This is a genomic window from Sphingomonas lycopersici, from assembly GCF_026130605.1.
GTDB classification, from domain to species: Bacteria; Pseudomonadota; Alphaproteobacteria; order Sphingomonadales; family Sphingomonadaceae; genus Sphingomonas; species Sphingomonas lycopersici.
This window is the reverse complement of record NZ_JANFAU010000014.1, coordinates 1-106603: the sequence shown is the minus strand read 5'-3', so window position 1 is coordinate 106603 and position 106603 is coordinate 1. Positions and strand designations below refer to the sequence as shown.

The window sequence follows — 106603 nt, the reverse complement described above, 5'->3', positions numbered from 1 at the left end:
CCTGGACCGCTACCCCTGACACCTTTGTCTGGGGTCGCCGGGAGGGGCTTAGGGTCTAGCGGCGGCATACCCGCCTGCCTCAGGCACCGCAAAGCCCTCGCACCTCCGCGGTCTTCCTGCCTCGGGTCGTGAGCAGAACGATGCCAAATCCGATGAACGATGTGACGGCGCCGGCCAAAGCCACGGCTGGATAGCCAAGGCCGGCGGCAATCACGCCGCCGCCGAGCGCGGCGCCGATCGCATTGCCCAGATTGAACGCGCCGATGTTGACCGAGGAAGCGAGATTCGGCGCGTCGGCGGCGGCGGTCATCACGCGGACCTGAAGCGGCGGCACCAATGCGAAGCTCGCGACGCCCCACAGGAATATCAGGATCGCGGTCGGGGCGGCGAGCGGCATCAGCAGCGCAAAGACGGCGAGGATCGCCGCCAGCGATGCGAGCGTGACGATCAGTGTGCGGTCGACCGAGCGGTCGGCAAAGCGCCCGCCCAGCCAGTTGCCCACGGTCAGGCCGACGCCATAAGTGACCAGCATCGCCGTGACGAAGCCGAGCGACGCGTGGGTGGCCTCGCGCAGGATCGGCGCGATATAGGTGAAGACGGTAAACATCGCGCTCGACCCAACCACGGTCAGCGCCAGGGCGCCAAGCACGCGCCCGCGAGTCAGAACGCGCAACTCGGCGATCGCATTGCCGCCATTCTCGACGGGCAGCGCCGGCAGCGTCAGCCGCAGCGCGATCATGGTCGCGACACCGAGTGCAGCGATCCCCCAGAAGGCGGCACGCCAGCCGAGATGTTCACCCGCCCAGGTGGCGAGCGGCACGCCGAGGACATTGGCGATCGTCAGCCCCATGAACATCGCCGCGACCGCGCCCGCGCGCCGCTGCGGCGGGACCAGACCGGCAGCGACGATCGAGCCGACACCGAAGAAAGCGCCGTGATTGAACGAGGTGATGACCCGGGCGATCAGCAGCATCCAATAGCCGGTCGAAACCGCCGCCATCAGGTTGCCGAGGGTGAAGATGCCGGCCAGCGCGATCAGCAGCCTGCGGCGCGGCACGCGCCCGGTTGTCAGCGTCATCAGCGGCGCGCCGATCATCACGCCCAACGCATAGGCGCTGATGAGCAGCCCTGCGATGGGAATGGAGACATGGAGACCGTTGGCGATCACGGGCAACAGGCCCATCGGCGCGAATTCCGTCACACCGATACCGAAAGCGCCGACCGCGAGGGCGAGCAGACCAGGATTGAGCTTCATCTCGTCGGTTCCGTTCAGACCAGCGCGGGATTGAGGCGCGCAAATCCCTCCTGCTGGCGATAGGGGGTATGGGGATAGGCGGGCAGCACCGCGCTTGCGGCATCGAGCGCCGCGATTTGCGCCGGCGTCAGCGACCAGCCGACAGCCCCGAGATTCTGACGAAGCTGTTCCTCGTTGCGCGCGCCGATGATGACCGAGGAAACGGTCGGACGCTGCAACAGCCAGTTGATCGCGATCTGCGGCACAGTCTTCCCCGTCTCGCTTGCGATTACTTCGATCGCGTCGATCACCCGATAGAGGTGTTCCTGCTCGACCGGCGGCGCGAATTGCTCGGTCTCGTGTAATCGGCTGCCGTCGGGGACGGGGCGGTCGCGACCGATCTTGCCGGTAAGCCGGCCCCAGCCGAGCGGACTCCAGACGATCGCACCGATCCCCTGGTCAGCCGCCAGGGGCATGAGGTCGGCCTCATAGGCGCGACCGATCAGCGAATAATAGACCTGGTGCGCGACGAAGCGCGCCAGCCCATGCTGGGCGGCGAAAGCCTGCGCCTTCATGAGCTGCCAGCCGGGATAGTTGGAAACGCCGGCGTAGCGCAGCTTGCCCATTGCGATCAGCCGATCGAGCGTTTCCATCAGCTCATCGACCGGGGTCGAGGCATCGAAAGCGTGAAGCTGAAGCAGATCGATATGATCAGTCGCGAGGCGCCGCAGCGCATCTTCCACCGCGCGGATCAACCGCGCGCGGGACGCCCCCCAGTCAGACGGACCGTCGCCCATCGGCAACCCGGTCTTGGTCGAGATCAGCACCGCGTCGCGGCGGCCTCTGATCGCATCGCCCAGAATCTCTTCGGAGGCGCCGTTCGAATAGACATCGGCCGTATCGAACAACGTCACCCCGGCCTCGAGGCAGATGTCGATCAACCGGCGTGCGTCGCGGGCGTCGCTTTGCCCCCAGGCACTGAACAATGGGCCACGACCGCCGAACGTGCCGGTGCCGAAGCTGAGCGCCGGGACCCGCAGGCCGGAAGAGCCAAGCTGCCTGTATTCCATGAGGATGCCTCTCGATGATATGCCGACGCATAAATGGAAGAAGGGTGTTGCGCGCGGTAGCGCCTGCGGATGCGAAGGATTTTTGATTTGGACGCAAAGACAGCCGGCGGCGCGGATCGCGCCCGGTCGCTCGAAATTTTTGCGACGGTGGTCGATGCCGGCAGTTTTTCGGCGGCCGGCCGATTGCTCGATCTCACGCCGTCGGCGGTCAGCCGGACGATCGATCGCATCGAGGCGCGGCTTGGCGTCCGCCTCTTGCTGCGGTCCACCCGCACGCTGACGCTAACCGCGGAGGGGCAAGCCTATCTTCAGGCGGCTCGGCGCATCATTGCCGACCTCGACGATGCCGAGCGGGAAATCGCCGATCAGGGCGCGCCGCGCGGGCGACTGCGCGTGAGCGCGGCGCTGTCGCATGGCCGGCTGTGTATCGTCCCGCTCCTTGGCAAATTTGCGCGGCGATATCCGCACATTCTCGTGGATATTGCGCTGACCGATACGCTGGTCGACGTGGCGGCCGGCCAGGCCGATGTCGCCATTCGCTTCGGGCCGCTCGCCGACAGCATGTTAACTGCGCGCAAGATCGGCGAGACTGGGAGAGTGATCGTCGCCTCGCCCGACTATCTCGCGCGTCACGGCACACCGCACGCGCCGGAGGATTTGCACGGCCACAATTGCCTTAACTTCAATTTTCGACGCGCCGAGCCGACATGGCCGTTTCGCCGGGATGGCCAGGAATTCTCGCTCTGTGTGAAGGGCAATATCGAGGCCAACAACGGTGAGACGCTCGGGCAATTGGCGGCGAACGGTGTGGGCATCACGCGGGTCGGCGCGTTCAGCGTTGCGGCGGAACTGGCGAGCGGCGCGCTCGTCCCGCTGCTCGAACCGTTCAATCCCGGCGACGTCGAACTGATCCATGCCGTTTTCGTCGGCGGCGCGAACATTCCGGCACGGGTGCGGGTGTTCGTCGATTTCCTGATCGAAAACCTGCGATGACGCAGGCGGCCGACTGATTTGAACGAAAGCAAATTCGTTATCGGAAAGAGTGGCACGAGAAACCTCTTGCCCGTTACGAAGTCTCTTGTGCCGGACTCCCGGGCAAGCTAGGCGCCTGCCTCCCAAGCGCCCGTAGCTCAGCTGGATAGAGCATCAGACTACGAATCTGAGGGTCGGACGTTCGAATCGTTCCGGGCGCGCCAGCCTGCCATTCGCAGCGGGAACCGAAAGCAGCGGTCCAATGCGGAAGCCGCATCGTATTTGTGGTGGAATTCATTGTCCTGCTCGACCGGCGGCCATTTGGCAACGGGCTCCATCAAACGCCCGCGGTGACGGTGACCGGCAGCGATGACAGCCCGCGCAGCAGGTTGTTCATCGCGCGGACCGGCTCGCCCGCCTCGAACGATTTCACCGACGCGAGCAGTGCCCGCATCGTGCTGCCACCGCTTCCGCCCGATGCCTGTCGATTCCGAGACCGGTCAGACCAAGCACCAGCATTTCCGTGATGCGCGCTTGCGCCTCGGCGGGGTCGCGCTTCGGTTCCACCAGATGCGCCATGAGCGCCTGGCAGAGGCCGAGCCAGTAAAGGACGCCGCTCCCCCTGGCCGCGGCCCCGATGAGCCCCAGCCTTGCGGCCTCGTCGAAATCGTCGGCGACGCCCTTGTTGAGCGGGTGTTTGCGGTCGGTCACGCTCCCCGCGCTGCGTAGGAGCACCGCGGTGCGCTTGGGATTGTCGATGGCGAAGGTCGCGCAGACCCGCATCCCGCCGGCGATACGCTCGATCGGATCGACTATGCCGTCGTTGGCGCGGCCGACCTGCCCTTCCAGCTCGAGCCGAACTTCGGTGGCGAGCGCCGCCGCAAACGCCTGCTTGTCGGCGAAATGGTTGAAGAAGCTTCCTTTCGCGACCCCCGCCGTCGCCACCACCTCGTCGATCGGAATAGCGTCGATCGGCTTTGCGGCGAGCAGGTCGAATCCGGCCGCAACGAGGGCGGCGCGGGTCCGGGCGGCACGGGGCGACAATTCGGGCAGGTCGAGCATGCGCTTCCCCTACTTGACTATCTGGTCAATTGCAAGTTAAATGACCAAATAGTCAACTATCTCGCGAGTCGAGCCGTGTCAGTCATCAAGATCGAGGACATCGCCCACGTCCGCTTCGCCGCGCCGGACCTGACGGCCATGCGCGCGTTCCTCGAGGATTTCGGGCTGAGCGTCTTCGAGGCCGGCGGCCGGCTTTACGGCAAAGGCGGCGATGGACGGCCGTTCGTCCACGCGACCGAAGCTGGCGAGGCCAGGTTCCTCGCGGTCGGGCTCAGGGCCGAAACCGTCGCCGATCTCGAAACCCTCGCCGCATTCGAAGGGGTCGACGTCGCCGATCTCGACGAGCCGGGTGGCGGCAAGATCGTGCGGCTGACCGATCCGGACGGCTATCGCGTCGAGGTGGTCGCAGGGCAGAACAAGGTTGCGCCGGCCGATCTGCCGGCCGAGCCGGCGCGGAACAGCGCCGCCTCGAGGCCGCGCTTTCGGTCGACGGTGCGGCTCGAAGCGGCGCCTGCGCATGTGCGCCGCATCGGCCATGCGGTGCTCAAGGTCCGCGACTTCCGCACCTCGGAGCGCTGGTACAAGGAGCGGTTCGGCTTCCTGACGTCAGACGAGGTCGAGGCCGCCAAAGGGGTGCCGCTCGGCGCCTTCATGCGCTGCGACCGGGGCGACAAGCCGGCCGATCACCACACTTTATTCCTCGCGCAGCTTCCCGGCGAGCTCGGCCTGCTCCACGCGGCATTCGAGGTCGCGAACTTCGACGACCTGATGCTCGGCCACCAATATCTCAGGTCGAAGAAGCGCAACCAGGCCTGGGGCGTGGGCCGGCACATCATGGGCAGCCAGGTGTTCGACTATTGGAAGGACCCGTTCGGTAACGAGCTCGAGCATTGGACCGACGGCGATCTCTTCACCGCTGCCGATCCGCCGCAGAAGCAGCCGATGAGCGCTTTGCTCAACGTGCAATGGGGCGCGCCGCATCCGCTGTTTGCCGGCAAACGCCCCCCGCCCCCGGGCCTCATCGCCTTCGTCACCGCGGCGCAGATCCGGGTGAAGTCCCTGTTCCGCCGCAAGTCCAAGGAAAATACCGCATGAAACTCGCCACTTATACAGCCGATGGTCGCACGCAGACGGGGATCGTGGTCGGCGACAGCATCGTCGCCACCGGCATCGACGGCACGATGATCGACCTGATCCGTGACTGGGATCGCCACAAGCCGGCGCTGGAGGCCAAGGCCACGGCCGGCGGCGGCGTGCCGCTCGCGTCGGTCAAGCTGGAGGCGCCGATACAACGCCCCGGGAAGATCTGGGCGATCGGGCTCAACTATGCCGATCACATCGCGGAATCGAAGATGGAGACGCCGCAGCGGCAGGTCTGGTTCACCAAGGCACAGACCAGCGTCAACGGCCCCTTCGACGATATCGAGATCGCGCGCGGCACGATGACCAACGATTATGAGGTCGAGCTGGTGGCGATCGTCGGCAAAGGCGGCAAGCATGTCGCGGCCGCCGACGCGCCGGCGGCGCTCTTCGGTTATTGTGTGGGCAACGACGTCACCGAGCGCCTGTGGCAGCACGCCGGCCCGCAATGGTCGCTGGGCAAGAGCTTCGACACCCATGCCCCGATGGGGCCGTGGATCGTGACTGCCGATGAGGTGCCCGATCCCCACGCGCTCGATTTGCGCTGCTTCGTCAATGGCGAGAAGCGGCAGGAGTCGAATACGCGCCACCTCGTCTTCGACATCTGGCAGCAGATCGAGCACCTCTCGACGGCGATGACGCTCGAGCCCGGCGACTGCATCTTCACCGGAACGCCAGGCGGGGTCGGCGCGGCGATGGACCCGCGCCAATTCCTCAAGGCTGGTGATGTCGTGCGCTGCGAGATCGACGGCCTCGGCCATATCGAAGCAACCATGATTGCAGAGGGCTGAGCCCGTGGAACAGGATTGCGACGTCCTGATCGCCGGCGGCGGGCCGACCGGGCTGACGCTCGCCATTCTGCTGGCGCGCCGCGGCCTCAAGGTCATCGTCGCCGAAAAGGAAGCGGCGCCCTATCCGCTGCCGCGCGCGGCGCATATCGACCACGAAGGAATGCGCATCCTGCAGGAGGCGGGCGCGGCCGAAGACGTTTTCGCGACCAGCCGCCGCGTCGCGCGCTACGATTTCCTCAACAGCCGGGGCAAGCTCCTGCTCCGCTTCGATGGCGTGGATCGGATCGGCCCGGGCGGATGGCCCAGCGCGAACATGATCCACCAGCCCTCGGTGGAAGCAGCACTGCGCCGTTCGCTGCAACGATATCCGGACGCGGTGCTCAACCACGGCTGGGAGGTCGGATCGTTCGTCGACGACGGCGACGGCGTGACGACCCGGATTGGGACGCCCGAGGGGCCGAAGACCATCCGCAGCCGATTCCTGATCGGCGCGGACGGCGCGCGATCGCCGGTGCGTACCGCCGCCGGCATCGCGTTCGACGATCTCCAGTTCGAAGAACCCTGGCTCGTCGTCGACGTCCTGGTCGATGACGAAACGAGACTGCCGGCGGCGAACCTGCAGATCTGCGATCCGAAGCGGCCGACCACCTGTGTCCTGATGGGCGAGGGCCGTCACCGCTGGGAATTCATGATCCTCAAGGGCGAGACCGCGGAACAGGTCAGCGACGACGCCTTCGTCGCGACATTGCTCGACCCGTGGGACGTGAAAGGCGCGGTGCGGATCGAACGCAAGGCGGTCTACACGTTCCGGGCGCGGATCGCCGATCGCTGGCGCGCCGGGAACGTGCTGCTCGCGGGCGACGCCGCGCATCAGACGCCCCCCTTTGCCGGACAAGGCATGTGCTCGGGCTTGCGCGACGCCGCCAATCTCGCCTGGAAGCTCGCGGCGGTGGTCAAGGACGGCGCGCCCGACGCGTTGCTCGACAGCTATCAACCAGAGCGCGCGCGCAATCTGCGCGCGACGATCGATATGGCAATCATGATGGGCCGGATGGTGTGCACGACCAACCGGTGGGGGGCGCTGGCACGCGACCTCAAGATCGGGATCGCGCGTATCCTGGGCAAGCAGCCCAACCGACCGTCCGGCTATCCGACGATCATGGAAGGCTTGATCATCGCGGAAAGCAACGCGGCGGGCAGCTATTTCCCGCAGCCGGTCGCGCCTGACGGAACCCGCCTCGACGACGTGCTGGGCGCCGGATGCTGGCTACTTTCCCGCGATATGCTCTCCGCCGCGCCTATCCGGCCGTTCGCCCCGGCGATCGAACGCTGGCTCGACGATCGCCAATCCGACGCCGTGCTCGTCCGCCCCGACCGTTATGTATTCGGCACCGGCGATCCCCGTGATCTGCGCGCCGCATGGGAAGAGGCGACCCGCCTCCGCCCGGCCGCGCTTGGCGATCCTGTCGCCGCAGCCCGAGAGGACATCCGAATATGAGTGAATTCAGCGGCAAGCGTGTCCTGATCACCGGCGGGACCTCCGGGATCGGATTGGCCTTGGCCGACGCCTTCCGCGCCGTCGATGCGCGGGTGGCGGTCTGCGCGCGCTCGGACGATGCGCTGCGCGAATTTTCGTCAGCAAGACCGGATGCTCTCGCGATCAAAGCCGACGTCACCGACACCGCTGCGCAGGCGCGGATGCTCGACCAGATCGGCGACGCCTTCGGCGGGCTGGATATCCTGGTGAATAACGCCGGCGGACTGGTCGAGCGCGATTTCGTCGCCGCGCCTCCGGGACCGGCGGCGCTTGAGGACGAATTCGCGCTCAACTTCGTGGCGCCGATCCAACTGACTGCCGCGGCGCTCGCGCTATATGGCCCGCTCTCGGCCATCATCTTCGTGACCTCGGGGTTCGCACTCGTGTCGCCCAAACGGGCGCCGACCTATGGCGCCGCAAAAGCGGGTCTGCACGGTTTTGCCGAAGGGTTGCGCAGGCAGTTCGATGGAAGCGCGACGCAGGTGCTCGAAGTATTGCCGCCGACCGTTGACACGCCTGCGACGACGCATAGCGCTGCGCGCAAGGTCGCCCCCGAGGCCGTCGCGGCCGCCACGCTGGAGGCTTTGCGTCGCAAGAGGCCTCTGGCGCTGATGGGAGCGACGCGTGCGCTTCCCATGATGTTGAGAATTGCCCCCTCCTTTACCGGGCGGATCGCCGGTCGATCCTAACCACGGCGACGGGCGCAACATGGCCGTTACTGTCGGATGAACGCGAGGATGTCGGCATTCACCTCTTGGGCATGGGTGGTATGCATCCCGTGCGGCGCACCGGAATAGATCTTCAGGGTGCTGTCCCGCAGCAATTCATCCTGCTTGAGCGCGGCGTTCTTGTAAGGGACGACCTGGTCGTCGTCGCCCTGGATGACCAGCACCGGCACGGTGATCGCCTGCAGATCGGCGGTCTGATCGGTTTCCGAAAAGGCCTTGATCCCTTCATAATGCGCGTTGGCGCCGCCCATCATGCCCTGCCGCCACCAATTCTGGATGATCGCGTCCGACGATTTGGTCAGCAGCCGGTTGAAGCCGTAGAACGGGCCTGACGGCACATCGAGGTAGAATTGCGTACGGTCCGCGGCGAGCTGCTTGCGGAAATCGTCGAATATCTCGATCGGCACGCCATCTGGATTGGCGTCGGTTTTCACCATCAGCGGCGGAACCGACGCGATGAGCACCGCCTTCGCGACCCGCCCCTGCGGCTGCCCGTGCCGCGCGACATAACGCGCGACCTGCCCGCCGCCGGTCGAGTGGCCGACGTGAACGACGTTGCGGAGATCGAGCGCCTCGACCACCGCCGAGGCGTCGGCGGCGTAATGGTCCATGTCGTGCCCGCCGCTCACCTGCGTCGAACGGCCATGGCCGCGGCGGTCGTGCGCGATCACGCGATAACCTTCACCGAGGAAAAACAACAGTTGCGCGTCCCAATCGTCGGCGCTGAGCGGCCAGCCGTGGTGGAAATGGATCGGCTGGGCATCCTTCGGCCCCCAGTCTTTGTAGAAGATCTCGGTCCCATCGCTGGTCTTCACGAACGGCATGTCACGTCTCCTCTGGTCGACTGGTCAGGCATTAACGCGCGGCGACGGCGCGCGACGCGGGGTCAGGTCGGGAACCCACGCGCGTTGAGCGGCACCGGCATATTGAGGACGAGTTGCGCGTCGCGCACGACGTCGAGCCGCAGCACCGTCGACGCGCCGAGCCCGTCGAGCAGGTCGCTCATCGGGCCGCCATGCCGAACGAGCGTCACGTCGCGCGGGAACAGGCGCTGGGCGAAGGACAGGGTGTTCGACTGGACGGTGGTGGTATGCCAGCGCCCATCGACCTGATGCACCATCGTGCTGCTGCCCATATGCGATTGCGACGTCACGTCGGTGAAGCCGGGCAACGGCGCGGTCAGCGTCAGATCAAGAGAACCATCGGTCGTCGTGATCGACGCGTGGACCGCGCCGCCAAGATCGACCTCGATCCCCGTCCGCCACTTGGGAAGTTGATAACCGAAGACGCCGCGCACGCGCGCAATCTCGGTCGTCACCGGCAGCGCGAGCACATGGGCGTGGAAGGCGCGGCGTCGCGCCTGCCGCAGCAACTCGGCGGTATGGGGCAGTCGTGATCCCGGCGTCGGGACGACGATCGCGACCGATACCTCGTCATAAGGATCGTTGTCGCACGCCGCATAGGAGAAGAAGGTGAGCGCGACGAGGCCGTGCCTCGGCAATGCGCGAAGCGGCGCGAGCGGCATCGGCAGCATGGCGCGCAGCCGATCGACCGGCGCGAGCATCAGCAATTGCACGCTGCTGCTGCGATAGTAGAAATTCGGCGCCCAGACAGCGCCCGCCCGCGACTGCACCTTCTGCTTCGGGATGCGGCGGAACCAGTCGATGTTGCCCGCGGCGGGATCACGCGCAACCTCGTCCAGATCGGGGTTCGAACGGAATCGATCGTAATAGCCGCCCTTCGGGACCGGAACCGTCTGGCCCGCAAACTCGACCTCGATGGATTCGGCGCTCGTCACCATCTGCTCCTGATAAGGTTGAACCGTGGTTGAGGGTCAAGCCGCGCGGGCCGCGATCCAGCGGCGATATCGCGCCGCTCGCCGCTTCGCCGCGACCTGCGCGACGATCAGCGCCCATAGCGGCGAGACATTGGCATTGGTCCGTCGGCCCTTGCTGAGCCGATCGAGCTGGTAACGGACCGCCGACATATGCGCCGACGAGGCGAGCGGCTTGTTCTTCCAGGTGATGGGCTTGAGCGCAGGTGTGTCTTCATATCCCTGTCGCCAACGGTTCGGCAGATCGGGCCGGATCGCGATCGCGGTGGCGATGCCCGCCATTGCCACGCCACTGTCGATCACCGCCTCGGCGACGCCACGCCGGCGGATTCCGCCGGTCACCATCAACGGCATCGTCGCGATTGCGGCAATGTCCTTGGCGAATTCGAGGAAATAGGCCTCGCGCGCCAATGTGCGTTCGTCGCGCGACGCGCCCATCATCGCCGGTGCCTCGTAGCTGCCGCCGGAGAGCTCGACGAGATCGATCCCGAGCGGGTTCAGCATCGTCACCACCGCGCGCGCGTCCTCGGGCGAAAAGCCGCCGCGCTGGAAATCCGCGGAGTTGAGCTTCACCGCCACCGCGAACCCGGGCGACACCGCCGCGCGCACCGCGCGGACGATATCGAGCAACAACCGCGCGCGATTCTCCAAACTGCCGCCCCATTGATCGCTGCGGCGGTTGACGAGCGGCGAGAGAAACTGGCTGAGGAGATAGCCATGCGCGGCGTGGATCTCGACGCCGGTGAATCCGGCGCGCTCCGCAAGCACCGAGGTCGCGGCGAAACGGCGTACCACGTCCGCAATATCATCGGCGGTCATCGCGCGGGGCACCGGAAACATGCTCGACTGCTTGCCGAGGTCGAGCGCGATCGCCGAAGGCGCCACGGTCTGTTGCTGCATCGACGCCGGCATCTGCCGACCGGGATGGTTGATCTGCATCCAGGCTTGCGCCTCGCTCGCGCGCGCAGCCTCGGCCCAGACGCGGAAGCGATCGAGGTGTCGATCGTCTTCCAACACAACCCCGGCCGGTCCGGTCATCGCGCGGGCATCGACCATCACATTTCCGGTGATGACGAGCCCGGCGCCGCCGGCACCCCAAGCGCGATAGAGACGGATCAGTTCGTCGGACGGCGCGTGATCCGCATCCGCCATATTCTCCTCCATCGCCGCCTTGGCGATGCGGTTCGGAACGATCACGCCATTGGGCAGCGTGAACGGCGAGAGAAGGGACATTTTCCAAGCTCCGGATAAAGAGGCTTGGCACGCCCATAACCTTTGAGTTAAGTTTAAGGTCAAGCGATTTTTAGAGGTGGCAGATGAAAATCGGCGAACTGGCGAAGCGGAGCGGACTCACGCAATCGCGTATCCGTTTTTATGAGCGGATCGGTCTGCTCAAGGCGGTGGACCGCCGCTCGAACGGCTATCGCGTCTATCCGGCCGAGGCGCTTGTCGCGCTCGAGATCATCGCGACGGCGCAGGCCGCCGGCTTCAGCCTCGACGAGATCCGCGTCCTGATGCCCGGTGATCTCGAGCAGTGGGACCATGATGCGCTGATGGACACGCTGCGCGGAAAGGTCGCCGAGATCGGCAGGCTTCAGGACCGACTGGCGCGTACCAAGGCGCGGCTCGAAGGCCTGATCCGCGAGATCGAAGCGCGTCCCGACGATATCGACTGCGCCGCCAACGCGCGTCGCGTCTTGTCGCACCTGTTCGACCACGATACCGAAAGCGAGGCGGCGCGCGGCTAGAGCAGTCGGAGGACCGCCTTCGCCGCCGCCTTTGCCGAAAACGGGTTCTGCCCCGTCACCAACTGCGTGGCAGCATCCGCCCGAAACATTGCCGTTTGCGGCCGCCCCGTGGATCCCGTTTCCAGACGTATGATCATCGTTTAAAATATCGCGCGCAGTCAAACGAGAGGGTCGCAAGTGGCAATGCCGGAACATGATCCGCGGCGCGATCGGTCCACAATCTTGCCGACGGCGGCAGCCGGGTTCTTTCTCTATTTCGCAGCCGCTCTGTTGCTGATGCATGTCATCCGGCCCGACTACACGATGGTCGACCATATGATCAGCGATTATGCGGTCGGACGGTTCGGTTGGATCATGACAACAGCTTTCGTCTCGCTGGCCATAGGCTGCTTGACGCTCGCGATCGGGCTGTTTCGGGCTGGGCCGACATCGTGGTTGGGCCGGACCGGTGCCGCGCTGCTGGTCGTGGCGTTTGCGGGGCTCATCGTCACCGCACTTTTCCCGACCGATCTCGAAACTGCGCCGTCAACGCCCACCGGCGATATTCACACGATAAGCTTCCTGGTGAATATCGTCAGCATCCTGCTTTCAACTATTTGCCTGTCGTTGAGCTATGCCGCGGAGCCCCGTTGGCGTCCCCGTAGAGCCGCGGTGCTCGTATCCGCAGGGCTTTTGATCGCGGCCTTCATCGGCCAGTATCTCACCCTGCACCGCGGCGCGCCCTATGGCATAACCAACCGACTGTTTGTCGCGGCTCTGATCACTTGGCTCATCTTGAACAGCCTCTGGCTCAAATTAGCGATGATCCAGAGACGAGAATTCGGGACGGCATGACAGACGAGCCGCGACGGCCGGTTTCAGGAAATGATGTTGAAGGCCGGATCGAACGAATTCGGACACATTGCGGCCACCGGGTAAGGGTCGCCGTCAGCCCAAGACCGCGACGCTCCGCAAGATCACCCGAACCAGTTCGGTCTGGCGGCGAACCCCCACTTTGTTGAGGATCGTCTTGCAATAGGTACGCACGGTGTTTTCGGTCAGCCTCAGCCGCTCGGCTGCCTCGCCAAGGCACGAACCGGTCGCGAGCAGCGTCGCGAGATGCGCCTCGGAGGGAGTGAGATCGAACAATTGCGTCACCAGCCGCTCGACCGGCTGGACCTGCCCGGCGCCGGCGAAATAGACCACCACCGCAGGCGCGCTGTCGTGCGTCTGGATGCTCGCGCGGCGCAGCGAGCGTACCAGCACCCCGATATGCTGCGACCGCGGGCTTTCCAGCCGCATCGCCTCGACGAAGGCGGGGCCGTCGCGGTGCGCGGTGGTGGCGAGCGCCTTGTCGATCAATTGCTGCAATTGCTTGTTAGGCGCGCGGCTGACCAGTTCGAGCCGCCCGCCGCTCGATGCCGCCACCTCGCCCGCGCCGAGCATACGCTGCGCGGCGCTGTTGGCGCGCAGGATCTTCCCGGAGCCCGACAGGATCAAGGTGCTGATCGTCAGCCGGTCGAGCGTGTCGATCAGCGCCTGCAGCTCGGTTTCGTTGCGGGTGATCCGCGCGAAGATCGCCAGCGCCTGTTCGAGATGCGGGCGCAACGCGCGCAGCATCGCCTTGTCGTCATCGTCGAAATCGGGGTCGTCGGCGCCGTTGATGACGCCGATATTGCCCTCCCAGCCGCCCGGCTCGGCGATGTACATGCCGAGCTGCTTCTCCAGCCCCCAAGGGCCGAGCACCTCGCGATAGAATTGGCTGCTCGACAGGGCAACGCGATCGACCACCTCGTCGAGCGTGAAGATCGCCCCCGGCCGGTCGAGCGCGTTGCGCAGCGGGTCGAGGTGCCCGATCTCGGCGTGTCGGGCGTGGATGCGGCGGACCTCCGGCGCGGACAAGGGCGGGGGTTTGCCCCACAGGACCAACGGCGGAATGCCCTGCCGGCTGAGCCGCAGCACCAAGGCTGCATTGCGCGCACCCATCCGGTCCGCCAGCGCCGAGAGGAAACGCTGCCACGGCGGGGTTTCCATCGGGCCGCTGTAGATCAGCGACACCAGATCGTCGATTTCCAGCAGCGGGCGCTCAACCGGCATAAGCGAGCGACCCTCCGGTCATTGCGCGCGCTCCATCTCGGCGAGCGCCCGGCGGTAGCGACCCATGCCGGTCGCGAGCATGACGAACATGACCGGCAGCACGACCGCGCCGGTGATCGCGATCGCGTAGCGCAACGCGCCTTCGTCGCGGAAACCGAAATCGGTGATTGCGGCGATTGTGGTTGCGCCGAGACCGAGACCGATCAGATTGACGAACAACAGGGTGAGCGCCGTCACCTGCCCGCGCAGCCGATTGGGAGTAACATCCTGGATCGCCGACAGGATCACGCCCTGCGCCGCCTGCCCGACCAAAGTCGCCACCGCCATGCAGCCCAGCGCGAGCCCAGCGCTCGGCATCAAGGGGCCGACGATCAGCGGCGCGGCCTTGATCGCGGTGGTGCCGAGCACGATGCGCAAATTGCCGTCGGCGCGCCCGCGCCGGATCAGAAACCCCGACAGCCAGCCGCCGCTCAATGTGCCGACCGTGCCGCACACCAGCATCAGTGAGCCGTAATAGAGACCGATCTGCCCCGGCGTCAGATGATAGGTGCGCCCGAGAAAGGTGGGATACCAGAGGCTCGTCCCGATCGCGAGCAGCCCGGAGAGCGAGGTGACCCCGATCAGCATCAGATAAAGCCGCCAGCGATCGCGCACATAGCGCACGACCTCGCGCACCGGGATCGCGCCGGCATCGCCGAGCCCGGCGGTCTCGCGGCGCGCCGGCTCCCTGATCGTCGCGATCAGCGCGGCGACGATCACCCCGGGCAGCCCGACCGCGACGAACACCAATTGCCACGGCGCCAGCCCGCCGAGAAAGCCGAGCCCCAGCGACCCGTCGCGCCCGAAATGTTCGAGCAACGCCCCGCCGATGATCAGCGCAAGCCCGCCGCCGATCGGGTAGCCGATCGCATAGAAGCTGATCGCGAGCGCGCGGCGCTGCTTCTCGAAATAATCGGCGATGATCGAATAAGCCGTGGGGCTGAGCGTCGCCTCCCCCACCCCGCAGCCGACGCGGGTGAGGAACAACATGCCGAAGCTGCGCGCGAAACCGCAGGCCATCGTCATCGCCGACCAGAACAGCACGCCCGCGACGATCAGCGGGGTGCGCCGCCGGGTGCCGTCGACGAAGCGGCCGATCGGCATCGCCGCCAACGAATAAAGCAGGGCGAAGGCGAAGCCCTGCAACAGGCTGACCTGAAAATCGCTCAGCTTCAGGTCGGCCTTGATCGGCTCGACCAGCAGGGTCAGGACGCGGGCGTCGATCGCGCTGAACGCATAAGCGAGCGACAGCACCCCGACGACATACCAGCGATAGACGCCGGCGCGCGCGCTGGGGGCGGCATCGTTCGCCGCAGCGACCGACGCCGGTGCGATCGAGGCCATCCCCCCGCCCCCGCTCACCACGCCGATTGCGGATCGGCGCGAAGCAGGATGTTCTCGGTGCGCAGCCGGAGCATCTCGTCGCCCTTCTCGCTTTCGGGGAGTAGCCAGAAACGGCCGGCGCGCAGGCCTTCGACCGCGAAATCGGCGACCTCCTCGGGCTCGGTCAGCGCGATGTTGAGCCCGGTGGTCTTCACCAGATCCTGCATCGTGCGATAGGCGACCGCATCGGGCGGGGTATCGCCGACATAATCGGCCGGCCGCACCAGATTGGAGGCCATGATCGCGGTGTTGACCGTATTGGGGCCGGGGAACAGCACCGCCGCGTGCACCTTGTCCCCGGCGCGGAGCAATTGCTGGTAGAGCACCTCCGAAATGCTCGTCACCGCCGCCTTGGTCGCAGCATAGATCGGGGTATTGGGCAAGGAGCGCAACCCGCCGTTCGAGGAGGAGGTGTTGATCACCACCCCCTCGTCGCCGCTCGCCAGCATCCGCGGCACGAACGCCTTGATGCCGTGGACCACCCCGAGCACGTTGACGTCGATCCCCCAGCGCCAGTCGTTGAGCGGCAAGGTCCAGATCTCGCGCTTGGCCTCGCCCAGCCCGACCCCGGCATTGTTGAACACCAGATGCGCGGCGCCGAACCGATCGTAGACCGACGCGGCGAGCGCATCGACCGAGGCCTCCTTGGTCACGTCGACGGTGAGGCCGGCAGCGGCGCCGATCGCGGCGACCGCCTCGTCGAGCGCCTGCTGGTTGATATCCGCCAGCACCACCCGCGCGCCTTCGCGGACCAGCCGCGCGCCGATCGCGCGGCCGACCCCGCTGGCGCCGCCGGTGATGACGGCGACCTTGTCCGCGAAATCGCGCATCAGGCGGCCTCGACCTCGGCGACGCCGATCTCGAGCCCGACATTGGCGGGATCGTCGAAGCGACCGACCCAGTGATCGGCGATCCACTCGCCCGGCACGGTGCGGAGCAGCCGCCCGCCGGTGACGGTCGCGCCCTCGACATATTCCATCGACACCAGCCGGCGGACCGGAATATCGACCAGCGGATCATAAGCCGATTCCGCCAGCGTGATCGTGCCCGTCATATCGGCGCGGGTGGTGTAATTGCGCTGCCAGTCGAGCTGGGTGAGATAGACGTCGCCGTCGAACTTGGTCGGGTCCTGAATGTCGATCAGGCCCTTGTAGCAGTAGATATATTCCTCGAACTGCCGCGGGTTGGCGTTTTCCGCGCCGATCTCGCCCTCGATCGTGCAATAAGTGATGCCGTGGCGCGAGCAGGTCGCGCGGACGTGATTGCCGTTCTTCTCGAAGCTGGTCGTTGCGATCTTCTTCGGCTCGCCGAACCGCTCGCGCCCGCTGGTGACGACGCTCTCGCCTTCCATCGCCATATGGAAACAATAAGCCCCGCGCTGGCTCTCGTAATCGCACACCACGCCCATTGTCAGCGCGCCGATCTCGACCGTCCGCTCGGGGGTGACGTGCATCGCGACATGCGCGAACTGGACGAAGATTTCCGGCCGCGCGACCGGCGTCAGCGGGCGCGGCAGCATCGCGGCATAGACCGCCGGATCGGTTTCATAGATCGCGCGGATCGACCGCACGCTGTTGTTGAGGCCGCCCGCCGAACGCGTCGCGACCGGGCCCATTCTGTAGCGCAATGCCGTCATAGCAAATCTCCGTCGTTACCCGGCGCGCACCGCGCCGGATTTGTGCAGGACCAGGGGAAATCAGATCGACGTTATTCGGCGGCGACCATCTGCGCCCCGCCGCCGGGGGGCGCGTAAAATTGTTCGAAATAGCGGCGGAAGCGGAGGATCGGCCCGTCGCCGTCGCACAGCAGCGGGCGGGCGCGGTGGATCTTCTTGTCCCAGATCGGAATATCGCCCTCCACCCCGGTCTGCCCGGTGGTCGAGGCGATCGCCGCCTGGATCGCCTTGTCCTCGAACGACCCGGGCTCGACGACCGGGTGGGTGAAGCAGAAGCGCAATTCGCACTCGTCCGCCTCGATCGGCGTCACCAGCACCTGCAGCGCGAGCGTGACCAGCCCGGTGAGATGCGTCGTCTTCTGCCCCGCGCCGTTCTGGACGGTGGTGACGCTGGAATTGACGATCTTGGTTTCGCCGGTCGGCAGCGTCATCGTCCGCACGCCATTCGCCTCAGAACGGCGAATATGCCCGTCGTAGCGCGCCTCGCCCTCGGGCACCGCGTCCATCCGGTGGACATATTGGAAATGCGCGAAATCGACGCCGTTCTCGGCGATCTCCTGCGGGTTGCTGCGGAAGCGCCATTCGCGGCGGGTCTGCGGCGCCCAGCCCGGCTCGGTGAACTCGGCCACCGTCAGCACGTCATAGAGCGGGGCGATATCGTGCGGGTGATACCAGGCCCAGACCACCCCGTTCGCCTCGGTGACGGGATAGCGGCCCGCGATCGGCTCGCGCTTGCAGATCGGCGGGAAAGCCTTGGCATAGGGAATGTCGACGCAGAAACCGTCGGGGCGGAACGCCCAGCTATGGAACGGGCAGCGGAGCACGTCGCCCTCGACCACCCCGCCATGCCCGAGATGCGCGCCCATATGCGGGCAATAGGCATCGAGCACCCCGGCGACCCCGCTATGGTTGCGGAACAGCACGAGATCGCGCCCGAAATAATGCAGCGATTTGACGTCGCCCGGCGCCAATTCGTCCGAATAGGATACGAAGAACCAGCCGAAGGGGATATCCATCGGAAAGCGGACGATTTGGGGCATGTATTCCTCTCCATGCCGGCCGTTGATCGGCTTCGGTATTGGCGGCATCCTATCAACTGCGTCCCGCGGCGAAAGTCCGCGTGCGGGAACGTACTGTTCACGCCAGACGTCTAATCCATATCGTCGTCGAGCCCTTCGGGGGACGAGAGGTCGGCCGGAATCAGGCTTTCGACCATCCACGGCCGCACCCGCCGTTTCTGCGCCAGCCGCGAGGTGAGATAGTCGATAAATGCACGCGTCGCCGTAGGGGTAATGCCCGGCGGGAAGACCGCGCGGACCTCCTGATCGAGGAAGGTCCAGTCGGCAGTCGCGGCGAGCAGATGGCCGTCGATCAGATCCTGGCGGACGAGCGAGATTGGCAGATGGGCAAGGCCCAATCCGCGCCGCGCCGCCCAGCGCAGCGCGACCCCGCTGTTGCTCGTCCAATTGCCCGAGACGCGCGCGGCGACCCCGTCGTTGAACTGGAACAGCCCGCTCGGCGCGGAGAGGCATTGGTGATCGGCGAGCGCCTCCGGCGTTTCCGGCCAGCCATGTTGCGCGACATAATCCGGGGAAGCGCAGAGGCAATATGACAGATAGCCGAAGAATCGCGCGCGGAGCGACGAATCCCCGAGCGAGCCGTAGCGGATCGCGACGTCGAACGTCTCCTCCGACAGGTTGGCTTCGCTCAAATAGGCGATCACCTGGATCGAGATATCGGGATGCCGCGCGCTGAAATCGGCGAGCAGCGCCGACATGAAATCCGAGCCGAAGGTATCGCTGAGCACGATCCGCAAGCGCCCGATCGGATGCGACTGGAATTGCGCCATGCTGCGTTCGAGCGCGAACAGATCGCCCTGCATCGCGACGCAGCGCTGGTGGAAGAATTCGCCTGCCGCGGTGAGCGACAGCCGCCGCGTCGTCCGCACGATCAATTGCGCGCCGACGCGCTGCTCGAGCTCGGCGACCGTCTTGCTGACGAAGGATTTCGACGCCCCCAGCCGCTCGGCCGCTGCGGTGAAGCTGCCGGCGGCGATGACGGCCAGAAACTCGTCGATCCCACGCCACGCCGACATCCGCCGCTCCTGCCACTTGTCAGAAGCATAGGTGGCGGCAGCAGGCAAAGAAAGCGTCATAGCCCTCCGCTCGGGTGCTGTCGCATTTGAACGACAGCGGGCCCCTCCTTGTGCTCCCGCGAAGGCGGGAGCCCAGACTGGGTCCCCGCCTTCGCGGGGACACAAGAAGGGGTCGAAGGCAGAAGCGATGGCGCGGGCAACTGCCCCGCCACCCTCCCGGAGTCAGTGGTCAAGCGGCTATTCCGCGGCCTGACGGACGAACAATTCCTTCTTCGGCCCGATCCGTGCGGCGATCTTCCACATCGCATCGGCATCGAGATCATAAGCGCCGAGGGCATTGGTGCCGAGCATCTGCTGGATATCCTCCTCGGGCAGCCCGCCGAGGCTGAGGTTCATCTTCTCCAGCGTCTCGGGCCAGGTGCCCTCGGGGTGCGGATAATCGGTGCCCCACAGGATGCGGTCGATGCCGATCTTGTAATAGGCCTCGGTCGTCTCCTCGTCGGGCAGCGCCGAACAGCCGACATAGATGTTGCGCTGGAAATATTCGCTCGGCTTCATCGACATATTGGCATTGTAATCGCCAAGCTTGCCCGAGGTGTGCTTGACCGAGGCGCGGATATCCATCAGCTCGATCATCCACGGGAACCAGAATTCCCCGCCGGCCTCGGTGAACATCACCTTGAGCTCGGGATATTCCTCGAACACCCCGCCGAACATCATCGACCACATCGGGCGCGTCAGGAAGAAAGCGAATTCGCACAGATAGGTGCCGATCCAGCCCGGCTGCGTCATGTCGTAATCGGGCGAGCCGCCGCTGTGGAAGTGGAGCGGCATGCGATATTCCTGCAGCAGCTCCCACACCGGATAATAATCCTTGTGGTTGTACATCTTGTAGCCGTCGGTGATCGCCGGGAAGAACACCCCCTTGAGGTTGTTCTTCTTCGCCCAGCGGATTTCCTTGAGCGTCTCCTCGATATCGAACAGCGCCGGGATCACCGCGAGGCCGAGCCGGCGATGCGGGTCCTCGGCGCAAAATTCGGCGAGCCAGCGATTATGCGCGCGCGCGCCGGCCCATTGCAGCTCGGGGGTCGAGGCATTGGGCTTCAGCCCGACATCGGCGCCGAACGGCGGCGCGTTGCGCTCGGTGATCCCGTCGGGGAACAGGATCTCGGCGACCACGCCGTCGCGATCGAGCTCGCGATTGCGGATCCGGCTGTCCCATGCGCCTTCCAGCCCGTCGCCCACCTTGGCGCGCCACTTGGTGTTGAAATCGTTGATCAGGAAGAGCTTTTCCCGCTCCTCGCGCGCCTTGATCTCCTTGGCGAGCGCTTCGTCGAATTGCGGGTGATATTTGGCTTCGAGATAGTTGCGATATTGTTCGGGGGGCAAGCCGACATGGCCATCCGACGAGATCACCAGATATCTGTCCACGATCGCTCTCCACATTGCGCGGCCGTCAACGCGCGCCGCTGATTGTTGATGACGGGGGATTTTTGCGCCGCCGATCGGGGCGCAACAAGCAACTGGCGGTGAACGATCAGTCGCTCCACGGAAACATTCGCCGCGGCCGCGTCAGAAACGGATCCGCACCTCGCCCCCCACGCTGCGCGGATCGGCCCATTGCCGCACCGCGAGCACGCCGAGGTTGATCCCGCTGTTCCAATAAGCCGTGTCGGTGAGGTTGCGGCCCCATAAGGCGATCTCGGCGGTGGTGTGGTCGGTCAGCGGGATATCGGTGAGTGCGATGCGCGCGTCGAGCGTGCCATAGGCCTTGCGCGTCGCGAGCGTATCGGGGGTGATCGTCGCCCATTGCATCGCGCGCCACGACCAGTTTGCGCTGGCCTCGATCGCTGCCCGCCCGACCGGCACGCGATAGACCCCGCCGATGAGATAATTCCATTTCGGCGCGAGCGGAATCTTGTAGGTGCTGGTCACGTCCTGCCCGCTCGGCAGGACGAAATCGGTGTATTTGGCGTCGAGATAGCCGCCGCCGACATTGATCGTCAGCCCGCCGAACGGTCGGATGCTGCCCTCCACCTCGACCCCGGTGAACTTCGCCTCGCCGGCGTTGATGATATTGGTCGTCACCAGTTCGGGGACGAACACCCCGGCCTGGAAGTTCTTGTAGATCGAATGATAGGCCGACAGGTTGAGGCTGACCCGGCGATCGGGGCTGATGAACTTGGTGCCGATTTCGTAGGAGGTCAGCTTCTCTGGGTCATAGGGCGAATTGAACGCGGCGTTGGTCGAGGCGGTATCGTTGATCCCGCCCGATTTGAACCCGGTCGCGAACCGCCCGTAGAACGACCAGTCGGGCCGGACGCGATAGACGATGTTGAACTCGGGATTGACCTGCGACCAGCTGTCGCGGCGCGACAGGGGGATCAGGTCGTACGGCCCGAGCCCGCCCGCGCCGGGCCGCGCGCCCGCCGCCGGCTGGCCGCTGCGCGTGATCGGGCTGCCATTGGCGTTGCGCGCGAACACCCCCGAGCCGACCGCCGCCGGATTGGCCGCATAGGCGCTGTTGGCGAGGAACAGTTCGTAAGCGCGCTTGCGATCCGAGGTGTAGCGAAGCCCCACCGCGATATCGAGCTTCTTGTCGGCGAACGACGGCGTCCAGGTCAGCTGGCCGTAGCCCGCGACCGAACGGTTGCCACCGCCGCGATCGCTGAGATCGTAGTTGTTGCCGCCGAACTGGAAGTTCCAGCGCGGGTTATAGACCGAATAGCTGTCGTTCGAATAAAAGCCGCCGAGCGTATATTTGAACTCCGCCCCCGATCCGAGCAGCTGCACTTCCTGGGTGAACGATTCATAATCGTTGTTGAGCACGAAGCGCACCAGATCGACCGGCGTGCCGTCGAAATCGGAGAGGCTGCGCGACTTCATCGTGCGCCGCGCGGTGATCGAGCGCAAGGTCAGGTCGCCGAGCGCGCTGTGCCCGACATCCCAGTTGAGCGTCAGCGCATGCCCCGTCACCTCGAAATTGGAACGGATCGCGCTCTGCGCCGAAACCTGATCGGGGCCGGGGCGATCGGGGAAGACATAGGGCCGAACGAGCCCCCTGAGCGCCGCCGGGAAGGACGCGCCGATCGCGCTGATCGCGAGCACCGTGGGCGTGCCCTTGTTGTTGCTGATGTCATAAGCGTAACGCGCCGAGAAATTGCTCGTCGGTTCCCACAGGACATCGGCGCGCGCGGCGACCTGGCTCATCCGCCCGAAATCGCGCCTCGTCGCGGCATTGTGCCAATAGCCGCCCTGATCGTTGCCCGAATAGCCGAGCTTGATCTTGACGTTGCTGATCGCGGGCAGATCGACGCTGATGCGGCGCTGAAACTTGTTCCACTGGCCGTAGCTCAGCCAGATCTGGCCGCCGAACTCGCCGGTCGGCTTTTGCGTGATGAGGTTGATCGCGCCGCCGATCGTATTCTTGCCGTAGAGCGTGCCCTGCGGGCCGCGCAGCACCTCGACCCGCTGCAGATCGACGGTATCGAACGCCGCGCCGGTCGATTTCGAGATCGGCACGCCGTCGAGATAGAGCCCGACCGGCTGATCGCGCGCGAGGCTGGTGTCCGCCGACGGCGCGAGCCCGCGCATCGAGATCACCGGACTGAAGCCGTTGCCGACCGTCTGGTTGATCTGGATATTGGGGATCACCGCCTGCGCATCGTTGACGGTCTGCACCCCGGCGCGTTCGAGCGCCGCGTTGGACAAAGCGGTCACCGCGATCGGCACGTCGATCAGCCGCTGCTCGCGGCGTTGCGCGGTCACCACGATATCGGCGCCGACCGCGGTGGCCTGCGGCTGATCGGGTTCGGCGGGTGCGGTCTGCGCCTGCGCGATCGCGGTCGACGCGGCCGAAGCCAGACAGAAAGCCACCAATTTGCCGGCGTTGCGCATTCATCCCCCTCCCAAGGCCACCGCTCGTCCTTACGAGTCGGGTCATCCGGTCAGACTGGGGGAAGCGCGGCGGCCACAGCAATCACCATTTGGGAACCCCTGCCCCGGCGATCGCCCATTGCGCCACTCTTCCCCAGACGCCACACCTCGACCCGGTCGATGATCGATTCGGCGCCCTTATCCGGAGACGGCAGTGAACGCAGGCGTGCCGCCCGATCGACAGCCCTCTCTAAACGGTCCGACTTACCGTTGGCGTGAAGAAACCATTCTCGGCCTGTTGCTCAGCCTGATCGCCTGTATCGCGTCGATGTCGATCGTATTCCGCGACGCGATCGTCAGCGGTTTCGATCTCGGGTTCGGCGACCGTGCCGACGGGCTCATCGAGATCAGCCTTCTCGAACATTGGCGGTCGGTGTTCACGCGGGCCGAGGTCTGGAACCAGCCGCTCTATTTCCATCCCTATACGGGGACGCTCGGCTATAATGACGGCTATTTCCTCTCCGGGCTGATCTATTCGGCCTGGCGCCTCGCCTTCGACCCTTTCGTCGCCGATACGCTCACCGCTTTCACCTATAAGACCATCGGCTATGCGGCGACGCTCTGGCTGGTGCGCGGCATCCTGCGGTGGAACTGGGGCGCCGCGATCCTCATCGCGTCGCTCGCGACGATCTCGAACAACATGTTCGTCCAATCGGGGCACGCGCAGATCCAGACGCTCGCGCTGCTCCCGCTCGTCGCGTCATTCGCGATCCTCGCGGTTCGCGCCGAAAGCGATCGGCGGCGAGGCGCGCTTCTCTGGGCCGCATCGGCCGCGGCGTTCATGGGCGCATGGCTGCTCACCGCTTTCTATTTCGCGTGGTTCGCGATCTATTTCGTCGTCGTCCTGGCCGGATGCTGGCTGGGCGTTGCGGGCTTGTGGCACCCTGCCGCGCTGCGCGAGTTGGCGGAAACGCACTGGCGCAGTTCGACGGTGTTCGCGGGCGTGTTCGCAATCGCCGCGATACCGTTCCTGCGCGTCTATCTCCCCAAGGTACGCGAGACCGGGGGGCATGATTTCATCCTCTTATATACCGTCCAGCCGATCGACCTGTTCAATGTCGGCGAGCGCAATCTGCTATGGGGCTGGCTGATCCGTGGGCTCGACCGCGTGGTGCAGACGCAAGCGCTGCCCGACGGGTGGTTCGATGGCCTCGCCGCCGGCGGGGAGCATATAACCGGTTTCCCGCTGCTGACCTTCGCATTGCTCTGCGCCGCCGGCTGGCGGGTGATCCACCGGCGCGACGGCCCCCGGTTCGCGCGCATATTCGCGCTGGCGATCGCGATCGGCTGGGCGCTGACGCTGCGCTTCGGACCGGTGTCGCCCTGGGCCTTGGTGCACGATCTCGTGCCGGGCGCGCGGGGGTTGCGCGTCGTGCTGCGCTATCAGCTCTTCCTGGTGTTGCCGGCGTTGCTGCTGATGGGGATTGCCTTTCGCGACGATCTCACCCGGCTCTGGCGTCGCCGGCCGTGGATCGCGGGCGTGATCGTCGCGCTGCTCGTCGTCGAGCAGCTCAATGCCGCACAACCGACCCAGCTCAGCCGCGCGGCGCAGCTGACCGCCTTCGCCGCGGTCCCGCCGCCGCCCAAGGACTGCGCCAGCTTTTACGTCGTGGCCGCGCGGCGCGGCGAGCTGCATTACGGCGATGCGCTTCACAGCGGGCTTTATCCACACAATGTCGACGCGATGTTCCTCGCCGAGCAATGGGGCGTGCCGACGATCAACGGCTTCTCGACCTTCAACCCGCCCGACTGGAATTTCGCGATGCCCGATGCGCTCAATTATGACGCGCGCGTGATCGCTTATGCCCAGCAGCACGGGCTGCAGCATATGTGCCGGCTCGATATGCGGGACCCGGTGCCGTGGCGGCAGCTTTAGAGATCAGCGAATCCCCACCTCGATCCGCGCGATCGCGCCGTTGAACCGCGTGCCGCCCGGCAGGTCGACCACCGTCGCGCCGGTATCGCGGCCGATGTCGAAGGTTTCGCCGAGCCCCGCCGCGACGAAGGCGGTGCGCCCGATCCGGCCACGCGCCACCTCGCGCCCGTCGATGCTGATCGTCATCGTACCGCCCTGCCCCGGCATGCCATCCGGCTTATAGGCATAATCGAGCTTGTGCCGGCCCGGCGCGACACGCGCCGCGGCGGCGATGCGGAATTGGTCGTCGGGCTTTTGCGACGCGGCGTGGACGACGAACGGACGCCCGTTATCGAAGCCGAAGCTCCACCCGGCGAAGCGGCTGCCGCTGGCGATCAGCACACCGCGCGCGCCGTCCTTGGGCACATCGATGTCGGCGTCGATCGCAAAGCCGCGGACGTTGATCGGCGGCGCCTTGCTCTGCGCAACGCTGATGTCGGCGCCCCAGTAGACATAGGCACGCGGCTTCGGCGGGGGCATCGCCCCCAGCGCGCGGATCGTCCCCTGCCGGTCGTCAAGCGGATAGACGTTGTTCGCCTTGGCCTCGGCATCCCATTCGGCGCGCAGCGCGGCGACCCTCGCCGGCTCGGCGGCGGCGAGATCGTGCGCCTGGCTGAAATCTTTCGTGAGATCGTACAGCTCCCATTTGTAATCGGTCGGCAGCCCGCCCGATCCACCCATTTTCCACGGCAACCGCCCCGGCGTGGTGCTCGCCATCCAGCCGTGATCGTAGATCGCGCGGTTGCCGAGCATCTCGAAATATTGCCGCACATGCCGCTCGGGCGCCTGCGGCGCGTCGAAACTGTAGACGAGGCTGGTGCCGTCGATCTTCTGCTGGCGCACCCCATCCACCACATCGGGCATCGCGATGCCGGCCGCCTCGAGGATCGTCGGCATGATATCGTTGACGTGGCCGAACTGGGTGCGGATTCCGCCCTTGTCGCGGATCCGCGCCGGCCACGAGACGACCATGCCGTTGCGCGTCCCGCCGAGGTGCGAGCCGACCTGTTTGGTCCATTGGAACGGCGCGTTGGTCGCCCACGCCCTGCCGACCGGATAGATTTCGTAGCTGTCCGGCCCGCCCATCCTGGGCATTTGCGAGAGCAGCCAGCGGGTGTCCTCCTTCATCGCGTTGGCGAGCGCGCCGAGTTCGTTGGTCGAGCCGGTCAGCGCGCCCTCCGGGCTGGCGCCATTGTCGCCCTCGATGAACACCACCAAGGTATTGTCGATCTGGCCCATCCGCTTGAGCTCGTCGAGCACGGTGCCGATCTGATCGTCCTGATAGGCGAGCATCCCGGCGAACACTTCCATCATATGCGCATAGACGCGCTGCTCGTCGGGCGAGAGGCTGGACCAGGCGGGGATTTCCTTCGGCCGCGGGGTCAGCGCGGTATCCACGGGGACGATCCCGCCGGCCTTCTGCCGTGCCAGGCTGTCCTCGCGCAATTGATCCCAGCCCGAATCGAACTTGCCCTTGAAGCGCGCGATCCACTCGGCAGGCGCCTGATGCGGCGCATGCGCGCTGCCTGGGGCGAGATAGGCGAAGAACGGCTTGTCGGGCGCCGCGGCCTTCTGCCCGTGGATCCAGTGGATCAGATCCTGCGCCAGATAATGATCGAGCGTAGTCGTCATCGGCGGCATCGCGACCGGCGAGGTGCCGCGATAGAGCGTCGGGCGCCACTGGTTGGTGTCGCCGCCGACAAAACCGTAGAAATATTGGAAGCCAAGGCCGGTCGGCCAGAGATCGAACGACCCGCTGTTCGCATCGTCCCCGCCCTGCGGCAGATTGTGATGCTTGCCGATGAAGGCGGTGTCATAGCCGTTGAGCCGCAGCACCTGCGCCACCGTCGCGGCGGAGCGCGGGATCACCGACCAATAGCCGGGATAGCCGCTCCCGGTATCCGAGACGATGCCGTTGCCGACCGCATGATGATTGCGCCCGGTGAGCAATGCCGCGCGGGTGGGCGAGCACATCGCGGTGGTGTGGAAGCGCGTGTAGCGCAGCCCGTTCGCCGCGAGCTGATCGAGCGCCGGGGTCGGCACCGGGCCGCCGAAGGCGCTCGCCGCGGCGAAGCCGACATCGTCGGTCAAGATCAGCAGCACGTTGGGCGCCCCCGCCGGCGCCTGCACCGGGCGGGGAAAAGCGGGGGTCGAATCGGCGAAGGTCATGCCGATCTTCCCGGCGAACGGCGCGGGCGGCCTGGGCAGAACGACATCGGCCTGCGCCATCGCTTGCGACGCAGCACCGCACAGAAGCAGCGCACAGGATATTCCGCAAAGTGTGGTTTTCAATGTCACGAACCCCTCCGTTGCGAAGGAACTATACGGTATAGTTCCCGTCGTTGCAACGTGGCGCGGCTTGGGCGAGAAGGCGCGGATGACGCGCGCCGCTCCTTCCTCGCCGAACGAAGACCCGCCTGCCCGGATGCGCATCCTCCAGGCGGCACGCGAGGCGATCCTCGCCGCGGGTTTTCTTGAGACGAGCATGGACCGGATCGCGCATCAGGCCGGCGCGAGCAAGCAGACGCTCTACGCCTTGTTCAGCTCGCGCGAGCAGCTGTTTCGCGAGGTGCTGCGTGTCACGATGGACGAATCGGGCGAGGAAGGCGCGCCCGACATGCGAACGCTCGATCTGGCCGACGCGACCCGCGCTTATGCGGCCTGGGTCGAGCGATCGGCGACCAATCCCGCCAATCTCGAACTGTATCGCGCCAATGTCGCGGCGGCGGGGGTGTTCCCCGAGCTTGCCGCCGATCTGCACCGGCTGCGGCGCCGCGCAACGCCTTTTTCGGGCATTCTTGCCGACCAGCAACGCGCAGGCCGCCTCCCCGATCTGGATGCGGACCGGCTGGCGCATTGGGCCGGGGTGCTCGCGATCGGCGGGGTTCGCCCGCTGCTCGGGCTGACGCCGACGCCGCGCGAGCGGCACGCCAATATCGAGGCGATCGTCGCGACCTTCGCGCGCGGCTGGCGAACCGGCCCATCGCCCGGCGATCCGGCCACGGCAAGCGCGCCACTACCCGCAGCACCGCCCCGCTCGGTCCCGATCGAGCAAAGCGGCCGCATTTCCGACGCCGCTTGGACCGCGCTGCTACGGCTGGCCGCGACGCGATTTTGCGAAGCGGGCTTCCGCGCCGCCAGCGTCGAGCAGATCGGGGCGCAGGCCGGCATCGCCAAAATGTCGATCTATCGCCGCTTCGGGAACAAGCAGGGATTGTTCGCCACGGCGCTCGATCAGGCAGTCGACGACCGGCTTGCCGCGCGTCCCGCGATGCCGCGCGGCGACGATATCGCTGATACGCTGCGCGCCATCGCCTATGCGCACGATCGTTTCGCCCAACAGCCCGAGCATGTCGCGCTGATCCGGTTGCTCGTCGCCGAGGCGCCGTCCCATGCCGAAACCGTCCAGCGCATCTGGCATCGCCTCGTGACGCCGGCGCACGCCGAACTGGCGACACGACTGCGCGACTGGCACGCCGCCGGCGCGATCCGCCTGCCGGACAGCGCGATCGCCGCCGAACATTTCCTGTTGCTCGCCGCGCGCGGCAACCGCCGTCTCACCGATACGATCGTGTGGGACGAAGACGAGGCCGCCGATCACGCGCGGAGCCTCGTCGCGCTCGTCTATCGCTGAGCGAATTTGTCCGCCAAGCTTTGAGCGCAGCGGTCATTACAACGAATCGTAAAGCAGAGTAAATTCAACGCATGACGAAACAGCCGGGACAATCCTCCGCAACGGGTGGATTGCATGGAGCCGCCGTGAGCAAAAGCGAGATCATTGTCAAGGGCATCAATATGCTCGCGATTTTACTTTGCGCCGAGATCATTCTTTCGGCCGGGTTTATTTTGCGAGAAATATTGTAGAACTATTGCACTGAATTTATGACTTGCGTATTTCCTCGCGATATTGCGCGAGCGGGATGCCGAACCATTGGACGCAGGCGCGCCGCAGGCTGCGCTCGTCGGAATAGCCGACCTCCTCGGCGATCGCCTCGAGGCTCTTGTCGGTCGCCAGCAGCCGCTGCACCGCCTCGCGCCGCGTGTCGGACAATAGTTGGCGGAACGAGGTGCCCGCATCGGTCAACCGCCGCCGCAACGACGCAGCGCTGATCTCCATCCGTTGCGCGACCCCCGCCTCGGTGACCACCCCCTGCCGGATCAGTTCCGCCGCCTGCTCCGCGACGGGCGCTGCCGTGGCGCCGTCGGTCGCGCTGCGCGCCTCGGCCGCTTCCTGCATCATCCGCAGGAATTCGGGGACTTCCTGCGCGCCCCAGCTTTCATATTTGACCGGCAATATCTCGATGCCGGCATAGTCCAGCGGATAATAGAGCGTCACCCCGGTCCCGCGTCGCGTCATCGGGGCCGCGAGGACGACCAGCAGGCTCTCGTCGAAACCATTGATCTTCGCCGCCCCGCGCACGCTTACCGGGCGGAGCGACTTCCCGGTCATCCAGCGAAACGAGGTGTGCAGCGCGAGAACGAAGAATTCGAGCCCGATCTCCATTCCGGTCGTCGCCGGGCGCTTGCAGGTGATGTCGAGCTTGAGCCGATCCTTGGTCCGGACGAACCGCGCGACCAGATCGGGGCGCAAAATCTCCACCGCGGCGACGCAGCGTTTCAGCGCCTCTTCGAAATCCTTGCTGTCCGCCACCGACGAGACGATCATCCCGAAGCTGCCGAACGGCACGACCATCGAGGCGTTGGCCAGCGATTCATACCCCGTCTTGCGGAAATGGCGCAGGCAACGGTCCATGAATTCCAGCGAGGAGATATAATCGTCGTCCGCGAGGCCGGGCTGGTCGACATATTCCCGCCCGCCCTCCGAATCCGGCCGGATGATCATATCGAGATAACGTCGCGGTACCTTGAAATCGATGATCGAAAACCCGCCGCGCGCACCTGCCGACATTCAAATCTTCCCATCACATCGGCCATCGAGCGGCCGTCCCACGCATCGCCCCCGGCGGCGGCGCAGACCGAAATCGGCATACCGGCGCCCGAGCCCGGAAATTTATCGACCCCGTGTAAATTTCGGTCAAGTCGTGTCACCGGCGCCGTCGCGTCCGGCCCGACATATGCCGATGCGCCAAACAAATCCGGCGGTGTCGTGACACCTCATCCGAACAAGAGCGTGCCGCTGTTGCCGAAATCGCGCGCAACGATCTTGCCGTTGGTAAATACATCGCATTCATCGCCGTCACCCCAAATCGTCATTGGCTTATCCGCGTCACGGGATGCAGATATAAGTAATACGGATAACGGAATATTTACCCTCATAATGGCGGTGTACTTTCCCGCATATCTCAGGGATATCTATCCCCATGCGTATCGCCGGACGCGACACAACCGAACGAGACGGCTTGCGCATTTTGCGCTTGTTGGCCACCAGCAGCGCATGAACAGCACGTCGTCTGCCACCAGCTCCGCTGCCGCTCCTCTTTCAAGTCGCGTGCCTGCGCTACGCCGGGTGCGCAGATGGTGGCGGGCGCATGTGTCCAGCGCGGTCGATCACGAGGGCGTAATGGCGCGCGTCGCCGAGGATAGCGGCTGGTCCGCGCGCTTTGCCTTCATGACGATCATGTCGGCGGGGATCGCGGTGCTCGGGCTGCTGCAATCGTCGCCGGCGGTGGTGATCGGCGCGATGCTGATCTCGCCGCTGATGGGCCCGATCATGGGTCTCGGCTTCAGCCTCGCGCTGTTCGACTTCACCGAGATGCGGCGCTCGATCGTCGCGCTCGCCGTCGCGTCGGCGCTGGCGATCGGCTTCACCGCGCTGGTCGTACTCCTTTCCCCGCTCAAGGCAACGACCGCCGAGATATTGGCGCGGACGCGCCCCAATCTGTTCGACCTGCTCGTCGCGATGTTCTCCGCGCTCGCCGGCACTTTCGCGCTGATCCGCGGGCGCGGAGAGACGATCGTCGGGGTGGCGATCGCCACCGCGTTGATGCCGCCGCTGGCGACCGTCGGCTACGGGCTGGCGGTCGGCAATTTCGCGATCGCGGGCGGCGCGGCCGCGCTGTTCGGGACCAACTTCGTGACGATCACGCTGTCGGCGATGATCATGGCGCAGCTGTACGGCTTCGGACACCGGTTGTCCGAACAGCAGACCTGGGCGCAGACCGGGCTCCTCGTCGGCGCATTCCTCGTGATGGCCATTCCGCTGGGCATCTCGCTCAACCAGATCGCGCGCGAAGCGGTGATCGCGACGCAGGTGCGGAGCGTCCTCAACACCAGCTATGGCAAGGACGCCCGCGTCGCCCAGCTCGACATCGATTATAAGGTGAACCCGATCGCCATCCGCGCGGTGGTGATCGCACCGCGTTCCAACGCGCTTCGCCCGCAGATATTGGCGCAGGCGGTCGAAGCGAAGCTCGGGCAGCCGGTGTCACTCCAGGCCGATCAGGTGCTGGTCGACCCCGGCTCGGCGGCAATCGATCAGGAGCAGGCCGCCTTCACCCAGGCGCAGGAGCAACAACGGCTGCGCGAAGAAGGGTCGGAGATCGTGCGACTGCTCGCCATCACCGCCGGCGCCAAGCCGAGCGATGTGCTGCTCGATCGCGACGCGCGGCGCGCGGTGACCGCCGCGCAGCCGCTGCCCGGCGCGTCGCTTCTCGCCTATCGGCTGCTCGAAACGCGCGTCGCGTCGCAGATCAACGGCTGGTCGATCGCGATCGTCCCGCCGGCCGGACTCGACCTGCCCCCGATCGCCTTCGCCAGCGGCTCGGATCAGCTCGACGACGCCGGCAAGACGGCGCTGTCGACCGCGATCTGGGCGGCGCGGCGCTGGAACTGGACCGCGCTGTCGGTGCCGGGGCTCCGCGAGCCCGTGTCGGAACGCGCGACGCTCGATCAGCGCCGCGCCGCCGCGATCGCCGCCGCGTTGCGCGAAAACAAGATCGTGGCGGTGCCGACGAGGCCCGGGCGGGCCGGCGCGGCGATCGAGCTGGGTGCGGCGCGTGCGGATACATCGACGCAATAATTCCCGGCCCTGCCGCGCGGGTTGTCGTCGCGCCATCGGGCGTTCCCGGCGACGGTGGCGCGCGATGCCCCCGGTCGGCGCCTTGCTGATCGCGGCATGCGCCCCGACGGTTCGCCCGTTCGGCGATGCGCCGCCCCCTGCCGCTGCGCAACCGCCGTTCTCGATCGGCGAGACGCGGCGCGCCGACGTCGCCGATGCGGTCCGCGATGCGCTGCACGCCGCCGGCTATCGCGAGGCACAGGATGCGCCGACGCGGGTCGAGATCGGCTTCGCGATCCGCCCGCCCGGCGTAACAGTCGCGGGCGCCGGCGGCGCGACGATCGTTTCGCCGCCCGCGCCGCGCGCGATCGGGCTGTGCCGTCGGCAGGCCTATGTTTTGATCCTCGCGATGATCGATCGCGCGAGCGGGACGGTGTTGCGTCGATCGGGCGCGATCACCGCGCGATGCGTCGGCAAGGAAGCGGCACTACTGCCCGCGCTGGCACGCGCCGCGGTATCGCCCCGGCGCTAGATCGCTCAGGCGAGCGCGGGGAAGCGGAGCGTGAAGCGCGTGCCGTGCGGCGTGTTCGGCGCGCATGTGATCTCGCCGCCGTGCCGCGCCACCGCCGCACCGACATAAGCGAGCCCGAGCCCGACCGAATAGCGCGAACCCGGCGCCGCCTGATGCGCGCCATAACGGCGGAAGGGATTGGCGCGGCGCTCCGCGGACAGCGTCGAGGTGAGGCCGCTATAAGTCGATGCGCCGAAGGTTGCGCCGAGATCGGCCTGCAACGTGCTGTTGGTGGTCGCCGAGGAGGTGCCCAGCAGCACGCCTTCCTTGATATCGAAGCCGGTGACATTGCCCGACGAGAATATCGGCGCGTCGGTATAGCTCGCGCCTGCGACCGCGCTGGCGCCGCTCAATGTCAGCGTGCCGCCCAATTTGCTCGTCGCCGAAACGGTTCCCGCGCCGACGAAGGCCGAATAGGCGCCGGTCGTCGCGTTGGCGGTGATACCGGATGCCAGCACCGCACCGTTGAGGTAGAGCGAGATTCCGCCCGATCCCGCCGGCGCCCCGGCCAGCATATAGGCCGTCCCGTTGATCGACTGCGAACCGGCGGGGGTGTAGCCGGGAAGCCCGAAATAGGGATAAAGCCCCTGCCCGGCACGCCACGGGTTGCCGTTGGCGGTGACGTCGGTGTTGAAATTGGCCGGCAGCGCGCCGCTTTTCAGCTGCGCGGTGGTTCGTGCGCCCGCCGAGCTGGTGCTGGTGGTATTGTTGCTCGTCGTCGGCGTCGCGGTGCCGGTCGCGTAGCGCAGCGTACCCCCTGCGCCGGTCGCCGGCGCCGCCGCCGCCTGGCCGGTGGCCGCCGAATCCCAATAGCCGTTGGTGACGACGACCGTTCCGCCGCTAGTGCCGCCCCATCCGCCGAGCAACCCGCCGATTTGCGGATTGAGGCCGGCGGCACTCACCGCGCCCGAGGCATAGGCATTGGTGACATATTGCGTACCGCCGGTCGGATCGGCGAGCCCGACCAGCCCGCCGACATAGCCGTCGGCGTCGGTCGTCGTGGTGGCGCGCACGCTGCCTTGCGCATAGACATCCGCCAGGGTGACATTGTTCATCGTCATCCCGACGAGCCCGCCGACCTGCTTGTTGCCGGACACGTTGCCAGTGGCGAACGAGGTGTTGATGTTGACGGTATCGACGACGCCGATCAGCCCGCCGTAGCGCGATCCAGCGGCATTTCCGGTGGCGGTGCCCTTGGGCGCAGAAATCTCGCCCTTGTTGTCGACGGTGACGCCGACCAGCGCGACGCTGCCGCCGAGCGAGCCGACGCGGCCAAGGTTGACCACCTTGGCGCTGCTCATGTTGCCGATGTTGAGCGTGCCGCCGGCGAGGAATTCCTCGTTCGAGATGCGCCCGGTCGACGCGAGGAAATTGCCCCCGGTGTTGACCACGCCCGACTTGCCGATGACCACGCCGTTGGGGTTGAGCAGATAGACCGAACCGGTGGCGGAAAGCACGCCGTCGATTGCCGAGAGCGACTGCCCGGTGACGCGGTTGAGCGTCGCCCCGGCGCCATTGTCGATGCGGACCTCGCCGCCCGCGCCGATCGAGAAGCTCTGCCAGTCGATGATCGCCTTGCCCGATGCCTGGCTGACCTGCAGCTTGCCCGCGCCGCCCGACGCGATCGTCGCGGTGCCGGCCTGCACCTGTCCGCCGGTCGGGAGGGTCTGTGCCAGCGCGGCGCTTGCGGAGCAGCCGAATGCTACCGCTGACATCGAAGAAAGCAGATGATTGCGGTAGCGATTCGCCGCGCGCTTCAGGATGCCAGTCCGCTCCGGGGGAGAGAGGGGGTTGCACCGGGTCATGACGTCATTCCTACACAAACAGGGCCACCCCCTTTCGCTGCGGGGGAGGCCGCTTTTCAAATCGGCTCCGAAACGAAACCAATAAAAAACGTGAAATTAAAGTGAGCTAGAAAGGTTTACTATCCGTAAATACGACCTCGCCGCAGCGAAGAAATCGCCCCGCAACCTTGCAGTTACGCACGCTTTGCACGACAAATATCAGTGAATATTTCAGTTGTGGGGATTTCATTTCTCGAACATTCTCAGAAATATTGGAACGTTCGCGCCATATAAGCGATAAAATGCGCCCTGCCTGCCACATGGAAGCGACTTATTAAATAGCGTGACAAAACTTTACATTTTCCGGTCGGCGCGATCTGCCGAAGCTGTCGGCCCGGCGAAGCAGGAAACGACCCGATCAGGTCGGGTCAGCCGCGCCGCTCCCCGGAGAAGGGCAGCAACGGCGCCATGTCCTTCTCATCGTCTATGCCGTAGCAGGGCGGGAAATGATCGGGCAGGTGATGGGTGCCGAAAATGCGATCCATCACCGGCAGGATCGTCGCATAATTGTGATCACGCCACTCGTCATTGGCGTGATGCCAGTGATGAAAGGCCGGGGTGACGATCAGCGCCTCGACCGGGCCGAACCGCCAGCGCACATTGGCGTGGATGAAGAAGGATCCGATCGCGTTGAACAGCGTGATGATCACCGGGATCATCCCCTGCTCCCCCAATGTCGGATTGGCGAAGCCGAGCGCATAGACCGGGAACAAGGCGGTCAGCCGCGACCAGATCATGTCGACCGGATGGGCATGCGTATTGGTCAGCCAATTGACGTGCGCGGGCTGGTGATGCCGCGCGTGGAATTGCCACAGGATCGGCCATTCGTGCGACAGCCGATGCCCCCAATAACCCCCGATCTCCGACAGGATCAGCGCGATCCCCAGGGTCGCGGCGAAGGGCAGGCCGCGGATCAGCGCGAGCCACGCCTCGGGGAGCAATGCGCGCCCGCCGGCGGCGAGCGCGGCGAGCGGCATCGCGATGAGCAGCGGGGGAAGCAGGTTGTTGAGGAAATAATAGCCGATCTCGCCCTTCACCGGCGAGCGCGGCCGATCATTGTGCGCGATCGCGAAGAACCGTTCGAGCGGGATGAAGATCGCGGAGAGGATCACGAGCCAGATGAACAGCCGCAGCGCATCCGTCCCGAATTGCACGATCGCGCTCTGCATCCCGTCCCTTCGAGCGATTTCCTATGTCAGCGCGGGCATTAGCATGCGGACGGACGCTGTGGAACCTTCGCTGCGGGCGCCGGGGTACGCGATGTTCCAATACGGGAAAACAGCACGCGGCCGGCGCCGCGGTGCAGGCCTGGCTGGACGAAGAATCCGCCGAAACGCTGTATCTTTCGAGCGTGACGATCGCCGAACTGCAATTCGGCATCGGCGCGCTTCCCGCGGGCCGGCGCAAAGAAAAGCTTGCGGCGATTTTGGAGGGGCTCCTCGCGCTGTTCGACGGACGCATTCTGCCTTTCGATCTGTCGGCAGCGCGCCATTATGCCGATCTCGCGGTCGAGGCACGCATCAGCGATAAGGGCTTCCCCACCCCTGACGGATATATCGCCGCCATTGCCGCATCGCGCGGATTTGCCGTCGCGAGCCGCGACACCGGCGCGTTTCGCGCCGCCGGCATGACGGTGATCGATCCGTGGAAGGTCGCCCCGAGGAGCTAGCTGGTAAAATTTGCGCCGCGATCTGCGGCAAAGGTGGCGGGCCGCGACCGATAGTGATGATCACTATGCCTACGCCATGCTGCTACGATAGCGTAGGTTACGGGATGATTTTGGGGGATTAAAACGCCGTTGCTCAGAATCCCACGCCAAAGCCCTCTTCGATTTTCTTCCCGGCTTGGCGATCGTAACAGGCGATATAACTTCCCGCTCCATCTGTTTTATATGAGCGAAGCTCTACGCAAGTTCGATCGGACAAACGCATAACGACAGGGAAGGCATTGCGCTCATATGCATCCGCGCCCCGGAAGTTCGCGCGAGCGTCCGCCTTAGCCCTCTCGATGAACGCTTCGTCACCCGGCCGAAACGTGGGGCGGGTTGCCAACGGATAGAGTGTCGCGATCGCCGCCGCTGCTATTAACAGGAGCAAGGTCAACGCCACAGTTGTCGATCGGGTGGATATTCGCATCACCGCATTCTGATGCTTATCGAGAATGCCCGCTAGTGGCGCACAAACGTACCCCGGCGGGTCCCCGCGCATCATAGCGTAGGGTGGCGGGCCGCGACCGATAGTAATGATCACTATACTTACGCCATAGCACTCTGATCGCATAACCGGCCAGACAGTTTGGGATGGATGGAAATCATTCAACGGCTTTCGGCACGGCATGCTGGCGGGCGAACATAGAACGTGGCACTTTGTCGCCATGGGCGAGCAGACGACGACACTATGGCGGCCTGTCGGACCGCAAGAGCTTGAGCTTATCGAGAAGGCCGGCATGACCGCCTTTCCGCACCGATTGCCTGACCAGCCTATTTTTTATCCGGTCCTTTCGGAGGATTACGCGGTCAAGATTGCTCGCGACTGGAATGTGCCAGCGAGCGGGTCAGGCTATGTGACGCGCTTCGAGGTCAAGTCATCCTACCTTGCTGCATACGCGGTGCAGGAGGCAGGAGGGCGGGCGCATCTCGAATATTGGATACCAGCGGAAGAGATGGACGCCTTCAACGCGGCGATCATCGGCAAGATCGAGGTGATCCGGGAGTTCCGTTAGTCGGTGGAAAGCCCCTATTCCGCCTTCAGCATCATTTACGGGAAACCGGTCAATTAACGACCGGCCGCTTCACATCCCAGCCAACCTCCCAGCAGCGATGCTGCTCGCACAGACCGCTATCAATCACCTGCTGCCGCACCCAGTCTACTCGGCTCGGCAAGGCGCCCGGCTGGATCGCGACAAATAGACCGCCAGCGGCACGGGGAAGTCGCGACCACTGATGAAGATAATTTTTCATCGAGCCGTCGCTTACCGGAGCACCATTCCACTCCAAGCCGCCTTCGCGAGCAACTCTCAACGAGTAGCCATCACGAAACTCTGTAGAATGATCGAACGGCAGGCGTGCAGTCTCAGCCTTCGATTGTGCCGGCGCCACGTCAGCCCCTTGATCACACGCAGACAGTGCGGTCGCAGCAAAAAGGAGCAATATCCTCACCATACTCGGCATTTTACGCGGGTTTGGGATCGACCGCTATCGGGTTGATCGCGCGCTTGTCGGACCTTTCGCCGGGCAATAAGTGGATAGCGGACCGGTGGCATGTTACATGCTTGCTCATGCTCGCTCTTATCCTCGCCGCTGCATCGGCGACCGCTATTGCACCGCCGGAGCCGCTGAAGGGACAACTTCAATCTGCGATATGGGCAGATCTTCAACTCAATGCGATGATCGGCAATGGCAATTGGCTTGCCTCGCTTTGGTATCAGGCCGGAAACGGCGCCGTTCCAGACCTTCACATACAAGAGCTGACGTGCACTAAGACCCGTTCAGGGCATCGGTGTGAGTTTGACCTCTATCGCGACGGTGGCCCCAAGATAGTGCTGAATGAAACTGCACCAGACAAATTGGCCTGTATCGCCGATTTCGCTTCCCACAGCGAAGATTGGTCCGTCGTTCATACTCCTCCGCGTCACGCGGGCCACAGCAAGACTTCTATGCGCTGCAAGACTGTAGAAAATCGATCGACCGCTTCCGAGACCCCTTCGACACGATAGGAACGACTACAATTGGGGCGACATCGGCCGGGCCGATGATGGTGGCCGATCCTGCCCGAGTGAACGACCTGGCGTAGGTGGGAGGCAGACGAACAGCTTTAGCAGAGGAATCGACGGATTCCCGATTTCAAAAAAATCATGGTCAGCGAACGCTGACGGGAAAGGCGGGACGGAACTCGGAGATCACAAAATAGCGCCCGTTTATACTATCACTCGAACATTCGAAATCGTTTTCAACGGTCAGCCAGCCCTTCGCGACGCCTTGCAGGGAGCCTCTTCCTGCCGGCAATTTTTCGATCGTGAGGAGCGGTCGGCCGTCAGCGCGCGCATGCTTTCGATCGACGGGCGATCCTGCGCGAACAAAATCGGGAAGAAAGGCACTCACAGGGCGATCAAGCAATTTCTTCGCCGCGCCAACGAGTTCTGCGTCATACACGGGTTCGGAAAAGCGAGATGCGGCGAAGTCAATAAAACCGGTGCCCCCAAAGGCTGGGTCGAATGTGACCTCACCGGTTCGGAATGCCTTCACCCAATGCGCGTGCTGCAGGCATTGCTGCAAGTAGCTGCCTTTGAGCGCACCCATCGCCTGTGATTGCGGCGAGGGCGCGCAACCAGATAGCGCCAAAATCAGTGCCGGCGTAAATGCAGCCCACCAATTCATCGTGCCCCTCCTTTCAGATAAGCTTAGTCGCATTAACCTCAATCATGACTTGAGCGCCACGAGCGTTACCGCCTTTTTGTCGACAAGCGAGGGCCAATCGAAACCTCGCTCCAATCGTTCCAGATATGCGTGATTTTTCCATGTTCTATGAGAAAGCTGCGCTGGACGACGGGTTTTACATTGCGCCCGGGACACTCCCAGACCGCTGAGACGATTTTAAGCATCGATCCATCGAGCGATTTTAGTTCGCAACCCTCGTCTCGTCGATCGACATCATCGATTTTTGGAGGCGCAAATTCTGCTATGACGCTTCGCTCCGTCATCTTATCGAACAGTCTCCGATTGCCATTTTCCGCCGCTCTTATGTATTGCAGAATCAGGCCTGTAGCCGCGGGGTCTCCGGAAATTCTTACCTGTGCCGCCGCCGAGGCGGCTGTAATGCCGATGAGGACTCCTCCAGCGAGGGCAGACACAGAAAATCTGAGCATCTGTAAACCCATAGCCTACCGACCTTTTTGCTCAAACCGTATCCATTCGGGCACGTGATCTCACCTTTTGTCATTGCGTTTGTCCGGTATTGAGCGCTCAGGATTCCGGATCGAGCGGCCGGGTATTGGGGCGACCCCCGCCCCGACCGCTACCAGATTGCCCCATATCGGCTTTAATCGGCTCGGCTTGGACGGAAGGCGGTCGCTTTGCCACAGAGCCGATTAGGCCTAAACCGGGCTGTGGCGTCGACACAGCATACTTTCGTCAATCAGAAGGACGGGCCGATTTATGTGTCGGTGGAGCCTTGGCCGGAGTGTTTCGAACTTGAACCGGGCGACAAGCTGACGCTCGTTTGGAATGCGCCAACGGTTGGCGATGCCATGCAGGTGGACTTCATCAACGAACGCGAGCTGGTCGTTTGGCCAAGTGGCGAGATTGACACCATCCAGTACCTCTTTAACGGTGAACCGGGGGCGGATCGAAGCTGGACCTTCAAGCATCGCTGACGACCGCAATTGCGGCGCGTGCCGCCGGGCGGCTAAGAAATATCCTCGCGGCGGCGCCGGACGACATAGACAGCGCTGACGATCAAGCTGATCGGTACGGTGCAGATCGATAAAACGAGCAACGCCATAAACAGCATCGCGGGACCGTCATTAGGCGGCGGGCCATCTGGAGCGGCGCAGAGCAGCGCATAAGCAATCAATATTCCTATCGCAGGCACAAACGTTGTGCCAGCCAGCACGGCTAACGTGCGACTTACGCGCATGATGCGTTGACCGACTGTCGCCATGAAGATGAAGGTCAACATAGCTACTATCAGCGCAGCGACGACCACGAATGGCGCGTCGCCCGCGCTTGCGATCGTTTTCGGGTTAGAAAACGCCGACCAGAGTAGCTCACCCATCGCATTTTCTCCCAGCCGAGGCTTAATCCGCCTCTTGACCCATGTCTGCAATGAGGAACGTTCGAACCGTTAGCTAACGACCGATCTTGGGGCGACATCGGCCCGTCGGGTGTTGGCAGTCGTTTCACCGCTGCGAACCACAAGGGATGGGTGGGGTCCGGTCTGGCGGGTTCAGGAAAAGCCATGCTGGTCAGCTGCCCTTACGCTGCCTACGCTACCCTATGCTCAAGCCGGTAGCGGGGAGATGAAATGGGGACGCTAGCTGGAAAGGTCGCCCTTGTGATCGGCGGGACGCGCGGGATCGGCGCGGCTATCAGTCGAAGAATGGCATCAGACGGCGCCTCAGTCGCGATTATCTATCTGAGCCGTTCGGCCGAGGCGGAGAGCTTTGGAAGCGAACTGAGCGGTCAAGGGGCGGCCGTTTGCATGATCCAAGCCGATGTCGGCGACCCAGGCGCCCTTACCGACGCGATCGACAAAGCGGTATTGCACTTTGGCCGTCTCGACGTGCTGGTGAATGTCGCTGGCATGGCAATCGTCAGCCCGCTCGACGCATATGCCGATGACGCCTTCGATCGCATCTTCGCGCTCAACGTCAGAGCGCCATTCCTTGCGGCACAAAAGGCGTCCGGCGTGATGGAAGCAGGCGGACGCATCATAACGATCGGCAGCATCGTAGCGGACCGCATGCCCGCCAACGGGGGAACGCTCTACGCCGCCAGCAAGGCGGCGCTTGGAGGTATGACACGTGGTTTGGCGAGGGATTTGGGCGAGCGAGGCATCACGGCCAACCTCGTGCAGCCGGGGCCGATCGATACGGAGCGCAATCCGGCTGACGGTCCTAACGCCGCCGCCAATCGAACCCCGTTGGCCATTCCCCGGCACGGCACGGCAAACGAAGTTGCGAGTCTCGTTGCCTATCTCGCATCCCCGGACGCCGGCTTCGTCACCGGCGCCACATATAATATCGATGGCGGGTGGAGCGCGTAACCGAACGACCCCTGTGAGAGCTCCCGATTGCGCGCCGGGAACGGCAACAATGGAGCGGTTTCAGCCCGACGGCTAAGAGATTTCCCCAAATCGGTTCTATTGGGCCGGGCAAGGTGAAAATCGGTTGGACCGGTTGTTATGCGGACAATCATACACGAGGTTAACGAGCATAGGCGACGCTGGAAGGCCGAGATTGGCTTGAGGTATTCGGGCGAGTGGACACGGGCTTTAAGCGTTTCTCAATTTGGCGAAGGCACTCCCGGTCCGTCAGTGTATGAGCCCCGACATGAAGCGCATCTTTCTTCTGGCAATTTTGGCGATCACCGCATGCAATGGCGATTGGCGATCCAAGGCGATCGATGATTCAGAGGCGCTTGTTCGCCAGCAGGTCAAGGAACCGTCGCTCAAATTCGCCAACGTGCAATTCGTCGGCGACAGGAGCACAGGCCAGACCTGCGGCTATTATGAGTGGCAGAACCCGGGCATCGGCACGGTCAAAGTCCGCTTTATCTCGTTCATCGACGGCGCCGGCGGCCAGAATCCCAATATCGACGACCCATCCGCGCCTTACCCAAAGATCAAAAGCGATTTTCGAATTGAACTGGCGCACGCAATGCCTCGAGTTAGGTTATCATGAGTGACCTAACCACTATTTCCCCAGCCCGCTTCCCTCGATGCGCGGGACGTTCGCGATGAATGGTAGCCGGCTGCGGGCTCGACAGCTGCCGGCCATGCCACGCGGCGTCAGTTTTTCGCGATTCTTGCCGCGATGTTCCCCGCGACCATCATCGGGGCGCCGTTGAGACAGCACCGAATTGGCCCTTTTTTGGGCCCCGCGAGCCGGCAGGCCATTTGCGAGGCGAATGATGCGTATATTGCTAACCGTTTATCTGATCGCCACCGGAGGCCTTGCCTTCATCGCGATGGCATTTCCCATCGTCGTTCTGATCGGGATGTTTCTCATCATCCCTGGCTTGATCCTCATTTTCGCTCCTACCGCGTTCTTATGGGGATGCATCTACGCTGCAGCATTCTCGGTTATGCAGCTGATGCTGCGCCCCAAGTGGGCCGGCCTTGCTGCTGTCTTGCTCACGGCACTCGCGCTCTGGCAAATTCCGCAGCCGTCTACTCTCCGCGCCAACGAAGCGTTGTTGCGCTATCAACTCGCTGACGTAACACCACGGGCACCAATTCAGCCGTATGGTGATATCCGTGTCGATACGAGATCGCCGGATTGGGACGACTCAAATCCTGAGAAGACCGTCGAGCGCGCCTATGCGTGCGATAACCGCTGCCTCGCACTGCTTTTCGAGCCGGGCGTGCGAAGTGTCACCGTAACGCGCGCGGATGCGCCAAGCTTCGACGACATACGCGATGGGCGGACACGGATCGACCAATCTGCGCGTACCTATCGCTTGCTCCCGCAGGCGCGGTGCGGCGATCGCGCCTTGAATCCCACTCTATCGAGCCGAACCGGTGTCTTCGACGGTTCGCCGGAAGACAAGCAAGCGACGGCGGCAGAATGGAGACGCAGGCTCACCTCGGACGTCTGTCTCGTCAGGGACGCGCCGATCGATCGTTTCGATTTGCTGATACGCAGCGGAGAATGGCGATTGGACAAGATCGGCGTTCCGTCGCGCTCTCCCTGGGCGAGGCCCGCTCCGGAACCGAGGGCGGGTTACAGCGAAATTCGAGGAAGTGGAGGCAAGATTCTGTTCCGGAGGTTCAGGCTAGCAGTCCGGGCCTTGTCCGTGCCCTTTTCGATTGGTCCTGTGAGCCCCCTTGATAGCCTGCGGTTTGGCTGGTCAACTCAGTTATTGCCTCCGGGGACTTCGACCGACTGGCAAGACCTGGTTGGGGAGGCTGACGCTGCTCTGGCCGTCGGGCACGAACGTGCTCCGGCATCTGCCCGAGGCACACCGTGAGGCTATTCCCGCAGCCCTCGATATCCCGCCGCGCTCGAACGCCGAAATTTCGCTGCTCGTAGGAAATCCCGCGCGATAGTGGAGAGACTAAACAGATGGCGGCATTGGAGCGACTCAACCGATGCCCGAGTCGACCGCGTTTGGGGCCGCAACGGCCCAGGCGGTGCTGGCGGACGCATTCACCCGGCCGAAGCGCTTGAAATGGGTGGGAAGCCGAAGGGCAGATTCTACCCAGGCTTTGCGTTGAAGCAGGCGGTCCGGCCCTATTTCTGAAAGAAAGTCAGCTCATAGTCGATCGCTTCAAGGCCCGGTTCGTCGTTGAACGTCACATTGAAACGGCGGCCGGGAAATTCCGCATGCAGCTTTAAATTATAAATGCTCTTCAGCGTGCGGCCCAAATAGCGAAGCTGTTCGTCACTGGAACATATGACATTCGGGTGGATATCCGCGATGTGAACGTGATTCATCACTGCTTCTACGGCGGCCCTGTTTCCTTTAGTCATTTTCTCAAAGCCACGCAGAGAGCTTTCCTCGAAGTCGGCGCGCAAGATGTAGGTTTCAAACTCGGTGAAATTTGGCCAGAATATTAGGCTATAACCGACAGCCAGTTCATAATTTCCGACGCAGCTGATCCAATCATCGGGGGCGATCCCTCGTCCTTCGTTCCAATCTGACAGCTCAGGAATGAGCGCAGCGAAGTTAGTCGTCTCTGCCATGATCAAAGGATGCGCGAGGACGTGAATGTCCGCAAGCGGCTCGATGCGAGCGGCGTTCGTTCGTTAACATTCGGGGCGGGTACGGCCGGGCCGATGATGGTGGCCGATTCTGCCCGAGTGAACGACCTGGCGTGGGTGGATTGCAGAAGGACGGCTTTGCGGTCGAGTAGATAGGTAGCTGCCGCTATTTTAGGTTTGCGAACGCAGAAAGAAACGCCTCTCGTTCTGCCAATTTCCTTAAGCGACGTCGCCGCAAAAGAAGCCCGCCCACGCCGAAAGGGACGCACCATAAAAGCGCGAAACCAAGATATGAGAGCATGACGACGGCTCTAGCCGGGTAACGGGCCAGTTCGACAGCATATACAATAGCCATCGCTGCTGAGATGGATATCCACAGCCCAAAGCACACCCGCTCGTGGAGGGTGGATGGAATCGATTGGCTGGACGGGTAATCGCGCATTATCGGAACATATAGTCTCGGGGCGACGGTAGCTACTGGGTGGACTCCGGTCGGGCAGCTTTCGGTCCACATACTGAGATCGCTGCCGAGACCCCTTATAAGTACAAACCGAGGAAGGACGCGCCTGGCACCGGATTGAACGAGATCGGCTCGGCCGCGACGAAACCGAGAGTTTCATATAGCTTGCGGGCGGGGACGAACTTCGCCTGCACATCGAGCCGCATTTCCCTGTAGCCCACTGCGCGAGCTTCTTCGATCAGGCGTTCAGCAAGAGCGCGACCGAGATGGCGACCCTGAGCCTGAGGCCGGACATACAGTCGTTTCATTTCGCATATCTCGGGCGTGACTTGGCGCATCGCCACGCAGCCCTCGATTTCGCTCTGCCGATCAGCAAGCAGCACGCACCCCTTCGGCGATGAATACTTGCCTGGCAGGTTGGCGAACTCGGCATCGTTGTTCTGGTAATCGAGATTCACCGGAGAGTTGGCGATGAACTCGCGCCAGATGTCCAGTACCGCCGCCTTGTCATCGGGGAAGATCGCGTGCCGGATGCTCGTCATAGCGAGATAGGTTACTGAAAATCGTGGCGGCAATTTGGCGTCGTCGCGGCAGTCATGAACGACGTGAAGTGGGGCGATTGTGTTGAAAAACGCCGGCTTGAAGTCGTGCTAATGTCCTGATTCAATGCCCGCGAGCAATCGGAGACGAGCCGATGATGGGCGAGCGAGCGGTGGCACAGGAAGCGCTGTTCTACAGCTTCAGCCTGGAGCGGCATGTGCCGCCGGAGCACCTGCTTCGTTCGATCGACCGGTTCGTAGACCTGTCAGACGTCCGAGAGCAGCTTCGCCCATTTTACAGCGAGACGGGTCGGCCCTCGATCGATCCTGAGCTTATGATCCGGATGCTGGTCATCGGCTATTGCATGGGCATTCGGTCCGAGCGGCGGCCGTGCGAGGAAGTGCATCTCAACCTCGCCTATCGCTGGTTCTGCCGGTTGGGGCTGGAGGGCGATGTGCCCGATCACTCCACCTTCTCCAAGAACCGGCATGGCCGCTTCCGCGATAGCGATCTGCTGCGGCACGTGTTCGAGACGACAGTTGCGCGCTGCATCGCCGAGGGGCTGGTCGGGGGCGAAGGCTTTGCTGTCGATGCCAGTCTGATCCGGGCCGACGTGAACCGACAGCACGCGGTGGATCGGTACGACGATTTGCCGCCACCAGGAAGTGGCGGCCATGCGGTTCGCGAATATCTGGCCGTGCTGGACGACGCGGCGTTCGGTGGTGCGACACCGGTTCCACCCAAGCAACTGGCCGTAGCCGATCCAGCATCACGCTGGACCGCGGCTTCACGCGAACGCGCCTTCTTCGCCTATTCGACCAACTATCTGATCGATCTTCGGCATGCCGTTATCATGGACGTCGAGGCGAGCACGGCGATACGGCAAGCCGAAGTCACCGCCTGCAAACGGATGATCGCACGTGTGCAGGATCGGTTTGGCATCTGGCCCGAAAGACTGGCGGGAGATGCTGGATATGGCTCGGCCGAGATGCTCGCCTGGCTTGTCCATGAGCGTGACATCCAACCGCACATCCCCGTGTTCGATCATTCCGCTCGCCGTGACGGTACCTTCGCGCGCGCCGATTTTACTTACGATCACCAGGACGACAGCTATCTCTGCCCGGGAGGCAGCGCTTACGGCCTCGCAACCGTAATTTCGCGCGCCCGCGAAGTGGTGTCGATCAGGACGGCTTTATTCGCTACCGCGCCCGTCAGCAGGACTGCATCGACTGCTCGCTCCGGCAACGCTGCACGCCCAACATGCCGGCGCGGAAGATCATGCGCTCGATCCATGAAGGTGCCCGCGATCTGGCGCGCGATATCGCCACCACCGATGCCTATCTCACGTCGCGCCGCGAGCGGAAGAAGGTCGAGATGCTGTTCGCGCACCTCAAGCGCATTCTGAAGTTGGATCGCTTGCGCCTGCGTGGACCAAATGGTGCAAAGGACGAGTTCCTCCTCGCTGCCACCGCCCAGAACCTCCGCAAGATGGCCAAGCTCATCCCGATGTCCGCTCAGCCGATGCCGGCGTGATCCGTCGGAGCTCGCTCCTTCAAATCGGCGACACAGTTCAGACGCCTCCTCACTCCGCCTTTTTCCACACAATCGGGGCGTAAGCCGTCGCGCCCGGGCGGGTTCCTGCGCATCATAGCGCAGGGTGGCGGAGAGGGTGGGATTCGAACCCACGGTACCCGTAAAGGCACAACGGTTTTCGAGACCGTCCCAATCGACCACTCTGGCACCTCTCCGCGAGGTCGTCCGCTGGTGGCGCTTGGCGGCGCCGGCGGGGCGATCGAGGGCGGGCCTCTAGCGGCATTGTTTCGACCGCGCAAGCCGCCCATTGCCCCTTCCGCCGGACACACTAGATTAGCGTCATGAGTATCAAGGCCGCCTCGTCCCCCACGCCCCCCGCCGCCATCGCCCCGCCGATCGCCCATGCGCGATTCGCGATCGGCGACGTGGTGCGCCACCGCATGTTCGATTTCCGCGGCGTGGTGTTCGACGTCGATCCGGTCTTCAACAACAGCGACGAATGGTATGAGGCGATCCCGGAGAAGATCCGGCCGCGCAAGGACCAGCCCTTCTACCACCTGCTCGCGGAAAACGCCGAATCGACCTATGTCGCTTATGTCAGCCAGCAGAATCTGGTCCCCGACGACAGCGACGAGCCGATCGACCACCCCGCGATCGCCGGGCTGTTCACCGACTTCGCCGACGGGCGCTACAATCTGCGCCGCGAACACCGGCACTAGGCTCAGCTTTCGTCACCCCGGCCTTGAGCCGGGTCCATCGGGAGGCAAGCGCGGAGCAAGAGGCTCTGGCCGTGGAGCGTGCGGCACAATGGACCGCGGCTCAAGGCCGGGGTGACGGCGGAAGCAGAATCCACCTCACCCGAGATTATCGGATATCGAGTCCCTTGCGAGATTGCCGGCTCCACAAAAAATGCGCTGCCAGCGTATTTTCCAACCCGCCACACCGGTTGACAGAATCACCGCGCTAGCTTAACCGCGCCGCTTCTCCCGACGGGCACGCCCGTTCGGGCAATTGCATTTGGAAAGTGATGAGGGCCATGTTCGCAGTCGTGCGCACGGGCGGCAAGCAATATCGCGTCGCCGCCGGAGACAAGATCGTCGTCGAGAAGATCGAGGGCGATGCCGGATCGACGGTCACGCTCGGCGACGTGCTGCTCGCAGGCGAAGGCGCCGAGCTGAAGCCGACCAGCGGCCTCACCGTCGCCGCGGAGATCGTGGCGCAGGCGAAGGGCGAGAAGGTCATCGTCTTCAAGAAGCGTCGCCGTCACAATTATCGTCGCCGCAACGGCCATCGTCAGCAGCACACGATCCTCAAGATCGTCTCGATCGGCGCCGCCGAGAAGAAGGCTGCGAAGAAGGCCGCCGCGAAGCCCGAGGGCGATGCCGCCCAGGCCGCCGAAGCGTAAGGAGTAGATCGCAATGGCACATAAGAAGGCAGGCGGTTCGTCGCGTAACGGTCGTGATTCGGCCGGTCGTCGCCTCGGCGTGAAGAAGTTCGGCGGGCAGGAAGCCGTCGCCGGCAACATCCTCGTGCGCCAGCGCGGGACCAAATTCTATCCGGGCCGCAACGTGGGCATGGGCAAGGACCATACCCTGTTCGCGCTCGTCGATGGCCGCGTCGTATTCCACGACGGCAAGCTTGGCCGCAAATTCTGCTCGGTCGAGATTATGGCGCAAGCGGCCGAATAACATCGGGTAACCAGCCGGGTTGCCCACCAGGGCGACCCGGGTTCCGCGCATCGGAACCAGCCAGACAAGGGAGACGGGTCCGCCCCGGCTCCCTTTTTTCGTGCTCCCATTCAACCACTTGTGTCGTTTTCCCGTCATCAACACGGGCTAGCGGCGCGAACAGGTGAGGAGAGCGACGATGTTCGCGCGGACGAGTAGATTGACGTTACGGCCGTGGTGGCCGGAGGATGCCGCGACGCTGACGGCGACGATCGCGCATGAGGCGGTCGCCAAGAAGCTGGCGCGGATGCCGTGGCCCTATGCGCTCGACGATGCGGAAGCATTCCTGTCGCTGCCGCGTGGCGCGACCGAGCCGCGCTTCGCGATCCTCGCGCATGACGGCGATTACCCGCGGCTGATCGGCAGTATCGGGCTGCATCGCGGCGAGCAGGTGCACGAACTGGGCTATTGGCTGACGCCGAACGCCTGGGGCCGCGGCTATGCCACCGAGGCGGGACGGATCGTGATCGAGCAGGCGCGCCACGCGCTGCGGCTGAAGCGGATCGAGGCGAGCCACCACCTCGACAATCTCGCCTCGCGCAAGGTGCTGACCAAGCTGGGCTTCCGCGAGGTGCGCCGCGAGCCGCATTATTCGGTCGCGCATCGCGGCAATGTCGATTGCGCGGTGCTGGCGCTCGATCTCGACGACAATGGTGCGGACATGAGGTCGCTGCCGATCGCGGCCTGAACCCGTGTCCCCGCCTGCGCGGGGACACGAAGACCCCGGCGACTCCGCCACCCTCGTTAAACCGCTCCCCCGCCCCGCGGGACCAACTCCACGATTGTATTTCCCCTGCAAAGCGCCGAGAGCCGTCATATGTCCGTCACCCCCCTCCCCGCGCGCAAGCGGCTGAGCCCCGAGGAATCGCGCGAGGCCGCGCTCGAAGCGGCGCGCGATCTGCTCGTCGAGGTCGGCCCGCAGGCGGTGACGCTCAAGGCGGTCGCGGCGCGGATCGGGCGGACCCACGCCAATCTGCTCCACCATTTCGGCTCGGCGGACGGGTTGCGCCAGGCGCTGATCGTCAGGATGGCCGACTTCATCAGCGGCACGATCCGCGAGGCGGTATTGCGCCAGCGCGATACCGATCAGGAGCCGGCCGAGATCGTCGGGCTCGCCTTCGACGCGTTCGACACCGGCGGTGCCGGCGCGCTGGCGAGCTGGATGATCCTGACCGGCAACGAGGACGCGCTCGACCCGATCTTTCAGGCGATCCACGATCTGGTCGACGAGCTTGCCGCCGATCATTCCAAGGACGAGCGCCCGATCGCCGACGAAACCCTGCAACTGGTGCTGATGGCGCTGGGCGACGCGCTGTTCGGCGCGCCGCTTACCCGCGCGCTCGGCCTTCCCCGCGATCGCGCGCGCCACCTTGCGCGCGAGATGCTGCTTCACGACCGGATCAACTGACGTGCATTTTCTCGACCAGGCCAAGATTTTCGTCCGCTCGGGCGCCGGCGGCCCCGGCGCGGTAAGCTTCCGCCGCGAAAAGTTCATCGAATATGGCGGGCCCGACGGCGGCAACGGCGGCAAGGGCGGCGACATCGTGTTCGAGGCGGTCGCCGGGCTCAATACGCTGATCGATTTCCGCTACACCCAGCATTTCCGCGCGCCGCGCGGGCAAGGCGGCTCGGGCTCGAACCGCACCGGCGCGGGCGGCGAGGATCTGGTGATCAAGGTGCCGGTCGGCACGCAAATCCTCGCCGACGACGAGGATCGCACGCTGCTGCTCGATATGGTCGAGGTCGGCCAGCGCGAGATGTTCCTGCGCGGCGGCGACGGCGGGCGCGGCAACGCCAGCTACAAGACCTCGACCAACCGCGCGCCGCGCCAGCACGGCACCGGCTGGCCCTCGTCCGAGGCGTGGGTGTGGCTGCGGCTCAAGCTGCTCGCCGATGCCGGGCTGGTCGGGCTGCCCAATGCGGGCAAATCGACCTTCATCAACGCGGTGACCAACGCGCAGGCCAAGGTCGGCGCCTATGCCTTCACCACCACCCGGCCGCAGCTCGGCGTGGTGCGGCACAAGCAGCGCGAATTCGTCATCGCCGACATTCCGGGGCTGATCGAGGGCGCGGCCGAGGGCGCGGGGATCGGCGATCGCTTCCTCGGGCATATCGAGCGCTGCCGCGTGCTGCTCCACCTGGTCGATGCCAACGATCCCGACGTGGCGAACAGCTATCGCATCGTGCGCGACGAGCTCGAAGCCTATGGCGCGGGGCTCGACGAAAAGCCGGTGGTGGTGGCGCTCAACAAGATCGACACGCTCGACGACGAACTGATCGCCGCGCTCTCCGCCGAGCTGGAGGAAGCGAGCGGCGCGCCGGTGATCCCGATCTCGGGCGCGAGCGGGATCGGCGTCGACTGGGCGCTCGACCGGCTGATCGAGGCGATCGGGCCGGAACACGGCAAGGTCAGCGAGGACGACGAGGGCGAGGATACGCTCGACTGGTCGCCCGTTTAAGGACACCGGGGTGAAAAACTTCCGTTCGCCCTGAGCTTGTCGAAGGGCTGCACTTCCTCTTCCGAAGAAAAGTGCAGGGCTTCGACAGGCTCAGCCCGAACGGGGAGAGGTATCCCCCTTTTGCGCAACGCGCTCAATGCCGCCGGTGCGGCACCTGCACCAGCGGCCCCTTGGCGGCCTTGAACAACTCCCCGAGGAACGCCAGCCGCTGGCGCGACAGTTCCGGATCGGTCGCCTTCGGCCAGGCGCTGAGGATCACCACCACCGTCTTGCTCGCGCGATCGATCGTGATGCTCTGCCCGAACACCCCGACCGCGCCGAATCGGCCCTCGGGATAGGTCCACCATTGATAGCCATAGCCGAACCCCGGCCCGCGCCCGGTATCGGCGTGGGGCTTGCTCGCCTCGGCGAACCATTCGGGGGCGACGATGCCGTGCCCCTCCTCCATCGCCAATTGCCCCATCCGCGCATAATCGCGCAGCGAGACCGAGATGCAGCAGCCGCCGATCTCATGCCCCGCCGGGTCGGTCATCCAGAAAGCGTCGCTGCTCATGCCGTAGCGCTGCCACACCTTCTCGGTGAGATAGTTGGCGAGCGGCTTCTTGATCGCATTGCCGACCAGCACCCCGATCAGATTGGTCTCGCCGGTCTTATAGACCCATTTGCTCCCCGGCGCGGCCTCGCGCGGCAGGGTGCGCATATAAGCGACGGTCGGGTCCACCCCGGCCGGCGCCGGCGTCGAGAACATCCGCACCACATCGGATTTGGGATCGGTATAATCCTCGTTCCACTTGACCCCGGAGGTCATCGTGAGGAGTTGCGCGATCGTCACCCCGTCATAGGCGCTGCCCGCGAGATCGGGGATGTAGCGCGTCACCGGCTCGTCAACCGATTTGATATAGCCGTCGCGGATCGCCGCGCCGACCAAAGTCGAGGTGAAGGATTTGGCGACGGAGAAGCTCGTCCAGCGCCCGTCGCGGTCGAGCCCGCGCGCATAGCGCTCGAGCCGCACCGCGCCCTGCTGGAGCACGATCAGCCCCGCGACATTCTGCGCCTTGATGAAGGCATCGACCGTCGCCGCCGCGATCGGCAACGGCGGCCCCGGCGGCAGCGCGAGCGGCTTCTTCGCCGCGTGCACGACATGGCCGGGGAAGAGTTTTTCCATGTGCGGGAAATTCTGGTCGCGCTGCTCCTGGTTCCAGAACAGCACCTCCGCCGCGGCGCGCTCGACATGCGCGCGATTTTCCGCGGTGAGCGGGACGCCGCCCTCGACTGCCTGCTGCGGCTGATGCTGCTGCGGCGCCGGCAGCGATTGCGCGCCAACAGCACCCGGCGCCGCGCCCGCCAGCAACGTCGCCGCGATCAGACCGGTCCAGCGCATCCCTTTTCCCCCTTCACCAATGTCACTTGTGCGACATCGATTCCGCCCCCGCGGAATCCTCCCTCGCAATACATCAGATAATAGCGCCACAAGTCGACGAAATTCTGGTCAAACCGCGCGGGCAGCCGCGCTTCCGCCACCGCGGCGTCGAAGCGCACGCGCCATTGCCGCAGCGTTTCGGCATAATCGGCGCCGAAGCCGGTGCGATCGCGCCAGTCCAGCCCCTGCGCCTCGGCCAGCGCACGGAACCGGCTTTCGGAGATCAGCAGCCCGCCGGGGAAGATATAGCGCTGGATGAAATCGGTGTTGCGCGCATAGGCATCCCACACATCGTCGGCGATCGCGATCAGCTGGATCGCGGCACGGCCGCCCGGTTTCAGCGCGCGGGCGATCGCGGCGAGATAATCGGGCCAATATTCCTGCCCCACCGCCTCGACCATCTCGATGCTCGCGACGGCATCGTAAGTGCCCGTGACGTCGCGATAATCGACCAGCGACACCTCGACCGGCAAGCCCGCGGTGCGCTGTTCGACCACCGCCTTCTGCTCGGCCGACAGCGTGATCGCGTGGACGCTCGCCCCAGCTTGCGCCGCCGTCAGCGCGAAGCTGCCCCAGCCGCAGCCGATCTCGAGCACGCGGTCGCCAGCGCCGGCACCGGTGCGCGCGAGGATCGCGGCGAGCTTGCGGCGCTGCGCCTGCTCCAGCGTGTCGCCGGGGGCGAAGATCGCGCTCGAATAGGTCAGGGTCGGGTCGAGCCATTCGGCGTAGAAATCGTTGCCGAGGTCGTAATGCGCGGCGATGTTGCGCTTCGCGCCGCGGCGATCGTTGCGGCGCGCGGTGTGGAACAGCCGCGCCGCGATCCGGGCGAGCCCCTTGGCGCGCCCGACATCGCCCAAGGTGGCGCGGTTGCGCATGAACAGATCGAAGATCGGCACCGGATCGGGGCTCGACCAGTCGCCCGCCGCCCAGCCCTCATACCAGCCGATCGATCCGGCGAATGCGAGCCGCCGCAGCGCGCGCCAGCGGTGGATCGCGACGGTCGCCACCGGCGCCCCGCCGCGCCCGCCGAGCAGCCGCCGCGTCCCGTCCGGCAACACGGTGTCGATCGCGCCGATCGCGAGCCCGGCGTCGATCCGATCGAGGATGCGATGATACAAAGGCGCGACGATGCGCGCGATGCGGCCGCCCTCGCGCGGCACTCCGCTCACTCCCAAGCCCTTGTCCACGCTCGCGCCTTTGCACCGGCTGAGGCGTCAGCGGAAGGGAGAAAGCGCGCGCCGTGGTTTCTCCCGCCCCCGGCCCCCTCTTCTCCCCTCCTTGGTGAAGGAAGGGGCTGGGAGATGGGCGGCTATAGGGGTTACCGATGCGCTTCCTCGCAGCCCGACCCACCCCCCGCGCCCTCCCTTGTTCAAGGGAGGGGAGAGAAAACGATCGGCGCCGGGGATATCCGAACCCGATCCTCCCAGCGTCCGCTGGGATGACGGGTTACTTACCGCCTGGTCTTCGGCTTGGCGGCCGGCGCGGCGGGGGCCGCCTGCTTGGCCGGCGTCGAGGTCGCGAGTTGCGCCAGCACGACGCGGTCGGCGGGGGAGAGCCCGCGCATCTGCTCGTTGGCGACCGCGATCGCCTCGCGCTGGAGCGCCGCCACCGCCTCGCCGCGCGCGGTGTTGGCGGCGACGAAGCCCTCGGCATCGATCGGGCGCTTGGTCAGCGCGGCCTGGATATTGCTCTGCGCGGCCTGACCGCGCTCGGCGATCTCGCGCAGCGCGGGGCCGTGCTTCTTCTCGGTATCGATCATCATGTCGATCCCGGCCTGCGACATGCCGCGCGACGCGAGCGCGGCGCGCGTGCGCTGTTCCGCGCTCTGCTGCGGGGCGGCGGTCGCCGCGGGAGCGGCGGGCGCAGCGGCCTGCAACGCGGTGGCGACAATCAGTGCGAACATCTTCGAAGCCCCTCGGCTGTTATTCTACGGTCCAGGTCTGCCCCTTGCCGAGCAGCTTCTGGAGATTGGCGACCTTGCCTTCGCTGGCCCTGGCGTTCTGCGCCACGACCGCGCTTTCGAAGGTCGGCGCCGGATCGTCGAAGATCACACCGAGCGCGACAGGGAAAGCCCCCGTCGGCATCTCGACCAGCATATGCGCCAGACCGCGGTTGGTCTGATCGTGGACGATGACGCTGGCGCCCTGCCAGTCGCCGTCGGTCACCTCGACCACCTTGAGCACCAGCCGGTCGGTATCCATCGCCAGCCCCTTCGTGCCATTGTCGAACAGCAGCGGCTTGCCATGCTCGACCCAGAGCTGGTTCGGCGCGGCATTGGGCTTGGCGGTGAAGGGCGCGAACACATCGTCGTTATAGACGATGCAATTCTGGAAGATCTCGACGAAGCCGGTACCCTTGTGGGCATAGGCCGCCTTGAGCACCGTCGGCAGATTCTTGTGGACGTCGATCCCGCGCCCGACGAAGCGCGCGCCCGATCCGAGCGCGAAGGCGCAGGGGTTGGCCGGGCGATCGACCGAGCCGAACGGGGTCGAGGGCGATTGCGTGCCGACGCGGCTGGTCGGTGAATATTGCCCCTTGGTCAGCCCGTAGATCTCGTTGTTGAACAAAAGCACCTGGCAATCGAGGTTGCGGCGGATGAGGTGCATCGTGTGATTGCCGCCGATCGACAGCGCATCGCCGTCACCGGTGATGATCCACACGTCGAGCTCGGGATTGGCGAGCTTCACCCCCGTCGCAACCGCCGGCGCGCGGCCGTGGATCGTGTGGAACCCGTAGGTTTCCATATAATAAGGAAAGCGCGACGAGCAGCCGATGCCGCTGACGAACACGGTGTTTTCGGGGCGCGCGCCGATTTCGGGCATCGTGCGCTGCACCGCCTTCAGGATCGCATAATCGCCGCAGCCCGGGCACCAGCGGACTTCCTGATCCGACTCCCAATCCTTGGGGGTCGATTTGGCGATGGTGGTCATCTCGTTCATTGTCTTGATCCTTCGATCCCGTCCGCGCTCAGGCCAAAGCCTGGTCGATCGCCGCTTCGATCTCGGCGATGCGGAAGGGTTGGCCGGACACTTTGTTGAGCGGCTTGGCGTCGACCAGATATTGGTCGCGCAGCACCGTCTTGAGCTGCCCGGTATTCATTTCCGGCACGAGGATGCGCTCATAGCCCTTGAGCAACGTGCCGAGATTGGCCGGCATCGGCCAGATGTGGCGCAGGTGGATATGCGCCACGTCGAGCCCGCGACGCCGCGCACGGCGCACCGCCTGGTGGATCGGGCCGAAGGTCGAACCCCAGCCGACCACCGCGAGCTTGCCCGAGGTCTCGCCGACCTCGACCTGCTGGTCGGGGACCTTGATCCCCGCCACCTTGTCGCGGCGCGCCTCGGTCATCAATTGGTGGTTGGCGGGCGAGTAATCGATGTTGCCGGTGCCCGCGGCCTTCTCGATCCCGCCGATGCGGTGGAGCAGCCCCGGCGTCCCCGGCTTGACCCACGGCCGCGCGCCCTTTTCGTCGCGCGCATAGGCAAGGAAGCCCGTCGCCGGCGCTTCTTCGAGGAATTTCACCGGGAAGGGTTCGTAGGCGCTGGTGTCGGGCACCTTCCACGGCTCGGCGGCATTGGCGATATAGCCGTCGGTGAGCAGCATCACCGGAGTCATATATTGCGTCGCGATGCGGCACGCCTCGATCGCCACGTCGAAGCAATCGGCGGCCGAGCGCGCCGCGATCACCGGCATCGGCGCATCGCCGTTGCGGCCGTAGACCGCCTGATAGAGATCCGATTGCTCGGTCTTGGTGGGCAGGCCGGTCGACGGCCCGCCGCGCTGCGAATTGACCACCACCAGCGGCAGTTCGGTCATGATCGCGAGCCCGATCGCCTCGCCCTTGAGCGCGATCCCCGGCCCCGACGACGAGGTGACGCCGAGCTGCCCGGCATAGGATGCGCCGATCGCGCTGGCGATCGCGGCGATCTCGTCCTCCGCCTGGAAGGTGGTGACGCCGAATTCCTTGAGCCGCGACAGATGGTGCAGGATCGCCGATGCCGGGGTGATCGGATAGCCGCCGAAGAACATCGGCAGGCTGGCGAGCTGCGCGCCCGCGACGAGCCCGAGGCTGATCGATTCAGCGCCGGTGATCGTGCGGTACAGGCCCGGCTCGGCCGGCGCCGCGGGCACATGATGCTGCTTCATCGGCCCGGCGAGTTCGGCGGTCTCGCCATAGGCATGGCCGGCGTTGAGCGCGGCGATATTGGCATCGGCGAGTTCGGGCGCCTTGGCGAACTTGGCCTTGAGCCAGTCGATCAGCGGCTGGCGATCGCGGTCGAACATCCACAGCGCGAGCCCGAGCGTCCACATGTTCTTGCAGCGCAGCGCTTCCTTGTTGCCAAGGCCGAACGGCTTCACCGCATCGAGCGTGAGCTGCGAGATGTTGAGCTTCATCAGCTGCCACGGCGCGAGGCTGCCGTCCTCGAGCGGATTGGCGTCGTATTTCGCCTTGGCGAGGTTGCGCTCGCTGAACTCGCCCTCGTCGGCGATGATGAGGCCGCCCTTCTTCAGGGACCCGAGGTTGGTCTTGAGCGCCGCCGGGTTCATCGCGACGAGCACGTCGGGCTCGTCGCCCGCGGTATCGATCTCGCTCGACCCGAAATTGATCTGGAACGCCGAGACGCCGAACAGCGTGCCCTGCGGCGCGCGGATTTCGGCCGGGAAATCGGGGAAGGTCGCAAGGTCGTTGCCGGCCAGCGCGGTGGAGAGCGTGAATTGCCCCCCGGTCAATTGCATCCCGTCGCCCGAGTCGCCGGCAAAGCGGACGACGACCGACTCAGCCGGGGGACGATCGGATGTTTCTTCAGGGGGCAGTTGGTGGACGGCGGTCGCCATGCGGCAATTTCCTGTCGGACTTCGGTTTCGCGTGCGGAGGGCCTTTACGCCCTCATTTCTCCATGATCCAACGTAGAATGATATGGCGGCATGACAAGACGCGCTATCGGCGCATGTGGACGCAGCACATCTTATGCTGCAGGATCGCGTTGCAAAAACGAACCTGAATGGAGAGACGACGCGATGACCACCACCGGCCCCTATGTCCGCCCGGACGTGCGCGCCTTTCTCGATTATCTCAACAACGTACCGGGGCCGAAGATGCACGAGCAGCAGCCGGCCGAGGCGCGCGCCGTTTATCTGGCGATGAAGGACATCGCCGATCCGCCGGTCGGCGAACTGGCGGTGATCAAGGATCTCGCGATCCCCGGCCCCGGCGGGACGATCAGGGCGCGGCTATTCGACGCGCGCGCGACGCGTGGGCCGGGGCCGGTGGTGGTATTCTACCACGGCGGCGGCTTCGTGATCGGCGATATCGACACGCATGCGAGCTTCACCGCCGAAATGGCGCGCCAGCTCGATCTGCCGGTGGTGTCGATCGACTATCGCCTCGCCCCCGAGGCGCCGTGGCCCGCCGCGCCCGACGATTGCGAGGCGGCGGCGCGCTGGATCGCCGGCAACCCGGCAGACCTCGGACGCGAGGCGACCGGGCTGGTGCTCGCGGGGGACAGCGCGGGCGGCAATCTGACGATCGTCACCGCGATGACCTTGCGCGACGCCCCCGCCGCGGTGCCGGTGATCGTCCAGGCGCCGATCTATCCGGCGGCGGACATGAGCAAGGAATATCCCTCGTTCAACGATTTCGCCGACGGCTATCTGCTGACCCGCGACGGGATGATCTGGTTCGGCGACCATTATGCGGCCGATGTGCTGCATGTGAAGGGCTCGCCGCTGGCGGGCGACCTCGCCGGGCTGCCGCCGGCGGTGATCGTCACCGCCAGCCTCGATCCGATCCGCGATCAGGGCCGCGCTTATGCCGCCGCGCTGGCGCTCGCCGGGGTGCCGGTGACGCTGCGCGAGGCGAAGGGCAATATCCACGGCTTCGTCACGCTGCGCCAGGCGATCCCTTCTGCGGCTGCCGATGTCGCGGGCTATCTCGCGGTGCTGAAACAGGCGATCGGAGAAGCGCGCGCGGCGTAACTCTTCATCCCGAGCCCTGTGTCCCCGCGAAGGCGGGGACACAGGCTGGGCTTCCGCCTTCGCGGGAGCACGAAAGGGGCGTGGTGGCGCCCGTTGAGGGCTGGTCGCATCGCATCGCATCGGATAGCGGTTGCTGCGTCATGACCAGCCCTTCCTCCCTCCCCTATCGCCCGTGCGCCGGCGCGATGATGATCAACCGCGAGCGCCGCGTGTTCGTCGGGCAGCGGATCGATAATGTGCTCGAAGCGTGGCAGATGCCGCAGGGCGGGATCGATCCCGGTGAGGATGCGCGCGCCGCCGCGATCCGCGAGCTGGGCGAGGAAACCGGCGTCGCCCCCGAGCATCTCGAATTCGTCGCCGAGGCGCCCGAGGAGCTGACCTACGATCTGCCCGCCGAACTGATCGGCAAGGTGTGGAAGGGCAAATATCGCGGCCAGCGCCAGCGCTGGTTCCTGTTCCGCTTCACCGGTGCGGACAGTGACATCGACATCGCCACCCCGCATCCCGAATTCCGCGCGTGGCGCTGGGCCGATCCCGCCGACCTGCCCGAGATGATCGTGCCGTTCAAACGCGCGCTCTATGAGCAGATATTGCGTGCCTTCGCCGATCACCTCGGCTGAGCAACAACCCGCCGCGACCCCGCCGATCCACCCGCAAAATCGCCACAAACAACGTTAGTATTCCCCCGATGCGCGCGCCCCTATTTGCCCTACCGCTGCTGCTTGCCACCACCGTTCCCGCCGCGGCCGCGGCGACGACGGACGACAAACCGCACGAGCAGGAGGAAGTCGCGGTCCCCGCCCCGATCCGCGCGATGCTGGAAGCGGCGATCGCCTCGGGCAACGACGGCGAAGTCTCCACGATCGTCAAATATGCCCGCACCGCCGATCCGGCGAGCGGCGACGCGGTGGCGCGGATCGCGGAAACCTGGCGCGCCGAGCGCAAGCGCGCGAACGATACCCGCGTGCGCGAGGCGGGGGTGTTCAACCTGTGGCGCGGGCGTGCCGAGCTCGGCGGCTATCTCACCACCGGCAACAGCGAAACGGTCGGCGCGACCGGCGTGCTCGATCTGACTCGCGAGGGGCTGGAATGGCGCCACAAGGTACGGCTGCAGGCCGATTACCAGCGCAGCCTCGGGGTGACGACGCGCGAACATTATCTCGCCAGCTACGAACCCAATTATAAGATCGATTCGCGCCGCTACATCTATGGCGCGGGGCAATTCGAGTCCGATCGCTTCCTCGGGTACGACCAGCGTTATTCGACCTCGATCGGCGCCGGCTACAGCGCGATCCAGACCCCGGCGATGAAGCTCGATCTCGAGCTCGGGCCGGCCTATCGCTACACCGCCTTCACCGACGCGACGACGCAGAGCAGCCTCGCGGCGCGCGGCAGCCTCGATTTCGCGTGGAAATTCACCCCCGGGCTCAAGCTGACGCAGGTCGCCTCGGCCTATCTCGAACGGTATAATTCCACCGTCAGCGGGACGACCGCGCTCGCCGCGCGCGTCGTCGGGCCGCTCTCCGCGCAGCTTTCCTATGTCGTGCAATATGAAAGCACCCCGCCCGCCGGGCGCCGCACCACCGACACCACCAGCCGGGCGTCGCTGGTCTATACGTTCTGATCCCCTCCGCCCTTCTCTTTTTACTCCCCTCCCTTGTGAAGGGAGGGGCTGGGGGTGGGTGGGTTTGAGGCGCGCGGATCGGTGCCCCCGCAGGCCAACCCACCCCCGACCCCTTCCTTGTTCAAGGGAGGGGAGGATAAGGCGAGGAACGGAATAATCGCTTCCTCGACGCCTTCCCACCACCCCCTCAACCGCGCTACCACTCGCGGATGACGGGGATATCAGCGAACGAACGGATCGCGATCGAGCAGGCGGCGGCCTCGCCGATGCTCGCGCGGGTGCGACAATGGGCCGCGGTCAACAGCGGCACCGGCAATATCGCCGGGCTGGCGACGGTGGCGGAGATGCTCGCCGACGCCTTCGCCGGGCTGCCAGGCGACGTCCGGCTGGTCGACGCGGCGCCGGCGGAGCGCGTCACCGCGGCGGGCGTGGTCGAGCCGATCGCGCATGGCCGTCACCTCCACCTCGCGGTCCGTCCCGCAGCGCCGCTGCGGCTGCTGCTCACCGGGCATATGGACACGGTGTTTCCGGTCGACCACCCGTTCCAGACGCTCGTCGACCACCCCGACGGGACGATCAACGGCCCCGGCGTCGCCGACATGAAGGGCGGGCTCGCGGTGATGCTCGCCGCGCTCGAAGGGGTCGAGGCGACGGGGAGCGCGATCGGCTATGACGTGCTGATCAATTCCGACGAGGAAACCGGCTCCTTCTCCTCCGCCGCGCTGATCGCCGCGCTGGCGCGCGGCAAGAAGGCGGCGCTGACCTACGAACCCGCTTTGCCCGACGGCACGCTCGCCGGCGCGCGCGGCGGCACCGGCAATTTCTCGATCGTCGTCCGCGGCCGCGCCGCGCATGCCGGGCGCAACCCGGAAGACGGACGCAACGCGATCGTCGCGGCGGCGGATATCGCGTTGCGGCTCGCCGCCGCGCGCTCGCCGAGCCTCGCGGTCAATCCGGCGCGGGTCGACGGCGGCGGGCCGAACAATGTCGTCCCCGATCTGGCGGTGCTCCGCGTCAATTTCCGCCCTGCCGCGCAGGCCGAGATCGACCGCGCCCGCGCCGCGATCGATGCCGCGGTGGCAGAGGTCGCCGCGGCGCATGACGTGCATGTCGAGATCCACGGCGGGTTCAACCGCCCGCCCAAGCCGATCGACCCGGGCGCCGAGCGGCTGTTCGGGCTGGTGCGCGATGCCGGCAGCGATCTCGGCCTGACGATCGCGTGGCGCGCGACCGGCGGGGTGTGCGACGGCAACAATATCGCGGCGTGCGGCGTCCCGGTGGTGGACACGATGGGCGCGCGCGGCGGAGCAATCCATTCGGGGGAGGAATTTTTGATCGTCGACAGCCTGCCGGAGCGCGCCGCGCTCTCCGCCGTCACCATGTTGCGCATCGCGGAGGGCCGGCTGTGACCTTCGTCATCCGCGCGGCCAGCGAGGCCGATCTGCCGCATCTCTACGAAATGGCCAAGCTGACCGGGGGCGGCTTCACCAACCTGCCGGCTGACCGCCGCGCGCTGAAGGCCAAGCTCGAACGCAGCAGCAATGCCTTCGCCCGCACCGAAGGCGCGCTCGACGACGAAGCCTTCGTGCTGATCCTCGAGAATACCGAGACCGGGGAAGTGCGCGGCACCTGCCAGCTGTTCACCCAGGTCGGGCAGCGCCACCCTTTCTACAGCTATCGGCTCAGCACGCTGACCCAGCATAGCGACCAGCTCGGCCGCACTTTCCGCGCCGAAATGCTGTCGCTGACCACCGATCTGGAGGGATCGAGCGAGGTCGGCGGGCTGTTCCTCCACCCCGGCGAGCGCGCCGGCGGGCTCGGGATGCTGCTCGCGCGCAGCCGCTACCTCTTCATCAAGATGCACCGTCGGCGCTTCGCCGATCGCATCCTCGCCGAATTGCGCGGGATCATCGACGAGGCCGGTGGATCGCCCTTCTGGGACGGGCTCGCCGGGCGCTTCTTCGGGATGAACTTCCAGGATGCGGATCAATATAATGCGATCCACGGGCACCAGTTCATCGCCGATCTGATGCCCAAGCATCCGATCTACACCGCAATGCTCTCCGAAAGCGCGCGCGCCGCGATCGGCCTCCCCCACCCCTCGGGCCGTGCCGCGATGCGAATGCTGGAGAATGAGGGGTTCGCGTTCGAAAATTATATCGACATCTTCGACGGTGGCCCGACGATGACCGCGCGCACCGACAATGTCCGCTCGATCCGCGAGGCGCGCGAGAGCGCGGTGATCGCGATCGACCGCGAGGGCGGCACCCCCGCATTGGTCGCGCGCGGCACGCTGGCCGATTTCCGCTGCGCGCTCGGCAATGTCCGCGAGGTGGCCGAGGCGATCGTGCTCGATGCGGCCAGCGCCAAGGCGATCGGCGCGCGGGAAGACGATAAGGTCACCTATATGGCGCGGACATGATCCGCGAGATCAACTTCGACGGCCTCGTCGGGCCGAGCCACAATTATGCCGGGCTCAGCCCCGGCAACCTCGCCGCGACGCGCAATGCCGGGCATGTCGCCCACCCACGCGCCGCCGCGCTGCAGGGCATCGCCAAGATGCGCGCCAACCTCGCTTTGGGGCTGACGCAGGGGATCTTGCTCCCGCATCCGCGGCCCGATCATCGCTGGCTCGCCGCGCTGGCGACCGACTATGCACGCGCCGCGCCGCATCTGCGTGCCCGCGCGCTCTCCGCCTCCGCGATGTGGGCGGCCAATGCCGCCACCGTTTCCCCGGCAGCGGACAGCGACGACGCGCGCTGCCACCTGACCGTCGCCAACCTCGTCACCATGCCGCATCGCAGCCACGAATGGCCCGAGACGCTGGCGCAGCTCCGCCTCGCCTTCGCGCATCCGGCGTTCGCGGTGCACGGCCCGGTGCCGGCGCCGTTCGGCGACGAGGGCGCGGCCAATCATATGCGGATCGCCGCCGATCATGCCGCGCCGGGGGTCGAGATCTTCGTCTATGGCGAGCCGGGCGGCCCCTTCCCGGCGCGCCAGCATCGCGAGGCGAGCGAGGCGATCGCGCGCCTGCACCGGCTCGATCCGGCGCGCACCTTTTTCGTCGAGCAATCCCCCGCAGCGATCGCCGCCGGCGCGTTCCACAACGACGTCGTCGCGGTCGCCAACGAGCGCACCCTGTTCGCGCATGAGGAAGCCTTCGCCGACAAGGCGACTTTCTATGCCGGGCTCCGCGCGGCGATCCCCGAGGTGGAGATCGTCGAGGTGCCGGCCGATCGCGTCAGCCTTGCCGATGCGATCCAATCCTATCTGTTCAACGCGCAGCTCGTCACCCCGCCGTCGGGCGGGCAGACGCTGATCGTCCCGGGCGAAGCGCGTGACAATCCGCGGGTATGGGGCTGGCTGCAGGAACATGTCGCGGGCAACGGCCCGATCCGCGCAATCGAGGTGGTCGATGTGCGCGAATCGATGGCCAATGGCGGTGGGCCGGCATGTCTGCGGCTGCGCGTGGTGGCCGATCCGGCGACCGTCGACCCGCGTTTCCTGGTCGACTCGGCAAAGCTCGACCGGATCGCGGCGGTGATCGAGGCGCACTGGCCGGAAAAGATCGCCGCCGATGCGATCGACGATCCGGCGCTGATCGCACGGATCGAGGCGGCGCCGGGCGTGCTGCTCGATGCGCTGGATTTGGGTGAACTGGCGGGCTGAGTGAGCGCAATAACCCATTCGCACGAACGGAGAGGGGTTAGCGTAAGCTCGGCACGTCGCGCGGCGCGGCGTTACTTCCCGCCGGCCTCTTCCGCGACCAGTTGCACCGGATCGATTTCCTGATCGAAGGCGACGCCGACGCGCCCCGCGGTCTGCCACGCGACGCGGCCGGAGACCCAGCCGATCCCGGCCAGCTCGACCTCGATCGCTGCATCGGGGGCGATCGCGCGCGGCAGCTCGGCCATCAGCCCGCCTGCCGAAACGTTACGGATGCCGACCTTCATCGCGCTCGCAGCACCGACGATGCGCAGACGGGCGGCGACGTGGACGCTCTCGCGCCCTCGCCGGCTGCCGTCCGCGGGTTTCGCGTCGGCAAAGACATTCTTGCCGAAATGCTTCATCGTCACGTCAATACGTCGCCAAATCTTGCGGAATTGCAAACACGCTCACTATCGCGCGTTCAATCTTCGCGCGAGACCTTTTCCTGGCGCTCATGCTGTTCCTGCGCCTCGACCGTCATCGTCGCGATCGGCCGCGCCTCCAGCCGCCCCAGGCTGATCGGCTCGCCGGTCACTTCGCAATAGCCATATTCGCCCTCGTCGAGCCGACGCAACGCCGCCTCGATCTTGGAAATCAGCTTGCGCTGCCGATCCCGCGTGCGCAGCTCGATCGACCAGTCGGTCTCGCTCGACGCGCGATCGTTGAGATCGGCCTCACGCAGCGAATCGACCTGCAGCTGCGACAGCGTGCCCTGCGACTCGCGCAGGATCGCTTCCTTCCAATTGAGCAACTTAGCACGAAAATAAGCCTGTTGCCGCTCACACATGAAGGGTTCGTCAGGGTGCGGTCGATAGCCATCTGAGTCGTTGGAGGCGTTCGGACTGCTGCCGCCGTCCTCCATTCGTTCATACGCGGTCGCCATCAAGCTTCTCCCCGTCCGCGCAGGCCCTTTGCTCCACTGCGCGTTGTCCGTGGCGCGCCTATAATCGGGTGCCGGACCGCAAACAAGCGACCATAGATCATCACGCGATCATCCCTGCCACCGTGTGCCTTTCGCGGCGCTGAACCGGCTGTTGCGCAGCCGAAACTGTCTCGCATTGAAACGTTTACCAACCGCTCGGCGCGTTTGCCGCCTAGTGTTGCACAAATACGCGGTTAATCATGGTTATCGCGCTTGCACTTAAACCTTTGCTTTGCACTTTGCGGGCAAGCACGGCGCGCACATCGTGCGTAATGGGGAGCGCGGCGACCGTTCTTCGCCGGGAAGATAGAGAGAAGAACCATGTCAGTGCGGATGGCCTTGGTGAAACTTGCGGCGTGCACGGCAGGCGGCGCGCTGATCGGGGGCGGCGCGGTTCACGTTGCCGAAAATGCCAAGCCGCGCACCGAGTTCAGCAAGAAGAAGGTGGCGCGCAAGCCGGTGCGGCGCCCGGTCGAGCGGGTGTTGCCGATGGCGCGCGCGCGCCCGGTGCCCGCTTGCCCGCCGGTGGCCGACATCCCGGTGGCGATGCAATCCGCCCCGATGGTGTTGCCGGCCGCGCCGATCATCGAGACCAGCACCCCCTCCACCCCGCCGGTGGTATACGGCGGCAGCGGCGGCTGGGGCGGGTTCGGCGGCGGCTTCTTCGCCGGCGGCTTCTTCGGCGGCAGCGGCGGCGGATCGAGCGGGATCGTGGTCTCCTCCACCTCCAGCACCAGCGGCGGATCGACCTCGAGCTCGACCTCGTCGGGGGGATCGGGCGGATCGTCGACCTCCTCCTCCACCGGCGGGTCGTCGACCTCCTCCTCGACGGGCGGGTCATCCACCTCAAGCTCGACCGGCGGGGTGAGCAGCACATCTTCCACGTCGAGCGGCAACGTCAGCAGCACGTCGTCGTCGAGCGGGAACGTTTCCACCTCCACCTCGTCGTCGACCTCGTCGTCCACGTCATCCTCCACCTCGTCGTCGACGTCGTCCTCATCCTCGACGTCATCGAGCAGCAGCTCGTCGGGCGGATGGAGCTCGACCGGCAGCAGCGGATCGAGCAGCGGCAACCCGACGCCGGTGCCCGCGCCGCCGATGGTCCTGCTGTTCGGCGCGGCCGCGGCGGCGCTCGTCGCGCGGCGACGGTGGGGGCGCAAGGCCGCGCAGGCCTAACCCCGCTTGCCTCCCCTCACTGCCCCCGCCATAGCGCGGGGATGCACGATATCCGTCTGATCCGAGAGAATCCTTCCGATTTCGATGCCGCGATGGCGAAGCGCGGCAAAGAGGCGGAGAGCGCCGCGATCCTCGACCTCGATCGTCGCCGGCGCGAGACGATCACCGAATTGCAGACCGGCCAGGCGCGCCGCAACGAAGCCTCGAAGGCGATCGGTGCCGCCAAAGCTTCGAAGGACGAGGCGACCGCCACCGCGCTGATGGCCGAAGTCGCCGCGCTCAAGCAGCGGCTGCCCGAACTCGAAGCGGAGGAAGCGCGGCTCGGCACCGAGCTCGACGATCTGCTCGCCGCGCTGCCCAATATCCCGCTGCCCGACGTGCCGACCGGCGCCGACGAGGATGACAATCAGCTCGTCCACGAACGCGGCACGCGCCGCGACTTCGCGTTCGAGGTGAAGGAACATGACGCGATCGGCCCCGCGCTGGGGCTCGATTTCGAGACCGGCGCGCTGATCGCCGGCGCGCGCTTCACGCTGGTGCGCGGGCAGATGGCGAAGCTCAACCGCGCGCTCGGCCAGTTCGGGCTCGATACGCTGACCCGCGAGCACGGCTATGAGGAAGTCGCGCCGCCGCTGCTCGTGCGCAGCGAGACGATGTTCGGCACCGGGCAGCTCCCCAAATTCGCCGAGGATCTGTTCGAGACGACCGACGGCCGCTGGCTGATCCCCACCGCCGAGGTGAGCCTGACCAATATCGTCCGCGAGCGCATCCTCGCCGCCGACGACCTCCCGCTGCGCTTCACCGCGCTCACCCCCTGCTTCCGCTCCGAAGCGGGGGCGGCGGGGCGCGACACGCGCGGGTTCATCCGCCAGCATCAGTTCGAAAAGGCCGAGATGGTCTCGATCGTCCCGCCCGAACAGTCCGAGGCGGAGCATGAGCGGATGACCGCAGCGGCAGAGGATGTGCTGACCCGGCTCGGGCTGCCGTTCCGCCGGATGAAATTGTGCACCGGGGACATGGGGTTCACCGCGGCGCGCACCTATGACCTCGAAGTGTGGCTGCCGGGGCAGAAGCGCTATCGCGAGATTTCGTCCTGCTCCACCTGCACCGATTTCCAGGCACGGCGGATGAACGCGCGGTATCGCCCGGATGGCGAGAAGGCGACGCGTTTCGTCCACACGCTCAACGGCTCGGGGCTGGTGGTCGGCCGGATGATCGTCGCGATTCTCGAGAATTATCAGCAGGAAGACGGATCGGTGTGGGTGCCGGACGTGCTCCAGCCCTATCTCGGCGGGGTCAACCGGCTCGAGCCGCGCTGATTTGCTCCCCGCCTTTCCCCCTTCATCGTCATTCCCGCGGAGGCGGGAATGACCGAACTTTCGAGGTGACGCCCGAATCATGCGCATCCTGCTGAGCAACGACGACGGCATCCACGCCCCCGGCCTCGCGGTGCTGGAGACGATCGCGCGTGCCCTTTCCGACGATATCTGGGTCGTCGCCCCGGCGGAGGAACAATCGGGCGCGGGGCGCTCGCTCACTTTGTCGCGCCCGTTGCGGGTGCGGCGGTTCGACGAGCGGCGGTTCGCGGTGTCGGGAACGCCGACCGACGCGGTGCTGATGGCACTGACCGAGTTGATGCCGGCGAAACCCGATCTGATCCTCTCAGGGGTCAATCGCGGCGCCAATCTCGCCGAGGACGTGATGTATTCGGGCACCGTCGCGGCGGCGATGGAAGGGGCGATGGCAGGTATCCCGTCGATCGCGCTAAGCCAGCGCTATGCCGCCACCGGGATGGGCGACGAGGTGTCGTTCGCCACCGCCGAAAGCTGGGGCGAGCGCGTGCTGCGCCCGCTGATCGACGCGCGCTGGACCCCGGGGACGGTGATCAACGTCAATTTCCCGCCGATCGACCCGGAGGCGGTGCAGGGCGTCCGCGTCGTGCGGCAGGGGATGCGCGATTACGGCCGCGCCCGGCTCGAACCGCGCACCGATCCGCGCGGCTTTCCTTATTACTGGCTGTCGCTCGGGCGGACCGAACACGCCTTGGTGCCGGGCACCGATCTGGCGGCGGTCGCCGACGGCTATGTCACGGTAACCCCGCTCCATCTGGACCTGACGCACGACGCCTCGCTACAAGCGCTGGCGAACGCGTATCTGTAGGCTTGTGTAGGAGGTTGGCGATGCGGCGGCTGAGCGCGGTGGCGACCTGCCTGCTGCCGGGACTGCTGCTTTCCGCCTGCATTCCGCAAGTCGCCCCGCCCTATCGGCCGGCGCCGCCACCACCACGCCGCGCCGATTATCCGCCGCCCCCGCCGCAGCGCCAGCAGCCCTTGCCGCCGCCGGCGCGCCGCGTCGAGCAGCTCCCCGCGCCGCGCCCGGCGTGGGAGACGCGCGGCGCCGAGGCCGATGCGCGCGACGTCCCCGCGCAAAGCTATGTCGTGCGCCCCGGCGATACACTGGGCGAGGTCGCCGACCGTACCGGCGCGGGGATCACCGTGATCGCCGGCGCCAACGGCATCGAGCCCCCCTATACGATCCGCGCCGGGCAGCGGCTGACGATCCCCGCCGGGCGCTATCATCTCGTCCGGCAGGGGCAGACCGGGATCGCGATCGCACGCGCTTATGGGGTCGAATGGTCGCGGATCGTGGCGGCCAATTATCTCACCGAGCCCTATGTGCTGCGCACCGGCCAGCGCATCCTGATCCCTGGCAGCAGCGCGCGTGGGTCGAGCGCGGCCGAGCGCGCCGCCGCCTTCCAGCTCGATATCGACGATATCATCACCGGCGGCGAGCCTGCGATCGCGCAGAACCAACGCCCGGCCGCGCCGACCGCCAGCCCGCGCCGCGTGCTCCCGCCGAGCGCCGCGGTCGCCGCGCCGCGCATCCCGCCGGGGCGCTTCATGTGGCCGGTCGACGGGCAGGTGGTGAAGCATTTCGGCACCGGCGCGAGCGGCGAGCGCAACGACGGGGTCGAGATCGGCGTGCCGCACAATACTCCCGTGCGCGCCACCGCCGACGGCACCGTCGCTTATGCCGGCGAGGCGATCGCGGCGCTGGGCGGGCTGGTGATCATCAAGCACGGCGAGGGCTGGACCAGCGTCTACGGCCACGCCTCGAAACTGCTCGTCCAGCGCGGGCAGGCGGTGAAGAAGGGCCAGACGATCGCCTTGTCGGGCGCGAGCGGCTTCGCCGACCGCCCCGAGCTGCATTTCGAGTTGCGCAAGGGCCGCGCGCCGATCGATCCGCTCACGCAATTGCCGCGCCCGTGAGGTGCGTGTAACGCGCCACTCATTATGACCGAAGCCAAGTCCGACCTCGTCCGCCTGCTCGTTGAGCGCGGCTATGTCCACCAGATGACCGACGCCGCCGCGCTCGACGCGCTGGCGCTCAGGGAAGTGGTGCCGGGCTATATCGGCTTCGATCCCACCGCGCCCTCGCTCCACGTCGGCAGCCTGGTGCAGATCATGCTGCTCCGCCGGCTCCAGCAGACCGGGCACAAGCCGATCGTGCTGATGGGCGGCGGCACCGGCAAGATCGGCGACCCGAGCTTCAAGGACGAGGCGCGCAAATTGCTCGCCGAGGACGGGATCAAGGCCAATGTCGCCTCGATCAAGCGCATCTTCGAACGCTTCCTGACCTTCGGCCCAGAAGGTGAAACGGGGGGCGCGTCCGACGCGATCATGCTCGACAATGCCGAATGGCTCGACGCGCTCGAATATATCCCGTTTCTGCGCGAAGTGGGGCAGCATTTCTCGGTCAACCGGATGCTGTCGTTCGATTCGGTCAAGCTCCGGCTCGATCGCGAGCAATCGCTGTCCTTCCTCGAATTCAACTACATGATCCTGCAGGCCTATGACTTCCGCGAGCTGGCGCAGCGCCACGGCTGCCGGTTGCAGATGGGCGGCAGCGACCAATGGGGCAATATCGTCAACGGCGTCGAACTGGCGCGGCGGATGGACGGGACCGAGGTGTTCGGCATCACCACCCCGCTGATCACCACCGCCGACGGCGGCAAGATGGGCAAGACCATGTCGGGCGCGGTGTGGCTCCACGAGGATCAGCTGCCGCATTTCGATTACTGGCAATTCTGGCGCAACACCGACGACCGCGACGTCGGGCGTTTTCTTCGGCTATTCACCGATCTCCCGCTCGACGAGATCGCACGGCTCGAGGCGCTCGAAGGCGCCGAGATCAACGAGGCGAAAAAGGTGCTCGCCAATGAGGCGACCGCAATGTGCCGCGGGCGCGAGGCGGCCGAGCAGGCGGCGGAGACCGCGCGGCGCACCTTCGAGGAGGGCGCGAGCGGCGATGCGCTCCCGACCTTCGCCGCAGCGGGGGCGGTGCCCTTGGTCGATGCTTTGGTGGCGCTGGGTTTCTGCGCGTCGAAGGGCGAGGCGCGGCGGCTGATCAAGCAGGGCGGCGCGCGGGTCGGCGGTGAAAAGGTCGCCGACGAAGCCGCGACGGTGACCCCGGGCGCCGAGCCGATCCGTATCTCGGCCGGCAAGAAGCATCACGGGCTGCTGGTGGCGGGCTGACGGGGCCGCCGCTCTTTATGCTCGTCATGCCGGACTTGATCCGGCATCCAGAGCCGCGCACGACATCCCTTGTGACCCTGGATGCCGGGTCGAGCCCGGCATGACGGTGAAGAAGGGCTATACTTTCCCCAACGCCGCATCGAGCGCGGCATGATCCAGCTTGCCCTCCCAGCGCGACACCACCACGGTCGCGACGGCATTGCCGATGAAATTGGTCAGGCTGCGGCATTCGCTCATGAAGCGATCGACCCCGAGGATCAGCGCCATCCCCGCGACCGGCACCGAGGGGACGATTGAGAGCGTCGCGGCGAGCGTGATGAACCCCGCCCCGGTCACCCCCGCGGCGCCCTTCGACGACAGCATCGCGACGCCGAGCAGCAGCAATTCCTGCCCCAGCGTCAAATGCACATCGAGCGCCTGTGCGATGAACAGCGCCGCCAGCGTCATATAGATATTGGTGCCGTCTAGGTTGAAGCTATACCCCGTCGGCACGACCAGCCCGACGACCGATTTGGGGCAGCCGGCGCGCTCCATCTTCTCGATCAGCAGCGGCAGCGCGCTTTCCGACGAGGAGGTGCCGAGTACCAGCAGTAGCTCGGCCTTGAGATAGGCGATCAGCCGCAGGATCGAGAAGCCGCACAATCGCGCGACCGCGCCGAGCACCACCAGCACGAACAAGAGCGAGGTGAGGTAGAAGGTGCCGACCAGAAAGGCGAGATTGGCAAGCGTCCCGACGCCATATTTGCCGATCGTGAACGCCATCGCGCCGAACGCGCCGACCGGCGCCGCCTTCATCAGGATCGCGACGATGCGGAACACCGCCGCCGACACGTCCTCGAGCAGCGAGACGACGCGCTCGCCGCGCTCGCCGATCGTCGCCAGCCCGATTCCGAACAGGATCGCGACGAACAATGTCTGGAGGATATCGCCCGAGGCCAAAGCGGACAGGAAACTGTCGGGGATCACCCCCATCAGAAAGCCGGTGACGCTCGTCTCATGCGCCTTGGCGGCATAATCGGCGACCTTGGCGCTATCGAGCGTCGCGGGATCGATATGCAGCCCCGCGCCGGGGCGGACGACATTGGCGACGATCAGCCCGACGATCAGCGCGAGGGTGGAAAAGGTGAGAAAATAGGCGAAGGCGCGCCCCGCGACCCGCCCCACCGCGCGCAGATCGCGCATCCCGGCGATCCCGGTGACGATCGTGAGGAAGATCACCGGGGCGATGATCATCTTGACCAATTTGATGAACCCGTCGCCGAGCGGCTTCATCGCCGCGCCGGTTTCGGGCCAGAAATGCCCAAGCGTCACCCCGGCGGCGATCGCCACCAGCACCTGCAGATAGAGATGCGCATACCACCGCCGCCGCACCGGCGGCGCCCGTTCCGGTATTGCGATCACCCCGTCCCTCCCTTGCCCGTATCCGCGCTTCTTATGCGCAAGTCGGGCCGAGAGGAATCCTCCTCTTGCTCGCCCGTTTCTCCCTTCTCCCCTCGCTTGTTCAAGGAAGAGGAGAAGGGAGCGTGGCGAGGACCTATCCGATCGGTGCGACGCCGAGCCGGGGGATTTCGATCGCCGGGCAGCGATCCATCACCACCTTGAGCCCGGCGGCTTCGGCGCGCGCCGCGGCCGCTTCGTCGATCACGCCGAGCTGCAGCCATACCGCCTTGGCGCCGCAGGCGATCGCCGCATCCACCGCTTCGCCGGCGGCGTCCGAGCGGCGGAAGATATCGACCATATCGATCGGCTCGCCGATCTGCGCCAGCTCGCGGAAGACATATTCGCCGTGGACATGCTCCCCGGTGATCTGCGGATTTACCGGGATGACGCGATAGCCGTGCTGCTGAAGCCGCGCCATCACGCCATAAGACGGGCGGTTCGGCCGATCCGACGCGCCGATCATCGCGATCGTGCGCGTTTCCTCCAGCAATGCCTTGATCGCGGCGGGATCGCTCAACGGCAAGAAACGCCTCCTTTTCTAAACCCTTTGTATGACGTCTCTTAACCCGGAGCGAAGGATTCGAAACTGGTCCGCTCGTGCCGACGCGCGAGGCGCCAGCACGACCGGTGGAATATCAACGTTCCACGCCGCCCGGGGTTTCCGCGCCGCCTTCGAGCCATCGCACCACCTGTTCCGCAATGGGACGGAATGTGCGGTCGGCGGGATCGGCGGCGGGTGGATCGCCGGCGTCCGACGCGCGGCGGATCGCGATGTCGAGCGGCACCCGCCCGAGGAACGGCACCCCGCGCGCCTTGGCCGCCGCCTCCGCCCCGCCGCAACCGAAGGGATCGGAAACCTCGCCGCAATGCGGGCAGGCATAGCCCGCCATATTCTCGATCACCCCGATGATCGGCACCCCGGCCTGCTCGAACAGGTCGATCGCGCGGGTGGCGTCGATCAGCGCCAGATCCTGCGGGGTGCAGACGATCACCGCGCCCGCCGGACGATGCTTCTGGATCATCGTCAGCTGGACGTCGCCCGTACCCGGCGGCAGATCGACGACCAGCGTGTCGGCGACGCCCCATTCGGCATCCATCAATTGCCCCAAAGCGCCCGCGGTCATCGGCCCGCGCCACGCGATCGCCTTGCCCGGCGCGACGAGCTGCCCCATCGACAGCAAGGGCACGCCGAACGGGGTCTGGACCGGCAGCAGCACCTTGTCCTTCGCCTCGGGCCGCGTCCCTTCGACCCCGAGCAGCCGCGGCTGCGACGGGCCGTAGATATCGGCATCGACCAGCCCGACGCGCCGCCCGATCTGCGACAATGCGATCGCGAGATTGGCCGAGACGGTCGATTTGCCGACCCCGCCCTTGCCGCTCGCCACCGCGATCGTGCGGCGGCGCGGACGTTCGGCGGTAACCACCACGCGCACCTCGCGCCCCGGCGCGCTCGCCGCCATCGTCACCGCCGTCTCCAGCGCATCGCGCGCCTTGGCGTCCAGCCCGGTGGCGTCGACCACCACCCCGATCCGCGCGCCGTCGACCTTCACCGTGGCGCGCGCGCCGGCGACCGCGGCCACCGCATTCTTCACATCTTGCTCGTCCATTGCGCCGCGATACGGATGAAGTGCGCGCTTGGCACTGTTTTTCGTGAATACCCTTCCTATAAGGGAGGAATGATCACCTTGCCGCGCTGGTTCAGGCGCCCCTCCATCCTGATGAACGAAACACCCGGCGGCCCGTGGGGCTCGGGCGGCGACGACGACAAGAGCGGGCCGCGCAATCCCTGGGCGGTCCCGCCGGGCGGACGCAAGACCGGGCAGCGGCCGACCGCGCTCGACGAATTCCTCAAGCGGGCGCGCGGCAGCTATGGCGGCGGCGGCAACGGCGGCGGGCCGCAGCTCCCGGCCGGGATCAACGCGCGCAACCTGTGGCTGATCGGCGTCGGGCTGATCGTCGCAGCGTGGGTGCTGTTCACCTCGATCCACCAGATCGGGCCGCAGCAGCGCGGGGTCGTCACCTATTTCGGGCGCTATTCGGGAATCCTCGAACCGGGCATCCGCCTGACCCTCCCCGCGCCGATCGTCGACGTCGAGAAGGTCGACGTCGAGCAGGTGCGCAACGACGATTTCCCGCGCGAGGGCGGCGAGAACGTCCTCACCGGCGATCGCAACATCATCGACCTTGCCTATACGGTGCGCTGGCGGGTGGAAAATCCGCGCGACTTCGTATTCGAGATCAAGGATCCCGAGGAAACCGTCCGCGCCACCGCCGAAAGCGCGATGCGCGCGGTGGTCGCGACGACGACGCTCAACGACGCGATCGGCGCCGGCCGCACCCAGATCGAGGCGCGCGTCACCCGCGCGATGCAGCAGGTGCTCGACGATTATCAGGCCGGGGTGCGCGTTCAGGGCGTGTCGATCAAGCAGGCCTCCGCCCCCGCCAGCCTGGTCGACGATTTCAACGCCGTCACCGCCGCGCAGCAGGAAGCGGTCGCCAATCTCAACAATGCGCGTTCCTATTCGCAGCAGATCATCGCGCATGCGCAGGGCGAGGCCGCTGCATTCGACAAGGTCTACGAACAATATAAGCTTGCGCCAGAGGTGACCCGCCGCCGCATGTATTACGAGACGATGGAGGCGGTGCTCGCCAAGACCGACAAGGTGATCGTGGAAACCCCCGGCGTCTCGCCGTGGCTGCCGCTCGACAAGATGCGCAAGCTGCCCGACGTCCAGGCCGGGCAACCCGCGCCGCAACAGCAGGCGCAGGGAGCGCAGAAATGAACGTGTTGCGTAACCCCGTGACGATCGGCTTCGCGGCGCTGGGGGTGGCGATCGTCGCCGCCGCGACCTTCGCGATCGTCCCCGAAACCAAGCAGGCGGTGATCCTGCGCTTCGAAAATCCGGTGACGACGATCAACCAATGGCAGCCGGGGCAAGTGATCGGCCGCACCGGCGCCGGGGTGATCATGCGCATCCCGTTCATCGACAAGATCGTGTGGGTCGACAAGCGCGTGCTCGACGCCGATCTCGACAATACGCTCGTGCTGTCGACCGATCAGCTGCGGCTCAACGTCGACGCCTTCGCGCGTTTCCGCATCGTCGATCCGCTGAAGGCGGTGACCTCGACGGGCTCGACCTCCGCCACTGAGGAGCGAGTCGCCGATCAGCTCCGCCCGCTGCTCGGCAATGCGCTGCGCAACGAGCTGGGCAAGGTGCCCTTCTCCTCGCTGCTGACGCCCGAGCGCGGCAAGGTGATGGACGCGATCCAGGATTCGCTCCAGCGCAATGCCAAGCAATATGGCGTCCAGATCGTCGACGTGCGGATCAAGCACGCCGATCTGCCCGAGGGCAGCCCGCTCGAAAGCGCGCTGCAATCGATGCGCACCGCGCGCCAGCAGGAGGCGAACACGATCCGTGCGCAGGGGCAGAAACAGGCGCAGATCGTCCGCGCCGAGGCCGATGCCACCGCGGCGCGCGTCTATGCCGACGCGTTCAGCAAGGATGCCGATTTCTATAACTTCTATCGTGCCATGCAGTCCTATCGTCATACCTTCGGGGCGGACGGCGGGCCTTCACCCGAAGGCGCGACGACGATCCTGATGTCACGCGACAACGCCTATCTAAAGGAATTCGAAGGTCGCGGGAAATGATCCGGCAGGCTGGGCGGGCGCCGAAAAACCGCCCAGCTTTCGGATCGTTCATATTCAATCGTCGTTCATCGGCGAAAGGCCATTGAAACGCGCCCGGCCGATGCCGGGTGATTGAGAGGAACATGAAGACCGTGCGCTACGCTTACGCCCTTACTGGCGCCCTCCTCCTCGGCGGCACTGCCGCCTCGCTGACGCTGCAGCGCCCCGCGATCGCGCAGCAGGCGCAGAACGAGCCGGGCGCAATCACCGCCACCGCGCCGCGCGCCGGCGCACCGATGAGCTTCGCCGACATGGTCGCGCGGCTCCAGCCGGCGGTAGTCAATATCTCCACCGATCAGAAGGTCACGCTCCAGCAGCCGACCAATCCCTTCGCAGGCACGCCGTTCGGCGATCTGTTCGGCCAGTTCGGCGGCGGTGGCCGCGGCGGCGCGCCGGTGACGCGCGAGGCGCAGTCACTCGGCTCGGGCTTCATCATCTCGCCCGACGGCTATATCGTCACCAACAATCACGTCGTCGCCGCGGGAATGCGCGGCGCGGTGGTCACCTCGATCCGCGTGACGCTGCCCGATCGCAAGGAATATGTCGCCAAGCTGATCGGCCGCGACACCGCATCCGACCTCGCATTGCTCAAGATCAACGCCCCCGGCCCGCTGCCGTTCGTCCGCTGGGGCGATTCGGCGCATGCCCGGGTCGGCGACTGGGTGATTGCGATCGGCAATCCCTTCGGGCTCGGCGGCACCGTCACCGCGGGGATCATCTCCGCCGTCCACCGCGTCACCGGGCAGGGCGCCAACGATCGCTTCATCCAGACCGACGCGTCGATCAACCAGGGCAATTCGGGCGGCCCGATGTTCGACATGAACGGCAATGTGATCGGCATCAATTCGCAGATCTTCTCGCAGTCCGGCGGCAATATCGGCATCGGGTTTGCGATTCCGGCGGAGGAAGCGAGACCGATCATCGATACGCTGATGAAGGGCGGCACGGTCAAGCGCGGCTATCTCGGCGTCGGCATCCAGCCGGTGACCGACGATATCGCCGCCGCATTGGGGCTGCCCAAGAATTCGGGCGAGATCATCGGCCGCGTCGAGCCGAACGGCCCGGCGGCCAAGGCCGGGCTGCGCGCCGGCGACGTGGTGACCAAGGTCAACGGCACCGCGGTGACCCCGGACAACACCTTGTCCTACCTCATCGCCAGCGTCACCCCCGGCTCGACCGCGCGGCTCGACATCATCCGCGACGGCAAGCCGACCTCGGCCAATGTCACCGTCGCGACGCGCCCGCCGGAGGACCAGCTCGCCGCCACCAGCGGCAGCGGGGACGATTTCTCGGCCGATGACGACGACGATCAGTCGGGCCAGCAGCAGCAGGCGCCGTCCAACGCGATCGGCCTCACCGTTCAGCCGCTCACCGCGGCGATCGCGCGGCAGATCGGGGTCGATTCGACCGTGCAGGGCGTGGTCATCAGCCAGGTCGATCCGTCGAGCGACGCGGGGCAGAAGCTGCGCCGCGGCGACGTGGTCTCGGCGATCAACGGCACGCCGGTGCGCACCGCCGCCGATCTGGCGCGCGGGGTGCAGGCGGCGAAGGCCGCCGGGCGGCCGCAGGTGCTGCTGATGGTCGTGCGCGGGCGCAACCCCGGCGCGTTCATCGCGGTCAAGATCAAGTAATCCGGGGTTCAAACGGATGAGAGGGCGTCGCGCGGACCCACCGCGCGGCGCCCTTTTCGTTTGGGGCGGGCGAGCGGCAGGCCTGCCCGTCACCCTGTCCCTTCGACTGCCTGCCACGGCAGGCGCTCAGGACATGCTTGAGCCGGGGTCCATCGTGCGCAACATCTTCCGTTCGCCCTGAGCCTGTCGAAGGGCGGCCCCAACGCTCGGGCGGCGGGACGCCGTTCGACAAGCCCAGGGCGAACGGCGGAGAGGAAATCTCGCGCCAACAGACGGCGCGTCAGAATCTCTCGCCTTGCACTTACCTCCGGTGGCCAGGGCCGGGATGACGGGGGTTGCAGAATCCCGATCGCGGCCCGCGCAAACGGCTTATATTTCTCGTCCAATGCTATAGTCTTTTCCCAGCACTGGTTTTCCCGGGAGTGAGCATGACCGACGGCATATTGATCGGCGCCGGCAGTGGGGGCGCGAACCCGCAGGTACTGCAATTGAAGCGCGCCAACCGCCACGGGCTGATCGCGGGCGCCACCGGCACCGGCAAGACGGTGACGATCCAGGGCATCATCGAGGGGCTGTCGGCGCAAGGCATCCCGTGTTTCGTCGCCGACGTGAAGGGCGATCTCGCCGGGATCGCGATGGCCGGATCACCGCAAGCCAAGACCCACGAGGCGTTCGCCCAGCGCGCCGCCGAGATCGGGCTGACCGACTGGCATTATGCCGACAATCCGGTGCAATTCTGGGATCTCTACGGCGAGCAGGGTCATGCGATCCGCACCACCGTCAGCGAGATGGGGCCGCTGCTGCTCGCGCGGCTGATGGACCTGAACGAGGTGCAGGAGGGCGTGCTGACGATCGCCTTCCACGTCGCCGACAAGGAAGGGCTGCTGCTGCTCGACCTCGACGATCTGCAGTCGATGCTCGCCAATTGCGCCGAGCGCGCCGACGAGCTGACCACCACCTACGGCAATGTCTCCAAACAATCGGTCGGCGCGATCCAGCGCTCGCTGCTCCAGCTGCGCAGCCAGGGGGCTGAGCATTTCTTCGGCGAACCCGCGCTCGACATGGACGATTTTCTACGCACCGACGACAAGGGGCGCGGCATCGTCAACATCCTCGCCGCCGATAAATTGATGGCGAGCCCCAAGCTCTATTCGACCTTCCTGTTGTGGCTGATGAGCGAATTGTTCGAGCATCTTCCGGAGGTCGGCGATCCCGACAAACCCAAATTGTGCTTCTTCTTCGACGAGGCGCATCTGCTGTTCGACGAGGCGCCCAAGGCGCTGCTCGACAAGGTCGAACAGGTCGTGCGGCTGATCCGGTCGAAGGGCGTCGGGGTCTATTTCATCACCCAGAACCCGATCGACGTCCCCGATACGATCGCCGGGCAGCTCGGCAACCGCGTCCAGCACGCGTTGCGCGCCTTCACCCCGCGCGATCAGGCGGCGGTGAAATCGGCGGCGCAGACTTTCCGCGCCAACCCCGGGGTCGATGTCGCCACCGCGATCACCGAGCTGAAGGTGGGCGAGGCGCTCGTCTCGCTGCTCCAGCCCGACGGCGCGCCCTCCCCGGTCGAGCGTACCTTGATCCGCCCGCCGGCGAGCCGGGTCGGCCCGATCACCCCCGACGAGCGCAAGGTGCTGGTCGAGACCGACGCGGTCGGCGCGAAATACGACACGTTGGTCAACCGCGAATCGGCGCACGAACTGCTCGCCGCCAAGACCGCCGAAGCCGCCGCCGCTGCGGCCGCCGCGCGCGCGCAGGACGATGCCGAAAAGGCCGCGGCGCTACAGGCCAAGCAGGATGCGCAGGCGGCGAAGGAAGCCGAACGCGCGCGCATCGCCGCCGAGCGCGAGGCGGCCAATTCGCCGTGGAACAAGGCAATCACCTCCGCCACCCGCGCGGCGAGTTCGTCGATCGGGCGGCAGGTCGCCAATGAGATTGGCAAACAGGTGTTCGGCGGGAGCAGCCGGTCGTCGTCGGGCGGCGGGATTATCGGCAGCGTGGTGCGCGGGGTGCTCGGCGGACTGTTCCGGCGCTAGGGGCGGGAACGTCGGGCGTTCGATCGGGGCAGGTTGAGCCGCCCGTTGTGCTCCTGCTCTACAAGGAGCGGACTACCACCCCCGCGAAGGCCGGGGTGGATCATATTTCGCGCACGATGCCATAGCCTCTTCGCTGCGCCCCTCCCTTGAACAAGGGAAGGGTCGGGGGTGGGTTGGGCCGCGGGGATACCGTTCCGCGCCGCCTCATCCCCACCCACCCCTAGCCCTCCCTTCACCAGGGAGGGGAGCAAGAAGTGCGAGGGTTACCTTACTTCCCGCCGGCCTTCACCCACGCCTCGATCTTCGCCTCGAGCACCGGCATCGGCAGCGCGCCGGTATCGAGCACCTGCGCGTGGAAGGCGCGCGGGTCGAAGCGCGCACCCAGCTCCGCCTTGGCCTTGGCCTTCAGCCGCGAAATGGTGAGCTGCCCGATCTTATAGGCCAATGCCTGCCCCGGGATCGCGATATAGCGTTCGACCTCGGCGGTGGCGTCGGTCTTCGCCATCGGCGAATTGTCGAGCATATACTGGATCGACTGGTCGCGGGTCCAACCCTTGGCGTGGATCCCGGTATCGACCACCAGCCGCATCGCGCGCAGCATCTCGTCGTTGAGCCCGCCCATCCGCTGATAGGCGTCGGTTTCCATCCCGAGATCGTGCCACAGGCTTTCGGCGTAGAGCCCCCAGCCCTCGGCATAAGCTGTGTTGCCACCGAAGCGCATGAACGCCGGCAGCGCGGCATTTTCCTGCGCGATGCTGATCTGGAAATGATGCCCCGGCACCGCCTCGTGGAGGTAGAGCGTCTCCATCTCCCACATATAGCGCGAGGGGAGATCATAGGTGTTGTAGTAGAAGATCCCGGGCCGCGACCCGTCCGGCGTCCCCGAATTGTATGAGCCGCCCGCTTCGGTCTTTTCCTTATAGGCCGGCACCGGGCGAATCTCGAGCGGGGTCTTGGGGATCAGCGAGAATTGCTCGCGCACCCGCAGATCGACGCGCTTGCCGATCGCCTCATAGCCTTCGCGCAACTGCTCGGCCGATGCCGGCTGGAACTGCTTGTCGGTGCGCAGGAAGGTGAAGAAATCGGCGAGGCTGCCCTTGAAGCCGACCTTGGTCTTCTGCTGCTCCATCTCGGCGCGGATCCGCGCCACTTCGCGCAAGCCGAGCTGATGGACGTCCTCCGCCTTGAGCGGCAGCGTCGTGTTCGATTCGATCAGATAATCGTAGAGCTTGGCCCCGCCCGGCATCGCCGACAGCCCGACGCTGTCGCGGGCATGCGCGAGATAATCATTGGCGAGGAAATCGCGCATCCTCTGATGCGCCGGGATCAGCACGTCGTGGATCTGCGCGGCATAAGCGGCGCGCAGCCGCGTCTGATCGGCGGCGGAAATCGTGTCGGGGAATTTCTTGACGGGCGCGTAGAACACCGATCCCTCGACCCCCTGATTGATCAGATTGTCGAACTGCTCGATCATGTTGCGCACGACCAGCTTGGGCTGGACGATATTGGCCTTTTCGCCCTGGCGGAACAGCCCGATCGCGCGATCGAGCGTCTCGGCATATTCGCGGTTGCGGGTGAGGTTGTTCTCGTAATCGACCAACGTCTTGAACGGCGCGGCCCCCTGCCCCGAGGCGAAATCGGGATAGAAGGTCTGGAAGCCGAAGAAATGGTCGATCGGGCGCAGCTTCTGCGGCGTCAGGATATCGGGCGCGAAACCGCGCAGCGCGATGTCATTCTGGTTGCGGAACACGTCATAGGCGATCTGGTCGACATGCGTCAGCTTGGCGCGGTCGATCCGCTTGAGCGCGGCGAGATCGTCCTCCAACGCCTTCTGCTCGGCGGCATAATGCGCCTCGGTCAGATAATCGCCGAGATGCGCGGCATAGCGCAGGTCGCCGCGGAAGATGCCCTCGATCGGATTGCGCTTGAGGTTCGCTTCGTCGCTGTCGTGGAACAGCTGCTTGAGCCTGGCGTCTTCGGGCCCGTCGCCCGGCTGCGGCGCCGGCGGCGGGACGGCCTGGCCCAGCGCGGGCGCGGCAACCAGGGCGGTGCCGGCCAGAAGCACGGCGGCAAGAAATTTACGCAAGCGGGGATCCCCTTTTTGGCTCTAGTGTACGACCCGAATATAACACTTCGCGGGTGGAGAAAAGCTGGTCTAGGCCGGGGACAAGCATCGCTCGGTTGCCGCGCGCGGCGCTTATCGCCATCTGCCTTCGCACTATGGCGAGCCTTCTCGATCCCGACGCGCGCGGTCGCGTCATTCTTGTCGGTGCCGGCCCGGGCGATCCCGGGCTGCTCACGCTGCGCGCGGCGGAGGCGCTGCGCCAGGCCGATGTGGTGGTCCACGACGGGCTGATCGATCCGCGCGTGCTCGATCTCGCGCCCGCGACCGCACAGCGCATCTCGGTCGCCAAGCGCCGTGCGCGCCACACCCTGCCGCAGGAAGCGATCAACGCGCTGATCGTCGCGCATGTGAAGGCGGGCAGCGTCGTCGTGCGGCTAAAGGGCGGCGACCCGTTCATCTTCGGCCGCGGCGGCGAGGAGGTCGAGGCGGTGCGCGCCGCGGGCCTCACCGTCGAGGTGATCCCCGGCGTCTCGGCCGCTTTGGGCTGCGCCGCGGCGGCGATGCTCCCGCTCACCCACCGCGATCACGCGAGCGCGGTCAGCTTCGTCGCCGGCCAGTGCAAGGGGCTGACCGAGCAGGATTGGTCGGGGCTCGCCGGGCAGGGCCGCACGCTCGTCATCTATATGGGCGTCGCGACCGCCGAGCAGATCGCCGACAAATTGATGGCCGACGGGGTCGCCCCCGACATGCCGGTCGCGGTGCTCGAAAAGGGCACCTTCGCCGATCAGCGCGCGCTCAAGACCCTGCTCGCCGATCTCGGCCCGATGGTCGCGCGCGAAGACGTCGAGAGCCCGGCGATCATCGTCGTCGGCGAGGTGGTGGAATTGAGCGACGCCGACGACAAGCTCGCGCGTTGGGCCAAAACAGCGGAGACATTGGCGTGAGGATTTTGACCGGGAACGACCTGCCCACCGGCGACGTGATCTGGTGGACCGGCGACGGCTGGTCGCGGCATGTCGAGGAGGCGGTCGATGTCGCCGATCAGGGCGAGCCGATCGCGCGTGCCGAGGAAGCCGCGCGGCGCGTCAACGGTGCCTATGTGATCGACGCGACGGAAACCCCCGACGGCCCGCGCCCGGCGCATATCAAGGATCGCATCCGCGCGCTCGGGCCGACGGTGCGCCCCGATCTGACGCTCAAGCCGGTCGACCCCAATGCCGGAAGCTGGGTGATATGATGAGCACCGCCGCAAACCCCCGCGTCATCCCGGCGCAGGCCGGGATCCAGCGCCACGATCGACGCCGCCTGGGTCTCTGGATCCCGGCTTCCGCCGGGATGACGGAGTAAATCGGATGTACAAATACGACCAATATGACCAGGCGATCGTCGATGCGCGCGTCGACGAATTCCGCGATCAGGTGCGCCGCCGGCTCGCCGGGCAGATCACCGAGGATCAGTTCAAGCCGCTGCGGCTCAAGAACGGCCTCTATCTGCAGCTCCACGCCTATATGCTGCGCGTCGCGATCCCCTACGGCACACTCAACGGCAAGCAGATGCGGATGCTGGGGCATATCGCGCGCAAATACGATCGCGGGTACGGCCATTTCACCACGCGGCAGAACATCCAGTACAATTGGATCAAGCTGCAGGACGCGCCCGATATCCTCGCCGATCTCGCGACGGTGGAGATGCACGCGATCCAGACGTCGGGCGAGAGCATCCGCAACCTGTCGTCGGATCAATATGCCGGCGCCGCGGCGGACGAGATCGCCGATCCCCGCCCCTGGGCCGAATTGCTGCGGCAGGCGACGACTTTCCACCCGGAATTCAGCTACTTGCCCCGCAAGTTCAAGATCGCGGTGACCGCCGCGGACGAGGATCGCGCGGCGATCCGGCTCCACGACATCGGGCTGAAGCTGGTGCGCAACGCGGCGGGCGAGCTGGGCTTCGAAGTCTATATCGGCGGCGGGATGGGGCGTACCCCGTTCGTCGCGCCGTTGATCCGCCCGTTCCTCCCCGCGGCCAATCTGTTCAGCTATCTCGAAGCCGCGCTGCGCGTGTGGAACCGCAACGGCCGCCGCGACAATATCCACAAGCAGCGGATCAAGATCCTCGTCCACGATCTCGGGCAGGAGGAATTCACCCGCCAGGTCGAGGCCGAGTGGCAGCATATCCTCGGCAATGCCTCGGACGTGCCGCTCGTCGAGGTCGAGCGGATCGCGACGCATTTCGCCCCGCCGCCGTTCGAGACTGGGCTGAGCGACGCGATCGATCGCAGCGATCCCGATTTCGCGCTCTGGGTCGATCAGAACGTCAAGCCGCACAAGGCGCCGGGCTATGCGATCGTCAACATCAGCCTGAAACCCGTCGGCGGCATCCCCGGCGACGTTTCGGCCGAGCAGATCGACGTGATCGCCGACCTCGCCGAGCGCTATTCGTTCGACGAGCTGCGCGCGACGCATGCGCAGAACATCGTGTTGCCGCACGTTCGCAAGCGTGACCTTTATGAACTTTGGACCGCGTTGGCCGACGCGGGGCTGGCGACGCCCAACCTCGATCTGATCAGCGATATCATCGCCTGCCCCGGGCTCGATTATTGCAGCCTCGCCAATGCGCGCTCGATTCCCGTCGCGCAGAAGATCGCCGATCGCTTCGCCGATCTCGGCCGGCAGCGCGAGCTGGGCGAATTGAAGCTCAAGATCAGCGGCTGCATCAACGCCTGCGGCCACCACCACGCCGGGCACATCGGCATCCTCGGCGTCGACCGGAAGGGCACCGAGAATTACCAGCTCCTGCTCGGCGGATCGGGCGCGGAGGACGCCAGCCTCGGCAAGATCACCGGCCCCGGCTTCAACGAGGACGGGATCGTCGATGCGGTGGAGCGCGTGACCGACAAATATCTCGCGGTGCGGCAGGAGGGCGAGCGTTTCCTCGACACCTATCGCCGCGTCGGATTCGAACCGTTCAAGGAAGCAATTTATGGCTGACGATTTCCTGCGCTTCCGCGACGACGAGCCGACCGAGGAGCCGGCGGTGACGCTGGACGCCTTCCTCGATCAGACCAATTCCTCCGCGGTGCGGCTGGAAGCGGGCGAGGACGTGCGGCTGCTGTTGCCGCATCTCCACCATATCTCGCTGATCGAGGTCGATTTCCCGCGCTTCCGCGACGGACGCGGCTATTCCTCGGCGCAGATCCTGCGCGAGGCGGGCTATAAGGGCGAGTTGCGCGCCACCGGCGACGTGCTGGTCGATCAGATGGATCATATGCGGCGCTGCGGCTTCGACAGCTTCGCGCCCAATGCCCCGATCGACCCCGAGGTGCTGCGCGCGACGCTCGATCGCTACGCCTTCCGCTATCAGACCGCGGCCGATGCGGCGGTGCCGGTGTGGAAATTGCGGCATGGCTAATGCCGCGCGCGCGCTCGACATGATCGACGTGACGCCGGCGTTCGCCGCCGGCGACGCGGAGACGTATGAGGCGCGTTTCGCCGGCGTGTCGACCGAGGACATGCTGGCCGATCTTCTCGCGAACGAGCTCAAGGGGCGCGTCGCGGCGGTGTCGTCGTTCGGCACCGAATCCGCGGTGCTGCTCCACATGATCGCGCAGGTCGACCGCGACGTGCCGGTGATCTTCACCAACACGCAGAAGATGTTCGGCGAGACGCTGGAATATCGCGACGAGCTCGCCGAGCGGCTGGGGTTCACCGATCTGCGCGTCTATCGCCCCGATCCGCGCATCCTCGCGGCGAAGGACGCCAATGGCCTGCGCTGGTCCTACGATCCCGACGGCTGCTGCGAGATCCGCAAGGTCGAGCCACTGCGCCGCGCGCTGGCGCCGTTCGACGCATGGATCTCCGGGCGCAAGGGGTTCCAGTCGAAGACCCGCAAGGCGCTGCCGCGGTTCGAGATCGACGAGGGGCGGCTGAAGCTCAACCCGCTGGCGGATTGGGACAAGGCGCGGCTCGAAGCCTATTTCGACGCGCACGATCTGCCGCATCACCCGCTCGAGGCGGACGGCTATCCGTCGATCGGGTGCAAGCCGTGCACGTCGAAGGTGCTCCCCGGCGAAGACCCCCGCGCCGGCCGCTGGCGCGGCTGGGACAAGGTCGAATGCGGGATCCACCTGCCGACCAAGCCGGGTGAGGAACCGGTTTTCTGATTTAGCTGCCTTCCTTCTTGCTCCCCTCCCTGGAAGGGAGGGGTTGGGGGTGGGTAGGCCCGCGAGGATCGACAAGGCTCGCCAGAATCGCCTCGGCGACTCCGTCGGGATTTTTCCGCACCTCGCTGTTCCAGAACCGCATGACCCGCCAGCCAAGCTTTTCGAGAAAGACCGTCCGCGCCGCGTCGCGTTCGGCGTTTTCGATATGCTGGCTGCCGTCGATTTCGACGGCCACCTTTGCTGTACGGCAAGCGAGATCAAGAATGTAGCGCCCGACCGGAAGCTGTCGCGTGAAGCGCGGGCGGGCGTGGCGCAGGCGTTCCCACAACGCGCGTTCTTCGGCCGTCGCGCTGTTCCTCAGATCGCAAGCCTTGGAGGTCAGCGCGGGAGGGACGCGAGGCATGGCGCATGCTCGCGCCTCGCGATACGGAGGGCAACCCACCCCCGACCCCTCCCTTCCAGGGAGGGGAGAAGAAGGAGGGGAGTAACCCCGCCTCAATACCCCGCGTAATCGCTGAACCGCGTGATCGTCGGGTCGAAGCGCAGCACCACCTTGCCCGTCGCGCCGTGGCGCTGCTTGGCGACGATCAGCTCGGCGAGGCCGAACACCCGCTCCATATCGGTCGCCCATTTGGCATGGTCTTCGAAGATCTTGCCGTCGTCGCCTTCCATCGGGCGCTTGGGCTCCTTCTGCGCGACGTAATAATCCTCGCGGAACACGAACCACACCATATCGGCGTCCTGCTCGATCGAGCCCGATTCGCGCAGGTCGGACAGCTGCGGGCGCTTGTCCTCGCGCTGTTCGACCGCGCGGCTGAGCTGCGACAGCGCCAGCACCGGGACGTTGAGATCCTTCGCCAGCGTCTTCAATCCGCGCGAAATCTCGGAGATTTCCTGGACGCGATTGCCGTCGCTCGATTTGCCGCTGCCGGTGAGCAACTGGAGGTAATCGACCACCACCAGCCCGATCTCATTATTGTGCCGCCGCTGCAGCCGGCGGACGCGGGTGTGGAGCGCGCCGATCGAGAGCCCGCCGGTATCGTCGATGAACAGCGGCAGGTTTTCGAGCTCGGCCGCGGCGGTCGCCAGCTTCTCGAATTCGGCGCGGCTGATCTTGCCCATGCGCAGCGCCTCCGAGCTGATCCCCGACTGTTCGGCGAGGATACGCGTCGCGAGCTGGTCGGCGGACATTTCGAGGCTGAAGAAGGCGACCTTCGCCCCCACCGACTGCGACGGCGGAATCCCGTCCTCCATGTCGCGCATCCAGCGCCGCGCGGCGTTGAACGCGATATTGGTGGCGAGCGAGGTCTTGCCCATGCCGGGGCGGCCGGCGAGGATCATCAGATCCGAATGGTGCATGCCGCCGATCTTGGCGTTGACCGAATCGAGCCCGGTCGTGACGCCCGAGAGATTACCCCCCGAATTGAGCGCGCGTTCGGCCATCTTGACTGCCATCGTCGTCGCCTGGACGAAGGTCTTGACGCTGCTTTCCGCCCCGCCGTCGGCGGCGACCTTGAACAATTCCTCCTCCGCCGCCTCGATCTGCGCGCGCGGATTGACCTCCTCCGAGGTATCCATCGCGCGATCGACGAGGGTCCGCCCCACCGTCACCAACGCGCGGAGCATCGCGAGATCGTAGATCTGCTGCGCGAACTGCCGCGCGCCGATCAGCCCCGCCCCCGATCCGGTGAGGCTGGCGAGATAGGCCGGGCCGCCGAGCTCCTTCATCCCCTCGTCCGCCTCGAACATCGGGCGCAAGGTCACCGGGGTGGCGAGCATGTCGCTGCTGCGCAACGTCTTGATCGCGGCGAAGATGCGGCCGTGGAGCGGCTCGTAGAAATGCCCCGGCTCGATCCGGTCGACGATATCGTCGGCCAGCCGGTTGTCGATCATCATCGCACCGAGCAGCGCCGCCTCTGCCTCGACGTTGCGCGGGAGTTGCATCGGTTCGGCCGGCTGGGCGGCATGGTTGAAAGCGAGCGTGGCCATCTGGCCACCTTCTACGCCCCCTGCGGCGCGGCTCAACCGCATTGCGCCGAATGAGTTGTGGAAAACGGGGGCGGATTGTCGCGGACCGAGTTCGTCTCTATCGCAACCACAATGGCCGATCCGCGGATCATCGATGTCGAGCTGGACGAGCGCACGATCCTGTGGCGCTCGGCCGATATCGAGCAGGAGCGGCGGATCGCGATCTTCGATCTGATCGAGGGCAATTATTTCGCGCCGCAACGCGAACATGCCGACGGCTATGCCGGCCCCTACCGCCTGTCGCTGGCGGTGGAGGAAGGCCGGCTGGCGATGGGGATCCGCCGCGAGGACGGCACGCATCTCGAAACCCTGGTGCTCGCGATGGGGCGCTTCCGCCGCCCGATCCGCGATTATTTCGCGATCTGCGACAGCTATTTCCAGGCGATCCGCCAATCGACCGCGCAACAGATCGAAACGGTCGACATGGCGCGCCGCGCCATCCATAACGAGGCGGCGGAGCTGCTCAAGGAGCGGCTGGCGGGGAAGATCGAAATCGATTTCGATACCGCGCGCCGCCTGTTCACGTTGATCTGCGTACTGCACATCAAAGGTTAAAGGTAAAATGTGGGGGTTGGGGCGATTCGTGCTGATCGCGGCGTCGTTGCCGCTCGTCGGGGTGGCGGGCTGGCAATATGCAACACGCTGGCAGCCGTCGATCGAGCATTATCCGGTCCAGGGGGTCGATGTCGGCGCCGAGGATGGCGCGATCGACTGGAACACCGTGTCGGCGCGCGGCGCCGATTTCGCTTATGCGGTGGCGACGCGCGGCGCGCGCGAACGTGATCCGACGTTCGAGGCCAATTGGCGCGGGATCGAGGCGGCGGGGATGCGCCGCGGCGCGGTGCTGGTCTATTCCTTCTGCCAGCCCGCGATCGATCAGGCCAATGCGTTCAACACCTTCGTCCCGCGCGACGAGAATGCGCTGCCGGTGGCGATCGACATCAGCTACGACGATGCCTGCGCCGCTCGCCCCGAGCGCGGCGCGCTGATCGCCGAGCTCAAATTGCTCGCCACGACGATCGAGGCGCATATGCGCAAGCCGGTGCTGCTGCGCGTCGCCAAGCCAGTCGAGAAGGATTACGAGATCACCGCCGCCTTGCCCCGCAACCTGTGGGCGACCGGCAATTTCCTTGCGCCTTCTTATGCCGCGCGACCGTGGCGGCTGTGGCGCGCCAGTGATATGCGCCGGGTCGACGGGATCGAGGCCCCCGCCAATTGGGACGTCGCCGCGCCATGACCGAAATCCCCTCCCCCGCCGAACTGATCGCCGCCGCGCGCGCCGCCGCGCGCCACGCCCACGCGCCTTATTCGCGCTTCGCGGTCGGCGCGGCGCTGCTGCTCAGCGACGGAACGGTGATGACCGGGGCGAATGTCGAGAATGCGAGCTACGGCCTGTCGCTCTGCGCCGAGACGGTCGCGGTGGCGAGCGCCAGCGCGGCGGGGCGGCTCACCGATATCGTCGCGGTGGCGGTGATCGGCGGGGTGATGGACGCGCACGGCATCCCGATCGGCACCGCCACGGTCAATCCGTGCGGCCGTTGCCGCCAAGTGCTCAACGAGGCGGCGCAAATGGGCGGGCGCGACCTGATCGTCCATTGCGGCGCAGCGGAGGGCGATGCGGTGACCAGCTATCGCCTGTCCGAGCTGCTGCCGGACGCTTTCGGCCCCGCCGATCTCGGCATCACGCCGCGGCCGCCCGGTTGAAAGCCGGCGCCAATAGGATTAAATCCTACGCCGGAAGGAGCGACGATGCGCTCGACTCAGCAATTCAGCGTGACGCTGCCGAACGAGATGGCGGCGCAGGTTCGCGCCAAGGTCGCGTCCGGCGAATATGCCAGCGAGAGCGAGGTCATTCGCGACGGCTTGCGGGCGCTTCAGGCACGGGACCGAGCGGTCGATAACTGGCTCCGCAACGAGGTGCTGCCCTCCTACGATGCCTATAGAGCCGATCCGGAGCGGGGCCTGTCGCTGGACGAGGTGAAGGCAGGGCTCGCCGCGCGTCACAAGCGAGCGACCGCACGCGGCTAGAAATGGCCTATCGCCTGATCTTTACGCGCGAGGCGCGTGATCAGCTTGACGCGATTTACGACTTTATCGCCGAAGCGGCTTCCCCGGATATCGCGCGACGCTTCACCGACGGGATCGTCGACCGCCTGACTGTTTTGTCCGATTTCCCCCGCATCGGAACACCGCGCGACGATATTCGCGGTGGATTACGCACATTGGCCTATCGCCGCCGCATAACCATCGCCCTCATGGTGGAGGACACAACCGTGGTGGTTATCGGGTTTTATTACGGCGGGCAGGATTTCGAGACTCTCCTGCGCGACGAACAACCCTAACGCTCCTATTCCCCCACAGCATTCGCGCTCGCATCCCCCAGATCCGACCCGCCGTCGACATTGAGGATCGTCCCGGTGATATATTTCGCCTCCGGGCTGGAGAGGAACAGCGCGGCGTCGGCGATATCGCGCTTGGCACCGTAATCGCGCAGCGCGAGCCGGCCCTTGATCTGCTTCTCGCGATCGGGATCGGCGAGACGGCGCATCCCCTCGGTATCGCCGATCGGCCCGGGCGAGATCGCATTGACCCGCACCCCCGCCGGCCCCCATTCGAGCGCGAGGCATTTGGTCACCATATTGACCCCGGCCTTGGCGGCGCAGGCGTGGATCTGGAAGCTCATCGGGTGGACCGCCTGCCCCGCGGTGATCGCGATCAGCGACGCACCCGGCTTGACGAGGTGGTCCCAGCTCGCGCGGAACACGTTGAACGTGCCGAGCAGATCGATGTCGACCACCGTCTTGAACGCATTGGCGCTGAGCTTGACCGCCGGCGCGAGGAAATTGCCCGCCGCGCCCGAGACCAGCACGTCGATCGCGCCGTGCGCCGCAACCGCATCAGCATAAGCTGCCTCCAGCCCCGGATAATCGCGCACGTCGCAGGCGATGCCGAGCGCAGTCGCTCCCGCGTCCCTCAGGCCCTGCGCGGCGGCGGCGATCTTCTCCTCGCTGCGGCTGAGCACGGTGATCCTGGCGCCCTCGCGCGCGAAGCCGTGCGCGATCTCGAGGTTGATCCCGCTCGACGCGCCCGCGACGAAAACATGCTTGCCCGCAAACCGCCCCGACATGGCTTCCTCTCCGATCGATTGTCAGTCGGTCGTTACGCTTACCGACAGCTCGATGATCGGCAAGGGTTCTTCGGGCATCCCGCCGATGCTCACCGCGGTGCGCGAGGTGAAATTGAAGGTCATCAGCGCGACCAGCACGGCGGCGATCTCCTCGCGGGTGAAGGCGGCGGCGAGCCGCGGCGCGAGATCCGGCGCGATTCCGGCGGGAAAGCCGAGATAGCAGTCGGCGAGCGCGATCGCGCTCTTCTCGCGCTCGGAAAGCGCGCTGTCCTGATAGCCCGGCGCGATCATATCCGCGCGTTCCTCGGTCAGCCCGTCGGCGCGCGCGACGTCGTAGCGCACCGATTTGCAGAACACGCAATTGACCGTGCGCGCATTGCGCAGCCGGATGATCTCGAGCAGCGCGGGAGGAACGATCGTGTCGTTCCACACATGGCCGTTGAGCGCGATGATCTCCGACACGGTTTCGGGGACCAGCCCCAAGGCGCTGTCGCGGATCGTATTGCCGGTCTGGGTGCCGGGGGTGCCGACGCGGGGGGTGTCAGACATGCGCCGCCTCCTTGGCGCTGGTGTGGGCGGAGAGATCGCGCAGGCAGCGCGCCGCGCGGATGCGGCCGTCGATCAGCCCGAGCGCCTCGATCAGCAGCACCAGCCCCGGCTCGCCATAATGCGCCTTGACCGCATCCGCCGCCTCGTCGGTGATCGATTGCGCGTCGAGCCAATAATATTCGGCGAAGAGCAATGCCGCGGCATAAGCCGGGTCGGCCGGCGCCTGCCCGGCGAGCACCGCGTCGCGCTGCCCCGCGGCGAGCGCCACCGCCGGATTGGCCGCCGCCATCTCGCCCGCATCGTCATGTAGTCGCGCGAAGGTCAGCCGGCACAGTTCGAGCAGATCGGGCGGGATGCGCCGCTGGGTCCACAGCCCCGCCCATAAGCGCGCGAAGCTCTCGGCCGAGGCGCCCGCGGGCGCGAGATGCCGGTCGAGGGTGAGGCTGGTACAATCGGGCATCGCTCTTTCTCCGGTGGAAATCAGCCGTGCTGCGGGGCGAGCGCCTGCCGCACGATCTCGGCGACGTCGGGGCCGGGCGCGCCGAGCCGCGCGGCGACGCTCACCCCCTGCGTCGTGACGAGCAGCCAGCCCGCAACCGCATCGGGATCGAGATCGGCGCGGATCGATCCGCCCACCTGCGCGCGCGCGACGAGCCCGGCGAAGGCGGCGACATAGCGCGCGTAATAACGATCGACGATGGCCGCGACCTTGGCGTCTGACCGGCCGAGCTCGACCACGCTGTTGGTGACCAGGCAGCCGCGCGCGTCGAAGCCGTCGCGCGCCACCGTCGCGAAGAAATGCGCCAGATCGTCCAGATCGTCCCCGCCCTCGAGGATCGCCAGATAAGGCGCGGCGATCGTCGCGACGTAGAAATCGAGCGCGTCGAGATAGAGCCCCGCCTTGCCGCCGAACGCGGCGTACAGGCTGTGCCGGTTGACCCCGGCGCGCCTGGTCAGATCGTCGACGTTGCAATCGCCGAACCCGTCCTCCCAGAATTGCAGCGCGGCGAGCTCGATCACGCGTGCGCGGTCATAAGCGATCGGGCGGGCCATCGACGCTCCGGGGTTTCGAATTCCAGAACATATATTCTGCAATTCGATCCGCGCATGTCAACGCGCAATCGCGCGCGCCTGGCCGGTCATGTCATGAGTTTGGTACGGGTGGTCGGACTCGAACCGACAAGATGTTACCATCGGCGGATTTTGAATCCGCTGCGTCTACCAATTCCGCCACACCCGCACACCGATTGGCACTGGATGGCCAAAACGATCGACTGCGCTAGCGCCTATATGCCAGCGGTTTCGAGAATGCCAGACGCGAAGTTGAGCTTTATCATGAGCGCCGCGATACGGCGCGCCAGGCGGCTTCCGACGTCGAATCGCAGACGCGCTGAGCAGCCCAGGCGACGAGGTCCGCACCCGCATAGAATACCCGCCGCCCAAATTTTCGGAATCGCGGCCCTCCACCGATAACCCGATATTTCTCGAGCGTCCGCGGTGATAAACGGAGAAAAGCTGCGGCCTCCTCATTCGACAGGAACGGGGATTCTCGGGTGAATTCCATCGTGTCGAGGTTGGATATTGGACCTGACTTCTCGATCATGAGCAAATCCCTGATCACAATGACGGCATGTTATTGCCGTTAAGTGAGGTATTAGATGGGCGCCACCCGTTTACAGGCAAGAAAAATTAGAATGCATCGTAGCTGGGCGTAAAAATACAGGCCATAGCGTAGGCTCCAGTTTCGTTGGACAGCTGCCGATTATCAGCGCTTCCGCGATGCATTCCGGAACGCTGGGAGCCTTAAATTCTTAAGTGGGCGCAGCGCGCGTCGCCTGACCGCCAAAATGGCGCCGGTCCGCCAGCCAGTAGCTGGCCCCGTCTCGCGACGGGGCCAGCGAGGGCGTCAGGCCGGCGGATTCCAGATGATAACCTTCTGCGCGGAATCCCCGCCCGGCGCATTGGCGATATTGCCGTAGATAGTCCCAAACTCCGGCGCCGAGAGCGTGACCGAGATGTAGCTATCGCCGCTGCTGCGCGCGGTGCGCGTCCAGCCGGCGCCAAGCTCGAACCCGTTGCGACGGCTGATGACCCGGTAATCGGGATCGGTGGGCTTCGCCTTGCGCGGATTAGGGACGATCATGATCGGCGCGCTGACCATGAGCGTCATCAGATTGCCCTCGAACGTGCCGTCGTCCTTGGCGGTGAGCGTTGCGACCGTGGTCATAGGATATCTCCTCACATTTGCCCGGGGACCATCCCCGGTGTCGCCGCCCAAGGGGGCCGGCAGCCGTCGTCACCGCAGCGTTCACGCAAGGGCGAACCCCGCACGGGGTTGACGGCACGAGGCTGACGGCCCCGCACAAGGCAACCCTGACGGGGTGGCTCACGGGCAAGGATGAGGAGAGGCCGGCAACCGCGACCCTCGCCGCCAAGGACGATGTCTGCCGGGGATAACCTGCTGTTCCCTCCGGTCTCAGCGCCCCGCGCTACAGTCCAAGACCGCGCCCGCGACCCAGGCCGATATCGATGCCATGGTTATAGGCGAGTTCCGCGCCAAGCGAGCGCCCGCTGGAGATGGTGATGCCGAGCTCAGCCTTGCGGATGGCAAGGACCGATTCAAGCTGCGGATCGCGCTGGAGCCCCATGGCCATATCGCCCATCCGTCGCTGCATCGCCTTGTAGGCGTCCATATCACCCAGCTCATAGTGACGCTGGCTCGCCGCCTCGAGACCCTGCCAGCGCCGAACGAACTGGTCGGCGTTCAGGCGAAGCTCAGTCTCGGCCTGAAGGGCAAGGATCGCGCGATTGACGCTGCCGCGCACCACATCAGCGGCGGCGGCCGGGTCCTTCGCATATGCCGCCTCGGCATCGCGCGGTCCGAACGGCCGCACCTTCTCGAACGCGGCGCGTGCGTCATCGAGCTCGCGCAACTGATCAGGGCTGCCCTTCCCTGCCCGATCCGCGCCGAACACCGCATCATAGGCCCTGCCGTGACGCTTGAGCGCCTCGGTCCGGATGCGGCGCGCCACCTCATCCGGGTCAGGCGGTGGCTCGCGCGACAGCTCGGGCTCGCGAGGAGCAGGTTTGTCTGCGAGCGTCCGGTGGCCGACCTCGCGCGCGCTCCCCACGGCCAGCCGCAACCCGTCGAACATCCCCCGCACCTTGTCCGGCACCTTGCGGACCACCTCGGCGATCCGCTCGCGCAGGGTAATGCCGCGCCGCTCGGCAAAGGCGCGCTCGGGATCAACGCGCTCATAATCCGACGCCATGTCCTTGGCCCGATCCCGCGACAGGGTGCGGGTAAGGCGCTCGCGGTCGGCAAAATCATCGCCACCATAATGAACATCGACCCGATCACGATGCCGCGACAAGGCGACATAGCTCGCATGCGCGTCCATGCCCGGCGTCGCCAGCACATGGACCCGGTCGACGGTCATGCTCTGGGTCTTGTGGATCGTCGCAGCATAGCCGTGGTCGACGTCAGCATAATCCTTATGGTCGAACGATACCGCGCGCCCGCTATCGGTGCGTACCGTCATGCCGGTCCTGCTCACCTCCTCGATCGTGCCCAGCGTGCCATTCTTGACCCCAAGACCGTGCTCGTTGCGCAGGAACAGGATGCGATCGCCACGCGCAAAATCACGCTCACCGCGATTGACCGTCAGCCGGACATCATCGCCGAGCCCGCCCATTTCGCGCATCCGCTCGCGCGCCGCCGCATTGAGCTCGCCGACCTCCTCATTGGTGTGGGTGAGGATGATCCGGCTGTCGCCGGGGCTCGCCTGCCGGTCACGATCCCAGCGATCGATCAGATCCTTGCGCGCCTCATCGCGCGAGCCCGCCGCATGAACCATGCCGTGGTCGTCATAGGCCTGCAGCGCTTCGCCGGTCCGGCCGGTTGCAAGATGCCGGGTCGCATCGCGCTGCCAGTCGACGCGCTGGCGCCGAACTTCGGTGATCTCGACCCCGCCATGCCGCTCGTGGATCGCGCGGAAGGCTGCCCCCGCCTCGATCGCCTGAAGCTGCTCGGGATCGCCAACCAGCACGACCTTGGCGCCGGCCTCGGCGGCGTGATCAAGCACGCGTTCCATCTGCCGCGTGCCGACCATCCCGGCCTCGTCGATCACCAGGATGTCATTTGCCGTGAGCAGATCGCGCCCCCGCTCCCATTGATGCTCGAGGCTCGCAATGGTGCGCGAGCCGATGCCCGAGCCATTCTCCAGCCCCTCGGCGGCGATCCCCGACAGGGCAGCGCCGCGCACATTGTACCCGGCGTCTTCCCAAGCTTCCCGCGCGACGCCGAGCATCGCGCTCTTGCCGGTCCCGGCATAGCCAACCACGACGCCAAGATCGGGTCCCTGGGTCACATGCGCGAGCGCATCGGCCTGCTCGCCCGACAGCACGAGCTCACGCTCGACGGCCCGTGCCAATGCGCGCTCACGATCGCGATCAGCAACGCGATGATGCTCACGTTCCGCCATCATCCGCGCCGCCTGTTCGAGCCGCTGCTCGGTCTCGATCATCTCACGCGTGGTGAACCGTTCCTCACCGCGTCCGTCGACCCCCAGCGCGACGAGCTCCGGCGCGCCGCGCATCGCGGCCATCACATCGTTGAACTGCTCGACACCGTCGGAATGACGGTGCGCCATTATCGCCATGTCACGCCGGGTGAACGTCGCCTGCCCGTGGGTGATCTGGTCGAGCCCGAGGCTGGGATCGGCGATGATCCGCGCACCATTGTCACGCGCGATCTCGCGGTGGATCTCGGCGCGGTTGGCAAGCTGGCCGTCGCGTTCCATGCGCTGCGCCGGCGCACCGATCTTGCCCTGCGGTTCGAGATCGATCCCGCGATCCCGGAAGCTGCGATGATCGATCCGCGCATCGATATCGAGCTCGGCCAGCCGCTGGTTGACATGTTCGGCCCAGCGTTCGCGCCAGCGCTCGACGAGATCGGTGCGGTTCCAGTCGCGCACCTTGGCGCCAAAGCCGCTTTCGTCGGTAATCTCGCGCATGCTCAGCATGACATGAGCGTGGGGCTTTGGCTCGCCGTCCGCACCGATATCCCAATGCACATTGAGATCGGCGACCATGCCGCGATCGACGAACTCCGCCGACACGAAGTCGCGTGCCAGCTCGATGCCCTGCTCCCTGGTCATCTCGCGCGGAATGGCGAACTCGACCTCGCGCGCGAGCTGCGCGTCCTTGCGCAGTTCCGCGGCCTCGACATCATTCCACAGCCGCTCGCGATCATGCCATTCGTCGGGCGCATTATCCGGCAGCAGCACCTCCGAATGCACCACGCCGGTCTTGTTCGAGAAATTATGATCGCGATCCAGCCGATCGTCGTGCAGTCGCGATGCGGAGCGATAGGCCGCAGCCGCCAGCGCCGACGATCCGTTGGCGCGGCTGATGACTTTGACGCTGAGATGGTAGATCGCCATGGCGATCATCCATCTACTACCTACAAGCGACGTCGGCACGACGTATAAGCGCGCCCTCAAAAGATTTCATCTTTCTCGGGACAGCTGCGTCCCATGAGATTTCAGGTGATTGCGACTGATCGAACGCGACGATAACTGGTTCGTCCTCATCAATTACCAAGCGAGGACATCATGCGCAAACCACGTGATTATCATGCCGAGCTTAGCGCGCTCGAACAACGTTTGCGGGATCTGGAGGACAAGCAGCTGCGCCAGCTTGGCGCACTCGTCGTCGCCATCTGCGCTGACACGCTGGGAGCTGAGGAACTCGCCGGCGTATTGCTGGCCGCGCGTGGTGCCGACCCCGCCAAGCGGGAGGCGTGGCGCAAACGCGGCGCCACCTTCTTTTCTCGCGGACGGGCGCGCGGACAAACTCGCGACAGCGCTGAGGCGCAACCGGGCGATACTGCGTCGGCTGCGGGCGATGCGGCATCGGACCGCGCTCAGTCAGGCCCGGCATGATCGGCGGGACCGGGTGATGCAGCGCAGGGAGCGCACGCGGCAGCTGATCGAGCTTGGCGGGCTCGTCGTGAAGGCGGGTCTCGTCGACCTTACCGACGACGATCGTGCGGTATTGCTCGGGCTGCTTGATGAGGCCGCCGCGCGGTTGCGCAGCGAGGATCGCGATCAGACGATCGCCTTGTGGCGGCGGCGTGGGCGGCGGGCATTCGGGCACGACTGATTTGCCGCGACGCGTCGGAACGGGCACAGGCGCCGGATGGACGATTTGCAGCCGATCATTCTCGCCGCAGTTGGGCGCGCGCCGCAATGGGTGCGGCATGACCTCGCCTCGCCTGATGCCGCGATCCGTGAGCGCGCGGAGGATGCGATGGCGGCGATCATCGCGCAGGCGCTGCGCGATGCGGCGGCCTCATTCGGCTGAGGGTTTGGGTCTGGGCCTCGCCGCCGTCGCTTCGAGTTCGGCGATGCGGTCGCTGCACACCGCGTGCACCGCGGCGCCCAGCGCCTCGACGCGCTCGCCGAGCCAGCGCAGTTCCTCTTCCGTGATGCGATAGTGTTTCGAGTAGCGGGCCTTCACGTAAGCTTCCTTGAGCTTCTCCCAGCTCGCGCGTTCGAAGCGGTTCTCGCGGGGCCACGCGTCGACCAGCCGCAGATCGAGCCGTTCGGCCTGGGTGCGCAGGAAGCCGATATTGTGAACGTGTGGCGTGTAAAACGTCTTCACCAGCAGCACGCAGTGGTACAGGCGTTCGACGCATTGATGGAGCTCAAAGGCCGCCTTCTTAAACCGCCTGCGCTCGACGTTGGATTTGAAATCGTCGAAGAATTCCCCGGCGCTGGGAAACCACTCGTCAAAATATTCCCTCGCCATCTTCAGCGCCTGTTTCGGCGTCTTTGGCTTGGGCAGATGAAGCTCGGTCGGGAGCGTCTGGTAGATCGCGATCCCGTCGTCGCGGATGTCCATGAAGAAATAGCGGCCGTGGGCGAGGCCGTCGTTCACTTCCTGCAGCGTATGGACGATGAAATTTACCGGGGTGCGCAGCGTCTTCGTGATCGCCAGTTCGCGGTTGAGGCGCTCCTCCAGCTTCAACCAGTAATCGACGCGATCGGTGAGGCGTTTGTCGTTGACGATGATCAGCAGGTCATAGTCCGACTGGTAGCCCTTGGCGGTATGCGGCTCGTCGACCCAGCCGCCACGCGCGTACGAGCCGTAGAGGATGATCTTCTCGATCCGGCCCTGCTTTTTCCATTTGTGCTGCGCGAGCGCCAGCGTGTCGGCGAATTCCTCGAAGATGATCTGCACCACGCGTTCGAGTTCGCGCTGCTTGGTTGGCGGCAGATGATCGAGGTCGGTGCGCATCGCGCCCGATCCTAGCGCCGCCGACTCGGCGCGACAAATGCCGATGGAGTCGATCTGGGGGTGATTGGGACAGCCGGCATTCGTCCCATGGCGTCCCACGGCCGAAAAGGGACGCCGGCGGGCAAAAATATTTTTTCTACGCGATTCTGCGCGGCAGTTTCCGGCCTTGCGATGCTGTTCGACAATCCTGGAAATGGTGGAATCCCAGCGGGTTGACGAGCTCGAAACGAAAGCCGCAACCCTCTCCTGTGCCGACGCATAATGCGTCATGACGTACAGGAGGAGAACATGGCTTCCCAACCGCCCGACCGGATTCTTCGTCTCGATGCTGTCCTTGATCGTACCGGGCTCAGCCGCTCCACGCTCTATCGCAAGATGGACGCGGGGACGTTTCCGAAACGGGTGCGGATCGCCCAGCGCTGCATCGGCTGGCGCGAATCCGCGGTCAATGAATGGATGCGCAATCCTATGTTCTACAGCATCGATCAGCAATGACGTCGTGCGGCCGATCGGCCGCCATGCAGCCCGATTGCCGCCGCTCCGGCCCGCAACACCGCTTCTCGAGACCGGGGCGGCCTCCGTCCTCCGATTTCATGCCGACCAGCGAGATAGCCAGACATATAGGGATAGCCAATCTCGCCGCGTGGCCTTACCGCCGTCGTATATTAAAGACGCCGGCGGAGGAAAGCCCGCTCTTTTCCGATGCTCGGTCCGGCAATCCTGGGCGGTGTCCTACTTGGTCTGGGCGCCTACGAAGCCTCCAAAGAACCTGCGCTTGGACAACCGGAGTTGCGGGCAGCTTCGTTTGCTTGCGCCGATCCGCGCGTCGTTGATGGCGACACTTTGCGCTGCGGTTCAACTCGGGTCCGGCTTTCCGGGATCGACGCTCCCGAACTTCCCGGACATTGCCGCCCTGGCCGGGATTGTACACCCGGAGACCCCTACGTCAGCACCGACAATCTCCGTCAGCTGATAGGCGGAGGATCGATTGATTGTCGTCAGACGGATATTGATGGCTACGGACGGGTCGTTGCGCTTTGCTCTGCCGCTGGGCGGGTTCTGTCGTGTGAACAGGTACGCGGTGGGTTTGCGGTGAAGCGCTACGCTCCGCTGAGCTGCTGATCAATCGATCGGTGGCAGCTGAACAGTCTTCTCGACCATGGCGCTCACCCGGGCTCCCGATGGAATCACGGCGCTTCGCCCCGTGAATACCGGTCCTATCGCTACGCTTCCGATAACGGCGCCGGCGGTCACTGATGCCTTATCCACGGACTGACCTGAAAGGCGAACGATACGCTCGCCGACTCGCACATACAGGGGTCGGAGAACAAGCCGACCGGACATACCCATCGCTCCTTTTGCGCGTGCATCGACAACCTGCCCCACCGCCTCGGTGCCACGAGCGATCACGCGTCTGCCTTCTATCTTTACGTCCTCTTCGACGCGCAACGGCACCATATCTCCTTTTACATTTGATCGGCTCGACAGTTCGGTCGTAGTTGCGAGCATGACCGGGGTTCCCAACGGGACGGCCAGAGTCGTGGTTTGAGCCGGCGCAGGTGAAGAGCCGATCAATATCAACGCAGCAAGCAGGCCTCTCATTGATGCTGCTGGGCAGCCGTTGGCGCAGAAACTCCGGTCGCCGGCACCGCCGTATCCCGAGCAACAAAGCCGGTGAGAATTTCACCCGCCTTGATCTTCGCATTGTTCCCGCGATGGAACAGGCCAACCACGCCGGTGAATAGCACCGCAACGCCGGCCGAACCCGCGCCTGTGCCTCGCTCGCTGGTCTCACCCTCGAGGGGAATTTCGGTCTTGTCCAACCTGATTGCGAGCAGCTTCGCTGTCATGCGTCCGGATTTGCCGAGACCGCCCGAGTCCGTCGCCGTTACCACCTGCCCGAACGCCGGCGTGCCCACCGGCACGACGGTTTTCCCTCCGATCATGATCGGTTTGTTCACGCGCAGCTTGAAAATGAGGCCCGGCTTTGCGCTGGCAGTGCTCACTTCGCTCGGCGCCAGGAGCTCAACCGGCGTATCTTGCGGGATCACCACCGGCGCGACTTGCTCGACAGCACCCTCGACCGGGACAGAACCAGCCAGCGCCGCTTGCGCGGCTAACAATATCGCGATCATTATATCCCCCCAGATATCACTATCTTGCGCTCGAACCGCAGATGTCGCAAGTCATCGCCGTTCACTCCGGCGAGCCGGAGTGAATGGACGGGTAGCGATTGTCGCTGTCAGTCAAACCGGGGGTTTTAATCGATGAAAATTTTACAAGGCATTGCCTTGTCGGTCGCTCTTGGCCTGGTTGCCGGAGGCGCGATCGCGAAGGACAAGGCCGCCAAGCAATATGCGGTGGTCAACGAAGAGGTCGGCGTTCCGGTATTCGCTTACGATATTACCGATCGGCCCTACACCGTCGTCGGCGAAGTGAAGGCGGGTGTCCGCAAGGCAACCGTCTTCAGCAAGGAAGCATCGCAGGCAAAGATTTACCGAGAGCTGTGGGAGCGCGCCGAGAAGCTAGGCGCCGACGCGGTGGTCAACGCAAAGTACGGAGATTCCCACGTCTCCGCGTTCAGCTGGGGCAAGACCAATGCCACCGGGACGGCGGTCAAATTCACGGCACCTGCAGAAGTAAAATCCAACCCGGGATCATAACTGAGCCAGGCCGAGGGGCGTGCCGACCGCAGGCCCCTCGGCGATCGGCTGCTTCGCGCCTTCTTTGCCGCAGTTTCGGCTCGCAACATCCCTTCCCGAAACCGGGCAGCCAGGTTTCCGACGCGAGAGGCGGCATTCCGTCACGACCGAGTTTGGGTGGCTAACGGTCCGGAGGGTGTGGGCGCTCAAACTCGGCTGGCGGCCGCCAGCTTGGCGTCCTGCGAGCCGCCGCGGGAAGGTTGGAACGGAGGCTTCTCGTCGAGGCAACGCTTGCCGGTTGACGCCCCCCCCCCGTTTCACTTCCAAGAAGGCCCGCGCATGCTATCGCTCTTAACGAGATCATATGGACTTGAGTAAAGCTTCGCGCGTATGTTTCGACAATGAAGCTCGCCACGTTAGTCCTGGGCATCATCGTCTTACTCGGCGTGCAAGCGAAGGCGCAAATGTACAATAAGGGCAACTATCCGCCAGAAGCGCTCAGAAACGGAGGGAGGGCACCGTCTTCATTCACGTGAAAGTGGGCGCCGACGGACCGGTTAAGGAATGCCAGGTCAGCCAGACCAGTGGCCACGACGTACTGGACGTAGCCGCCTGCCGCATATTCCTCACCAGAGTCCGTTACTCACCCGCGACCAACGGCGCCGGCAAACCGATCGACAGTTACGCCGATACGAAGGTGACGTGGGCCCTTTCGAGATAGGCCAAGGTCCAGATCATAGATCGCGCCCGCTTTCGCCGGTACTTCGACGAAAGCGGTTTGATCGTTATCCACCCGAGAGAAACTGTCGGTCGCCTATCGAGGGCTCCAGAGGTAAGGCACGGAAAATGAGCGCACAAATGGATTTGGATAGCCCTATCGATGTGCTCATGACGACCCGCGGGCAAAGTCCCTGTGATGATCCCAATGGCCCGGGCAGTCTCGCTGCGGCTTATTTGGCGCGGGTACCGGAATATCCAGCGCCGAGGGAGCAACAATTTCAGGCGGAGCTCGAGATGCTCACGCGCGGCTACATGCCCGGTTCGTTGACAGGCAAGATACCCAATCCGGTCTACGTTTTCAGCCGAGGCAAGACGCCTGATAACCCGCTTGAAATGGCAAAAATACACTACACGAAATCACTATTTGTCGTCAGCAACCGCGTAAAGAAAGTTCTGGAGACAATTCCGTTAATGAATTCCGAATTCTATCCCGTTTCGATGGTTTATTCGACGAAGGGTGTAAATTCGGAGGACTACGGCGGCGGGCCAGTGGTCGCGGGAACCCACTGGATGTGGTGGTCTTTTGCGACTTTTGATTTAGTCGATGTTTCGAATACCGACGCGGTTTTAACGCCGCTAGTCGAGGAAAATCATGCGCTTCCGGATAAGCCGATGGCGCGATTTTATCACGTCGGCGGAGAATTAAACGGAAAGATCAAGGTGGCGCTGAAAGATGCACCATATCTGCAGAGCGCCGCGTTCACCATTCTTGGATGGCCGAGGGCCGATATGGTTGTTTCTCCAGAATTTGTGAAAGCATTTACCGAGGCGGGTCTAGTTGATCCCGATGGCCCTATTCCGATCGGCGTGCTCCCGTTAGACGAAACACGATACCCAAGGCTCGATATCGAATTCCGTAAAGGATTGATTCCTCGGAAGCCGTTGCTTCGAATTTTTGGCACGAACATATTCGCGATCGATCGTCACGATCCTCCATTTCACGCAAGCCGCTCGCCATATTTTCCTCTGCCTGCCAAGAATAGCTGAGAGGTTCGCATTTACCGATTCCGAAGGGTCCGAAGGGCGCCAGGGCCGGGGCGCCCGCGAGGCTTGTGGCCAGCTGTCGGTTTGGCGGATATTAAGGCGGGCAAATTGAACCGATCCATTTACTTCCGCATTCGGGGCGTGAAACGCGGTCCCTCAATGACAGTTTCTGGGGCGTCAGCGGTCGCGCAGCGCCCTGAACGCAAGCATCGCGAACAACGGCCAAGCGAGAGCACTGACGCCCCAAGCGGCAATGAAAGGGTAGACCACTACTGGCTCGCTCATCGCATGACCGAAACGGAACATGACCAGGCAGCACACCACGAACAGCAGCGCCGTGCCCGCAAACCACGTCAATGATCTACGCAATGTCATTGGTGAATTGTGGCGAATAAGCCCATGTCGTCAACGATCGCTTTGGGACTGCAACGGCCCGACCAGTTATGGCGGACGCATTCACCCGGCGGAATCGCTTGAAATGGGTGGATTTCGGTCAGGCGGCTCTTGGGTCATGGCAGGGGATTAGCGGCCATTAGCATCGGTCACCTGCTCGCGATAATATCGCATGGCCGCCCGGAGGATCGCACGACCTCCCAGAACAAGAAGGACACCGACGCCGGCGAAGGCGAGCAGCAGAAGGGCTATGGGTAAGTCGGATGCTGGTTGACCTGTGTTCCGATTATAAACGGGGACGCCGAATGCGAAATGTCCGAGGGCCATTATAAGAGAGGCGGTAACGAACACGACCCCGATTAGGATCATGCCCTGCGGCACGCGACGAGCGGGATAGAGGCTGCTCATTTGGCGAGTTTGCTCTGGTGCACAATTCACCGCAGGGGGGAGGAGCGGACATTGCACTCTTTCACACCTCTCGCTAGCTTTTTACTATGCTCTCCAACCCTCACCTCGATTGGGTGCGACAACTCTTCGCAGATCAGTTCTCAGGCGACTCCCGTGGGTGCGTTTATCGCAGGGGGCAGAAAGGTGGCCTGCTGCCGGTTTGACGGACACCGAGATAGGCTAATTTAGGCTACACCGGCTTCCCGTTCGAAGTCGATGGGACTGATGTAACCCAGGGTCGAGTGGCGGCGTGTCGGATTGTAGAAACATTCGACGTAATCGAACACGTCAGCCTTGGCCTGCGCTCTCGTACGGTAGACCTTCTTCCCGATCCGCTCGGTTTTGAGCGATGAGAAGAAGCTTTCCATGGCAGCATTATCCCAGACGTTACCGGACCGGCTCATCGAGCAGGTGACACCGTTATCCGCCATAAGTCGCTGAAACTGCTCACTTGTATATTGACTTCCCTGATCCGAGTGATGCAGCAGGGCGTCGGGTTTGCCCTGTCTCCAGATCGCCATGATCAGCGCGTCGGTAACGAGCTGGGCAGTCATGGTGTCGCTCATCGACCAGCCAACCACCCTGCGCGAGAACAGGTCGATCACGGCAGCAACGTAGAGCCAGCCTTCCGCCGTCCAGATGTTAGGTGAAGTCGGCGATCCACTTCTGGTTTGGCCTGTCGGCCGTGAACTGACGATCGAGCAGGTTGCCGGCGATGACCGAGCGTTCGCCCTGGTCCTTCGGCAGTCCGCGACGGCGCGGCCTCGCCCGCAGGCCCTGCTGACGCATGAGCCGCTCGACCCGGTGCAGGCCGCAGGAAATACCCTCGGCCAGCAGGTCATGCCAGACCCGGCGTGCGCCATAAGTGCGGTAGCTGCCGACGTGGCTCGCCTTGATCCTGGCGCCGATCACTTCATCGTCACGCTCGCGCTGCGAGGGCGCCCGAGTGAGCCAGGCGTGAAAGCCGCTTCGCGAGACACCGAGCGCCCCACACATCCATGACACCGGCCAGATCCCTCGGCGCTTCGCGATAAAGGCGAACCTCATATCGAGTCCTTCGCGAAGTAGGCGGCGGCTTTTTTTAGGATGTCGCGCTCCGCTTTCAGCTTGGCCACTTCACGGCGTAGCCGCTCGATCTCCAACTGTTCCGGCTTCATTTGACCGTGTCCCGGAAAGGCATGCCCTGGATCAGCAGCAAATGCCTTTACCCAGCTGCGCAACAGATTCTCGTGGATGTCCAGGTCGCGAGCGGCCTGCGCTATCGTCACTCCGCGCTCGCGGATCAATCGCACCGCCTCGAGCTTGAACTCCCGGGTGAACTTCCTTCTCTGCATTAAGGGCCTCCGATTGATGAAAACACCTTATCTCGGTGTCCATCAAACCGGCAGCAGGCCAGTGTAGCAGACTGCCGCAATCCGAGCTGTGGTATCCGCGCCGCCACTCATTGTGCCTAAATAACATTCGCGCGGGGGGTTGCAATTAGGAACGCGCCGCGCGTTGCCGGGCGACCCAATTCGGGCGTCAGCTGTCAGCGCGCAGGTTACAAGAATCAAGAACGGCATTCCAATTGCCGCCCACATCCAAGCATCGATCTGAATTCGCCATTCCCCACGTCCACCACCTAGCGGCCACGGATGTAGCGACGATGGCGATGGTTTGGAGGACGCGTCACACTTTCATCGAGGCAGATTGAGCAATTCTTCAACCTCGGTCAACGTCTGGTTTTAGCGGGCATATATTCTCCTCCAGCGGCGGCAGCTGCGGCGGCAACGGTCGGGCAGCTTATCCAACAGGGGTATGCCCGCTTTCCTGAGTCGTTGACCGTTGAGCCACCATTCTGCAATCATGCAGCCACCCAGATCCGGTCACAAATATCCGGCAGCTTTACGATGATCCCGCAATGGCGAACGCTCTGCCTTGACGCGAATGTCGTCGAACACGCGCGACACGTTCAATCGTATCGCCAGCCGCGCCAGCGGCTCCCAATAGAGCGCTGGATCGATCCGCAGGCGATGGGCGGCATCGACAACAAGCCGCGTGCGCTGGCCGGCAAGCGCGATTAGCGAGAAGCGCGTCTCTCCCGTCGTGAAATAGCCATTCACATGCGGCGCATGAACGTGGCGATAGGGGCTCATCTCCTCCATCGCGGGCGGTTGATGAAGGACCCTGAAAGCGAGCCGATGATCGGGCCGCCATTCGACGACCTGCTCACGCGCGGTACCGGTCGAGAAGTCCCCCAGGCGGATTGCGCCCACGCCGGCGCCGAGCAGGCGACCACGGACGGGATAGGCAAGGCCGGTAACGCCGACTAGGCCGGGGCTTCCTGTAACGGGAGCGGCGTCGATCAAGGCGGCCCATACTGCCGAAGGCGGCGCGTCGATGTCGATCGCAGCGTGGGTTTCGATCGGCACCGATGGCGGCATCGCACCTTCCAGCGCGAAGAGTCCGGGAAGGAGGGCAAGGCCCAGCAGCGGCCTGTTGCCGGAATGCCCTGCCTTGGCAGCCGCCCGTCCTATCGCACCCCCAAGGAGTGCGGCGAGCGCGCCAAGCGGCGAGGCCAGCAGGATGCAGACCAGTCCCTCAAGCGCGAACAGGATGAGCGACACCGTCCCCAGCGCAGCGGCGGCCAGCACGATCATTGCGGTTCGCCCCGCACCCAGAAGATGGCGACGGTTGGCCAGATAGCCGGTCGTGACCCCGACCAGAAGCGGGGTCATCACGAACAGGCTCCAGCCGTAAGCGCCGAAACTCAGCGCCGAGACCAGCACCGCCAGCACAATGATCGCGCCGCCCGCGATGAGGCCCTGGATGATATGGGCGATCGCGAAGCCGGGTTCGGGATCAGGCGCGACTTCATCGCGCGGCAGCAACGCGAGGATGGCCACTGCCACGATCTGCACGCCGGGCACGATCGTCAGCGCCGCGAAGAAATATCCGACGCGGGACCATCGTGCCCGACGAAACGAGAGAACGGCCAACGTTCCGGTAGCAGCCAGGCTGAGCGCGAAGGCTATTGCTGCCTGCGCCGCCGATAGTGTGCGCACGAGCGCGAGGCGACGAAGCGGCAAGAACCAGAAGCTTGCGTCACTTACCAGCGGCCAGCCCGCAATGTGAAATATCAACATCACTGAAAGGGGTTGCGCCAGCAGGAGCAATGACGCCGCGAGCGCGTAGCGGAGCGGGCCGGTCTCGCCGGCGAAGGCTTTGAAGGGTGCCAT

The 106603-nt window shown here is 65.2% G+C and carries 103 protein-coding genes, 3 tRNA genes and 3 pseudogenes; 57 read left to right on the top strand and 52 right to left on the bottom strand.

The genetic code is table 11. The features are described 5' to 3' along the window. Positions 1-79: 79 nt before the first annotated feature. A complete protein-coding gene (locus tag NED98_RS20250; RefSeq protein ID WP_265314227.1) occupies positions 80-1255 on the bottom strand; it encodes an MFS transporter in 1176 nt (391 codons plus the stop codon). Between the two features lie 14 nt (positions 1256-1269). Next, positions 1270-2304, bottom strand: a complete 1035-nt coding sequence (locus NED98_RS20245; protein ID WP_265314226.1) for an aldo/keto reductase — start codon at positions 2302-2304, stop codon at positions 1270-1272. Positions 2305-2373: 69 nt separating this feature from the next. Here NED98_RS20245 and NED98_RS20240 point away from each other — a divergent pair, with 69 nt between their 5' ends. Next, a complete protein-coding gene (locus tag NED98_RS20240) occupies positions 2374-3297 on the top strand; it encodes a LysR family transcriptional regulator (protein WP_265314224.1) in 924 nt (307 codons plus the stop codon). Positions 3298-3423: 126 nt separating this feature from the next. Further along, positions 3424-3500: transfer RNA gene (locus NED98_RS20235), tRNA-Arg, on the top strand. Positions 3501-3705: 205 nt separating this feature from the next. Here the strand turns inward: NED98_RS20235 and NED98_RS20230 are convergent. Continuing rightward, positions 3706-4338 carry a TetR/AcrR family transcriptional regulator gene (locus NED98_RS20230; protein ID WP_265314223.1) on the bottom strand — a complete coding sequence of 211 codons (633 nt, stop codon included), beginning with the start codon at positions 4336-4338 and terminating at the stop codon, positions 3706-3708. A gap of 75 nt (positions 4339-4413) precedes the next feature. On the opposite strand from NED98_RS20230, the gene NED98_RS20225 reads away from it, so the two are divergent. Genes NED98_RS20225 through NED98_RS20210 form a run of 4 tightly spaced genes read left to right on the top strand, consistent with a single transcriptional unit; the run spans position 4414 to position 8495 of the window. Then, the gene (locus NED98_RS20225) at positions 4414-5433 is read left to right on the top strand and encodes a VOC family protein (protein WP_265314222.1); all 1020 of its coding nucleotides are present in this window, start codon (positions 4414-4416) and stop codon (positions 5431-5433) included. After that, the gene (locus tag NED98_RS20220) at positions 5430-6269 is read left to right on the top strand and encodes a fumarylacetoacetate hydrolase family protein (RefSeq protein ID WP_265314221.1); all 840 of its coding nucleotides are present in this window, start codon (positions 5430-5432) and stop codon (positions 6267-6269) included. The genes NED98_RS20225 and NED98_RS20220 overlap by 4 nt, the downstream gene beginning before the upstream one ends. Positions 6270-6273: 4 nt before the next feature. Then, a complete protein-coding gene (mhpA, locus tag NED98_RS20215; RefSeq protein ID WP_265314220.1) occupies positions 6274-7767 on the top strand; it encodes a bifunctional 3-(3-hydroxy-phenyl)propionate/3-hydroxycinnamic acid hydroxylase MhpA in 1494 nt (497 codons plus the stop codon). Further along, positions 7764-8495 carry an SDR family NAD(P)-dependent oxidoreductase gene (locus NED98_RS20210; RefSeq protein WP_265314219.1) on the top strand — a complete coding sequence of 244 codons (732 nt, stop codon included), beginning with the start codon at positions 7764-7766 and terminating at the stop codon, positions 8493-8495. Before mhpA ends, NED98_RS20210 begins: the two co-directional genes overlap by 4 nt. 26 nt (positions 8496-8521) lie before the next feature. Here NED98_RS20210 and NED98_RS20205 read toward each other — a convergent pair whose 3' ends face one another. The 3 genes from NED98_RS20205 to NED98_RS20195 form a co-directional block, all read right to left on the bottom strand. After that, positions 8522-9358: an alpha/beta fold hydrolase gene (locus NED98_RS20205; protein WP_265314217.1), complete on the bottom strand. Its 837-nt coding sequence runs from the start codon at positions 9356-9358 to the stop codon at positions 8522-8524. Between the two features lie 62 nt (positions 9359-9420). Then, positions 9421-10332, bottom strand: coding sequence for a hypothetical protein (locus NED98_RS20200; protein WP_265314216.1), 912 nt, complete (start codon positions 10330-10332; stop codon positions 9421-9423). 36 nt (positions 10333-10368) lie between these two features. Beyond that, a complete protein-coding gene (locus NED98_RS20195; RefSeq protein ID WP_265314215.1) occupies positions 10369-11601 on the bottom strand; it encodes an NADH:flavin oxidoreductase/NADH oxidase family protein in 1233 nt (410 codons plus the stop codon). A gap of 83 nt (positions 11602-11684) precedes the next feature. On the opposite strand from NED98_RS20195, the gene NED98_RS20190 reads away from it, so the two are divergent. Both NED98_RS20190 and NED98_RS20185 read left to right on the top strand, forming a co-directional pair. Next, positions 11685-12116 (top strand): MerR family transcriptional regulator, encoded by a 432-nt coding sequence (locus NED98_RS20190; RefSeq protein ID WP_265314214.1) that lies wholly within the window; start codon positions 11685-11687, stop codon positions 12114-12116. Between the two features lie 183 nt (positions 12117-12299). Further along, the gene (locus NED98_RS20185) at positions 12300-12950 is read left to right on the top strand and encodes a DUF998 domain-containing protein (protein ID WP_265314231.1); all 651 of its coding nucleotides are present in this window, start codon (positions 12300-12302) and stop codon (positions 12948-12950) included. 93 nt (positions 12951-13043) lie between these two features. Here NED98_RS20185 and NED98_RS20180 read toward each other — a convergent pair whose 3' ends face one another. From NED98_RS20180 to NED98_RS20145, 8 genes are all read right to left on the bottom strand, one after another. Beyond that, positions 13044-14192, bottom strand: coding sequence for a helix-turn-helix transcriptional regulator (locus NED98_RS20180; protein ID WP_265314213.1), 1149 nt, complete (start codon positions 14190-14192; stop codon positions 13044-13046). Positions 14193-14210: 18 nt separating this feature from the next. Then, the gene (locus tag NED98_RS20175) at positions 14211-15575 is read right to left on the bottom strand and encodes an MFS transporter (protein WP_265314212.1); all 1365 of its coding nucleotides are present in this window, start codon (positions 15573-15575) and stop codon (positions 14211-14213) included. A gap of 14 nt (positions 15576-15589) precedes the next feature. Further along, the gene (locus NED98_RS20170) at positions 15590-16444 is read right to left on the bottom strand and encodes an SDR family NAD(P)-dependent oxidoreductase (RefSeq protein ID WP_265314211.1); all 855 of its coding nucleotides are present in this window, start codon (positions 16442-16444) and stop codon (positions 15590-15592) included. Continuing rightward, positions 16444-17250 carry an acetoacetate decarboxylase family protein gene (locus NED98_RS20165; RefSeq protein WP_265314210.1) on the bottom strand — a complete coding sequence of 269 codons (807 nt, stop codon included), beginning with the start codon at positions 17248-17250 and terminating at the stop codon, positions 16444-16446. The genes NED98_RS20170 and NED98_RS20165 overlap by 1 nt, the downstream gene beginning before the upstream one ends. Before the next feature lie 71 nt (positions 17251-17321). After that, entirely contained in the window at positions 17322-18329 is a 1008-nt protein-coding gene (locus NED98_RS20160) for a Rieske 2Fe-2S domain-containing protein (RefSeq protein WP_265269027.1), read from the bottom strand. Positions 18330-18439: 110 nt separating this feature from the next. Further along, a complete protein-coding gene (locus NED98_RS20155) occupies positions 18440-19444 on the bottom strand; it encodes a LysR family transcriptional regulator (protein ID WP_265269026.1) in 1005 nt (334 codons plus the stop codon). Between the two features lie 177 nt (positions 19445-19621). Continuing rightward, entirely contained in the window at positions 19622-20815 is a 1194-nt protein-coding gene (locus NED98_RS20150; protein WP_265314209.1) for an amidohydrolase family protein, read from the bottom strand. Positions 20816-20956: 141 nt separating this feature from the next. Beyond that, positions 20957-23281 carry a TonB-dependent receptor gene (locus tag NED98_RS20145; protein ID WP_265314207.1) on the bottom strand — a complete coding sequence of 775 codons (2325 nt, stop codon included), beginning with the start codon at positions 23279-23281 and terminating at the stop codon, positions 20957-20959. 307 nt (positions 23282-23588) lie between these two features. Here NED98_RS20145 and NED98_RS20140 point away from each other — a divergent pair, with 307 nt between their 5' ends. Further along, positions 23589-25196 carry a hypothetical protein gene (locus NED98_RS20140; protein ID WP_265314205.1) on the top strand — a complete coding sequence of 536 codons (1608 nt, stop codon included), beginning with the start codon at positions 23589-23591 and terminating at the stop codon, positions 25194-25196. Positions 25197-25199: 3 nt separating this feature from the next. On the opposite strand, the gene NED98_RS20135 is transcribed toward NED98_RS20140, so the two are convergent. Then, positions 25200-27533 (bottom strand): arylsulfatase, encoded by a 2334-nt coding sequence (locus NED98_RS20135; protein WP_265314204.1) that lies wholly within the window; start codon positions 27531-27533, stop codon positions 25200-25202. 79 nt (positions 27534-27612) lie between these two features. Here NED98_RS20135 and NED98_RS20130 point away from each other — a divergent pair, with 79 nt between their 5' ends. Both NED98_RS20130 and NED98_RS20125 read left to right on the top strand, forming a co-directional pair. Further along, entirely contained in the window at positions 27613-28869 is a 1257-nt protein-coding gene (locus NED98_RS20130) for a TetR/AcrR family transcriptional regulator (RefSeq protein ID WP_265314202.1), read from the top strand. 71 nt (positions 28870-28940) lie between these two features. Then, complete coding sequence (locus NED98_RS20125; RefSeq protein ID WP_265314201.1) at positions 28941-29099, top strand: hypothetical protein; 159 nt, start codon at positions 28941-28943, stop codon at positions 29097-29099. A gap of 16 nt (positions 29100-29115) precedes the next feature. Here the strand turns inward: NED98_RS20125 and NED98_RS20120 are convergent, their stop codons facing one another. After that, complete coding sequence (locus NED98_RS20120) at positions 29116-30144, bottom strand: helix-turn-helix domain-containing protein (RefSeq protein ID WP_265314199.1); 1029 nt, start codon at positions 30142-30144, stop codon at positions 29116-29118. Between the two features lie 582 nt (positions 30145-30726). Between NED98_RS20120 and NED98_RS20115 the strand changes: the two genes are divergently transcribed. Both NED98_RS20115 and NED98_RS20110 read left to right on the top strand, forming a co-directional pair. Further along, complete coding sequence (locus NED98_RS20115) at positions 30727-32214, top strand: DUF389 domain-containing protein (protein WP_265314198.1); 1488 nt, start codon at positions 30727-30729, stop codon at positions 32212-32214. A 64-nt stretch (positions 32215-32278) separates the two neighbouring features. Further along, entirely contained in the window at positions 32279-32725 is a 447-nt protein-coding gene (locus tag NED98_RS20110) for a hypothetical protein (protein ID WP_265314197.1), read from the top strand. 5 nt (positions 32726-32730) lie between these two features. Here NED98_RS20110 and NED98_RS20105 read toward each other — a convergent pair whose 3' ends face one another. Then, a complete protein-coding gene (locus NED98_RS20105; RefSeq protein ID WP_265314196.1) occupies positions 32731-34479 on the bottom strand; it encodes a two-partner secretion domain-containing protein in 1749 nt (582 codons plus the stop codon). Between the two features lie 497 nt (positions 34480-34976). Continuing rightward, complete coding sequence (locus NED98_RS20100) at positions 34977-35777, bottom strand: sterol desaturase family protein (protein ID WP_265314194.1); 801 nt, start codon at positions 35775-35777, stop codon at positions 34977-34979. Positions 35778-35800: 23 nt separating this feature from the next. On the opposite strand from NED98_RS20100, the gene NED98_RS20095 reads away from it, so the two are divergent. After that, a complete protein-coding gene (locus NED98_RS20095; protein WP_265314193.1) occupies positions 35801-36277 on the top strand; it encodes a PIN domain-containing protein in 477 nt (158 codons plus the stop codon). 665 nt (positions 36278-36942) lie between these two features. After that, on the top strand, positions 36943-37329 hold the full coding sequence (locus tag NED98_RS20090; protein ID WP_265314192.1) for a hypothetical protein: 387 nt from the start codon (positions 36943-36945) through the stop codon (positions 37327-37329). 49 nt (positions 37330-37378) lie between these two features. Here the strand turns inward: NED98_RS20090 and NED98_RS20085 are convergent, their stop codons facing one another. From NED98_RS20085 to NED98_RS20075, 3 genes are all read right to left on the bottom strand, one after another. Next, on the bottom strand, positions 37379-37705 hold the full coding sequence (locus NED98_RS20085) for a hypothetical protein (RefSeq protein WP_265314191.1): 327 nt from the start codon (positions 37703-37705) through the stop codon (positions 37379-37381). 759 nt (positions 37706-38464) lie between these two features. Continuing rightward, complete coding sequence (locus tag NED98_RS20080) at positions 38465-38983, bottom strand: hypothetical protein (protein ID WP_265314190.1); 519 nt, start codon at positions 38981-38983, stop codon at positions 38465-38467. Positions 38984-39048: 65 nt separating this feature from the next. Then, a complete protein-coding gene (locus NED98_RS20075) occupies positions 39049-39483 on the bottom strand; it encodes a hypothetical protein (protein WP_265314189.1) in 435 nt (144 codons plus the stop codon). Positions 39484-39711: 228 nt separating this feature from the next. Between NED98_RS20075 and NED98_RS20070 the strand changes: the two genes are divergently transcribed. After that, positions 39712-39978, top strand: a complete 267-nt coding sequence (locus NED98_RS20070; protein ID WP_265314188.1) for a hypothetical protein — start codon at positions 39712-39714, stop codon at positions 39976-39978. A gap of 32 nt (positions 39979-40010) precedes the next feature. On the opposite strand, the gene NED98_RS20065 is transcribed toward NED98_RS20070, so the two are convergent. Next, positions 40011-40379 (bottom strand): hypothetical protein, encoded by a 369-nt coding sequence (locus NED98_RS20065; RefSeq protein ID WP_265314187.1) that lies wholly within the window; start codon positions 40377-40379, stop codon positions 40011-40013. 249 nt (positions 40380-40628) lie between these two features. Here NED98_RS20065 and NED98_RS20060 point away from each other — a divergent pair, with 249 nt between their 5' ends. From NED98_RS20060 to NED98_RS20050, 3 genes are all read left to right on the top strand, one after another. Beyond that, entirely contained in the window at positions 40629-41369 is a 741-nt protein-coding gene (locus NED98_RS20060; RefSeq protein ID WP_284699657.1) for an SDR family NAD(P)-dependent oxidoreductase, read from the top strand. A gap of 286 nt (positions 41370-41655) precedes the next feature. Next, positions 41656-42006 carry a hypothetical protein gene (locus NED98_RS20055; protein WP_265314185.1) on the top strand — a complete coding sequence of 117 codons (351 nt, stop codon included), beginning with the start codon at positions 41656-41658 and terminating at the stop codon, positions 42004-42006. A gap of 229 nt (positions 42007-42235) precedes the next feature. Next, a complete protein-coding gene (locus NED98_RS20050) occupies positions 42236-43294 on the top strand; it encodes a hypothetical protein (protein WP_265314184.1) in 1059 nt (352 codons plus the stop codon). Between the two features lie 263 nt (positions 43295-43557). Here the strand turns inward: NED98_RS20050 and NED98_RS20045 are convergent, their stop codons facing one another. Both NED98_RS20045 and NED98_RS20040 read right to left on the bottom strand, forming a co-directional pair. Further along, positions 43558-44010 carry a hypothetical protein gene (locus tag NED98_RS20045; RefSeq protein WP_265314183.1) on the bottom strand — a complete coding sequence of 151 codons (453 nt, stop codon included), beginning with the start codon at positions 44008-44010 and terminating at the stop codon, positions 43558-43560. Positions 44011-44565: 555 nt separating this feature from the next. After that, positions 44566-45030 (bottom strand): GNAT family N-acetyltransferase, encoded by a 465-nt coding sequence (locus NED98_RS20040; RefSeq protein WP_265314182.1) that lies wholly within the window; start codon positions 45028-45030, stop codon positions 44566-44568. A gap of 152 nt (positions 45031-45182) precedes the next feature. Between NED98_RS20040 and NED98_RS20035 the strand changes: the two are divergent. Continuing rightward, positions 45183-46561, top strand: a pseudogene (locus NED98_RS20035) (transposase). A 125-nt stretch (positions 46562-46686) separates the two neighbouring features. Here the strand turns inward: NED98_RS20035 and NED98_RS20030 are convergent. Then, positions 46687-46776: transfer RNA gene (locus NED98_RS20030), tRNA-Ser, on the bottom strand. A 126-nt stretch (positions 46777-46902) separates the two neighbouring features. Between NED98_RS20030 and hspQ the strand changes: the two genes are divergently transcribed. The 6 genes from hspQ to obgE all read left to right on the top strand — a co-directional run bounded on the left by hspQ (position 46903) and on the right by obgE (position 50747). After that, positions 46903-47280 (top strand): heat shock protein HspQ, encoded by a 378-nt coding sequence (gene hspQ / locus NED98_RS20025; protein WP_179513485.1) that lies wholly within the window; start codon positions 46903-46905, stop codon positions 47278-47280. A gap of 317 nt (positions 47281-47597) precedes the next feature. Next, positions 47598-47966, top strand: coding sequence for a 50S ribosomal protein L21 (rplU, locus tag NED98_RS20020; protein WP_179513484.1), 369 nt, complete (start codon positions 47598-47600; stop codon positions 47964-47966). Positions 47967-47979: 13 nt separating this feature from the next. Further along, complete coding sequence (gene rpmA, locus NED98_RS20015) at positions 47980-48249, top strand: 50S ribosomal protein L27 (protein ID WP_179513483.1); 270 nt, start codon at positions 47980-47982, stop codon at positions 48247-48249. A gap of 178 nt (positions 48250-48427) precedes the next feature. Beyond that, complete coding sequence (locus NED98_RS20010; RefSeq protein WP_265269017.1) at positions 48428-48976, top strand: GNAT family N-acetyltransferase; 549 nt, start codon at positions 48428-48430, stop codon at positions 48974-48976. A gap of 129 nt (positions 48977-49105) precedes the next feature. Next, the gene (locus NED98_RS20005) at positions 49106-49696 is read left to right on the top strand and encodes a TetR family transcriptional regulator (protein ID WP_179513482.1); all 591 of its coding nucleotides are present in this window, start codon (positions 49106-49108) and stop codon (positions 49694-49696) included. A gap of 1 nt (position 49697) precedes the next feature. Next, positions 49698-50747 carry a GTPase ObgE gene (gene obgE, locus NED98_RS20000; protein ID WP_265314181.1) on the top strand — a complete coding sequence of 350 codons (1050 nt, stop codon included), beginning with the start codon at positions 49698-49700 and terminating at the stop codon, positions 50745-50747. Between the two features lie 133 nt (positions 50748-50880). On the opposite strand, the gene NED98_RS19995 is transcribed toward obgE, so the two are convergent. The 5 genes from NED98_RS19995 to NED98_RS19975 form a co-directional block, all read right to left on the bottom strand. Continuing rightward, positions 50881-52128: a serine hydrolase domain-containing protein gene (locus NED98_RS19995; protein WP_265314180.1), complete on the bottom strand. Its 1248-nt coding sequence runs from the start codon at positions 52126-52128 to the stop codon at positions 50881-50883. Continuing rightward, a complete protein-coding gene (locus tag NED98_RS19990) occupies positions 52110-53354 on the bottom strand; it encodes a class I SAM-dependent methyltransferase (RefSeq protein ID WP_265314179.1) in 1245 nt (414 codons plus the stop codon). Before NED98_RS19990 ends, NED98_RS19995 begins: the two co-directional genes overlap by 19 nt. 263 nt (positions 53355-53617) lie before the next feature. Beyond that, the gene (locus NED98_RS19985; protein WP_265314178.1) at positions 53618-54070 is read right to left on the bottom strand and encodes a hypothetical protein; all 453 of its coding nucleotides are present in this window, start codon (positions 54068-54070) and stop codon (positions 53618-53620) included. Positions 54071-54089: 19 nt separating this feature from the next. Next, a complete protein-coding gene (locus NED98_RS19980) occupies positions 54090-55106 on the bottom strand; it encodes a 2-oxoacid:ferredoxin oxidoreductase subunit beta (protein ID WP_179513478.1) in 1017 nt (338 codons plus the stop codon). Positions 55107-55134: 28 nt separating this feature from the next. Beyond that, positions 55135-57003: a 2-oxoacid:acceptor oxidoreductase subunit alpha gene (locus NED98_RS19975; protein WP_265269283.1), complete on the bottom strand. Its 1869-nt coding sequence runs from the start codon at positions 57001-57003 to the stop codon at positions 55135-55137. A gap of 183 nt (positions 57004-57186) precedes the next feature. On the opposite strand from NED98_RS19975, the gene NED98_RS19970 reads away from it, so the two are divergent. The 6 genes from NED98_RS19970 (at position 57187) to NED98_RS19945 (ending at position 63436) form a co-directional block, all read left to right on the top strand. Beyond that, positions 57187-58143 (top strand): alpha/beta hydrolase, encoded by a 957-nt coding sequence (locus tag NED98_RS19970; RefSeq protein WP_265269284.1) that lies wholly within the window; start codon positions 57187-57189, stop codon positions 58141-58143. Between the two features lie 140 nt (positions 58144-58283). Next, the gene (locus tag NED98_RS19965) at positions 58284-58763 is read left to right on the top strand and encodes an RNA pyrophosphohydrolase (protein WP_265314229.1); all 480 of its coding nucleotides are present in this window, start codon (positions 58284-58286) and stop codon (positions 58761-58763) included. Between the two features lie 68 nt (positions 58764-58831). Then, positions 58832-59767, top strand: coding sequence for a DUF481 domain-containing protein (locus NED98_RS19960; RefSeq protein ID WP_265314176.1), 936 nt, complete (start codon positions 58832-58834; stop codon positions 59765-59767). 209 nt (positions 59768-59976) lie between these two features. Next, positions 59977-61176, top strand: a complete 1200-nt coding sequence (locus NED98_RS19955) for a hydrolase (protein WP_265314175.1) — start codon at positions 59977-59979, stop codon at positions 61174-61176. Beyond that, positions 61173-62189 carry an arginine N-succinyltransferase gene (locus tag NED98_RS19950; protein WP_179513473.1) on the top strand — a complete coding sequence of 339 codons (1017 nt, stop codon included), beginning with the start codon at positions 61173-61175 and terminating at the stop codon, positions 62187-62189. Before NED98_RS19955 ends, NED98_RS19950 begins: the two co-directional genes overlap by 4 nt. Then, positions 62186-63436 (top strand): N-succinylarginine dihydrolase, encoded by a 1251-nt coding sequence (locus NED98_RS19945; protein ID WP_265314174.1) that lies wholly within the window; start codon positions 62186-62188, stop codon positions 63434-63436. Before NED98_RS19950 ends, NED98_RS19945 begins: the two co-directional genes overlap by 4 nt. A 71-nt stretch (positions 63437-63507) precedes the next feature. Here NED98_RS19945 and NED98_RS19940 read toward each other — a convergent pair whose 3' ends face one another. The 3 genes from NED98_RS19940 to NED98_RS19930 all read right to left on the bottom strand — a co-directional run bounded on the left by NED98_RS19940 (position 63508) and on the right by NED98_RS19930 (position 65470). Next, positions 63508-63837 (bottom strand): PilZ domain-containing protein, encoded by a 330-nt coding sequence (locus tag NED98_RS19940; RefSeq protein WP_265269355.1) that lies wholly within the window; start codon positions 63835-63837, stop codon positions 63508-63510. Between the two features lie 59 nt (positions 63838-63896). Next, on the bottom strand, positions 63897-64337 hold the full coding sequence (dksA, locus tag NED98_RS19935; RefSeq protein WP_265269356.1) for an RNA polymerase-binding protein DksA: 441 nt from the start codon (positions 64335-64337) through the stop codon (positions 63897-63899). Positions 64338-64792: 455 nt separating this feature from the next. Then, the gene (locus tag NED98_RS19930; RefSeq protein WP_265314173.1) at positions 64793-65470 is read right to left on the bottom strand and encodes a hypothetical protein; all 678 of its coding nucleotides are present in this window, start codon (positions 65468-65470) and stop codon (positions 64793-64795) included. 144 nt (positions 65471-65614) lie between these two features. On the opposite strand from NED98_RS19930, the gene serS reads away from it, so the two are divergent. The 4 genes from serS (at position 65615) to tyrS (ending at position 70108) form a co-directional block, all read left to right on the top strand. Further along, the gene (gene serS, locus NED98_RS19925; protein WP_265314172.1) at positions 65615-66892 is read left to right on the top strand and encodes a serine--tRNA ligase; all 1278 of its coding nucleotides are present in this window, start codon (positions 65615-65617) and stop codon (positions 66890-66892) included. A 79-nt stretch (positions 66893-66971) separates the two neighbouring features. Continuing rightward, entirely contained in the window at positions 66972-67733 is a 762-nt protein-coding gene (surE, locus tag NED98_RS19920; protein ID WP_179513467.1) for a 5'/3'-nucleotidase SurE, read from the top strand. Positions 67734-67753: 20 nt separating this feature from the next. Then, positions 67754-68842, top strand: coding sequence for a M23 family metallopeptidase (locus NED98_RS19915; RefSeq protein ID WP_265269289.1), 1089 nt, complete (start codon positions 67754-67756; stop codon positions 68840-68842). Positions 68843-68866: 24 nt separating this feature from the next. Further along, the gene (tyrS, locus tag NED98_RS19910) at positions 68867-70108 is read left to right on the top strand and encodes a tyrosine--tRNA ligase (RefSeq protein WP_265314171.1); all 1242 of its coding nucleotides are present in this window, start codon (positions 68867-68869) and stop codon (positions 70106-70108) included. 117 nt (positions 70109-70225) lie between these two features. Here the strand turns inward: tyrS and NED98_RS19905 are convergent, their stop codons facing one another. The 3 genes from NED98_RS19905 to NED98_RS19895 all read right to left on the bottom strand — a co-directional run bounded on the left by NED98_RS19905 (position 70226) and on the right by NED98_RS19895 (position 73155). Continuing rightward, positions 70226-71509 carry a C4-dicarboxylate transporter DctA gene (locus NED98_RS19905; protein WP_179513464.1) on the bottom strand — a complete coding sequence of 428 codons (1284 nt, stop codon included), beginning with the start codon at positions 71507-71509 and terminating at the stop codon, positions 70226-70228. Positions 71510-71642: 133 nt separating this feature from the next. Then, the gene (locus NED98_RS19900; RefSeq protein WP_179513463.1) at positions 71643-72071 is read right to left on the bottom strand and encodes a CoA-binding protein; all 429 of its coding nucleotides are present in this window, start codon (positions 72069-72071) and stop codon (positions 71643-71645) included. A 112-nt stretch (positions 72072-72183) separates the two neighbouring features. Beyond that, entirely contained in the window at positions 72184-73155 is a 972-nt protein-coding gene (locus tag NED98_RS19895; RefSeq protein ID WP_179513462.1) for an Mrp/NBP35 family ATP-binding protein, read from the bottom strand. 69 nt (positions 73156-73224) lie between these two features. On the opposite strand from NED98_RS19895, the gene hflK reads away from it, so the two are divergent. The 4 genes from hflK to NED98_RS19875 all read left to right on the top strand — a co-directional run bounded on the left by hflK (position 73225) and on the right by NED98_RS19875 (position 78909). Then, the gene (gene hflK / locus NED98_RS19890; RefSeq protein WP_179513461.1) at positions 73225-74331 is read left to right on the top strand and encodes a protease modulator HflK; all 1107 of its coding nucleotides are present in this window, start codon (positions 73225-73227) and stop codon (positions 74329-74331) included. Next, positions 74328-75200 (top strand): protease modulator HflC, encoded by an 873-nt coding sequence (gene hflC, locus NED98_RS19885; protein ID WP_179513460.1) that lies wholly within the window; start codon positions 74328-74330, stop codon positions 75198-75200. Before hflK ends, hflC begins: the two co-directional genes overlap by 4 nt. Positions 75201-75331: 131 nt before the next feature. Beyond that, positions 75332-76870: a Do family serine endopeptidase gene (locus NED98_RS19880; protein ID WP_179513843.1), complete on the top strand. Its 1539-nt coding sequence runs from the start codon at positions 75332-75334 to the stop codon at positions 76868-76870. Positions 76871-77298: 428 nt separating this feature from the next. Further along, a complete protein-coding gene (locus tag NED98_RS19875) occupies positions 77299-78909 on the top strand; it encodes a helicase HerA-like domain-containing protein (RefSeq protein ID WP_179513459.1) in 1611 nt (536 codons plus the stop codon). A gap of 268 nt (positions 78910-79177) precedes the next feature. On the opposite strand, the gene NED98_RS19870 is transcribed toward NED98_RS19875, so the two are convergent. Continuing rightward, on the bottom strand, positions 79178-80995 hold the full coding sequence (locus NED98_RS19870) for a DUF885 domain-containing protein (protein ID WP_265314170.1): 1818 nt from the start codon (positions 80993-80995) through the stop codon (positions 79178-79180). 134 nt (positions 80996-81129) lie between these two features. Between NED98_RS19870 and cobA the strand changes: the two genes are divergently transcribed. The 5 genes from cobA to NED98_RS19845 all read left to right on the top strand — a co-directional run bounded on the left by cobA (position 81130) and on the right by NED98_RS19845 (position 85133). Next, complete coding sequence (gene cobA, locus NED98_RS19865; RefSeq protein WP_265314169.1) at positions 81130-81918, top strand: uroporphyrinogen-III C-methyltransferase; 789 nt, start codon at positions 81130-81132, stop codon at positions 81916-81918. Further along, a complete protein-coding gene (locus NED98_RS19860; protein WP_179513457.1) occupies positions 81915-82211 on the top strand; it encodes a DUF2849 domain-containing protein in 297 nt (98 codons plus the stop codon). The genes cobA and NED98_RS19860 overlap by 4 nt, the downstream gene beginning before the upstream one ends. A 115-nt stretch (positions 82212-82326) precedes the next feature. Further along, complete coding sequence (locus NED98_RS19855; RefSeq protein WP_265314168.1) at positions 82327-83961, top strand: nitrite/sulfite reductase; 1635 nt, start codon at positions 82327-82329, stop codon at positions 83959-83961. Beyond that, positions 83954-84382 carry a DUF934 domain-containing protein gene (locus NED98_RS19850; protein WP_179513455.1) on the top strand — a complete coding sequence of 143 codons (429 nt, stop codon included), beginning with the start codon at positions 83954-83956 and terminating at the stop codon, positions 84380-84382. The genes NED98_RS19855 and NED98_RS19850 overlap by 8 nt, the downstream gene beginning before the upstream one ends. Then, positions 84375-85133 carry a phosphoadenylyl-sulfate reductase gene (locus NED98_RS19845; RefSeq protein ID WP_179513454.1) on the top strand — a complete coding sequence of 253 codons (759 nt, stop codon included), beginning with the start codon at positions 84375-84377 and terminating at the stop codon, positions 85131-85133. Before NED98_RS19850 ends, NED98_RS19845 begins: the two co-directional genes overlap by 8 nt. A gap of 1 nt (position 85134) precedes the next feature. On the opposite strand, the gene NED98_RS19840 is transcribed toward NED98_RS19845, so the two are convergent. Together NED98_RS19840 and NED98_RS19835 are read right to left on the bottom strand one after the other, a co-directional pair. Beyond that, entirely contained in the window at positions 85135-85536 is a 402-nt protein-coding gene (locus NED98_RS19840) for an endonuclease domain-containing protein (RefSeq protein WP_265314167.1), read from the bottom strand. A 92-nt stretch (positions 85537-85628) separates the two neighbouring features. Next, a complete protein-coding gene (locus NED98_RS19835) occupies positions 85629-87122 on the bottom strand; it encodes a replicative DNA helicase (protein ID WP_179513452.1) in 1494 nt (497 codons plus the stop codon). A gap of 111 nt (positions 87123-87233) precedes the next feature. Here NED98_RS19835 and NED98_RS19830 point away from each other — a divergent pair, with 111 nt between their 5' ends. Genes NED98_RS19830 through NED98_RS19810 form a run of 5 tightly spaced genes read left to right on the top strand, consistent with a single transcriptional unit; the run spans position 87234 to position 89503 of the window. Next, positions 87234-87716 carry a UPF0262 family protein gene (locus NED98_RS19830; RefSeq protein ID WP_179513451.1) on the top strand — a complete coding sequence of 161 codons (483 nt, stop codon included), beginning with the start codon at positions 87234-87236 and terminating at the stop codon, positions 87714-87716. A 28-nt stretch (positions 87717-87744) separates the two neighbouring features. Continuing rightward, positions 87745-88398 carry a GH25 family lysozyme gene (locus NED98_RS19825; protein ID WP_265269296.1) on the top strand — a complete coding sequence of 218 codons (654 nt, stop codon included), beginning with the start codon at positions 87745-87747 and terminating at the stop codon, positions 88396-88398. Next, positions 88395-88865 carry a cytidine deaminase gene (locus NED98_RS19820; RefSeq protein ID WP_265314166.1) on the top strand — a complete coding sequence of 157 codons (471 nt, stop codon included), beginning with the start codon at positions 88395-88397 and terminating at the stop codon, positions 88863-88865. Before NED98_RS19825 ends, NED98_RS19820 begins: the two co-directional genes overlap by 4 nt. A gap of 45 nt (positions 88866-88910) precedes the next feature. After that, the gene (locus NED98_RS19815) at positions 88911-89189 is read left to right on the top strand and encodes a type II toxin-antitoxin system ParD family antitoxin (RefSeq protein WP_179513448.1); all 279 of its coding nucleotides are present in this window, start codon (positions 88911-88913) and stop codon (positions 89187-89189) included. Between the two features lie 2 nt (positions 89190-89191). Continuing rightward, positions 89192-89503, top strand: a complete 312-nt coding sequence (locus NED98_RS19810; protein ID WP_179513447.1) for a type II toxin-antitoxin system RelE/ParE family toxin — start codon at positions 89192-89194, stop codon at positions 89501-89503. 5 nt (positions 89504-89508) lie between these two features. On the opposite strand, the gene NED98_RS19805 is transcribed toward NED98_RS19810, so the two are convergent. The 8 genes from NED98_RS19805 to traA form a co-directional block, all read right to left on the bottom strand. Then, positions 89509-90288: an SDR family oxidoreductase gene (locus tag NED98_RS19805; protein WP_265269297.1), complete on the bottom strand. Its 780-nt coding sequence runs from the start codon at positions 90286-90288 to the stop codon at positions 89509-89511. Positions 90289-90309: 21 nt separating this feature from the next. Then, entirely contained in the window at positions 90310-90837 is a 528-nt protein-coding gene (locus NED98_RS19800; RefSeq protein WP_179513445.1) for a carboxymuconolactone decarboxylase family protein, read from the bottom strand. Next, complete coding sequence (locus tag NED98_RS19795; protein WP_265314164.1) at positions 90830-91297, bottom strand: hypothetical protein; 468 nt, start codon at positions 91295-91297, stop codon at positions 90830-90832. Before NED98_RS19795 ends, NED98_RS19800 begins: the two co-directional genes overlap by 8 nt. Before the next feature lie 20 nt (positions 91298-91317). Further along, a complete protein-coding gene (locus tag NED98_RS19790; RefSeq protein WP_265269300.1) occupies positions 91318-91890 on the bottom strand; it encodes a TetR/AcrR family transcriptional regulator in 573 nt (190 codons plus the stop codon). Positions 91891-91990: 100 nt separating this feature from the next. Further along, positions 91991-92077: transfer RNA gene (locus NED98_RS19785), tRNA-Leu, on the bottom strand. Between the two features lie 93 nt (positions 92078-92170). Next, on the bottom strand, positions 92171-92401 hold the full coding sequence (locus NED98_RS19780) for a helix-turn-helix domain-containing protein (RefSeq protein ID WP_265314228.1): 231 nt from the start codon (positions 92399-92401) through the stop codon (positions 92171-92173). Between the two features lie 342 nt (positions 92402-92743). Then, positions 92744-93064 carry a DUF736 domain-containing protein gene (locus tag NED98_RS19775; RefSeq protein ID WP_265314163.1) on the bottom strand — a complete coding sequence of 107 codons (321 nt, stop codon included), beginning with the start codon at positions 93062-93064 and terminating at the stop codon, positions 92744-92746. A 262-nt stretch (positions 93065-93326) separates the two neighbouring features. Then, entirely contained in the window at positions 93327-96281 is a 2955-nt protein-coding gene (gene traA / locus NED98_RS19770; protein WP_265314162.1) for a Ti-type conjugative transfer relaxase TraA, read from the bottom strand. A 171-nt stretch (positions 96282-96452) separates the two neighbouring features. Between traA and NED98_RS19765 the strand changes: the two genes are divergently transcribed. From NED98_RS19765 to NED98_RS19755, 3 genes are read left to right on the top strand one after another with little or no spacing between them, the layout of a single operon-like run. Then, positions 96453-96782 (top strand): conjugal transfer protein TraD, encoded by a 330-nt coding sequence (locus NED98_RS19765; protein WP_265314161.1) that lies wholly within the window; start codon positions 96453-96455, stop codon positions 96780-96782. Positions 96783-96798: 16 nt separating this feature from the next. Beyond that, a complete protein-coding gene (locus NED98_RS19760) occupies positions 96799-97002 on the top strand; it encodes a conjugal transfer protein TraD (RefSeq protein WP_265314160.1) in 204 nt (67 codons plus the stop codon). A 36-nt stretch (positions 97003-97038) separates the two neighbouring features. Then, on the top strand, positions 97039-97203 hold the full coding sequence (locus tag NED98_RS19755; RefSeq protein WP_265314159.1) for a DUF6771 family protein: 165 nt from the start codon (positions 97039-97041) through the stop codon (positions 97201-97203). On the opposite strand, the gene NED98_RS19750 is transcribed toward NED98_RS19755, so the two are convergent. Continuing rightward, positions 97192-98139: a HEPN domain-containing protein gene (locus tag NED98_RS19750; protein WP_265314158.1), complete on the bottom strand. Its 948-nt coding sequence runs from the start codon at positions 98137-98139 to the stop codon at positions 97192-97194. The two genes, NED98_RS19755 and NED98_RS19750, sit on opposite strands and share 12 nt — an antisense overlap. Positions 98140-98427: 288 nt before the next feature. On the opposite strand from NED98_RS19750, the gene NED98_RS19745 reads away from it, so the two are divergent. Continuing rightward, positions 98428-98634 (top strand): helix-turn-helix transcriptional regulator, encoded by a 207-nt coding sequence (locus NED98_RS19745; protein ID WP_265314157.1) that lies wholly within the window; start codon positions 98428-98430, stop codon positions 98632-98634. 1103 nt (positions 98635-99737) lie between these two features. On the opposite strand, the gene NED98_RS19740 is transcribed toward NED98_RS19745, so the two are convergent. Beyond that, entirely contained in the window at positions 99738-100274 is a 537-nt protein-coding gene (locus tag NED98_RS19740) for a hypothetical protein (RefSeq protein ID WP_265314156.1), read from the bottom strand. A 132-nt stretch (positions 100275-100406) separates the two neighbouring features. On the opposite strand from NED98_RS19740, the gene NED98_RS19735 reads away from it, so the two are divergent. The 3 genes and pseudogenes from NED98_RS19735 (at position 100407) to NED98_RS19730 (ending at position 102548) form a co-directional block, all read left to right on the top strand. Then, the gene (locus NED98_RS19735) at positions 100407-100802 is read left to right on the top strand and encodes a YbjQ family protein (RefSeq protein ID WP_265314155.1); all 396 of its coding nucleotides are present in this window, start codon (positions 100407-100409) and stop codon (positions 100800-100802) included. A gap of 478 nt (positions 100803-101280) precedes the next feature. Further along, positions 101281-101502, top strand: a pseudogene (locus NED98_RS23430) (energy transducer TonB); the annotation flags it as partial. A 125-nt stretch (positions 101503-101627) separates the two neighbouring features. Then, positions 101628-102548: a hypothetical protein gene (locus tag NED98_RS19730; RefSeq protein WP_265314154.1), complete on the top strand. Its 921-nt coding sequence runs from the start codon at positions 101628-101630 to the stop codon at positions 102546-102548. 174 nt (positions 102549-102722) lie between these two features. Here NED98_RS19730 and NED98_RS19725 read toward each other — a convergent pair whose 3' ends face one another. The 3 genes and pseudogenes from NED98_RS19725 to NED98_RS19715 all read right to left on the bottom strand — a co-directional run. Then, on the bottom strand, positions 102723-102902 hold the full coding sequence (locus tag NED98_RS19725) for a hypothetical protein (RefSeq protein ID WP_265314153.1): 180 nt from the start codon (positions 102900-102902) through the stop codon (positions 102723-102725). Between the two features lie 668 nt (positions 102903-103570). Further along, positions 103571-104719, bottom strand: a pseudogene (locus NED98_RS19720) (IS3 family transposase). Between the two features lie 531 nt (positions 104720-105250). Continuing rightward, positions 105251-106603: SRPBCC family protein (locus NED98_RS19715; RefSeq protein ID WP_265314152.1), on the bottom strand; the 1353-nt coding region annotated here is incomplete at its 5' end.

Excerpts from the sequence above, each read along its gene's own strand:
- NED98_RS20005 (WP_179513482.1), top strand. The coding sequence starts at position 49,106 with ATGTCCGTCACCCCCCTCCCCGCGCGCAAGCGGCTGAGCCCCGAGGAA.
- NED98_RS19985 (WP_265314178.1), bottom strand. The coding sequence starts at position 54,070 with ATGTTCGCACTGATTGTCGCCACCGCGTTGCAGGCCGCTGCGCCCGCC.
- NED98_RS20120 (WP_265314199.1), bottom strand. The coding sequence starts at position 30,144 with ATGTCGGCAGGTGCGCGCGGCGGGTTTTCGATCATCGATTTCAAGGTA.
- NED98_RS19750 (WP_265314158.1), bottom strand. The coding sequence starts at position 98,139 with ATGCGCACCGACCTCGATCATCTGCCGCCAACCAAGCAGCGCGAACTC.
- dksA (WP_265269356.1), bottom strand. The coding sequence starts at position 64,337 with ATGGAGGACGGCGGCAGCAGTCCGAACGCCTCCAACGACTCAGATGGC.
- NED98_RS20160 (WP_265269027.1), bottom strand. The coding sequence starts at position 18,329 with ATGCCCCAAATCGTCCGCTTTCCGATGGATATCCCCTTCGGCTGGTTC.
- NED98_RS19755 (WP_265314159.1), top strand. The coding sequence starts at position 97,039 with ATGGACGATTTGCAGCCGATCATTCTCGCCGCAGTTGGGCGCGCGCCG.
- NED98_RS19760 (WP_265314160.1), top strand. The coding sequence starts at position 96,799 with ATGCAGCGCAGGGAGCGCACGCGGCAGCTGATCGAGCTTGGCGGGCTC.
- NED98_RS20040 (WP_265314182.1), bottom strand. The coding sequence starts at position 45,030 with ATGACGAGCATCCGGCACGCGATCTTCCCCGATGACAAGGCGGCGGTA.
- NED98_RS20100 (WP_265314194.1), bottom strand. The coding sequence starts at position 35,777 with ATGCAGAGCGCGATCGTGCAATTCGGGACGGATGCGCTGCGGCTGTTC.
- NED98_RS19805 (WP_265269297.1), bottom strand. The coding sequence starts at position 90,288 with ATGTCGGGGCGGTTTGCGGGCAAGCATGTTTTCGTCGCGGGCGCGTCG.
- NED98_RS20055 (WP_265314185.1), top strand. The coding sequence starts at position 41,656 with ATGAAGCGCATCTTTCTTCTGGCAATTTTGGCGATCACCGCATGCAAT.
- NED98_RS20125 (WP_265314201.1), top strand. The coding sequence starts at position 28,941 with ATGACGAAACAGCCGGGACAATCCTCCGCAACGGGTGGATTGCATGGA.
- NED98_RS19945 (WP_265314174.1), top strand. The coding sequence starts at position 62,186 with ATGATCCGCGAGATCAACTTCGACGGCCTCGTCGGGCCGAGCCACAAT.
- NED98_RS20060 (WP_284699657.1), top strand. The coding sequence starts at position 40,629 with ATGGGGACGCTAGCTGGAAAGGTCGCCCTTGTGATCGGCGGGACGCGC.
- NED98_RS20195 (WP_265314215.1), bottom strand. The coding sequence starts at position 11,601 with ATGTCCCTTCTCTCGCCGTTCACGCTGCCCAATGGCGTGATCGTTCCG.
- NED98_RS20230 (WP_265314223.1), bottom strand. The coding sequence starts at position 4,338 with ATGCTCGACCTGCCCGAATTGTCGCCCCGTGCCGCCCGGACCCGCGCC.
- NED98_RS19780 (WP_265314228.1), bottom strand. The coding sequence starts at position 92,401 with ATGGAATTCACCCGAGAATCCCCGTTCCTGTCGAATGAGGAGGCCGCA.
- hflK (WP_179513461.1), top strand. The coding sequence starts at position 73,225 with ATGATCACCTTGCCGCGCTGGTTCAGGCGCCCCTCCATCCTGATGAAC.
- cobA (WP_265314169.1), top strand. The coding sequence starts at position 81,130 with ATGGCGAGCCTTCTCGATCCCGACGCGCGCGGTCGCGTCATTCTTGTC.
- NED98_RS19740 (WP_265314156.1), bottom strand. The coding sequence starts at position 100,274 with ATGATCGCGATATTGTTAGCCGCGCAAGCGGCGCTGGCTGGTTCTGTC.
- NED98_RS20205 (WP_265314217.1), bottom strand. The coding sequence starts at position 9,358 with ATGCCGTTCGTGAAGACCAGCGATGGGACCGAGATCTTCTACAAAGAC.
- NED98_RS20130 (WP_265314202.1), top strand. The coding sequence starts at position 27,613 with ATGACGCGCGCCGCTCCTTCCTCGCCGAACGAAGACCCGCCTGCCCGG.
- NED98_RS19875 (WP_179513459.1), top strand. The coding sequence starts at position 77,299 with ATGACCGACGGCATATTGATCGGCGCCGGCAGTGGGGGCGCGAACCCG.
- NED98_RS19980 (WP_179513478.1), bottom strand. The coding sequence starts at position 55,106 with ATGAACGAGATGACCACCATCGCCAAATCGACCCCCAAGGATTGGGAG.
- NED98_RS20045 (WP_265314183.1), bottom strand. The coding sequence starts at position 44,010 with ATGGCAGAGACGACTAACTTCGCTGCGCTCATTCCTGAGCTGTCAGAT.
- NED98_RS20010 (WP_265269017.1), top strand. The coding sequence starts at position 48,428 with ATGTTCGCGCGGACGAGTAGATTGACGTTACGGCCGTGGTGGCCGGAG.
- NED98_RS19850 (WP_179513455.1), top strand. The coding sequence starts at position 83,954 with ATGGCTGACGATTTCCTGCGCTTCCGCGACGACGAGCCGACCGAGGAG.
- NED98_RS20175 (WP_265314212.1), bottom strand. The coding sequence starts at position 15,575 with ATGGCCTCGATCGCACCGGCGTCGGTCGCTGCGGCGAACGATGCCGCC.
- NED98_RS19895 (WP_179513462.1), bottom strand. The coding sequence starts at position 73,155 with ATGGACGAGCAAGATGTGAAGAATGCGGTGGCCGCGGTCGCCGGCGCG.
- NED98_RS20105 (WP_265314196.1), bottom strand. The coding sequence starts at position 34,479 with ATGTCAGCGGTAGCATTCGGCTGCTCCGCAAGCGCCGCGCTGGCACAG.
- NED98_RS19830 (WP_179513451.1), top strand. The coding sequence starts at position 87,234 with ATGGCCGATCCGCGGATCATCGATGTCGAGCTGGACGAGCGCACGATC.
- NED98_RS19800 (WP_179513445.1), bottom strand. The coding sequence starts at position 90,837 with ATGTCTGACACCCCCCGCGTCGGCACCCCCGGCACCCAGACCGGCAAT.
- NED98_RS19810 (WP_179513447.1), top strand. The coding sequence starts at position 89,192 with ATGGCCTATCGCCTGATCTTTACGCGCGAGGCGCGTGATCAGCTTGAC.
- NED98_RS20165 (WP_265314210.1), bottom strand. The coding sequence starts at position 17,250 with ATGACGGCATTGCGCTACAGAATGGGCCCGGTCGCGACGCGTTCGGCG.
- NED98_RS20140 (WP_265314205.1), top strand. The coding sequence starts at position 23,589 with ATGTCGATCGTATTCCGCGACGCGATCGTCAGCGGTTTCGATCTCGGG.
- NED98_RS20240 (WP_265314224.1), top strand. The coding sequence starts at position 2,374 with ATGCGAAGGATTTTTGATTTGGACGCAAAGACAGCCGGCGGCGCGGAT.
- NED98_RS19855 (WP_265314168.1), top strand. The coding sequence starts at position 82,327 with ATGTACAAATACGACCAATATGACCAGGCGATCGTCGATGCGCGCGTC.
- NED98_RS20185 (WP_265314231.1), top strand. The coding sequence starts at position 12,300 with ATGCCGGAACATGATCCGCGGCGCGATCGGTCCACAATCTTGCCGACG.
- NED98_RS19745 (WP_265314157.1), top strand. The coding sequence starts at position 98,428 with ATGGCTTCCCAACCGCCCGACCGGATTCTTCGTCTCGATGCTGTCCTT.
- NED98_RS20095 (WP_265314193.1), top strand. The coding sequence starts at position 35,801 with ATGTCAGCGCGGGCATTAGCATGCGGACGGACGCTGTGGAACCTTCGC.
- NED98_RS19940 (WP_265269355.1), bottom strand. The coding sequence starts at position 63,837 with ATGAAGCATTTCGGCAAGAATGTCTTTGCCGACGCGAAACCCGCGGAC.
- NED98_RS19775 (WP_265314163.1), bottom strand. The coding sequence starts at position 93,064 with ATGACCACGGTCGCAACGCTCACCGCCAAGGACGACGGCACGTTCGAG.
- NED98_RS20075 (WP_265314189.1), bottom strand. The coding sequence starts at position 39,483 with ATGGGTTTACAGATGCTCAGATTTTCTGTGTCTGCCCTCGCTGGAGGA.
- NED98_RS20080 (WP_265314190.1), bottom strand. The coding sequence starts at position 38,983 with ATGAATTGGTGGGCTGCATTTACGCCGGCACTGATTTTGGCGCTATCT.
- NED98_RS19730 (WP_265314154.1), top strand. The coding sequence starts at position 101,628 with ATGAGCGCACAAATGGATTTGGATAGCCCTATCGATGTGCTCATGACG.
- NED98_RS20210 (WP_265314219.1), top strand. The coding sequence starts at position 7,764 with ATGAGTGAATTCAGCGGCAAGCGTGTCCTGATCACCGGCGGGACCTCC.
- NED98_RS20250 (WP_265314227.1), bottom strand. The coding sequence starts at position 1,255 with ATGAAGCTCAATCCTGGTCTGCTCGCCCTCGCGGTCGGCGCTTTCGGT.
- NED98_RS20110 (WP_265314197.1), top strand. The coding sequence starts at position 32,279 with ATGCCCCCGGTCGGCGCCTTGCTGATCGCGGCATGCGCCCCGACGGTT.
- NED98_RS19965 (WP_265314229.1), top strand. The coding sequence starts at position 58,284 with ATGACCAGCCCTTCCTCCCTCCCCTATCGCCCGTGCGCCGGCGCGATG.
- NED98_RS20170 (WP_265314211.1), bottom strand. The coding sequence starts at position 16,444 with ATGCGCGATTTCGCGGACAAGGTCGCCGTCATCACCGGCGGCGCCAGC.
- surE (WP_179513467.1), top strand. The coding sequence starts at position 66,972 with ATGCGCATCCTGCTGAGCAACGACGACGGCATCCACGCCCCCGGCCTC.
- NED98_RS20245 (WP_265314226.1), bottom strand. The coding sequence starts at position 2,304 with ATGGAATACAGGCAGCTTGGCTCTTCCGGCCTGCGGGTCCCGGCGCTC.
- NED98_RS19790 (WP_265269300.1), bottom strand. The coding sequence starts at position 91,890 with ATGGCCCGCCCGATCGCTTATGACCGCGCACGCGTGATCGAGCTCGCC.
- NED98_RS20155 (WP_265269026.1), bottom strand. The coding sequence starts at position 19,444 with ATGACGCTTTCTTTGCCTGCTGCCGCCACCTATGCTTCTGACAAGTGG.
- NED98_RS19975 (WP_265269283.1), bottom strand. The coding sequence starts at position 57,003 with ATGGCGACCGCCGTCCACCAACTGCCCCCTGAAGAAACATCCGATCGT.
- hspQ (WP_179513485.1), top strand. The coding sequence starts at position 46,903 with ATGAGTATCAAGGCCGCCTCGTCCCCCACGCCCCCCGCCGCCATCGCC.
- NED98_RS19835 (WP_179513452.1), bottom strand. The coding sequence starts at position 87,122 with ATGGCCACGCTCGCTTTCAACCATGCCGCCCAGCCGGCCGAACCGATG.
- tyrS (WP_265314171.1), top strand. The coding sequence starts at position 68,867 with ATGACCGAAGCCAAGTCCGACCTCGTCCGCCTGCTCGTTGAGCGCGGC.
- NED98_RS19840 (WP_265314167.1), bottom strand. The coding sequence starts at position 85,536 with ATGCCTCGCGTCCCTCCCGCGCTGACCTCCAAGGCTTGCGATCTGAGG.
- NED98_RS20065 (WP_265314187.1), bottom strand. The coding sequence starts at position 40,379 with ATGGGTGAGCTACTCTGGTCGGCGTTTTCTAACCCGAAAACGATCGCA.
- rpmA (WP_179513483.1), top strand. The coding sequence starts at position 47,980 with ATGGCACATAAGAAGGCAGGCGGTTCGTCGCGTAACGGTCGTGATTCG.
- NED98_RS19735 (WP_265314155.1), top strand. The coding sequence starts at position 100,407 with ATGAAAATTTTACAAGGCATTGCCTTGTCGGTCGCTCTTGGCCTGGTT.
- NED98_RS20090 (WP_265314192.1), top strand. The coding sequence starts at position 36,943 with ATGCTGGCGGGCGAACATAGAACGTGGCACTTTGTCGCCATGGGCGAG.
- NED98_RS19995 (WP_265314180.1), bottom strand. The coding sequence starts at position 52,128 with ATGCGCTGGACCGGTCTGATCGCGGCGACGTTGCTGGCGGGCGCGGCG.
- NED98_RS19970 (WP_265269284.1), top strand. The coding sequence starts at position 57,187 with ATGACCACCACCGGCCCCTATGTCCGCCCGGACGTGCGCGCCTTTCTC.
- NED98_RS20180 (WP_265314213.1), bottom strand. The coding sequence starts at position 14,192 with ATGCCGGTTGAGCGCCCGCTGCTGGAAATCGACGATCTGGTGTCGCTG.
- NED98_RS19820 (WP_265314166.1), top strand. The coding sequence starts at position 88,395 with ATGACCGAAATCCCCTCCCCCGCCGAACTGATCGCCGCCGCGCGCGCC.
- NED98_RS19955 (WP_265314175.1), top strand. The coding sequence starts at position 59,977 with ATGACGGGGATATCAGCGAACGAACGGATCGCGATCGAGCAGGCGGCG.
- NED98_RS20050 (WP_265314184.1), top strand. The coding sequence starts at position 42,236 with ATGCGTATATTGCTAACCGTTTATCTGATCGCCACCGGAGGCCTTGCC.
- NED98_RS19815 (WP_179513448.1), top strand. The coding sequence starts at position 88,911 with ATGCGCTCGACTCAGCAATTCAGCGTGACGCTGCCGAACGAGATGGCG.
- NED98_RS19765 (WP_265314161.1), top strand. The coding sequence starts at position 96,453 with ATGCGCAAACCACGTGATTATCATGCCGAGCTTAGCGCGCTCGAACAA.
- serS (WP_265314172.1), top strand. The coding sequence starts at position 65,615 with ATGCACGATATCCGTCTGATCCGAGAGAATCCTTCCGATTTCGATGCC.
- hflC (WP_179513460.1), top strand. The coding sequence starts at position 74,328 with ATGAACGTGTTGCGTAACCCCGTGACGATCGGCTTCGCGGCGCTGGGG.
- NED98_RS19915 (WP_265269289.1), top strand. The coding sequence starts at position 67,754 with ATGCGGCGGCTGAGCGCGGTGGCGACCTGCCTGCTGCCGGGACTGCTG.
- NED98_RS20190 (WP_265314214.1), top strand. The coding sequence starts at position 11,685 with ATGAAAATCGGCGAACTGGCGAAGCGGAGCGGACTCACGCAATCGCGT.
- rplU (WP_179513484.1), top strand. The coding sequence starts at position 47,598 with ATGTTCGCAGTCGTGCGCACGGGCGGCAAGCAATATCGCGTCGCCGCC.
- NED98_RS19845 (WP_179513454.1), top strand. The coding sequence starts at position 84,375 with ATGGCTAATGCCGCGCGCGCGCTCGACATGATCGACGTGACGCCGGCG.
- traA (WP_265314162.1), bottom strand. The coding sequence starts at position 96,281 with ATGGCGATCTACCATCTCAGCGTCAAAGTCATCAGCCGCGCCAACGGA.
- NED98_RS20145 (WP_265314207.1), bottom strand. The coding sequence starts at position 23,281 with ATGCGCAACGCCGGCAAATTGGTGGCTTTCTGTCTGGCTTCGGCCGCG.
- NED98_RS19795 (WP_265314164.1), bottom strand. The coding sequence starts at position 91,297 with ATGCCCGATTGTACCAGCCTCACCCTCGACCGGCATCTCGCGCCCGCG.
- NED98_RS20220 (WP_265314221.1), top strand. The coding sequence starts at position 5,430 with ATGAAACTCGCCACTTATACAGCCGATGGTCGCACGCAGACGGGGATC.
- NED98_RS19960 (WP_265314176.1), top strand. The coding sequence starts at position 58,832 with ATGCGCGCGCCCCTATTTGCCCTACCGCTGCTGCTTGCCACCACCGTT.